The following is a 115,343-nucleotide window of genomic DNA, read 5'->3' as shown; positions in this document are numbered from 1 at the left end:
CGCATGCCCACGCAGCCTTCCAGGGTGCCGTCCGCTGCCTCCAGTACCAGGAAGTCCGCGGCCTGGGCGGCGTAGAGGGAGACGGGGCGTTCGCGCAGGGCACCCGAGTGTACGAAGGGGAGGGACAGGGCGGCGAGCGCGGTGGCCTCGTCGGGGCGGGCGGTGCGCACCGAGAACGACGGCGTGAGAAGAGCGTGCGGCGGCGCGGCAGGGCGCGGCGTAGCCGTGGTCAAGGGATTCCTTCCTCGGTTCCTGGCCCGGGCCCGGGATCAGACGCGCGGACGGCTCGGGCGGCCGTCGACGTACGTCTCGACCACCTCGATGTCGCCTATGCGGGAGGTGTCGACGCTCCGGGGGTCGTCGCCGAGCACGACCAGGTCGGCGCGTTTGCCGGGGGTGAGACTCCCCAGGCTGTCCTCCCAGTGGCAGGCGTGCGCGCCGGCGACGGTGTACGCGTGCAGGGCCTCGTCGACCGTGAGGGCCTCGTCCGGGCCGATGAGCTGCCCCGAGGTAGAGGCGCGCTCGACCATGAACTGGACGGCGCGCAGGGGCGATCCGTCGGCGACGGGACGGTCCGAGCTGCCCACCAGCGGGATGCCGTGGTCCAGGAACGCCCGGCCGCGGTACATCCACGGTGCCCGTTCCGGGCCCATGATCGACGCGTAGTCGTCGCCGAAGTACCGCAGGAAGTTGGGCTGGATCACCGCGCTGATGCCGAGGCGCGCGAAGCGCGGGAGCTGGTCGGGCCGGATCAGCCCGGCGTGTTCGATGCGGTGGCGTGCCTCGGGCCGGGGCCGCAGGCGCTGGGCGCGGTCGAGGGCGTCCAGGGCCAGGTCGGCCGCGCGGTCTCCGATCGCGTGCACGGCGAGCTGCCAGCCGGCGAGGTGGCCGTCCACGATGAGGTCCGTGAGCGTCTCCGGGTCGTCCTGCAACTGCCCGGTGTGGTCGAGTCCTTCGTACGGGCTGCTCAGCGCGGCCGTACGGGCCATCATGCCGCCGTCGGTGTAGATCTTCAGCGCGCCCACGGAGAGCCGGTCGTCGCCGAACCCGGTGCGCAGGCCGAGGTCGAGGGCGCGTGGGATGCCGTCGGTCTCGTGTGCCGCGACCGGGCTCAGCCGGTCCCCGGACACCATGAGCTGCACACGCAGGGGCAGCAGGCCCTTGTCCTGGGCGAGCTGGTAGGCGCCGAGTTCGACGGGGCTGTGCCCGAAGAGCTTGCCGCCGATGCCCGCTTCGGCGCAGGCGGTGACGCCCTCGGCGAGGCAGGTGCGGGCGGCCCGGCCGATGGCCTCGGCCAGATCCTGCTGGGAGTGCGGCAGGCGCAGGGCACGGGCGGCGCCCATGGCCTGCTCGGCGAGGAAGCCGTTCTCGTGCGGGATGTCGGCGGGCAGCAGGTCCAGGACGGCCGTGTTGACAACACAGCCGTGGCCGGAGTCGTGCAGCAGGAAGATCTTGCGTCCGTCGCTGACCTTGTCGAGCTCGGCGGCGGTCAGATGGCGGCCCAGGGCTCGCTGGTCGTAGCCGGCGAGGCTCACCCAGTCGCCGGGCGCGCGGGTGCGGGTGACTGCTTCCGCGACGACCGCCAGCACGTCGTCGATCCGGGTGCGGCCGGCGATGCTCGGGGTGTTCTGTTTGAACCCGGTCCAGGCGAGGTGCACATGGGCGTCGATGAACCCGGGGAGCACGGTGGCGCCCTGCAGGTCGATCACCTCGCGGGCGGGCAGGGAGGTCACGGCCTCGTCGAGGCCCGCGATCCGGCCCTGCCAGATGCCCACGTCATGGGCGACCGGATGGTCGGGGTCCATGGTGAGGAAACGGGCGTTGGTCAGCCTGGTGCACAGCATCGGTGAGGTCAGACGTCCATCGTCGCGGCGAGGGACCTCGGGCGCAGGTCCGTCCAGTGGGTCTCGACGTACTCCAGGCACGCTTCCCGGGTGTTCTCGTCGAAGGCGGTCGTCCAGCCCCCGGGTACCTCGGCGAACGACGGCCAGAGGGAGTGCTGGCCCTCGTCGTTCACCAGGACCAGGAAACGGCCCTCGTTGTCGTCGAAGGGGTTGGTGCTCATGCTCGATGCCTCCTTGGAAGGCCAAGATTAGGTTAGGCTCGCCTAATTGATTGGAGCTTAGCCTTTGTCCCTTCCCTCTCACAAGGAGACATCCATGCGCCTGGTCTCGGCCGACATGGAGGACGCCGACGCCTTCGCCGGGTTCGGACTGCCCGGCGCGCCCGGCACCGACGAGTTCTGGGCCGCCGCGGGAGCGCCCGCCTCGAAACCCGCCGAGGACGGTGGTTGGGTGACCCTGTTCCTGTGGCGCGGGTCGGAGGCGAGGGTCGGCTTCGAGAGCTGGTCGGAGCCGGTTCCCCTGCGGCGCTGGGCCGACTCGGACTGCTGGTACGCCGAGGTGCCCATGCCCGAGCGGCTGCGGGTGACGTATCAGTTCCTGGTGGACGACGCGGCGTACGCCGACCCGCTCAACCCGGCCGGTGCGGGCGGTGACCGGTCCGTCGCGGCGACGCCGGACGCGCCGGAGCAGCCGCACTGGCCGGCTGTCGGTGCCGACGAGGTGCTGCCCCTGCCGCGTACCAGGATCCGCTGGGCCAGTGAACGGCTCGGGGGGCGGCGGACCGTGCGGGTCCATCCGGTGGGGGGCGGTGGGCCTGTGGTGCTGCTGCTCGACGGGGACGACTGGCTGTATCTGCATCCGGCCATGACCGCGTTCGACTCGGCCGTGGCCGCGGGTGAGCTGCCGCCGGTCACGCTGGTCTTCCTGCCGGCTAAGGACCGGGTCGAGGAGTTCACGTGCCGGGCCGAGCTGTGGGAGGCGGTGCGGGACGAACTGCTGCCGTTGGTGGCGGAGTCGGGTGTGCCCGCCGATCTCGGTCGGCTGGTGGTCGCCGGGCAGAGTCTTGGTGGACTGAGCGCGGTCTACGCGGCGCTGGAGTTTCCGGAGCTGGTGTCGCGGGTTGCTTGTCAGTCGGGGTCGTTCTGGTGGACGCCGGGTGCCCTGCGGGCGGCCGATCCGTTGGGGGGTGCGGTCGGGGGTGTGATCGCTGAGCGGTTGCGGGAACGGCCTGACCTGTCGGGGCTGCGGGTTGCGTTCGATGTGGGGGAGCATGAGGCGCGGATGCTGCCGCACTGTGAGGTGGTCGAGGCCTTGGTCGAACAGAGCGGGGCGAGTGTGCGGGTTTCTCGGGCGGCTTCCGGGCATGACCGGGCGGGGTGGCGGCATGCGTTGGTCAGGGATGTGGGCTGGGCCCTCGGGTAGTGGATTTCTGCGGGCCGGTGGGGGCTGGTCGCGCAGTTCCCCGCGCCCCTGAAAAGAAGGGCATGCCCCCAGCCCCCTCAGAAGGTCACCGTGCGACCGCCAGGCAGTACGCCTCGTCGTTGGCGAGGAGGTTGCGGTGGGTGTCCTCGGCCGTGATCGTGCCGTCGTCCAGGACCAGGACCCGGTCGGCGGCGTCCAAGAAGGCCGGGCTGCTGGTGATGACGATGGTCGTGCGGCCTCGGCGTAGTTTCGCCACGTTGCGGGCGACGAGCTGTTCGGTGACCGCGTCGACCGCCGTCGTCGGGTCGTGCAGGACGAGGACGTCGGTGTCGGCCGCCAGCGCGCGGGCCAGGGACAGACGTTGGCGCTGGCCTCCGGAGAGGTTCGCGCCCCGGTCGCGGACGGCGTAGTCGAGGCCTTCGCGGTGCAGGGCGACGACGTCGGTCAGCAGGGACGCCTCGACGGCCTCGGGGACCGAACCGCTGGTGCCCGAGGGGTCGATGTTGGTGCGCAGGGTGCCCGCGAAGATCTCCCCGTCGTACGGGTTCACGAGAAGGTGCTCGCGGACCGCCTCCACCGACAGGTCCGCCAGCTCCTGCCCGCCGATCCGGACGACTCCCTCGTAGGTGCCGGGCGGGACGTTCACGGCCAGGACGGACGCCAGGTCGGCGGCGGCGCGCGGCTGGTAGGCGGCGATGGCGACGAACTCGCCGGCCGCCACCTGGAACCTCACCTTGTTCAGGGACCCGTGGCGGACGCAGTCGATGACCAGGTGCGCGCCCGGGGCCGGCCGCCCGGACCCCGGGGTCGTGACCGGCGGCGCCGACAGCACCAGCGCCATCCGCTCGGCCGAGGCGCGCGCGATCATCACGTACTTGGGCATCTCCGAGAACAGCTTCAGCGGTTCCATGATGAACTGCGCCAGGCCCACGGCCATGACGAGTTCCCCGATGGTGATCCGGCCGTCGAACGCGAGCCAGCCCGCCGTCAGGGTCACGGCTCCCGCGAGGACCGCGTTGAGGGCCAGCGCGGTGCCCGCGTACACGCCGTTCACCTTGGCGACGACGATCGACTGGTGCCTCGCCTCGGTGCTGACCTTCCGGTAGGAACCGAAGGCCGCGTGGTTGCCGCCGAATCCGTGCAGCGGGCGCAGGCCGGTGATCAGGTCGGCGACCTTCGCGCCGGCCCGCGCCACCCGGGCCTGCTGTTCCTGGGTGCTGCTGCCGATCCGCCGGGACATCACGCTGAGGATCGACAGGATCGCGACGGTGCCCACGATCACCAGCAGGCCGAGCCGGATGTCGGCCAGGCCCAGCGCGACGGCCGCGACGATCACCGCGACCATCGAGCTGATCAGCATCGGCACCACTTCGACGATGTCGGCGGTCTGGTCGGCGTCCTCGGTGGCGATGGTCAGGACCTCGCCGGACTTGAGGTCGACGTCCCTGGCCACCGGCTGCAGGCCGCAGGCCGCGACCTTCACCCGCCAGCGGTGTGCCTCGGTCGTGTTGGCCTTCTGCAGGATCCGCATGCCGAACCGCCACGACAGCGACACCGTCGTGATGATCACGGCCAGCGCGGCGATCGACAGGGCGAGCGCGCCGAGGCTCCGGCCGTCCTGCATCGTGTGCTCGACGATCATGCCGAGCGCGATGGGGAAGGCCGTCTCGCCGGCCTGGTAGAGGCCCATGAGGACGGTGCCCCAGGCCATGGCGCCTAGGTTGCGGCGCAGGGCCGTGCGGAGGATGGCGGCCCCAGGGCGGGGCCGCTGCGTGTCAGTTGTCATCGAGGTGGCGGGCAATCGCTTCGGGGGTTCGCAGGGTGAACAGGTCTCGGATGGTGATCACTGGACCGTACTCGCGGCGGAGCAGGCCGATCAGCCGTACCGCCAGCATGGAGTGTCCTCCGAGGGACACGAAGTCGCTCACCGCGCTCACCTCGTCGTCGTCCAGGTCCAGTGCTTCGGCGAAGTACTCGCACACCACGGTCTCGGTCTCGGTCTCCGGGCCCCGCTCCCCCACCGTGGTCAGCGCGCCGAGCGGCTTGGCCTCGGGCAGCGCCTTGGTGTCAGCCTTCCCGTTCACCGTCAGCGGGATGCTGTCGACCTGGGCGTAGTGCGTCGGCCGCAGGAAGTCCGGCAGTCCGGCGCCCACCTCGGCGGCGACAGCGGCCAGGTCGGCACCGTCCAGCACGAGATACGCGGCCAGCCGGTAGGCGCCGTCCACCTGTGGGTCGGGCTGGGCGACGGCGGCGGCGAACCGGACCGCCGGGTGCGCGGCGAACACGGCCTCGACCTCGCCGAGTTCGACGCGGTGGCCCCGGATCTTGACCTGCTGGTCGGTGCGGCCCAGGTACATCAGGTTGCCGTCGGGCCTGCGGACCACCAGGTCCCCGGTGCGGTACATGCGCTCGCCGGGCTCGCCGAACGGGCAGGCGACGAAGCGGTGCGCGCTCTGGGCGGGCTGCCCGAGATAGCCGCGCGCGATGCCGATGCCCGACACGTACAGCTCACCGGGCACCCCGTCGGGCAGCGGTCGCAGCCACGGGTCCAGGACGTACACGTCCGTGTTGTCGATGGCGACGCCCACCACCGGGTCCTGGCACTCGAAGGTGCCGACGCCCAGGGTGTTGATGGTGTACTCGGTGGGTCCGTACAGGTTGTAGCCGACCGTGCCCTCGGTCTCGGCGAGCCGCTGCCACAGCGTCGGGGTGACGGCCTCGCCGCCCAGCAGCACCAGCGCGGGCCGGCGTTCCGGGTTCTCCAGCAGGCCCTCGGCCACCAGTTGCTGTGCGTAGGTCGGGGTCACGTTGACGACGTCGATCCCGTGCTCCAGGCAGTACTCCACCAGCGCGGGCGCGTCGCGGCGCAGCTCCTCGTCGCAGATGTGCACTTCATGGCCGTCGGCGAGCCACAGCAGCTCCTCCCACGACATGTCGAACGCGAACGACACGGTGTGCGCGATCCGGAAGATCCGGTGGCCGTGCTCCGCCAGCACCGGCTCGAAGATCCGGCGCTGATGGTTGATCAGCATGTTGGTGAGCCCGGCGTACTCGGTCACCACGCCCTTGGGCTTTCCGGTCGACCCGGAGGTGTAGATCGTGTACGCGGGGTGCCGCAGCCGGTCCGGGTCGTCCGGCGCGAACGTCACGTACGGCTCGGCCTCGGGAAGGGGCCGGTCCAGTTCGATGAGGTCGCCGGTGAGCCGGGGCGCGACGGCGCTCACCGTGAGGATCACGTCCGGGCGGGCGTCGTCGACGATCGTGGCGATCCGCTCGTCCGGGTGGTCCAGCTCCAGCGGTACGTACGCGGCGCCGGCCCGCAGCACGGCGAACAGTGCCGCGATCCAGTCGAGGGAGCGCGGGATCGCGAGACCCACGGTCGTCTCGGGCCCGATTCCGCGCGCCGCGAGCACTCCCGCGATCGCGCGGCTGCGGTCCCGGAGCTCGGCGAACGTCATCGTCGCCCCGTGGGCGACGAGCGCCACCCGCTGCGGGTCACGGTCCGCGGCCTGGTCGAACCGGTCGACGACGGTGTCCGTGCCGACGTCCGTACGCTCGTCCCGCACGGGCTCCGGACCGAGCCCCCGCAGCGCGCCCACCGGCCCGGTCGACCGGGCCAGGTCTTCGAGCACGCTCAGGTAGTCGTCGAGCAGGCGGCGGGCGTTGCCGTCGTCGCCGTCGCGGTACTCCAGCTTGACCGTGAGCCGGTCGCCGGGGGTGACGACCCAGGTGAACGGGTAGTGCGTGGAGTCGTCGGCCTTCACCGAAGTGATGCCGTGCCGGGCGTTCATCTCGGCGAACGCGTCCATGTCCAGGAAGTTCTGCAGGACGAACAGGTTGTCGAACAGGGTGTCGTGCCCGCTGGCCCGCTGGATCTCGCCGAGTCCCAGGTGCTCGTGCTCCATCGCCTCGACCCGTGCCGTCTGTACGGCCGACAGGTACTCCCGGACCGACTGCTCCGGCCGGGCCCGCGTCCACGTGGGCACGGTGTTGAGCAGCACGCCGACGATGCCGTCCAGGCCCTCGCCGTCACGTCCGGAGACGGTCACGCCGAACACGGCGTCGCTGCGGCCGGTGTGCGCGCCGAGCAGCAGGCCGAACGCGCCGGTCAGTACCGAGTTCAGCGTGACGCCGTGCACCCTGGCCGCGTCCCGCAGCAGCTCGGACTGCTCGGCGGACAGCGAGTGCACGAGCGCGCTGGGCAGGTCGTCCGAGAGCGCCGGCGCCGGTCCGGCGAGCAGCGTCGGGCCGGGGAGAGCGGCCAGGTGCTCCGCCCAGAAGCGTTCCGCTACGGCGGGGTCCTTGGCGTCGAGCGCCCGGGCGTACTCCTCGAAGCTCGGCGTGGCCGGCACCGGGTCGAGCGGCTCGCCCGCGAGGACGGCACGGTAGGCGTCGAACAGGTCCCGCAGGACGATCTCGCGGGACCAGCCGTCCCACAGCAGCAGGTGGTAGCTGAGCAGCAGGCCGTCACGGTCGTCGGGCAGCCGTACGACGGTCACCCGGATCAGCGGTGGCTCACCCGGGTCGAAGCCGGTGTCGCGGTCCCGGGCACGCAAGGCGTCGACCTCGGCGTCCGTCGACAGCTCCACCGTGCGGACGTCGACCCGCCGGCCCGCCTTGAGGACCTGGACGGGATTCCCGTCGTCGTCCGTGCCGAAGCCGGCGCCCACGACCGGGTGCCGGGCGATGACGTACGCCATCGCCTCGGCCAGCGCGTCGGTGTCCAGGCGCCGGTCGAAAGTGAACCAGCTCTGTGCGACGTAGTGTCCGGCCGTGCCCGCCAGCTGGGCCTGGAAGAACAGGCCGCGCTGGAGCGGGGTGACCGGTGCGGTGCGCTCGGCGGTCGTGGCGGCGTCCGCGATGTGCTCCAGCGCTGCGCGCCAGTGCTCGGTGATCTCGTCGGGTATGCCCTCGGCGAGGGTGAACTCGGCGAGCAGACTGCCGGTCACCTCGTCGGTCCAGGCGTTGACCTCGACGGCGTACGGGCTGCCCTGGTCGCCGCCGGTGAGGTGCAGCGCCTGGGACTCGCTGCCCCGGCCGAGGTAGTTGAACAGCACCTGCGGGCGGGCGGTGAGCAGCGGGGCCGTCTGCGGGTCGAGATACCTGAGCTGCCCGTAGGCGACGTGGGCGCGCTCGTCCGGCTGGCGTTCGGCGACCTCGCGGGCCGCGGCGACCGGGTCGGTGTGCGCGGTGAGCCGTACGGGTGCGATGGCGGTGAACCAGCCGACCGTACGGGTGTAGTCGTGCTGTTCGAGGACCGGGACCCGGCCGTGCCGCTCCAGTTCGATCGCGAGATCGGTGGGCGACGGCTGGACGCGGGTCAGCGCGGTGCGCAGCGCGCCGCACAGCAGCTCGGTGAGACCGACGCCGAGTGCGGCGGGTGCGGTGCGGGTCAGGCGGTCGCTCACGTCGGGGTCGAGCACGACGGTGGTCTCACGCGGTCCGCCGACCGTGGGCAGCAGTTCGGGCGCCTGGAGCGTGGTGATCCAGTGGCCGAGATCGTCGAGCGCGCGGGTGGAGTGGAGCGTCAGGGCGTCGGCGTACTCGGCGTACGACGTGGTCGGCGGTGCCAGGGGCTCACCGCGGAGGGCTGTGGTCAGGTCGTCCAGCAGGATCAGCCAGGACACCGCGTCGACGGCGAGGTGGTGCACCGTGACCACGAGAGTGCGGGTGGCTTCCAGCCAGGCGAAGGCGATGACGTTTCCGGACTCGGGGTCGAGCTGTGCGGCGGCGTCGTTCGCCACGGCGGTGGCGTCGGTGGTGTCCGGGCGTACGACGGTGACCTCGTGGGCCGGTTCGGTGCGCAGGGCCCATACGCCGTGGTCGGTGCGGAGGCGTAGTCGCAGGGTGGGGTGGGCGGCGACTACGGCGTTCGCGGCGCGCTGGGCGTCCGTGAAGGTGCTGCCTTCTGGGGCCTGGAGGGTCCTGGCCTGGGCGAATCGGGTGAGGGAGCCACCGAGTTCGCGCTGGCGCAGGATGATCGGGGTCGGGGTGAGGGGGCCGTCTTCGCGGCGGGCGGGGGTGGGGGCGGCTGTCTGCGGTGTGCTCGTGGCCAGGTTGTCGGCCAGTGCGCGGGGGGTCTTGAGCAGGAAGACGTCACGGGGTGAGATCTGCAGGCCGAGGGTCCGGGCCCTGTTCACGACCGTGATGGCGACGATGCTGTCGCCTCCGGCGTGGAAGAAGTCGGTGTCGGCGGATATTTCCGAGCCGGGCAGGGTCTGGGTGAAGATCTCGATGAGGGTGGTGACTGCTGAGTTCTTGTCTGCGGGTGCGTGGGGGCTGGTCGCGCAGTTCCCCGCGCCCCCAAGGGTGCGTTCGGTCAGGGTCTTTCGGTCCAGCTTGCCGTTGACCGTCAGCGGTAGGGCGTCGATCGTGAGGACCTGGCCCGGGACCATGTGCACGGGCAGCTTCTCGGACAGGGAGGCGGTGAAGTCGGCGGGCAGACTGCCCACCACATGCGCGACCAGGTGATCGCCGGTGTCCGCCACCGTGACGGCCACGTCCACCACGCCGTCGAGTTCCCGTACGGCGGACTCGACCTCGCCCAGCTCGATGCGGAAGCCCTTGAGCTGTACCTGGTCGTCGGCGCGGCCCGTGAACCGCAGCTCGCCGTCGAGGGTGCGGACGGCGAGGTCGCCCGTGTGGTACATGCGGGAGCCGTCGTCCGCGAACGGGTTCGCCACGAAGCGGCCGGCCGTGAGGCCGGGCCTGCCGAGGTAGCCGAGCGACACCTGGTCGCCGGCGACGTAGATGGCGCCGATCTTGCCGGGCGGCACCGGGCGGAGCCGGTCGTCGAGGAGGTAGGTGGTCAGGCCGGGGATGGGGCCGCCGATGGGGCTGACCTCCTCGCCGGGGCCGAAGTCCTCGTCGGTGAGGACCCGGTGGGTGACGTGGACGGTCGTCTCGGTGATGCCGTACATGTTGACCAGCTCGGGCGTGCCCGTGCCGTGCCGCTCGACCCAGCCGCGCAGGCGTCCGAGGTCCAGGGCCTCGCCGCCGAAGATGATCCGGCGCAGGGCGGGGAGGGATTCGCCGGCGAGCCGGTCGGCCTCGATGAACTGGTAGAACGCCGACGGGGTCTGGTTGAGCACGGTCACCCCGCGCTCACGGACGAGCCGGTGGAAGTCGACCGGGGAGCGTGTCAGGCCGTACTCGGGGACCAGCAGCTCACCGCCGTACGCCAGCGCGCCCCACAGCTCCCAGACCGCGAAGTCGAAGGAGAAGGAGTGGAACTGGACCCACACGTCCCGCGGGCCGAAGTCCATGTCGGGCTGGGTGTTGGCGAGGAGCGTGACCACGCTGGAGTGCGGGACGGCGACGCCCTTGGGCCTGCCGGTCGAGCCGGAGGTGTAGATGACGTAGGCGGGGTTGTGCCAGCTCGCCTCGGGCTCGGGGGCGGCGTCCCCGGCCGGCAGCTCGTCACCCTGGACGAGCACCCGGGCCGGTACGTCCGCCCTGGCCAGCAGCGCAGTGAAGCGGTCGCGCTGCTCGCGGTCCACCAGGACGACCTGGGGGGCCGCGTCGGCGAGGATGTACTCCAGCCGGTCGTCTGGGTACGCCAGGTCCAGGGGGACGTAGGCGCCGCCCGCGCTGACGATCGCGACCAGGGCCACGACCTGTTCCAGGGAGCGCGGGACGGCAACCGCGACCCGCTTGCCCGGGCCGACGCCGGCCGCGCGCAGGGCGGAGGCCAGGTCGTCCTTGGTGGCGGCCAGTTCGCCGTAGGTCAGGGAGCGGGTGCCGCCGTCGAGGCCGCACTGGGTGACGGCGGTGGCGGCCGGGTCGCGGCGCGCGGCGGTGTCGAACAGGTCGCCCAGCGTCGTCGGGGTGATCGGCGCGGGACGGCGCTCGCTCTCGGGTGCCAGGTCGCCGACCAGGGCGTCCGGGCGGGTGAGCAGGCCGGTGAGGGTGTGGGTGAACGTGTGCAGGATCGACTGGGCGATCGTCTCCCGCAGCAGTTCGCCGTCGTAGATCAGGTTGAAGCGCGGCCGTCCGTCGAGCGCGCGCTCGACCACCAGCGTGAGCGGGTAGTGCGGCGCGCCCTCGTTGACGAGGTCGGAGACGACCAGGGTGTCGTCGGGTCGTCGCAGGGCGGCGACATCGGTCGCCACGTCGAAGACCACGAGGGTGTCGAACAGGGAGCCGGCGCCGGCCTGGCGGCCGATCCTCGCCAGGGAGACGTGCTGGTGCGGCAGGACCGCGCTCTGGTGCTCGCGGACCGAGGCGAGCAGGTCGCCCGCCGTGGCCCCGGAGGTCCAACGGGCCCGTACGGGAATGGTGTTGATGAACAGACCCACCATGTCCCCGATGCCGGGCACGTCGGCGTCGCGGCCGGAGACGGTGGAGCCGAACACCACGTCGCTGTCGTGCAGGATGCCGCCGAGCGTCACAGCCCAGGCGCTGTGCACGGCCACGCTCAGCGGTACGCCGGCTTCGCGGACGGCGGCGTCGAGGTCGCCCTCGGGCTCCACGGCGGTGTCGGCGAACCGGTCGGAGGGGGTGTGGTCCTCAGCGACCAGTGAGGGGCCGGGCAGTTCGGCGAGTTCGGCGTGCCAGACACGGTCGCTCTCGTCGTCGTCGCGTCCGGCGAGCCAGTGCACGTAGTCGGCGAAGCCGCCGATCGGGTAGACGGTCCCCGGGGCGTGATACTCGGCCAGCAGTGCGCGGAGCATCGGCGGCACCGACCAGCCGTCGGCGATGATGTGGTGCACGGTCTGCACCAGGACGTTCCGGCCGGATCCGGCGCGGACGAGTGTGTACCGCATCAGCGGGCCGGTGGCCAGGTCGAAGCCTTCACGGCGGTCCCGCTCGGCGAGGACGTGTATCTCCTCGTCGGTGATACCAGGGCGGTCCAGTGTGGTGAAGGGGGCCTCGACGCCGCTCTCCAGCACGGAGACCACGCGGCCGTCGGCGAGGGCGGTGAACCGGGCGGCCAGGTTCGGGAAGAGGGTGAGGAGGCGGGTGGCCGCCGTCGCGAGCCGTGCGGGGTCCACCTCGCCGTCGACGGTGAGGAGTTGCTGTTCGACGTAGGCACCCGCGGAGTCGTCGTCGAAGACGGAGTGGAAGTACAGGCCCTCCTGCAGCGGGGTGAGCGGCAGGATGTCCCGCAGTGCCGGGCCGTCGAGGGTGTCGACGTCGGCCTGGGTGAGCGGCACCAGGGGGAAGTCGCTGGGCGTGTGGCCGCCCTCGTCGAGTGCGGCGAGGCCGGCCAGGGCGACGCGGAAGTAGTCGCCGATGGCGGTGATGTCCGCGTCGGTGAACATGCCGTCGGGCCAGGAGATGGTGGTGACCAGCTCGTAGTCGCCGGTGGAGGCGGCGGGTTCGGCGATCGCGTTGAACTCCAGGGCGCGCGGCAGTCGCATCTGCGGGTCGCGCTTCTCGCCCAGCTGGCCGGTGGTGCCCGCGAGCTGCCAGTCGCCGGGGGCGCCTGCGGCGAAGCGGCCCAGGTAGTTGAAGAGGACCTGCGGTGCGGGGGCGTCGAACTCGCTGCCGGTGAGGTAGCGCAGGGCGCCGTAGGAGACGCCGTTGTCGGGGACCCGGGCGAGGTCTTCCTTGACCGCCTTGAGGGCGGCCGCCAGATACGCGGGGGTGGTGAGGTCGGCCGCCGTGCCGGGGTCGACGGTCACCGGGAAGAGGGTGGTGAACCAGCCGACGGTCCGCGACAGTTCCGGCTCGAAGCCGGCGGTGCCCGCGACGAACTGTGCTTCGCGACCGTGGCCTTCGAGTTCGATGTGGGCGAACGTCTGGTCCTGGCCGAGGTCGCGGCGCCAGTGGGCGAGGGCGACGGAGAGCGCGGTCAGCAGGACGTCGTTGACGCCCGCGTGGAACTTCGCCGGGATCTCGCCGAGCAGCGCGGCCGTGATCTCGGGGCCCACCGAGACGGTCCGCAGCCGCTCGTGCGCGACGGTGTCGGTCTCGGACAGGGCGCGCCTGCCGATCAGCTGGTCCTCGCCCGGCAGGGGGCGCCGGTAGTAGGCGCTGTCCGCGTCGAACGCGGCGCGTTCCAGCAGCTGGGTCCAGCGCCGGAAGGACGTGCCGACCGGGGGCAGCTCGATCGGCGTGCCCGAGGTGAACTGCCGCCAGGCGGTGGCCAGATCCTCCATCAGGACGCGCCAGGACACACCGTCGATGACCACATGGTGGGCGACCAGGACCAGTTGCCGTGCCGCACGGCGCCAGACGGCACGCAGCATCGCGCCGCCGTCCGGGTCGAGGCCCTCGGTGGCGAGCGCGACGCACTCCTCGACCGGCAGATCGCTCTCCTGCCAGGTCACGAACGCCCCGTCCGCCTCCGGGATGTCGAAGCTCCAGTCGTCGCCGCGCACCAGCTTGGCGCGCAGCATGTCGTGGTGCCGGACGAGGGCCGAGAGGGTTTCGTCGAGGGCGCCTGCGGTCAGGTCCGCCGGGGTGTTGAGCACGACGGACTGGACGAAGCCGTCGACGGCGTCCGTGGTCTCGCCGAGCCACTGCACGATGGGCGATCCCACGACGGTGCCGGTGGCGACGTCGGCGTGGTCGACGGTGGAGACGTCCTCGCGGCTCGCGACCGCGGCCAGGGCGCCCACGGTGCTGTGGGTGAAGATCTGCCGGGCCGTGACGTGCAGGCCCTCGTCGCGCAGGGCGCTCAGCAGGGAGATGGCCAGGATGCTGTCGCCGCCGAGCTGGAAGAAGTCCTGGTCGACACCGACCTCGTCGAGCCGCAGCACCTGCGCGACCGCGGCGCACACGGCACGCTCGTCGTCGGTGCTGGGCCTCACGAGGGAGCCGGTGTCGATCGTGGGCTCGGGCAGGGCGTTGCGGTCGAGCTTGCCGTTGGCGGTGAGCGGGAACGCGTCCATCACGACGAGGTGGGTCGGCACCATGTACTCGACCATGTGCTCGGTCGCCCACGCCTTGACCTCGTCGGCCCGGAGGTCCTCGCCGCCGGCGGCCGGGATGACGTAGCCGACGAGGTAGGTGCCGCCGGCCGAGTTCTTCTTCGCGACGACGCAGGTGTGCCGGACCCGGGGGTGTTCGGCGAGGCCGGCCTCGACGTCCTCTATCTCCAGCCGCATGCCGCGGATCTTGATCTGGTTGTCGGCGCGGCCGAGGAAGTCCAGGGATCCGTCCGGGGCGAAGCGCGCGAGGTCTCCGGTCCGGTAGAGGCGGGAGCCGTCGGCGGCGAAGGGGTTGGCCACGAACCGGGAGGCGGTCAGGCCGGGGGCGTTGACGTAGCCGCGGCCCAGGAGGAAGCCGCCCACGTAGAGTTCGCCGCCGACGCCGACGGGGACCGGGCGCAGTTCCTCGTCCAGGACGTACAGCTGGGTGTTGGGGTTGGCCTTTCCGATGGACGTCGACAGGCGTTCCGCGGCGCCCCGGTAGATGACGTGAGAGACGCCGATCGTCGTCTCGGCGGGGCCGTAGCCGTGGTACATGGGGACGTCGCCGAGCTTGGTGCGGAACCGCTCGTACAGCTCGGGGGTGAGCACCTCGCCGCCGCACCACACGTGTCGCAGGCTGTCCAGGCGGCCGGTGTCGCCGGCCATCTCCAGCAGCACGTCCAGCATGGACGACACCAGGTAGGTGAAGGTGACGCGCTGTTCGGCGATGACGCTCAGCAGATGGTGCGGGTCGCGTTCGCCGCCGGTGCGCAGGACCACCAGCCTGCCGCCGGAGACCAGGGGCAGGAAGACCTCGTTGATGGATATGTCGAAGGAGAGGGGCGCCTTGAACAGCGAGGCGTCGTCGTGGCCGAAGCCCAGGATCTCGTTGACCTGCCAGAGCAGGCGCTCGCTGATCGCCTCGTGCCGGATCATCGCGCCCTTGGGCCGCCCGGTGGAACCGGACGTGAAGATGACATAGGCCAGGGCGTCGCCGAGGACGGTGACGCCGGTGCCCTCGGCGGGGTGGGAGGCGTATCCCCAGTCGCCGAGGTCGACGGCCACGGCCTCCGGTTCGGCCGGGTCGTGCTGGCCCGAGGCGTTGAGCTGCAGGACGACCCGGGCGTCCTCGATGACGACGGCCCGGCGCGCGGCGGGCCACTGCGGGTCGAGCGGCACGAAGGCGCATCCGGCCTGGAGTGCGGCGAGCAGCCCGATCACCATGTCGGCGGAGCGGGCCAGGGAGATGCCGACGACCTGTTCGTGGCCCAGTCCGCGTGCCATGAGGTGGTGGGCCAGCTGGCTGGAGAGCTCGGCCGCCTGGCGGTAGGTCAGCGAGCGGTGCTCGTCCACGATGGCGACGGCGTCCGGTCTGGTCCGCGCCTGCTCCCGGAACATCTCGACGACGCTCGGGCGGACCCGGTCGGCCTCGTTGTCGTTCCACTCGGCCAGGGTCCGGAGCCGGGCGGCCACACTGGAGGGGCCGATGGTGCCGAGCGGCCGGTCCGGGAAGTCGGCCAGGTCGTCCAGCGCGAGCTGCGCGTCGGCCGGTGCGACGTCTTCCGGGAGGGTGATGGTCAGGCCGTCCGGGCCGACGCCCCAGCCGGCGGGCGCCGACCCGCCGTTGTCGACCCAGCCGAGGACATCGGCGAAGAGTGTGCCGGGCGCGAGGTCGATACCGTCGGGGCTCTGCCCCGTCGCCCAGTACGACAGACCGATGGCGCACGCTTCGGCGATGGTCCTGTCCGGGTAGTCACCTGTGCGCCGGCGGACATCGGCCAGGCGGGTGGGGGAAAGCAGTGCGACACGAGCGCGCGGTTCCATCATCGAAGACTCAGCGTCCCTTCCAGAATGTGGAGTTAGGCTAACCTAAATAAGGGTTGCCTAACTACCCTCTCGCCAGGCCCGCCACAGACGTGCGTACCGGCCGCCCAGAGCCACCAGCTCCTCGTGCGTGCCCTGCTCCACGACGCGTCCCGCGTCCAGCACGGCGATCCGGTCGGCGGCCATGGCCTGGGTCAGCCGGTGCGCCACGAACAGCGTCGTGCGGCCCGCGCAGGCGGCCAGTACGGCTCGCTCCAGCTCGGCGGCGCCCTCGCTGCCGGCCTCGGCGGTCGACTCGTCGAGCACCACCACGGGCGCCCGGCCCAGCACCAGCCGGGCCAGCGCGACCTGGGCCACCTTGGTGACGTCCAGGCGCTCGCCGCCCTCGCCGACCGAGGTGTTCAGCCCGTCGGGCAGCGCGTCGACCCAGCCGTCGGCGCCGACGGTGCGCAGGGCATCCCTCAGTTCGGCGTCGGTCGCCTCCGGCGCGGCCAGCCGCAGATCCTCGGCGAGCGGACCGGAGAACACATGTGTCTCCTGCGTCAGGATGCTCACCAGGGCCCGCGCCCCGGCCTCGTCCAGGTCGGCGAGATCGGTCGGCCCGACCCGCACGGACCCGGCTTCGGGGGTCCCTATGCCGGCGATCAGCGCGGCCAGGGTCGTCTTGCCCGCGCCCGTCGCCCCCACCAGGGCGAGCGAACCACCGGCGGGAATGGTCAGGTCGACATCCCGCAGCACCGGATCCTCGGAGCCGGGATAGCGGAACGTCAGCCCCCGCACCACCACCGGGTACGAACCGGCCTCGGCCGCCGGGACGGACTCGTCGCCCACCAGGCGCTCCTCGGCGGCCTCCCCCAGCACTCCGACCAGACGGGTCAGGCTCGCGCCCGACTTCTGCGCCTCGTCGAAGGTGAACATGATGGCGCCCAGCGGGGTGAACAGCCGGTGGAACAGCAGCGGGGCCGCCGACACCTCGCCGAGGCTGGCGGCGTCGGCCTCCAGCAGGGCGTACCCCACGACGAGGATCAGGACGAGACCGATGAACTCGGCGCGGTTCTCCCGGCCGACGAACCGGCCGAAGAACCGGAACACCTCGACGCCGAGGTCGCGCACCCGCCACGACTCACTGGTGACCTTCTCGCGGAAGGCGCCCTCGAGGCGGTACGCGCGGACCGTGTCGATGCCGTTGAGACCGCTGATGAACGCCTGCGCCCGGTCGGCCTGGGCCACTCGCTGTTTCCGGTAGAGCGGTGCGGACCGGGGCAGATACCAGCGCAGGGCCAGGGCGTACGCGGGCAGTGCGCCGGCGCCGGCCAGGCCGAGCCGCCAGTCGAGACCGAACATGCCGAGGGTGGCGATGACGACCAGCACGCCCGCCGAGAACACGGTGGGCACGGCCGTGCGGATGCCCTTGGACAGCACGGCCACGTCGTCACCGACCCGGGAGAGCACGTCTCCCCGGCCTACTTGCTCGATCCGGGCGCTCGGCATTCCGAGCACCGCCCGGACGGCGCCTTCGCGCAGCCGGGCCAGCAGATCCGCGCCCAGCCGTCCGATCAGGTAGGTGGAGACCGCGGTGGCCGCCGCGCCGAGCAGCGCGGCGGCACCGATCAGCACCCCGATCGTGACCAGGATCGATCGTTCCTCGCCCCCGACGACCCCGTCGACCACACGGCCGAGCAGGAGCACCGGGAGCACCTGGAGCGCCGCCCCCGCGACCGTGGTGAGCACGGTGGCGGCCGTCAGCCAGGGCATCTCACGGCAGTGCGCCGTGACCCATCGGGTGGCTTCGCGGCCGGTCGTCGTGCGCAGGGTCGCCGGGGCGGCATGCGTTTCGGTGGTGCTCACTTACTGATCGACCGACTTGACGAGCTCGTCGATCGCGTACGGCATGGACAGCAGGGTGCCCTGGGAGATGGCCGCGCCGACCGCGGGTCCCTCACTGTCGAGCAGGTACGACACGTTGCCCTTCTTCACGGCGTCCAGGTTGGCGAAGAGCTTGAACTTCTTCAGCGCCTCGGTGTCGGCCTTGTCGTTGATGACGAAGATGTGGTCGACGTCGACGAGGTCGATCCGCTCGGGCGAGAGCTTGGTGTAGAAGCTGCCGCCGGCGACCTTGTCGATCCCGGTCTGGTACTTGTAGCCGATGCCCGACACGAGCCGGCCACGCACGTCGGTGGAGGTGAACGGCGCCACCGAGTTCTCGTACCAGGACAGCGCGACCGCGGTCTGCTTGCCGAGCTCCGGGTGGTCCTTCTTGGCCGTGTCGAGCTGGCCCTGGATGTCGTCGACCATCTTCTTGCCCTCATCGGCCTTGCCGAGGGCCTTGGCGATGTGCAGGGCGTTGTCCTGCCAGGGCGCGCTGAAGGGCTCCTTCTCGGCCTTGGTGCGGGCCACCGTCGGCGCGATCTTGGACAGCTTGTCGTAGGCGGCCTTGTCGATCTCGGAGTAGACCGCGACGATCAGGTCCGGGCGCAGGGCGGCGATCTTCTCGTAGTTGGGGCCGGAGTCGCCGTTCTTCATGACGACCTCGGGCTTGGTGTCGCCCCACTTGTCCTTCACCCAGGGCCACTGGGTGTTGATGTCAGGGCTCTTGCCCGGGGGGTTCGGGTACTGGTCGACCATGCCGACGGGCTTGATGCCGAAGGCCAGGATGGTCTGGTCGTCGGTGTAGCCGACGGAGACGACCCGCTTGGGCGCCTTGTCGACCGTCGTGGATCCGAAGGCGTGCTCCACGGTCACCGGGAAGGCGCCGGCGGACGCGGCCTGCGTGCCGTCGTTCTGCTGGTCCGTCTTGTCCGCCGAGTCGGAACCGCATCCCGCGAGGAGACCGACGCCGAGGGTGGCGGCGGTCAGTATCGCCGCCATGCGCCGCCAGGGCCTGCTGAGCGTCGTTCGGTGGAGGAGCATCCAAAACCCCTTGCTTTCGAGCTAGTTCGCTGCACCCTCGCCTAAGGGCAGGCAAACCTTACCGTGACTGAGTGAGGTTAGCCTAGCCTTACTTCTCCGCCTTTATCAGGATGTGTCCAACTGGACGTGTGTGCGACCGATCGGGACGATGAGCGGCCGGTCCCCCACCGGGTCGTCGATGACCTGGGCGCGCAGCCCGAACGCCTCGTGCAGCAGCTCGGCGGTGATCACGTCGCGCGGGTGGCCCTGAGCCAGGATCGACCCGTCCTTCATGACCACGAGGTTGTCGCTGTAGCGCGTGGCCAGGTTGAGGTCGTGCAGCACCATCACGACGGTGCAGCCCGACTCGTGCAGGTCGTCCACCAGGTCCAGGACGTCGATCGCGTGCGCCAGGTCCAGATAGGTCGTCGGCTCGTCCAGCAGCAGCAGATCGGTGCCCTGAGCCAGCGTCATCGAGATCCAGACGCGCTGGCGCTGCCCGCCGGACAGCGCGTCGACCGGGCGGTCCGCCAGATCGGACACGCCCGTCATGGCCAGTGCCCGCTCCACCACCTCGGCGTCGTCCGAGGACCACTGCCGCAGCCAGCTCTGGTGCGGATGGCGGCCCCTGGCGACCAGGTCGGCCACCGTCAGCCCCTCGGGCGCGACCGGCGCCTGCGGCAGCAGGCCGAGCTTCCTGGCCACGTCCCGGGTCCGGAGCCGGCCGATGTCCTCGCCGTCCAGGACGACGGTTCCCCCGGTCGGCTTGAGCAGCCGCGACAGCGTCTTCAACAGGGTCGACTTGCCGCAGCCGTTGGGGCCGATGATCGTGGTGACCACCCCTGGCGGTATCGCCACGTCGAGTTCGTCGATGACGGTTCGGGCGCCGTACCCGACCGTGACGCCTTTGGCTGCCAGCCTGGAGGCGCCGTCGACCCCGGTCTTGGGCTGAGTGATGGACTGAGCGGCCACAAGCCCCCCTTACTTAGGTATGCCTGACTCTTGTACACCTATCTGAGGTTGGCCCGCACCAGCAGATAGACCAGGAAGGGGCCGCCGACGGCGGCGGTGACCACGCCCACCGGGAGCGAGACAGGCAGCGCCGTGCGCGCGAGCAGGTCCGAGGCGATCAGCAGCAACGCGCCCACGAGACCGGAGGCCGCCATCGGCGGTGTCGGGCACCGCGCCAGCCGCATCGCCACCTGCGGCGCCACCAGCGCGACGAACGGCACCGGGCCCGCCGCGCTGACGGCGAATCCGGCCAGCAGGACGGCACACAGCAGCAGGACGGCCCGGACCGCCGCGTACCGCACGCCCAGGCCGGCGGCGACCTCGTCGCCGAAGTGCATCGGCTTGAACTGGAAGGCCACGCCCGTGACGACGACCAGCAGGGCGAGCGTGCCCCACAGCGCCACCCAGACCTCGTCCCACGACCGGTCGTCCAGGGAGCCGACGAGCCAGGCCTGGGCCTGGGCCACGTCCCTGATGTCGGCCGTGACCAGCAGCCAGGTCGTGATGGCCTCCATCACGGCGCTCACCGAGATGCCGATGAGGATGAGCCGGAAGCCGTCGACCCCGCGCCGCCAGGCGAGGAAGTACACCAGCAGCCCCGTGCCGAGGCCGCCCGCGAGCGCCGCCGCCGACAGGCCCACGGAGTTGACGACAGCCGCGGCGGCCCCGCCCGTCGCTGTCACCAGGGACACAGCGACCGCGCTGGCGCCCGAGGTGATGCCCAGAACGTCCGGGCTGGCCAGGGGGTTTCGCGCGATGGACTGCGTGATCGCCCCGGACACCCCCAGCGCGATCCCCACGACGAGCCCGGCCAGGGCCCGCGGCATCCGCAGGTCCATGATGACGAACTGGTCGACCTGCTCGCCCCTCCCGAGGAGCGTGGCGATCACCTGCGGCAGCGCGATGGGGAAGTCCCCGACGCCGATGGACACGCAGAACACCAGGAACGTGGCCGCGGCCAGCAGCAGCGTGACGCACACGAGCCAGGGCCGCCAGACGAACGACACCCGGCCGAGCCGCACCCCCGGCGGCAGCGACGACTTCACATCTGTCACGTTCACGCGCTCCTGAACTTTCCGCGCCACACGAGCACCGCGAAGAAGGGGGCGCCGAGGAGCGCCACGACGACACCCGCGTCCAACTCGCCCGGCCGCACCACCAGTCGCCCGATGATGTCGCAGACCAGCAGCACGACCGCGCCGAGCAGACCGGCGTACGGCACCAGCCAGCGGTAGTCGGGGCCGGTCAGATAGCGGGCCACGTGGGCCACCATCAGGCCGAGGAACGCGATGGGTCCGCAGGCGGCCGTCGCCGCGCCCGCCAGCAGTGTGATGGCGGTGATGCCGACGGTGCGGCTGAGCGCGATGTTCACGCCCAGCCCCCGCGCCACGTCGTCCCCCAGGTTGAGCAGGTTGAGGGAGGGCAGCATGACCAGGGCCAGCACCAGCCCGACGGCGATGAAGGCGGTCACCGGCCAGATGACGTCGAACCCGACTCCGGCCAGGGAACCCGCGTTCCAGAACCGCAGCGCGTTCAGCGACGCCTGGTTCGACAGCGCGACCGCCGTGGTCATCGCCATGAGGAACACGGTGACGCCCTGCCCGGCCAGCGCCAGCGTCAACGGGTTGCCGGCCCCACGGCCGACGCTCGCCAGTCCGAACACCACGACCCCGGCGACCGCCGCCCCCAGAAAGGCGAACCAGACGTACTGGAACGGGTTGGACAGCCCGAACACGGCGATCACCGACACGACGGCGAACGAGGCACCGGTGTTCACCCCCAGCAGGCCCGTGTCCGCGATGGGGTTGCGGGTGTACCCCTGGATCAGCGCGCCGCCGACCCCCAGGGCGATCCCGGCCACGATCCCGAGCACCGTCCGTGGCACCCGTACGGTCTCCACGATGAGCCGGATCTCGGTGAGCCGCTGGTCGGACGTCGGGGCGCCGAAGAGCCCGTGCCAGACCTCGCCGGGAGTCAGTGCCCTCGCGCCGACGGCCAGCGACAGCACCGCGGCGACCACGAGAGCCGCCACGAGGATGCCCAGACCCAGGACCCGCCGCCGACGGGCCTTCGATGTGCCCCTGGGCGCGGGGCGCTCAACCACAGCAGTCGTGCCCATGTGGACGTACGTTATCCCTTGTGCTGTCTGCGAGTTGATCCAGGATCGTGCAGTTCGCCCATGCCCTGAAGGGGCCCGGCGCTCAGCGGGCCGTGCTGCCCGTACCGTCGGCGAGCGTGCGGGCCGTGTCGGCCCCCCGGCCGAGCAGCGAGTCCAGAATCTCGCCCACCCTTATCGCCGTGTTGGACAGCAGGGACGACGTGATGCCGTGCGTGTGCTCCGTACCGCCCTGGAGATAGATGCCGCAGCGCAGCCCCGGGTCGGTCGCGATGCGCCAGTCGCGCTCGACGCGGACCCGGCCCTCGTCGTCCCTCAGGCAGGCGTCGGCGACCTCGCCGAGGAGCCCGGTCGGGTCGGCCTGGCTGTAGCCGGTGGCGAGGACCACGACGTCCGCGTCCAGGCCGGTCTCCTCGCCGGTGACGAGGGACGTCACGGTGGCCCGGGCGCCGGCCTGCGTCTCCTTGACGCCGGTGAGCCGGGAGACGTTGAGGAAGCGCAGGCGCTCGGTGCCCAGGACCTTCTCCCGGTACGACTGCCGGTAGAGGTCGTCGATGAGGTCGATGTCCACCACGGAGTAGTTGGTGTTGCCGTGGTAGTCCATCAGCCGGCGCTTGACGTCCTCGGGCGCCGAGAAGTACTCGTCGACCGCCTGGGGGTCGAAGATCCGGTTGGCGAAGGCACTGTCGTCGGCGGGGCTGTAGCCGTAGCGGGAGAAGACCGCGCAGACCTCGGCCTCGGGGAAGCGCCGGTGCAGGTAGGCGACGTTCTCGGCGGCGCTCTGTCCGGCGCCCACGACGACGAACCGGGAGGGTGAGGTGCCCTCCAGCTCGTCGACCTTCGCCAGCAGTTCGGAGTTGTGCCAGACGCGGTCGCCGCGCTCCACGCCCTCGGGCATGAGGGGGCGCAGGCCGGTGCCGATGACGAGGTTGCGCGCCCGGTGGACCTCGAGCCCCTCGCCCGACCGGACGGTCACGTCGAGGTACTCCACGACGCCGTCACGGGTCACGGGCGCGACGCCGACGACCTCGTGGCCGTAGGAGACCATGTCGTCGACCTGGGCCGCGGCCCACTCGAAGTAGTCGTGGAACTCCACGCGCAGCGGGAAGAGGTTCTTGTGGTTGATGAAGTCGATCAGCCGGCCCTTGCTCTGCAGGTAGCAGAGGAAGCTGTACTCGCTCGACGGGTTGCGCAGCGTCACCAGGTCCTTGAGGAAGGAGACCTGCATGGTGGCGTCGTCGATGAGCATGCCGCGGTGCCAGCCGAAGCGGGGCTGCTGCTCGAAGAAGTGAGCGGTGACTGCCTCCTGCCTGCCGACGCGCGCGTTGTGCTCGCGAAGCGCGATAGCCATGGCCACATTGGACGGTCCGAAGCCGATGCCAATGAGGTCGTGGACCGGTTGTGCGTCACCAGGAAGAACCTGCGACATGTCACTCCCATCGTGCGGGGCAGCCGCGTGTCAGGTGTGGAGGGAACGAGAGGCGGGCATGCCAACGGAGCGGCATGCCACGGAACTTAGGTGAGCCTAAGCTAAACCGGCGAAGGTGTCGACAGGACAAAACGGACGCCCACCGGACGGGGCTCCGCAACTGGGGCAACATGGACCCCCGTTGCGGACTAAGGTAAGCCTTGCTTTACTTACCTCGGCCAAACCCTTGCTCTGAGGAGGAACCCCATGCGGGTCGTCATGTTCGGTTACCAGACCTGGGGGCATCGCACCCTGCAAGCCCTCCTGGAGTCCGAGCACGACGTCGTGCTGGTCGTGACGCACCCCAAGAGCGAGCACGCGTACGAGAAAATCTGGAGCGACTCGGTCGCCGATCTCGCCGAGGAGCACGGCGTACCCGTGCTGATCCGCAACCGCCCGGACGACGACGAGCTGTTCGAGCGCCTCAAGGAGGCCGACGCGGACATCCTCGTCGCCAACAACTGGCGGACGTGGATCCCTCCGCGCATCTTCGACCTCCCGCGCCACGGCACACTGAACGTGCACGACTCGCTGCTGCCGAAGTACGCCGGCTTCTCCCCGCTGATCTGGGCCCTCATCAACGGCGAGCCCGAGGTCGGCGTCACGGCGCACATGATGAACGACGAGCTCGACGCCGGCGACATCGTCCGGCAGGAGGCGGTACCGGTCGGTCCGACGGACACCGCCACCGACCTCTTCCACAAGACCGTCGACCTCATCGCCCCGGTCACCATCGGCGCGCTCGGCCTCATCGCCTCCGGCCAGACCGAGTTCACCAAGCAGGACCGCTCCCAGGCGTCCTTCTTCCACAAGCGCGCCGACGAGGACAGCCGCATCGACTGGACGTGGCCGGCGGCGGACCTGGAGCGTCTGGTCCGCGCCCAGTCCGAGCCGTACCCCAGCGCCTACACCTTCCACCGCGGCAAGCGGCTCGAGGTCCTGGCCGCCTTCGTCTCCGAGGGCCGCTACGGCGGCACTCCGGGCCGGATCTTCTACCGCGAGGGCGACGGCGTGGTGATCGTCGCCGGCGCCGACGCCCGCACCGGCCGCAACCAGGGCCTCGCCATCACCCGCGTACGCACCGAGGACGGCCGGGAACTGCCCGCCGCCGAGTACTTCACCTCCATGGGCGGCTACCTCACCAACCGCCCCTGACGTGTCGGCCCCGGTACGGTCCCGGGGCCGGCCGCACATCGCCGCCGCTCGGACTCGCGTCCGGGCGGCGGCGATCGCGTGCTCGCAGGGAGCGGATCACGCCCGCCAGGAGTAGCCCCGTTCCGGCCTGCCGGCGGCGCCGTAGCGCAGGGACACGTCCGCGCTGCCCGTGCTGTGGAAGTACTCCAGGTAGCGGCGGGCGCTCACGCGGGAGATGCCGGTCAGGGCCGCGCACTCGGTCGCGGACAGGGTGCCGTCCGTGGCGCGCAGGGCTCGTTCGACCAGTTCGGCGGTCTCCACGCTCATGCCCTTGGGCAGGGTGGGGGCGGGGGCGGGGACGATCGCGCCGGCCAGGACGCGGTCCACGTCGGCCTGGCCCCGTACGACCGTCGTCAGCAGGCGGCCCCGCTGTGCGGCGTAGCGCTCCAGGCGGGGGCGCAGGTCCTCGAAGTCGAAGGGTTTGAGGAGGTAGTCGACGACACCCCGGCGGACGGCGCCGCGGACCGTGTCGGCCTCCTGCGCGGCGCTGATGACCATGACGTCGCAGTCGTGTCCGGCGGTGCGCAGCCGGGGGATGACGTCGAGGCCGAAGAGGTCGGGGAGGTACAGGTCGAGGAGGACGAGGTCGGGGCGCAGTTCGTCCACGGCCTCGATGGCCTGCCGGCCGGTGTGGGCCACGCCGACGACGCGGAAGGGCCGGACGCGTTCCACGAAGGTGCGGTGGACGCGGGCCACCATGAAGTCGTCGTCGACCACGAGGACGTCGATCGTGCCCGTCTCGCGGGGCGTTCCGGTCATGGGGCCGCTCCTTCCGCCGGTGTGCCGGTGAGCCGGCCGACGGTCATGCGTGCGGTGAACACCGCTCCGTCGGGGGTGTTGGACACCGAGATCTCGCCCCCGTGCCGTTCGCAGACCAGCTTGGTCAGGGCCAGTCCGATGCCGCGCTCGCCCTCGCGGGCGGCCTTGGTGGTGAAGCCGTGGGAGAACACCTCGCGGGCCAGTTCGGGAGCCACGCCGGGGCCGGAGTCGCGTACCACGATCTCCACGCTGGAGGCGTCCTGGCGCAGCGCCACCTCGACCCACCGCTGTCCGTCGGGCGCGGCGGCGTCGACGGCGTTGTCGACCAGGTTGCCCACCACGGTCGCGACGTCGGCGGCGTCCTCCGGGGCCAGCCGTTCCAGCGCCGTGTCGTCGGAGATCCGCAGGCTGACCTTCCGTTCGGCCGCGTGGGACGCCTTCGCCGTCAGCAGCGCGGCCACCGCCGTGTCCCGGACGCGGCGGCTGAGGGTGACGTCCAGGGACTGGCGGCGCTGGTTCAACGCGCGGATGTAGCGCACGACCTCGTCCTGCTCCCCGATCTGGATCAGCCCGGAGATGGTGTGCAGCTGGTTGGCGAACTCGTGAGCCTGCGCGCGCAGCAGTTCCGAGGAGCTGCGGAAGGATCCGATCTCCCGTTCCAGCCGGGCCAGTTCGGTGCGGTCGCGCAGGGTGGTGACGGAGCCGAGGAGCCGGCCGTCCTTGGTGACGGTCATCCGGTTCATCACCAGGACCCGGCCACGGCGTACGACGACCTCGTCCCGCTTGTCGGCGGTGGTTCCGGCCAGCACGTCGCGCAGCCGTCCGTCGATGCCCAGGCCGTCCAGGCTCTGGCCCACGCAGTCCTCGGGCAGATCGAGCAGGCGGCGGCCCATGTCGTTGACGAGGGTGAGCCGGTGCTGCGGGTCCAGGGCGATCACGCCCTCGGCGATCCCGTAGAGCATCGCCTCCCGGTGCTCGGCGAGCCCGGCGATCTCCCGTGGTTCCAGCCCGAGGGTCTGCCGTTTCACGCGCCGCGCGAGCAGCCAGGAGCCGGCCACGCCGAGCCCGCTGGCGATGCCCAGATAGGCGAGCAGGTAGGAGGAGGCTCCGCTGAGCCGCTGCCACACCGTCGGATCGGCCTCGCCGATCATCACCGTGCCGAGGATCCGGCCGAGGTTCGCCTCGGTCGCCCCGAGGACGGGGACCTGGGCGGCCAGCTGGCGGTTGCCGTCCAGGGTCAGCTGTCCCGACCAGCCCCGCTCCCGGGTGGTGCCCGGCCCGAGCGGCAGCCGCTCGCCGACGACCGTGGGGTTGGTGGAACTGACGATCCGGCCACCGGCGTCGGCCACCGTCACCGAGGTCACCCCGGACTGCGCCTGCGTGGAGTGCACCAGCGGGGCGAGCGTCTCCCCCGGCGCGGGACGCACCAGCTGGCTGCGCACCAGCGGGTTGGCGGCGAGCTGTTCGGCCAGCGCGCTCACCCGGCGTCCCTCGACGCGGGTGAAGGTGGCCTGCGACTGGGCGAGGGAGACCGCGGCGACCGCCAGCAGCACCACCACGACGATGGCGAGCTGGAGCACCAGCATCTCGCCCGCGAGCGAATGGCGACGGAAGGTGGCGACCACAACGAACTCAATCTTCTCTGCCGACACAAGGGGGAGCGGCTCATGTGCCGAGTCGGACAATCATGACGCCCACCAGTGGAAATCGAAGGGGAGGTGTCATGAGAGGCCCGGCGCGCGCCTTTCTCGGCGCCTTCGCCGTCCTGGCGCTGCTGGTGGTCTGCGGGTGCGGGGCGTGGCCGGGCGGCGACACCGCGAACCTGCGGCTCATGGTGCCCAACACCCCCGGTGGCGGCTACGACACCACGGCCCGTACCGCGGCCCGGGTGCTGGAGGAGACCGGGATCGCGCCGGACGTACAGGTGTTCAACCTGCCGGGTGCCGGCGGCACGGTGGGTCTGCGGCGCGTAGTCGACGAGAAGGGCAACGGCGAACTCGCGCTGCAGATGGGGCTCGGAGTGGTGGGCGCGTCACACGCGGCGGGCTCGGCGGTGTCCGTCACCGACACCACCCCGATCGCCCGCCTGATCGAGGAGGCCGGCGCGGTCGTCGTCCGCGAGGAGTCGCCGTACCGCACGATCGGTGCCCTGGTGGACGCCTGGCGCGCGGACCCCGGGCGCCTCAGGGTGGGCGGCGGCTCCTCCGCCGGCGGCCCCGATCATCTGCTGCCGATGGAGCTGGCCCAGGCGGTCGGCATCGACCCGCGGAAGGTCGGCTACGTCCCGTACGACGGCGGCGGCGATCTGCTGCCCGCGCTGCTCGACGGCCGGGTCGACGTCGCCACCAGCGGGTTCGGCGAGTTCCTGGACCAGATACGCGGCGGCCGGCTGCGGGTCCTCGCCGTCACCGGTGAGCGGCCGGTCGGTGTCCTGCCCGGTGTCCCGACCCTGAGGTCCTCCGGGATCGACCTGGTCTTCAACAACTGGCGGGGCGTCGTGGCCCCGCCCGGCATCAGCGACACCGAGCGGCGGCGCTGGGTCGACGCGCTGACCGAGCTGCACGGCTCCCGCCGGTGGCGGGCCGAACTCCGGCGGCACGGCTGGACCGACGTGTTCGCCACCGGCCGCGCCTTCGAGACCTTCCTCGCCCGGCAGGACGCGGAGGTCGCCGGCCTCGTCCGCCGTCTGGTACCGGAGTGACGTCAGGAGGGGTTCGCGGAGGGGCCGATGCCCTGCATCTCCCGGACGGTGCCGCCGAGTTTGGCGCGCAGGTGCTCGTACATGCCGGGCTTGGCGCTGACCACCCAGCGCATGCCGACGAGGTACTTGCCCCCGTACACGCTGGCCGCCTCCAGCCAGGTCTCCTTCAGTTTCTCCTCGGGGAAGGTGGTGATGAGGAAGTCCCCCTTCTTCGTGTGGCACACGCCCTCGCGCAGCTCGTCCGCCTCGGTGCGGATCTTCGCCTTGCAGCCGGCCAGCCCGGCGATGACCTCGACCTTCGCCGGGGCGACGACACCGGCGGCGGGAGCGGCCGCCCCGCTGGGCGTCGCCGCCTTGTCGCTGCCGGCCGGCTTCTTGTCGTCACCGCCGCCGCAGGCGGTGACCAGGGGAAGCACGACCAGGGCGCCCACCGCGGCGGCGGCACGCAGGCGGTGAGCGCGGGACGGGGTCCGGCGGTTGGTTGGTGCGTGCGGTTGCTGCTGGGACACGTCGCCTCTCCGGATGCGCGCTGTTCTGCCCTGGTGGGCAGGCGGGAGTACTCGGAAGAGGTACGGACGCGCGCCCGGAGCCGTTCACACGGTTTCGGCGACCGTGCGCTCCGGCTCGCTGAACTGGGTGCGGTACAGCTCCGCGTACCGTGCGCCCGCCGCCAGCAGTTCCTCGTGCGTGCCCCGTTCCACGATCCGGCCGGCCTCGACGACGAGGATCTGGTCGGCCGACCGGACCGTGGACAGCCGGTGGGCGATCACGACCGCCGTCCTGCCGTCGAGGGCTTCGGTGAGTGCCTCCTGCACGGCGGCCTCGGAGGTGTTGTCGAGGTGGGCGGTGGCCTCGTCGAGGATGACGACGCGCTGCCGGGCCAGCAGCAGCCGGGCGATGGTCATGCGCTGGCGTTCGCCGCCGGAGAGCCGGTAGCCGCGTTCGCCGACGACGGTGTCGAGGCCGTCGGGCAGGGACCGTACGAGGTCGTCGAGTCGGGCCCGGCGCAGGGCGTCCCACACCTCCTCCTCCGTCGCCGCGGGGCGGGCCAGCAGGAGGTTGGCGCGGACGGTGTCGTGGAAGAGGTGCCCGTCCTGGGTGACCATGCCGAGGGTCTCCCGCAGGGCCCGGGCGCTCAGGTCGCGGACGTCGACGCCGCCGACGCGTACGGCGCCCTCGTCGGCGTCGTACAGGCGGGGCAGGAGTTGCGCGACGGTCGACTTGCCGGCGCCGGAGGATCCGACGAGCGCCACGGTCTGGCCCGGTTCGGCACGGAAGGAGATGCCGTGCAGGACCTCGTCGCCGCCCCGCCGGTCCAGGGTCGCGACCTCCTCAAGGGAGGCCAGGGAGACCTTGTCGGCGGCGGGGTAGCCGAAGCGGACCTTCTCGAACTCGACCGCCACGGGCCCGTCGGGCACGCCGCGCGCGTCCGGCTTCTCCTCGATGAGCGGCCTGAGGTCGAGCACTTCGAAGACCCGCTCGAAGCTGACCAGTGCGCTCATCACCTCGACCCGGGCCCCGGCCAGCGCGGTCAGGGGGGCGTACAGCCGGGTCAGGAGCAGTGCCAGTGAGACGACCGCGCCCGGTTCCAGGGCGCCGCGCAGGGCGAACCAGCCGCCGAGGCCGTAGACCAGGGCCAGGGCGAGGGCGGAGACCAGGGTGAGGGCGGTGATGAAGGCGGCCTGGGCCGTGGCCGTCCGGATTCCGATGTCCGCGACGCGGCGGGCGCGTTCGGCGAACTCCTCCGATTCCTCCTCGGGCCTTCCGAAGAGCTTGACCAGGGTGGCGCCGGGTGCGGAGAAGCGCTCGGTCATGCGGGTGCCCATCGCCGCGTTCAGCGTCGCCGCCTCCCGCTGCATCCGGGCCATACGGCTGCCCATGCGCCGCGCCGGCAGCACGAACACCGGCAGCAGCACCAGCGCCAGCAGGGTGATCTGCCAGGACAGGGTCAGCATCACGGCGAGGGTGAGCACGAGCGTGACGAGGTTGCTGACCACGCCCGACAGGGTGTTGCTGAAGGCGCGCTGGGCACCGATGACGTCGTTGTTGAGCCGGGAGACGAGAGCGCCCGTACGAGTGCGTGTGAAGAACGCGACCGGCATCCGCTGCACATGGTCGAAGACGGCGGTCCGCAGATCGAGGATGAGGTGCTCGCCGAGCGTCGCCGACAGCCTCCGGCCGAGGATGCCGAGCGCCGCCTCGGCCACCGCGATCAACGCGATGAGCAGGGCCAGGCGTACGACGGTGCCCTCGTCGCCGGACGAGACGATCACGTCCACGACCCTCCCGGCCAGGACGGGGGTCGCCACGGCGAGCAGGGCGGTCCCCACGCCGAGCAGGACGAAGAGGGCGATGCGGCGCCGGTGCGGGCGGGCGAACGCGCCGATGCGGCGCAGGGTCGCCAGGGCGAAGGGGCGGCTTTCCTGCTCGGCGTGCATGACGCTCTGCAGCTGTGTCCACGCTGTGGTCTCCATGCTCATGGCACGAAACGTAGAACCTCAAGCATTCTTGAGGTCAAGGCGCTCGCGCATCTCCCCCGACATCCCGCACAATCAGCCCGATCCTCCTCTTCCCGTCCCCCGCCCGCTCCCCGCGCGAAGGCCCCGATGACGATCTCCTCCGAGCCGCTCCCCGCACGTAAGCCGCAGTCCCCGCTTCCGCAACCCGCCGTTGGCACGCCATGGGAAGCCTCTGCGGATGTGACAGCGGTACAACTCCCCGATATCCGCCCGGGACGACTCCCCCGTCGCGTCCCGGTCCGCCGCCTGCGGCAGATCCTGTGTCTGCTTCCGCTCCTGCTCGTCACCGTGGTCGCGGTGCGGCACCGGTCGGTGCTGGCCGACGGCTTCGCGCACCTGGGCACCGCCGAGTGGCCATGGCTGCTGGCCGCGGTGGGCGCGACCTGTATGACCTGGGTCGCCGCCGCCTGCACCCGGCAGGGCGCGGTCGTCGAGCCGCTGCCCAAGCGGCGGCTCCTCGCGACCCAGTTCGCGGCGGGCGCGGCCAACCACCTGCTGCCGACCGGCCTCGGCGCGAGCGCGGTCAATCTGCGGTTCATGACGGTGTGCGGGCTGCCGCTCGCCCGCTCCTCGGCCGCCCTCGCGCTGTATCTGCTGGCGGAGAGCATCGGCCGGGTGGCCCTGCTGGGGGCCCTGTTCCTCGCGTTCCCTGACGCGCTGCGGCTGAGCACCCTCGTTCCGGAGACGGCGTTCGGCCCGCTGCTGGCCGGCGTCGGCGTGGTGCTCGTGGTCGCGGCGGCGGTGGTCGCCCTCGTCCAGCGGGTCCGCTCCGCCCTGGTCTCCTTCCTGCGTACGGCACTCGGTGAGGCGCGCTCGGTGCACACCCGCCCGGCCCGGGCCCTGGCCCTGTGGGGCGGCTCCTTCGCCTTCCCCGCGCTGCAGGCCTCCGTGCTGGTGCTGGTGGGGCAGTCGCTCGGGCTGGACGTGCCGCCCGCGCACATGGCGGTGGCCTACCTGGCGGCCACGGTCGCCGTCGCCCTGGTGCCCACCCCGGGCGGGATCGGCTCGGTGGAGGCGGCTCTGGTCGTGGCGCTGGTCGCGGCGGGCGGCCCGGCCGCGGTGGCCACGGCCGTGGTCCTGGCCTTCCGGGTCATCACCGTCTGGCTGCCGCTGCTGCCGGGCGCGGTGACACTGGGTGCGCTGGTGCGGCTGAAGGTGATCTGACCCCGGAGGCACGCAACGCCGTGGACGGCCCGACCGCCGCCGAACTCGCCGCCGCCTTCCGGGAGTTCGAGGCGGACGAGGAGGCCAGGGTGGCGGTGCTGTGGGGCGAGGGCGGCACCTTCTGCGCGGGCGCCGACCTCAAGGCGCTGGGCACCGACCGCGGCAACCGGGCCGAGCCGGACGGCGACGGGCCGATGGGGCCGACCCGGATGCGGCTGTCCAAGCCGGTGATCGCCGCGGTCGCGGGGCACGCCGTGGCCGGGGGTCTGGAACTGGCTCTCTGGTGCGACCTGCGAGTCGCCGAGGAGGACGCCGTGTTCGGCGTGTTCTGCCGCCGCTGGGGCGTGCCGCTGATCGACGGCGGCACCGTACGGCTCCCCCGGCTGATCGGCACCGGCCGCGCCCTCGACCTGATCCTCACGGGACGGCCCGTCCCGGCCGCCGAGGCCCACGACATCGGGCTCGTCAACCGTGTCGTCCCGCCCGGCCGCGCCCGCGCCGAGGCCGAGGAACTGGCCGCCGCGATCGCCGGGTTCCCGCAGGCGTGCCTGCGCGCCGACCGCGCCTCCGTCCTCGACCAGGAGGGCCTGGACGAGCCGGCCGCGCTGGGCACCGAGTTCCGGCACGGCGCGGGCGTGCTGGCCGAGAGCGTCGAGGGCGCCGCCCGCTTCGCCTCCGGCGCGGGCCGGCACGGGTCGTTCACGGACCTGTGAACGAGACGACTGCGAGCCGGGCGGATCCGGCGCGCGCGACGGCGCGTCATGTGCAGTAACTCACCCCCCGCTCACCCCCGTCTCCGGTACGAAACCCCTTACGGGATGCGGCAGGATGAACGATTGCGCCGACCCCGGGTCAGGGTGGTCGGGCGCGATCGGACTTCCCCCGAGAACGAGCAGGTGACTACGTGACGAGACTTCACATCCGGCCGTCGACGACGGCGTTCGCGGCGGTTCCTCGCCCCGGAGGTGACCGGTGAACCGGGCGCTCACGGTGGACGACCTGGTCTTCGCGGGCATCGCCCTGGCCTCGGGCCTGCTGGCGGCGTTCGCGCTGCGCATCCTGCTGCGCTGGCTGGGCGGGCACGCCGACCGCACCCGCTGGAGCGGGGACGACGTCATCGTGCACGCGCTGCGGGCCGTGGTGCCGTGGGCCGCGGTCGTGGGCGGCGTGGCGGGCGCGGCGGCGGTGCTGCCGCTGACCCGGACGGTGCAGCACCACACCAACCAGGTGCTGACCGTGCTGCTCATCTTCGTCGCGACGGTGTCGGCGGCCCGGGTGGTGGCCGGCCTGGTGCGCACCCTCACCCAGTCCCGTTCCGGTGTCGCGGGATCGGCCACGATCTTCGTCAACATCACCCGGATCCTGGTCCTCGCGATCGGCTTCCTGGTGGTGCTCCAGACGCTGGGCATCTCCATAGCCCCGATGCTCACGGCCCTGGGCGTCGGCGGTCTGGCGGTCGCGCTGGCGCTTCAGGACACGCTCGCCAACCTCTTCGCGGGCATCCACATCCTCGCCTCCAAGACCGTCCAGCCGGGTGACTACATCAAGCTCAGCAGCGGCGAGGAGGGCTACGTCGAGGACATCAACTGGCGGCAGACGACGATCCGCAACCTGTCCAACAACCTCATCGTGCTCCCCAACGGCCAGCTCGCACAGGCGAACATGACCAACTTCATGCGCCCCGAGGAGCAGCTGACCATCCTGGTGCAGGTCGGGGTGGCCTACGACAGCGATCTGGAGCACGTGGAGCGCGTGACCAACGAGGTCATCGCCGAGACGATGACCGAGGTCGACGGCGCCGTGCCGGACCACGAGCCCATCATCCGGTTCCACACCTTCGGCGACTCCCGCATCGGCTTCACCGTCATCCTGGGCGTCGGCGAGTTCAGCGACCAGTACCGGATCAAGCACGAGTTCATCAAGCGCCTGCACAAGCGCTACCGCGCGGAGGGCATCCGCATCCCCGCCCCGGCCCGCACGGTGGCGCTCCAGCAGGGCGCGACCGTCATCCCGCAGCAGCGGACCGGCGCGTTCGAGCCGGGCGACATGACGTCCGCCCGGCTCGACTAGGTCCTACAGGGTCGCCGAGTTGTCGTGATGCCCGCTGTCCCTCCGGTTCCGCGGAGCCGCGAGGGACGGCTTCACCGGCGTCACGGTCCAGTCCGGGTGGCCCGGCATCCTGGGTGTCTTCGTCCCGTACAGCCAGTCCCGCAGGAAGCCCGTGAGGTCCTGTCCGGAGACCTCGGAGGCGACCGCGATGTAGTCCTCCGTGGAAGCGCTGGAGTCGCGGTACCGCTCCAGGAACGCGCACTCGACGGCGCTGAAGGCCGCCTCGCCGATCTGCTGCCGCAGCGCGTACAGGACGAGGACGCCGCCGACGTAGCGCTGGCTGTCGAAGAGGTTGGCCGCGTTGGGGGCGGCGACCGGCCCGGAGGTGTGGCGCCACTGGTCACCGAGGGCGTACGTGTCCTTCATCCGGGCTTCCATGGTGGTCAGGCCCTTGGAGTCCGGCCAGCCGCGCTCGTAGCGGTACAGCAGCCCGTAGAAGTCGGCGTGTCCCTCGTTCAGCCACAGGTCGGCCCAGGTGGCGGGGCTGACGCTGTTGCCGAAGTAGGAGTGGACCAGCTCGTGCATCATGTGCGAGCCGATCTTGCTCTCCTCCTGGAGGAGGTAGTTCGGCTTGTAGAGCGTGAGGGTCTGCGTCTCCAGGCCGGTGAAGTCGAAGGCCTGGGGGTCGTCCGAGTTGCACGGGAGCAGGCCGTACGTCTCGAAGGGGTACGCGCCGAGCCGCTGCTCGACCCATTCCACCAGGGCCGGGGTGAGCGCCAGGGCGGGTTCCAGGGCGGCGGCGCGGGCGGTGGGGACGACGTCCCGCAGAGGCAGGCCGTGCGGGCCCTGCCGGTCCTTGATCACATAGTCGCCGACGGTGATCTGCACCACCTCGGTGGCGATCGGCGAGCGGGAGCGGTACGTGTACGCCGTCCGGTCGCCGGTCAGCTGCTCGGTGCGCACGAGCCGGCCGCTCGCGACGCCCCGCAGTGCCCCGGGCACGGTCAGGCGGAAGGTGAAATCGGCCTTGTCGGAGGGGTGGTCGTTGCAGGGGAAGACGGTGTGCGCGGAGTTGGGCTGGCAGCACACCGCGAAACCGTCCGGGGTGGCGACCCAGCCGGTGTGCGGCAGGACCCGGCCCGGGTCGGCGGAGTAGTCCACGCACACGGTGACCCGGGCTTTCGCCGGGAGCGTACGCGCGGGGGTGATCCGCAGCTTTTCGGCCACCTGCTCGAAGCCGGCGGTGCGGCCGCCGACGCGGACGGAGCGTATGTCCAGGCCGAGCGCGTCGAGGGAGAGGCGGCTCAGGGGCTGGGTGGTGCGGATCGTCAGGGTCGCGGTGGCCTCGACGAGCCGGGTCGTGGCGTCGTACGCGAAGTCGAGGTGGTAGGCCGAGACGCGGTAGCCGTCGTTGCCGAGGTCGGGGTAGACAGGGTCGCCGAGGGTCTCGGGACCGGGGTCGGCCTCGGTCCTGGCGGCCGCCTGGGCCGGGACCACCGTGGTCAGAGCCGCCGCCGTGCCGATCAGGGCGGCCGCGGGGGCCGTCACTCTGGTGCGATATCTCATGGTCCGCTTTCGCTCGGGCGGCCGGGTGGTCAGGTCCGGCCGTGGCTTGGAGTGAGTGATCTCTCTCCATGACAAAGGAACGGGCCGATCGGTTGCGCCAAACTGGCGGCGGACCCCTGTCGATGATCGATCGCTCACGAGATATCTTGATGTCGAGCAATGTTGCAGACGTGGAGCGGAGCACCCGGTGACTGACTCGACCATCATCTATACGCACACTGACGAGGCCCCCGCACTGGCGACGTATTCCTTCCTGCCGGTGGTCCGGGCGTACGCCGCGCAGGCGGGTGTCGCCGTGGAGACCCGCGACATCTCGCTGGCCGGGCGCATCATCGCCGTGTTCCCGGAGTACCTGACCGAGGACCAGCGCATCCCGGACGCCCTCGCGGAGCTCGGCGAGCTGGCCAAGACGCCCGCCGCCAACATCATCAAGCTGCCGAACATCTCGGCGTCCATCCCGCAGCTCAAGGCCGCGATCGCCGAGCTGCAGGGCCAGGGCTACGCGCTGCCGGACTACCCGGACGACCCGAAGACCGACGAGGAGCGCGAGATCGGCGCCCGCTACGACAAGGTCAAGGGCTCCGCCGTGAACCCGGTCCTGCGTGAGGGCAACTCCGACCGGCGCGCCCCCGCCTCGGTGAAGAACTACGCCAAGTCGCACCCGCACCGCATGGGCGCCTGGACCTCCGAGTCCAAGACGAACGTGGCGACCATGGGCCAGAACGACTTCCGCTCCACCGAGAAGTCCGTGGTGATCTCCGAGGACGGCGCGCTGCGCATCGAGCTCGTCGGCGACGACGGCTCCACCACGGTGCTGCGCGAGTCCGTACCCGTCTTCGCCGGTGAGGTCGTCGACGCCTCCGTGATGCGGGTCGCCGCGCTGCGTGAGTTCCTGACCGCGCAGGTCGCCGAGGCCAAGGCCCAGGGCGTGCTGTTCTCGGTGCACCTGAAGGCGACGATGATGAAGGTCTCCGACCCGATCGTCTTCGGCCACGTGGTGCGCGCCTTCTTCCCGAAGACCTTCGCGCAGTACGGCGACAAGCTCGCCGCGGCCGGCCTGACCCCGAACGACGGTCTGGGCGGCATCTACAAGGGCCTGGAGGGCCTGCCCGAGGGTGCCGAGATCAAGGCTTCCTTCGACGCCGAGCTCGCCGAGGGCCCGGAGCTGGCGATGGTCGACTCCGACAAGGGCATCTCGAACCTGCACGTGCCGTCGGACGTCATCATCGACGCGTCCATGCCGGCGATGATCCGCACCTCGGGCCACATGTGGGGCCCGGACGGCGGGGAGCACGACGCCCTCGCGGTCATCCCGGACTCCTCCTACGCGGGTGTCTACCAGGCCGTGATCGAGGACTGCCGGGCCAACGGCGCCTTCGACCCGTCCGTCATGGGCACCGTGCCCAACGTCGGTCTGATGGCGCAGAAGGCCGAGGAGTACGGCAGCCACGACAAGACCTTCGAGATCCCCACCACGGGCACGGTCCGGCTGGTCGACCAGAACGGCACCGCGGTGATCGAGCAGACGGTCTCGGCCGGTGACATCTTCCGCGCCTGCCAGACCAAGGACGCGCCGATCAAGGACTGGGTGAAGCTGGCCGTCACGCGCGCCCGCGCCACCGGTGACCCGGCGGTGTTCTGGCTGGACGAGACCCGTGCGCACGACGCCAACCTGATCGCCAAGGTCGACGCGTACCTCGCGGAGCACGACACCGAGGGCCTGGACATCCGGATCCTCAACCCGGTCGAGGCCACGAAGCTGTCGGTGGAGCGCATCCGCCGCGGCGAGAACACCATCTCGGTGACGGGCAACGTCCTGCGTGACTACCTCACCGACCTGTTCCCGATCCTGGAGCTGGGCACCAGCGCCAAGATGCTGTCGGTCGTCCCGCTGATGGCGGGCGGCGGCCTCTTCGAGACGGGCGCCGGCGGCTCCGCCCCGAAGCACGTCCAGCAGCTGGTCCGGGAGAACTACCTGCGCTGGGACAGCCTGGGTGAGTTCTTCGCCCTGGTGCCGTCCCTGGAGCAGCTGGCGAAGGTCACGGGCAACGCCCGCGCCCAGGTCCTGGCCGACACGCTCGACCGCGCCACGGCGACCTTCCTCAACGAGGACAAGTCCCCGACCCGGCGCGTCGGCGGCATCGACAACCGCGGCAGCCACTTCTTCCTGTCCCTGTACTGGGCGCAGGAGCTGGCCAAGCAGACCGACGACGCGGACCTGGCGAAGGCCTTCGCCCCGCTCGCCGAGACGCTCGCGGCCGACGAGCAGAAGATCGTCGACGAGCTGATCGCCGCCCAGGGCAAGCCGGTCGAGATCGGCGGCTACTACCAGCCCGACCCGGCGAAGGCGGCCGAGGCCATGCGCCCGTCCACCACGTGGAACGAGACCCTGGCGTCCCTGGCCTGACGCCCGGGCCCGCAGAGGTCCACTGACTCCGCCCCGACCGGCACCGTCCGGCCGGGGCGGAGTTCTGCGTGGGCGGGACGATCCGCCGCACGCCCCCGACAACGCCCCTGGAGCCGCCCGATGACCGATGCCCCGCACTCCTTCGAGCTGCCGGCCGGCGCCGGCGACTCCCCCGTGATCCTGCATGTGCCGCACTCCGCACGGGAGATACCCGATGACGTGCGCACGGGCATCGTGCTCGGTGACGAGGAGCTGGAGCGGGAGCTGGACCACATCACCGACGCGCACACGGCGGAGATCGCCGAGGTGGCGGCCGGGCTCGCGGGGGTGATGCCCTGGCGGTTCGTCAACCGGCTGTCGCGGCTGGTCGTCGACCCGGAGCGGTTTCCGGACGAGCGGGAGGAGATGCGGGCCGTCGGTATGGGGGCGGTGTACACGCGAACGACGCACGGCGGTGTGCTGCGGCCCGAGGGCTTCGATCCCGAGCCGCTCGTCGAGCGGTACTTCCGGCCGTACGCGCGGGCGATGACACAGGCCGTGGCGGACCGGCTGGCGGCGACCGGGCGGGCCGTGATCATCGACGTGCACTCCTACCCGAGCCGGAGGCTGCCGTACGAACTGCACGGGGACGGCCCTCGGCCGGCGGTCTGCCTCGGCACCGACCCGTTCCACACCCCTCCCGGCCTGCTGGACGCCGCCCGGGAGGCGTTCGGGGAGACAGGGCTCGACAGCCCGTTCAGCGGGGCCTACGTCCCCCTGGAGTTCTACGGGAAGCGGCCCGAGGTAGGCGCGCTCATGGTGGAGATCCGCCGCGACACCTACATGACCGAGCCGGGCGGTCCCGCCGGGGCTGGGCTGGAGCGGCTTGCACACGCGCTGGCCACTCTCGTCGACGCCGTGTCCCGCTGAACGCCGGAGGTCACCGGCTGGAGCACTCCCGCGCGACAAGCGTCCGGGGCCCGGCGAGGGTGGGTGCATGACGGAGGAGACCACCACGCTGACCGGCCAGGAGCCGCCCCCGGTACGGGACTGGCCCGCCCTCGACCTGGACGGGACGGACTTCGACCCGGTCCTCGCGGAGCTGATGCGCGAGGGGCCGCTGGCCCGGATCCGGCTGCCGTTCGGCGAGGGATGGGCATGGCTGGCCACCCGCCACGACGACGTGAAGCTGATCACCAACGATCCTCGGTTCAGCCGTGCGGAGGTGACCGGACGTCAGGTGACGCGGATGGCACCGCACTTCAAGCCGCGGCCCGGTTCGCTCGCCTTCGCCGACCAGCCCGACCACAACCGGCTGCGCAAGGCGGTCGCCGGGGCCTTCACCGTCAGCGCGATGAAGCGGCTGCGGCCGCGCGCGCAGGAGCTGCTCGACGAACTGGTGGACGGAGTCGTACGGGACGGGCCGCCGGCCGAGCTGATCGAGCGGGTGCTCGAACCGTTCCCGATCGCCCTGGTCAGCGAGGTGATGGGCGTGCCCGCCGCCGACCGGGAACGGGTGCACACCTGGACCCGGCAGATCATCTCCACCTCGGGCGGGGCCGAGGCCGCCGACCGGGCCAAGAGCGGTCTGTACGGATGGATCACGGAGACGATCCGCTCCCGGGCGGACAGCGCCGGCGAGGACGTGTACTCCCTGCTGGGCGCCGCCGTGGCGCGTGGCGACATCGGCGAGACGGAGGCGATCGGCCTCGCCGGTCCACTCCAGATCGGCGGCGAGGCCGTCACCCACAACTGCGGGCAGATGCTGTATCTCCTGCTCACCCGGCCCGAGTTGCGGCGGTGGTGGCACGAGCGGCCCGAGGCCCGCGACGCCCTGCTGGACGAGCTGCTGCGCTTCATCCCCCACCGCAGCTCCGTGGGCCTGGCGCGGATCGCCCTGGAGGACGTCGACCTGCGTGGACACCGCATCCACGCGGGCGACCCGGTCTACGTCTCCTACCTCGCGGCCAACCGCGACCCGGACGTCTTCCCCGAGCCGGACCGGATCGACCCCGGCCGCGCCCCGAACCCGCACCTGGCCCTCGGCAACGGCCCGCACCACTGCACCGGCGCCGTCCTGGCCCGCCTCCAGACGGAACTCCTGCTCGACACCCTGCTGAACCGGCTCCCGGACCTGCGACTCGCGGTCCCCGCCGACCAGGTCGAGTGGCGGCGCAGAACGATGATCCGGGGGCCGCGGACCCTGCCCTGCACGTGGTGACCGGGCACGCCGACCACCGGCGCCTCGAGGCACCCTGCAGTGCGGCCCTCCAGTGGCCGGCACGCCCGGCGGCCGGTGACCTGAACCCCCGGTCCCGGCTCGGCTTCTGAGGCGATCGGCCGCCCGCCACCATCACGCTCCGGTCGGGCCGCGGCCACAGCTCGCGGCTCGGCGCCGCTCGACCGGATATCCGGCGCAGCCGGGCCCCCCAGCGCCGTTCCCCAAGCACGCCCCGGCGATCACGCCCAGGCACGTCCGCAACGGAGTGGCTAGGCCCGCAGCCACTCCGTCACCACGACGTCCCCGCCGGTCCGCAGCCGGAGCGCGAACGGGCCGGAGAGTGGTGTGTCGCCGGTGAAGCGGCCCAGGTCGTCGGCCGTGAGCGGGGAGCCGGGGCGGGGGCCGCCCAGGACCTCGATGCGGGCCGGTTGCGGTGGCAGCACCTGTCCGAGGAGTCCGTGTGGGGTCACCTCGACGTCGACGGTCACCTCGCCCGCCCGGAAGGTCAGCATCCGGGGCGCGTCGGTGACGCCCCGGACCGGGAGGGCGTCGACCAGCGAGTCGAAGGTCAGCTCGGCGACCCGGGCGTCGAGGTCGTGCAGCGCGTAGGCGTCGACGGCGAGCTGCTGGAGCTCCGCCGGCACCGGGTCCAGGACGGCGGCGGCCTGCCGCAACTCCTCCTCCAGCAGCCCGGCGTCGAACTCCTCGTCCGTCCAGTCCTCTTCGCCGATCAGGTCGTCGTCGTTCATGTCGCTCATATCGCCCCCCGTGCCTCGAGCCGGGCCCGCAGACGCCGCAGACAGCGCTGGCGCAGCGGCCCGATGCTGCCCACCGCGATGCCGAGCGCGGCGGAGACGTCCTGATAGCTGGGCGGCGGCGTGGCCATCAGCACGCGCAGCAACTGCCTGCACCGCTCGCCCAGTTCCTCGAACTCCTGCCACAGCCGCCGTACGCGTTCGCTCTGGGCGGCGGCCTCCTCGGAGTCGAGCAGCGACTGTTCCGGCGTGCCCTCCTCGCTGACCCGGTCCAGGAGCCGCGGATCGTCCGTCAGGGTCAGCCGCTGCGAACTCCGGATGACCTTCAGGCACTCGTTGCGCGCCGTGCTCGCCAGCCACGCGCCCGCCTTGCCGGGTTCACGGATCCGCCCGAGGTGCTGGGCGAAGCGGAACCACGCGGTCTGGTACACCTCATGGGCGTCCGCGTCGGAGAGCCGGTGGGCCCGCACCACGGACCACACCAGCGGGCTCAGCCCCTCCACGAGCGCTTTCCAGGCCGCCGCGTCGCCGTCGGCGGCGGCCTGGACGAGCGCGCCGGCATCAGTACGGTCCACGGCAGCCCCACCCCTCGAGTACGGCAGGTCATGGTACGCCGTGGAGGGGGCGGCTTCGGCCCTCACGAGCCGGGGACCAGGCGCACGACCGGGACCGGGCGCCAGGTGGGCGGACGCAGCGCGGGAACGTGCGCCCCGCGCACTTCGGCGAGCCCGGAGTTGGCGGCGAGCAGCTGCTGCCGGGCCGCGCGCGGGTCGGTCTCCTTGTGCTCCGTCATATGGGCGGCGACCATGCCCGCGGTCACGGGGGTGGCGAAGGAGGTGCCGCTCCACTGCGCGTACCCCTCGAACATCACCTGGTCCGGCTTCGCGGCGGCGTTCTCGTCGCTCAGCACCCCGGTGTGGCGGGGGTGCCGGCAGGTGCACCCATAGCGGAAGCCGTAGCGGCAGGCGTCGTACGTGGAGTGCTGGTACACGTACGGGACGGGTGTCTCGAAGCCGGTGAGGGCGCTGGTGAGGCGCTCGCCGGGGGCGTAGACCCGCACCCAGGGGCCGTGGTTGGTGAAGCAGGCGCCGAACTCGCCGTCGCTGCGCAGGGCGCCGACGGACAGGACGGAGTCCTCCCAGCCGGGCAGGTCGGCGTAGGCGGCGGGCCAGAAGGGGGAGGCGCTGCCGTTGTTGCCCGCCGCGGCGACCAGCAGGGTGCGCTGCTCGCGCAGTTCCCGCATGAAGTTCTCCACGCCGAGCAGGCCGTCGGTGCGGCCGTTGGAGGTTCCGGCGGAGAGGCTGAGGACGTCGGGCCAGCCGCCCGCGTCGACCGCTTCGAAGAGCTTCTCGCCGAACTCGGACTCCAGGACGGCGCCCGCGTCGTTGAGGCTGCCGCGCACGGTGATGTCGGTGTTGGGCGCGACGGCGGCGACGAGCCCGGCGATGAACGTGCCGTGTCCGACGTACTGCTGGAGGACGCCCTGGTCGTCGCACTCCTGGATCTGGGCGTCGCCGCCGGTGTGGGAGAGCAGGCCGCAGGAGCGGTAGTCCTTCATCAGCCCGGTGTCGACGACGAGGAGGCCGACGGCGGTGTCCGGGTCGTACGCCGTGTCGGCGGGCGCCGGGTTGAGTGGCTCGCTGAGCGCGACGGGGACCGGTTCGTCGCCGGGGCAGGCGTTGACGGCGATGTGCACGACGTGGTTGCGGGCGGCCATCCGGTGCCCGGCCCGGTCCTCCCGTTCGCGCACGGAGCGCAGCGCCTGGGCGACGGCGCGGTCCGCTTCCCGGCCGCCCTCACCGGGGTCGCCGACGCGGATCCGGGTGATGCCGCTGCGGTTGGTCCGCGGGCCCGCCCGGTGGATCTGGTCCTGGTCGAGGTCGGGTGCGGCCGTGAAGTGCGCCCGTACGGCGTCCTCGACGATGCCGGCCTCCTCACCGTCACGGACGAGGACGACGCCCTTCTCGTACATGAACTCGGCCGAGTCGTCGGGTCCCATCGCGAGGGGGACGTCCGGCATCGAGCGCTGGATCTGGTCGAACTGCTCGTGGAATCGCTGAGGTGCCATGGCGGGTCCTCCCACTGGGCGACGGCGTCGGTCGGTGCGGCGGAGCGGTCGTCGGTACGCGCCGATCCTCCTCGACATGAGCCACCGGACCGTCATTTGATACAGCGCCGAACCTGTGGGGTGTGGTCGGGGGCCACTACCATCCGAGGAGTGACAGCGGGAAGCGACTCGGTGGCGGCACTGCTGCCGATGGTGTTCGCCGATCCGGGCGAGGCTCTCGCGAGGGCTCGTGCGCTGCTCGACGCCGATCCCGACCCGGTGCACGCCTCCGTCGCCCATCAGGTGATCGGTATCTGGCAGCGGGACTTCGGCGATCTGCGGCTCGCGCTGAACCATCTGCGGCGGGCCCGGGACTTCGCGGCGCGCGCGGACTCGGCCGACCGGGAGGCGGATGTGCTGGCCACGCTGGGCGTGGCGCTGGTGCACGCCGGGCGTACCCGGGAGGGCTTGGCGGCGTTCGAGCGGGGGGTCGCGCGGGGCGGTGGGCACACGCGGGCGCGGGTGCTGTACCGGCGGGCGTACGTGTGGTGGGTGCTCGGCCGGCATCGCGAGGCGCTGGAGGACGTACGCCGGGCGGTTCCCGTGCTGCGGCAGGCGGAGGACGTGATCTGGACGGCGCGGGCGCTGACCCTGCGGGCGACCGTGCATCTGGCGCTGGGGTCGGTGGAGCGGGCCGAGGCGGACTTCACCGCGGCCGAGGCGCTGTGGGACACGACCGGCCAGGAGCACGACAAGGCCGACGCGGTGGAGAGCCGTGGGCTCGCCGCGTTCCGGTCCGGTGACGTGCCGGTGGCGCTGCGGCTGCTGGATGAGGCGGAGGAGCGGTACGCCCGGCTCGGCACGCCGACGTTCATGCTGAACATCCGGCGCTGCGAGGTGCTGATGGCGGCCGGGCTGGCGCCCGAGGCGCTGGCCGAGGCGGACGCGGCGATCAGGCGGCTCGACGGGATCGGCGGGCAGTCCACGCGCAAGGCGGAGCTGCTGCTGGCCGCCGCGCGGGCCGCCCGGCTGGCCGGGGATCCGCACACCGCGATCGCCCGTGCCGCACTCGCGGTACGGCTCTTCGCCGGGCAGCGGCGCACCTGGTGGGAGACGCACGCCCGGCTGGTGCTGATCGAGGCACGGCACGCGGCGGGGCGCGGTTCGGGCCGGCTGGTCGCCGACGCCGCCGCGGTGGCGGAGAAGCTGGCCTCGTTCGGCGCGCCGGCCGCGCCGGAGGCCTCGCTGCTCGCGGGGCGGATGGCGCTGGGCCTGGGCTGGACGGCGGACGCGGAGCGGCATCTGGCCGTCGCCGCCCGCAGCAGGCGCGTCGGTCCGCCGCTGGCGCGGATGACGGGCTGGGCGGCGCAGGCGCTGCGGGCACGGTCCGCCGGGTCGGCCCGGGGGGTGCTGGAGGCCTGCCGGCGGGGTCTGGACGTGCTGGACGACCACCGGATGACGCTGGGCGCCTCGGAGCTGAGGGCGCGCGCCACCGAGCAGGGCGCGGAGCTGGCCGCGCTCGCCCAGCGGGCCAGTCTGGTCTCGGGCGGGCCCCGGCGGCTGCTGGTGTGGAGCGAGCGCTGGCGGGCCACCGTGCTGTCCACGCCGCCGACCCGGCCGCCCGCCGATCCGGAACTGCTCAGCGGTATGACCGCGTTCCGCGAGATCGCCTCCCGTGCGGAGGCCGCCCGGATGGAGGGGCGGCCGGTGGTGGCGCTGGAGCGTGAACAGCGGCGCCTGGAGCGGGAGATCCGGTCCCGGACCCTGCACATGCGGGGCGAGGCGCCCGGGGGCGGGGACCGCTTCGATGTCGGCAGGCTGCTGGAGCGGCTGGGCGACGAGGTACGGCTGGTGGAGCTCGCCGTGCTCGACGGGCGGGTGCAGGTGCTGCTGTGCGGGCAGGGGCGGGTGCGCAGGTTCGAGGCCGGGCTGCTGTCCGAGGCGGAGACGGAGGCCGAGCACGTACAGGCCGGGCTGCGGCGGCTGGCCCATCCCGGGGCCGAGGCGCGTCTTCCGGTGGTGGAGGCGGCGGGGCGCCGGCTGGAGGAGCTGCTGCTCGGCCCGGCGGCGGCACAGCTGGGCGGCGGCCCGGTGGTGGTCGTGCCGCCGGGGCGGCTGCACCGGGTGCCGTGGGCGCTGCTGCCGTCGCTGCGGGAGCGGGTGCTCAGCGTGTCGCCGTCGGCGGGCAGTTGGCTGCGGGCCAGGGAGACCGCGCCGCCGCCGGACGGCTGCCATGTGCTGGTGCGCGGCCCGGGCCTGGCGACCGGCGGCGCCGAGGTGCCCGAACTGGCCGGGCGGTACGGCTGCGCGACGGTCCTGGAGGACGGCGAGGCGCGCGTGCCGCGGGTGCTGGAGGAGCTGGACGGGGCCGCGCTGGCCCATATCGCCGCGCACGGCACGTTCCGCGCGGACAGCCCGCTGTTCTCGTCCCTGCGGATGGCCGACGGGCCGATCGTGGTGCACGACTTCGAGCGGCTGGACCGCAGCCCGTACCGGATCATCCTGTCCTGCTGCGACACTGCCCGCCTCGCGTCCGTCGGCGCCGACGAACTGCTCGGCCTGGTCACCGCGTTGCTGCCGCTGGGCACGGCCGGGGTGGTGGCGTGCAGCGCGCCCGTCAACGACGCCGCGGTGGTGCCGCTGATGCTGGCACTGCACAAGGGCCTCGACGCCGGCCTGTCCCTGGCGGAGGCGCTGCGCGACGCCCGGTCGGCGCTGCCGGGCGACGCGCTGCACCAGGCCACGGGGTGGGCGTTCTCGGCGTTCGGGGCGGCCTGAGGGGCGGGCTCGCGGGCGGGCTGGAAGGCGGCCTGACCCGTCCCCTGTGCGGGTCAGGCCGCCGGTCTCCGGGTGCGGCTCAGGCCGGCTGGGCCTCCGGCACTTCGGTGAGCCACGGCAGGGCGCCGCGGTCGTTCGCGCCGAGCCGGGCGTAGGCGCTGTACAGGTGGTTGCCGACGGTGCGGATCGACAGGGTGAGGCGTTCGGCGATCTGCCGGTTGCTCAGGCCCGCCGCCGCGAGGGTGACGATCTGCCGCTGCCGGGCCGTGAGTTCGCCGAGGACAAGCCCGGACAGCGCCGGTGTGCGGGCGCCCTGGCAGCGCCGGGCCAGGGCCACGGCCCGGGTGCGGGAGTGCCGGGCGGCACGCGGATCGCGGTGAGCGCCGACGGCCTGGGCGTGCGCCTCGGCGGCGAACAGCGTGAAGCCGCGCCGCTCCAGTTCCTCGGCCACCTCGTCCAGGGCCGGGCCGTCGGCGCGGGTGAGCGCGTCGGCGTGCCGGGCGAACACGCCGGTGAGCCGGTCGATGACCTTCTCGGGGGCGCCGAGGCGCACGGCGTCGTAAGGGTCGGCGAGATCCGCGAGGACGGTGTCGAGGTCACCCCGGCTGTCCACGGTCGCGGAGGCCCGGGCGAGTTCGTCCCGGCACGACGCGTCCTCCGGATCGCCCCGCAGACCCTCCCGCGCCCAGGCCTCCGCTTCCCGAAACTCCCCGCGCAGCCGGGCGAACCGGGCGCGTACGGCGGCGTACCCGCTCGGCAGCGTGCCGCCCTCGGCGACCAGCCACTCCCCCACCGGCGTGGGCACGGCCCGTACGTCCGCTCGCTCGATCCCGTGCGCCAGTGCGGCCGACTCGGCGTCGAGGGCGGCGGCGTACACGTCCGGTGTCCGGGCCAGCCGGCGCGCCCGCAGCCGGCCGGCGGCTGCCCTGAGCACCGGGCCGTGCAGGGGGTGTGCGAGGCGGACGGCGCCCGCGTCGTCGACGTGGATCAGGCCGTCGGACTCCAGGACTTCCAGGGCCCCGATGTCCGCGTCGTCCAGACGCAGCGGCAGGGGTTCGGCGAAGGCCAGGCGGTCCAGGGTCTCGCGTTCGCGAGGGCACGCGCGGTCGAGGACGGGGGCGGTGCGCTCCCGCACGGCCGTGGTCAGCGGCACCGGGCCCCGCCATGTGCGCTCCTCGGTGCCCGGGACGTGGGTGAGCCGCCCGCGCACGGCGCCCAGCAGGTCGCGCAGCAGCCGCAGATCGCCCTGGCTCAGGCGGCGCAGCCGGCCGGCGGTGAGGGGGTCGAGCGGGCCGGCGCCGGCCGTGAGGAGCTGTGCGATCTCCTCCTCGGCCGGCGGCTCCAAGGTGAGACGCGGCAACAGCTCCCCGGTCCACAGCCGGGAGATCGCGCCGGGCACCGGGGCACCGTCCGTGGCGACGACCAGCAGACGGGTGCGGCCCTGCACGGCGAGTTGGTGGACGAGGGCGGCGGAGGCGTCGTCGAGGAGGTGCGCGTCGTCCACGACCAATGTCCGTACGCCGGCCAGGAGCTGGACCGCGCGGTGCAGGGTGACCGTCTCGGGCAGCAGATGGGCGAACGCGGCGAAGGGAAGGGCGCGGCTCTCGGGCGTACCGGCCGCCCGGGCGCAGTCGGTGCCGCGGACCGCCTCGGTGACGAGGCGGGTCTTGCCGCAGCCCGCCGGGCCCGTCACCACGATGCCGCGGCGTCCGCCGGTCAGGGCCCTGCGGACCAGCTCCAGTTCGTCCTCCCGCCCGGCGAACGGCCAGGGCAGCTCCAGGGGTGTCACGTCCCGCTCGTAAGTCGTCACACAGACATGAGCGCGGCTACTCACTTCTGATACAGGGCGACTTGAGTAGCCTCCGACTCAGGCGCCCGGGACGGCCCGCGGGGCAGGCTGTGGCCATGACCGCACGCTACTGCTCGCTGGCTCAGGCGCCGGCGCCCGCCTTCGCACCGGGGCTGGCGGCCGAGCGGCTGAGCGCGCTCGCGGGCGGGCGGCGGATGTGGGTCAACGGCACCGTTCTGCACTACTGGTTCTTCGACGGCGACACCGACGCGTCCGTCATCCCCGTGCCGGGGAGGGGGATGACGCGACGCGTGTCGTGGGCCGGCGCCGAGGAACAGCGGGACGTGGTGCGCGCCTGCTTCCAGGAGTGGCAGGACCTCGGCGGCGGGATCTCCTTCGCCGAGGTCGACGACCGCTCCGAGGCCGAACTGCGCGTCGGGTTCCAGCTCGGCGACGGCTCCTGGTCGGCCGTGGGCCGCGACGCGCTCCTGGCCGGCCGGCACGAACGCACCATGAACTTCGGCTGGGACCTGACCGCGCCCGGGGAGCGCGGGACGGCCCTGCACGAGATCGGGCACGCGCTCGGCATGCTGCACGAGCACCAGAGCCCGTTCGCCGGCATCCACTGGGACGACGAGGCGGTGTACGCCGAACTGGCGGGCCCGCCCCACCACTGGAGCCGGGAGAGGACGCACTACAACATTCTGCGCAAGCTCGACCCGGACGAGGTCAACGCCTCCGTCTGGGACCCGCAGTCGATCATGGAGTACCCGTTCTCGTCGGGTCTTGTCCTGGAGCCGGAGCAGTACCGCGCGGGTCTCAACCCGCCCGGCACCCTGTCCGCCGCCGACAAGGAGTTCGTGCTCCGCTGGTATCCGCCGGCGGAACCGGCGGGACCCTCGGAACTGGTGCCGTTCCGCTCGGCCCCGCTCGGTCTCGGCCCGGGCGAACAGGCCGACTTCGTCGTCGACCCGCCGGAGACCCGCACCTACACGCTGGGCACCTTCGGCGACAGCGACGCCGTCGTCGTGGTCTTCGAGGAGCGGGACGGGGAGCCGCGCTATCTCGCCGGGCAGGACGACGGGGGGACCGCACGGAACGCCACGATCAGCGCCCGGCTCGTCAAGGGCCGCCGCTACCACGTCCGCGTACGCCTGTACTCCGCCTGGGGTTCCGGCGAGACGGCGGTGATGTGCTGGTGACAGCACCGACGCGCCGCGCGGACACCTGAGCCACAGTCCGGCACCGGGGGAGCGGGGGGGGGGGGGGGGGGCGCCGGGGGGGGGGCCCCCCCCCCCCCCCCACGCCATGTCCTGGTGCACGGGGCCGGGGCGGGGGCGCACGGTCGACGGACGCGGGGCGTACCGGTCCCAACCTTGTGGATCCACCCCACGGGTGAAGAGCGTTCATCGGCGGCCGACATGGGGCATCGTGCAAGGGAACGGCTGGCAATGGCGTTACGCCGTCCGAGTATTGATGCCTACGCTTGATTGCTCTCGCGGCTGCACGTCCGTACCGGAAGACGCACGAGGTGCCGGCGGCCCGACTACGCTCGCGGCGTAACACCGGGGGATGGGGGGAGCAGGTGGAGACGTCCCGACGCGATCGTGCCCGGCGGCCGAACCTGCCGGCGGCGGTCCCGGCCGTCCTGCTGTGGGCGCTGGGCGCTCTGGTTCTGGGCATCGTGATCGGTCTGGCGGCGGACCCGCCGGGCCTGGTCGGCACCACCGGGTACGTGTTCGGCACCGGACTGCTGCTGGCCGTGGGCCTGTACGGCAGCACGTACGGCATCGAGCTCGCCGATCTGCGCCGTGATCTGCGGGGTGTGGTGGCGGCGGTCACGCTGGGCGTCGTCCTGAAGGCGGCGATCGTCTCGGGCGTCATGGTCTGGGCCTCCGGCCGCCCGGAGTATCTGGTCCTCGGCATCGTCGTCGCACAGATCGACCCGTTGTCGGTGACCGCCCTCGGCAGGGACAAGCACATGTCGCGGCGCGCCCGGTCGCTGCTCACGGCATGGGCGTCCTTCGACGATCCGATGACGGTCCTGCTGACGCTGTACGTCGCCGGGTACGCCTACACGGCCGCGGGACACCCGGGTGCGCCGTCGGTGGTGGGCGGCGGAGCCCGCGGCTATGCCCTCGGACTGGCGTTCAACGCGCTGCTCCTGGTCGGTGCCCTGGCCCTGTGGTGGGCGGGCGGCAGGCTGTGGCCGGCACGGCGGGCCCGGAAGGAGTCCGCGGAGTCCGCCGGGCCCGGTGAACTCGACCGCCCCCGGCGGCCGGTGACACCGCTCGGCGCCCTGCTGGTCGTGGCCATGCTCGTGCTCGCCGCGGCGAACATGCTGATGCTCGCGGTGGCGGTGGCCGGACTGTTCCTCCGCGCGCGGGCGTTCGCCCGTCCGCTCGGGCGAGCGGTCACCAGCGCCTTCCTGCTCGCGACGGCTCTGCTGGGCCTGTTCGCCGCCCAGGGGGTGTCGCTCGGCTCGGGGGTGCTGCTCGGTGCCTCGGCGTTCGGCGCGCAGGCGGTGGTGGCCGCGCTGCTGATGCCCCTCTTCGTCCGCGGCCTGTCCCGAAGGGACCGGATCCTGCTGGGGATCGGTCAGCAGAACGGCCTGACGGCCGTGCTGCTCGCCCTCACCCTCGAACGCGACTTCCCGAAGACGGTCGGCATCGTCGCCCCGGCCGTGGTGACCGTCAACCTGCTGCACTACGGGGCGCGGATCGCGTTCGGCTGCTGGTCCCGCCACCAGGCCTGGAAGGACCGGCAACCCGAGGGCGGACAGCGGCGTCTCCCTCGGCGTCCGGCGGCCTCGGACGGCAAGGCGGGCGAGACACCGACGGCGACCGACGGACTGCGGTCCTCCGCTTAGCCGAATGTCGTGCGGCGGCCGGGACGGGTCGCGGCCAGGGGAACGGGGAGGCCGGATGGGTGAGCGGAGAGGGAGCCGTGCCAGGCGTCCCCGCAGGCGACCGCGCTGGAAACCCGTCCTGCTGCTCGGCACGCTGCCGCTCCTCCCCGCGACCGCCGGACAGGCCGCCGCCGACACGGGCCGGAGCGATGTCCGGCTGGTGTACTGCCTCGCCGACGAGCACCGGGGCGACCTCGGGGACGCGGCGGTGCGGCTCGGTGTGGTGCGGCGGGCCCCGGGTCCGGCCGGCGGTGCGGACGCCGTACGGGTGCCCGGCCGCAAGGGCGGCGTGATGTCGCTCGACGACTGGGCCGGCAAGCACCCGGGCGACTTCGAACGGGTCTGCGACGCGGTCATGGCCGCAGCGGGAGACCCGCCGGGGGCGTCCACGGACCAGGGCGGCGGTGGGCTGGGCGGGTTCACCGACGGGGCTCTGCTGCTGGTGACCGGCGCCGTGCTCACCGTACTCGGGCAGAAGACGGAACGGATCTCGGCGGAGCGGCGCACACACGGCCGGCAGCTCTCGGCGGCCGTGCTGGAATTCCGGAGGATCGCATGGCTGTATCTCGCGGAGTACGAGCAGGTGGCCGAGACGGACCACGCCGAGGTGTCGCGGGCCCGGGAGGCGCTCAGCGGCCTCCTCGCCCTGGTACCCGGCCCGGCCGCACGCCGCTCGGCGGCCCAGCTGCTGGCCGGCTCCCTGCCCCTGGCGGACAGACTGCCGCGCAGCCGGGACGGGCGACTCCTGCTACCGAACGACAGAAAGAACGAGGCGGACGCCGTGCGCACCACCCTGGACCGGCAGACGCGGGAGGTGGGCGATCTGCTGCGCCCCGCACCCGTGTGGTGGCTGCGCGGATCACGACACAGCGGCCGTCCCACAAGCTCCGGAGGACAACACGGATGACCAACTCCGACTGGGCTAACCCCTACGGAGTGCGCAAACCGTACGGATCGAACGGCGCGGGCAACGGCGACGGCCGTGACAACAGCGCGAACGGTTCCGCCACGCTCAGCGCCGACCACCCCCTGGTGCCCTGGAAGCAGCCGGACCACATGCACCAGTGGGTCGACGTCGACCACTCCCGTGACGCACTGGACCGCTTCGAGGAGGACTGGCCCCACCTCGGCGAACTCCTCGACTCCAGTTCGGGGCACGGCCGGGTGGTGGTCGTCAGCGGACAGCCCGGCATGGGCAAGACATCGCTCATCCACCGGTGCATCCACGAGGCGCGCCGGCGCATATCGGCGGCGGCGCCCGCGGCCGGGAACCCGCTCGTGCTGTTCGCCCCGACCGCGGGGCTCGACAACGACGGCCGCCGGATCAGTGTCGACCCGGACGGCCGGTCGTTCGCGCCGACCCGGCTGATCAACGCCCGCATACGCCGCGAGATAGCCAAGAAGCTGCTGCTGCACGAGTTTCCCGAGCCCCGGGTGCAGGCGATCATCGCGGAGGAGGACCCGTTCCAGGCCTACAGCGAGATGAGCGACCTGCTCGTCCAGCACAACGCGCTGCTCTTCGTCGTGATCCCGCACATCCGGTGGAACGACGCCCATCTCCGGGCGGCGTTTCTGCGCACCTGTCTGAGCCCCGCGCACCCCAGGATCGTACTTTTCGTCGAAGTGAGCCACGGCGCCACGGAGACGCCGAGGGATGTGACCGCCGCCTTCGGCGGATCACCGGCGGTCACCCATCTCGCGCTGCGCGAGCTGGATTCCGGGGACATCTGGAGGTTCAGCCACAGCGCCCGGGCCGCCGGCGGCGGACCGCACGGCCTGGTCGAACCCGACAGGAGTTCCCTGATGGCAGCACACGACGAATGGAAACCCTCCGACGTACGCGAACTCCGCAAGGTCTTCCACTCGGCCGCGAACGCCCTGCGCAGCGCGCCTCACCCCTGGCCGATCGACGCCGACGCGCTCAGACCCCACTGGGAGAGCCGGCGGGCGCGCCGCGACGCCCTGCTCCGTGAGCCGATCCTGCCCCGCCCCGGCGGCTGACGCCCGCCACGCCACCCCGACCGAGCCTGTCCGGACCCGCAAGGAGTGCCATCGTGGCCGCAAGCAGCGCAGACACCTGGTACAGCAATCCCTTCCCCTTGGTGCCGGTCGTGCGGCTCGGCCCGTCGGCAGACCTGAGCGAGGCTCCGGTCGAGGCCGCGGACTCGGGCAACGCCCATGTCTCCACGCAGTTCCTCGAGGATCTCGAGTACCTGGTGCGCGACTACCTCCGGGACCGGCCCCGGGGCGGCCGGCGCGGCCGGGCGATCGCCGTGGTGGGAGAGTTCGGCCTGGGCAAGAGCCACGCGGCGCGCGAGGTCTGCAACAAGCTCGCCCGCCCGGACGGCCCGGCGATGTGGATCGTCGACGAACCGGTGCAGGACTTCGGCCGCATGTACCGCGACCGGCTGCGCGGCCCGGCGGACACCCCGGAGGGCAAGGCCGCGTTCGAGGAACTGGTCCGGGACTACTACGCCTATGTGACGGCGGCCCGGGTCGGCGAGCAGAGTTCCGACACCCGGCCGGGCCGGCCGGACGACATCCCGCTCGGCGACATCGCCCTCGACGACATCGCCACCGGGCTGCGCGACCGCGTCCTGGACCCGGACAAGGTGGTCTCCGCCCTGCGCTACGACCCCGAGGTGATGCACGCCGATCTGCGGGTCACCCTCGGCGAGGTCACGGAACACAGGAGGTTCGCCACCGCGTTCGCCCTGCTGCAGGACCCCCGGTTCACCTCGATGGTCTGGGCGTGGCTGACCGGTGACGAGCCCGCCCCGCAGCTGAGGGAACGCGGCATCAGGGACGCTGTCACGGGCATCGACCCGGTCTTCGACGCGCTGGCCGTCCAGGGCTTCCTGCACGGCCGGGTCGGCAAGCCGTACGTCCTGCTGATCGACTCGCTGGAGAAGGTGCTGGACTGGCCGGAGGACTCCCGGCGTACGTTCGTCGACGCCTTCGAGCGTCTGGTCAACGTGTATGTGAGCCGGGGCGGGCTGCTGGTGTTCTGCACCTCGCCCAGCGGGCTCAACGCGTTCCGCCCGAGCCTGCACGAGCGGGTGGTGCAGCTGTGGCCGACCCGCTTCACCGCGGAGCTGACGGCGGATCTCGTCGCCGAGTACGTCGGTTCGGGTGCCCGTCCGGGCGCTGCCCAGGGCGCCGGCGCGATCGAGCGGTGGCCCGCGCCCTTCGGTTCCGAGTCGGTCGCGATCCTTCAGGAACTCACCGGCGGGGTGCCCCGGGAGATCCTCAAGACCTGCCACCAGGCCTGGCAGTTGAGCGAGGACGGCGGCGGCACGGTCCGGGAGGTGACCCCCTCGACCGTGCTGCGGGCCGTGCGCGGTCTGCACGACAACGTCTCCGAGGACCAGGTGCTCTCCACGATCCATGACGCGCTGGCCCTGGGGCAGTGGCGCATCGCCTCGGTCGATCCGGTCCCGGAGCGAGGGCCCGACGCCGACGGGCCGCTGGTGGTGGCGTACTGGCTGGAGCCCTTCCCGAACGCCTACATCGCGATCGTGGTCACCCCGTCGGTGCTGGTCGCGGACGAACACGAGCGCGTCACCGCGCATGTCCGGGCGCTGCGCGGCGCGCTGTATCCGGCCCGGGCCGAGGTGCTGCTGGTGGTCAACGGCCATGTGTCGCGGACCATGCGGGAGCGGCTGGCGCGCTCACTCGGATCGCAGCCCCTGCTGTACCGCCCGGGTGACTTCGAGCGGGCCGTGAACGAGGCCCTTGACCGGCTGCGCGCCCGGCTCACGGAACTCCGCAAGGAGGCCGATCTCGCCGAGCTGACCAGCGAGTTGCGCGGTGCGCTCGGGGAGCACAGTTCCCAACTGGGCCGGCTGCGCCGGACGGTGAGCGATCTGGCCCGGCGTGAACTGGTCGCGGCGGCACCCGGCCCGGCGCGCACGGTACTGCCGGAGCCGGTCGAGGGCCGGTTCGAGGAGGTCTTCTCGCTCCTCGACGCGGCCGTGGAACGCCTGGCCGGCCGTTCGTCCGGCGCGGGCCCGGACGGGAGTCCTCCCCTGCGGGCGGGGCGGGCCGATCTGACGGCGCTGGGCTGCGCCACCCTGGTCCGGCAGCTCACGGAGAGGTTCCGCGCGGGCGCCGACGCCTGGTTCCGTGCCACCTCGTCCGGCGTGCGGTCCGAGGAGCAGTGGGCGGGGCTGCGCCGGGTCTGCCGGGAGTACGAGACGGCGGTCGAGGTGCTGCCCGTGCAGTCCCTCGGCGGTTCCGGTCCGGTCCACCGGCCGACGGCGGCGCGCGCGGTGGAGGCGCTCGCCGACGAGGTCTGGGGTGGGCTGGTCAGTGCGGTGCGGGCTCCGTGATCTCGCGCAGGGCGCCCGCCAGTTGCTGGAGCCGGCTCTCCGCGTGGGCGACCTGCCGCTGGTCCAGCGTCACTCCGAGGACGTAGTCACGGGGCGACAGCCAGGTCACGTACACGGAGCCCTCCTGGACGTCCAGGACCAGACGGTCGGCGGGCGGCCGCACCACCAGCCGCAGCGCGTCGGTCAGCCGGGCGAGATGGCCACGCAGGCTCTGGGCGAGGTCGCGGTACCCGGTGCGGCGTGAGCGCACGCTGGTCTCCAGGAAGCGCGGGCCGAGTTCGGCGTTCTCGAAGACGTCGCCCGCGCAGACGAGTTTCCAGTCCCGGTAGAAGGCCGCGTAGTGCAGGTCGATGGTGTTGACGTGACCGCCCCACAGGGCGCGCAGCCGCATCTCGGACAGATTCTCGTGCTCGGCGGCCGCCGTCCCGAAGTCGATGCGCAGCTTCTCCTTGTGTTCCGGCAGCGGGTCCGGAGGGTCCGTCAGGCCGCCGGGCAGTTCGTCGGGCAGGTGGTGCACCTGGGTGCGGATGGTGGAGACGAGGGTGTTCATGGCCGCGTCGGCGGCGGGCATCCCGCCGGGCGTGTCGGTGAGCGCGGCCAGGTACTCCCCCGGTTTGACGCGGCCGCCCCACAGTCCGCCGTGTGCGTTGGCGACCACGACGCGCATCAGCTCGCCGGTGCCCAGGGGCCGCATCAGCGCGCCCAGGTCCTGGGTGCACAGCAGGAGCCGGCTGCCGGGCAGTGCCTCGTCGGCGATGTCCTCGCCGCCCACGGTGACCAGGCCGGCCAGCGGGGCGCAGTCGGTTCTGCGCAGGACGAAGTCGATGATTCCGTTGCTGTAGTGGGACACCGACCTGAGGGCGGGGGCGCCGGCGAAGGCCCCTTGGCACAGCCCGGTGATGCGGCCGTGGCCCTCCGGGAACCAGTGCGACTCGGTGAAGAGCTCGGTCTCCGGGTGCGGGGCTGCTGCCACGTACGCTCACCTTTCCGTCGGGGAACCGGCCGGGCGCCGGGCCGGTGTCCTGCCCTGGGTCCGGCACTGGGTCCGGCCCTAGATGCCGGGCAGTTCCAGATCGATGTCGAAGTCCCTGGCCGGTGCCGTGCCGGCGGTGGTGCGGGAGGTGAGCCACGCGTGATGCGCGCTCACCCGCCGGCCATCGGGCCGATGCCCCATGTCCAGGTCCCGCAAACGGCGCAGGGCGCCCGCGGCGAGTCCGGTCGCCTCGTCCACGCGCCCGGCCGCGGCCAGGGTGGCCGCGAGGGAGTTCTCCGCGGCGGAGACCCAGGGGTGGCTGTCGCCGAGCCGGTCCTCCAGGAGGTGCAGGGCGTCCCTGCCGGTGACCTCGGCCTCCTCGACGGCCCCGGTGGCCCGCAGGTACACCGCGTGCCGGACCCCGGCCAGTCCGGCGTAGGGGTGCCAGGTGCCGAGGGTGTTCTCCAGGGCGTGGCCGCACTGGCGGGCCTCGTGTTCGGCCTCGTCGTGCTTGCCGAGCGCGTGCAGGTCGGCCGCGAGGCTGAAGCGGCAGCGCAGGGTGTCCAGGTGGTCGGAGCCGAACCGGCCGGTGGCTTCGGCGAGCACCCGCCGGTCGCGCTCCAGGGCCTTCTCGTAGCCGTAGACCCTCTCGTGCGGGCGGGCGGAGTTGTAGGTGATGCGCCGTTCGCTGACGGCCAGGCCGAGTTCGATGCTCAGCCGGGTGCCGGTCGCGATGTCGCCGTGCCGGTGCAGCCACTGCCGCAGCAGGTCCTGGGACTCCGCGTCGCGGCCCAGTGTGCGGTAGACCCAGGCGAGCAGGTCTGCGGAGCGCCAGACGGCCGGGTCGTCCTCGCCGCCGGCGGCCTGGCGGTAGCGGAACCGGGCGAGGAGCCTGGCCAGCGAGTCGGCGGCGCGTCCGCTGAGGGCCTCCGTGAACGCGAGGTTGTGCTCGGCCTGGACGGTCGCGCGGTGCCGCGGTCCGAGCAGCAGCGTCAGGCCCTCCAGCACCGGCCGGGCCTGGAAGAGCGCGTCGGAGAACCTGCCCAGGGAGCGCAGCACGGCGCCGTGGGAGTCGGCGGACAGCAGCGTCCTCGGGTGCAGGGGTCCGAGCAGTCTGCGGTGGCCGCGCAGGGCCTGTTCGGAGAGCTGGCGGGCCTGTTCGTAGGCACCGTCGAGACGGTGGGCGCGGGCGGTGAGGTTGAGCAGGCGAAGATACTCCGGTGACGGGTCGTCGCCCCGCGGGCTCCAGGCCTCCCGCGCGCGCTCGGAGATGTCGAGCAGCCGGGCCAGGTCGGCTCTCTCGCCGCGCTGGCTCAGGGCGTTGAGATGGCGCAGCATGGAACGCCGGACGCGGGGGCGGTCGTCCTCCCACAGGCGCAGCGAGTACACCTCGCGTGCCCAGTCGGCGGACAGGCCGCGGTTCTCGTCCGGGGTGAACTCGGCGAGGGTGCCGCGCAGCACCTGCTCGATGCGGGCGCGCTCGGCGCGTCTCATACCGTCGCGGACGGCGTCCCGTACGGCGTGGTGCTGTCCGAGGGGCTGGTCGGGCCGGTCGAAGTCGACCTCCAGGAGCCCGACCCGGGACAGGGCCCACAGGGCGACGCTCACCATGTGCTCGTCGGGCAGCCGGGTGTCGGCCGGGGGGCGGCTCGTGCCGAAGTCGTGGGTGTCGTCGCGGGCCAGCTCCGCGAGGATGTGTCTCGACCTCAGCAGTTCAAGACCCATGCCCCGGCCGGTGAGCAGCGAGGCCGCGTTCAGCAGCCAGCCGAGGGCGTCGCTGGTGCGGCTCTCGGCGCGCCAGGCGGCGGCGCCCGGGGTGTGCAGCACGGTCTGCCGGGCGACGCTCACCATGACCGTCACGGGCGGGGCCGCCCCGTCCCGTTCGAGCAGGGTCTCCTGGGCCGTGCGGTACTCGGCGAGGAGGTGTGCGACGGCGGCGCGGGCCGCGGTCCGGTCGCCCATGCTGTCGTCGCGCCGGTGTGCCGCGGCGCGCTCGGCGAGGCAGAGGGCGGCGATGCGCACGGCGAGCGGGACGAAGCCCAGGACCTGCCCGACCCGCTGGGCCTGCTCCTCGTCGATCTCCGCGAGGCGTTCGCCGAGGACGGCGCGGCATTCGGCGGGCGACATGGGCGGCAGGGCGAAGGCCGCCATGTCGTCCGTGGCGGGGGCGGCGCGGCTGGTGATGAGGACGTGCCCGCGGGCGTGGGGCGTGGGCAGCAGCTCCCGCAGCCCGTCGGGGGCTTCGGCCCCGTCGTAGACGAGCAGCCAGCTCTGGGTGTCGGCGCGGGCGAGGTGGTCGAACAGGGCCGGGGAGGCGCCGTCTCCGGTCGTGACCAGGTCCAGCCGGCCGGCGAGCCGGTTCAGGCCGCGGCGGACCCTGGGGAGCTCCCAGGAGCGCACCCACCACACCACGTCGTAGGCGGAGCCGAAGCGGTGGCACAGCTCCCGCACGGTCTCGCTCTTTCCCCAGCCGCTCGCGGCGTGCACGACGAGCGGGGTGTGGTCCCGGCCGGCGGTGTGCAGTTGCTCCAGGAGACCGCCGAGGACGTCGTCCCTGCCGACGAAGCCGCTGTAGCGGGGGGCGACGTTGGTGACGGCGGGCAGCCGCGGGAACCGCGCGCCGGGCGGGCCGTCCGCCGGGGGCGGGGCGCCGAGGCCGAGCCCGGCGTACAGCCGCCGCACGGCCTCGTCCTCGTCGGTCCCGCGCAGGTCGATGCGCTCGTGGTGGGCGGCGCCCGCGTCCGGGAAGGGCTCGTCGGCCAGGACGATCCGGACGTCGGGGTGGGACAGCGCGGCGAGCTGGGCCAGCGCCGCGTGGTCCATGTCCGCCGGGGAGAGGAACAGCAGGGCCGTACCGGGGGCCGGACGGTCGCCGGAGTAGGCGTCCTGGGCGCGCAGTTCGGTACGGATGCCGCCGCGCCGGAACTGGTCCTCGAGCCAGGCGGCCCAGGGGGCGTGGCGCTGGGAGTGGACGAGGGTCACCCGGCTGAGCGGCACCGGCCGCCGGTTGCGGAGCCAGTCGGCGAGCCGTTCGTAGTAGGGGCGCAGCCCGGTCACCGAGCCTTCGGGCTCGCTCTCGACGGCGAGTTGCCGGGTGTCCAGGTAGAGCGGGTGGTACGGGATCTCCAGGAAGGCGACCTCGGAGGTGCGGGAGGTGCGCGAGAGGGGGCCGAACTTGCGGCGGACCCGTTCGCGGGCGCCGCGCAGCCTGTCGTGCGACTCGACGTTGCTCTTCAGGCCGAGGGCCAGCAGTCGTACGGGCCGGTCGGCGCGGCCGCCGCTCAGCTGCTCGGCGAGGGCGGCGGCGCCGTCGATGGACCAGGCCGTCATGGCGAAGCCGAGGACCAGCGAGTCGGCGAGGGAGCCGAGTCTGCCCTCGGGCGGTGCGCCGGGCGCGTCGGGCAGCGGGGCCTCGACGAGGACGTGGTCGTGGCGCAGGGCGTCGGGGTCCGAGGCGAGGGCGAGGAGGGAGGCCGCGTCGGGGCGGGCCACGGAGGCGATCCGGCCGGGCACGGGCTCGGGCACCGGTGCGCCCGCCGGTGCGCCGGTGGCGCGGCCGTCCACGATGAGGACGCTGCGGTTGCTCGCGGCCAGCAGGTCGGCGACGTTGCGGAGGGTCGTGCTGACGCCGAGGTTCTCCGCGGTGGAGCAGAAGAGGACGAACCGTCCCGAGCGGTCGGCTGCGTGGGTGTCGGGCATGGCCACTCCGCTTCGGACGGCAGGTGCTGGACGGTGGTGCACGACAGTCAGGGACGGTCAGTATAGGGCGGATTGCCCCTGATCAGGCGGTTTCGCGCTCGACGGCGTCGCCACGCGGCGCCGGTCACTGGCTCTCGCTGAACCCGGTGACGAAGGGATCTCCCGCCGTGCGCCCGGTGCGCAGCCGGCGCAGGGTCTCCCCGAGCACCGAGGGCGGCAGCGCGGCGAGGTCGTCCAGCGGCACGTCGGTGAGGTCCAGCACGACGGACTCCAGGGTGGCCTCGCCCTGCTCGGCACCCGCTTCCTCGCGCTCTGCCATGGCCCATCCTCCGCGGATCGTGTCCAGTGTTGACGTCCCCACCGGGTGGCTCCCGAAACCGGCTACTTTCGGGCGGGGGCCGCGGGGACGACGGAATTGCGATGTTGACGGTCTGTCACCGGCCCCGAAATACTGGGCCAAATGGCGTGGCCGACCGAGTGAACACCGGGTCGGCCGGCATGCGAACCGGGGGGTACGTATGAATCGACTGCGCCATGCGGAGCCGCCGTGGCCGGTCGCGGCCGACGTCGTGGCGAGGGAAGCCGCCGGATGGGTGCCCGCCCCGTTCCACTCCTTCGTGCTGAAGATGCACAGCCGCTGCGACCTCGCCTGCCGCTACTGCTACATGTACCGCTCGCACGACACGGGTTGGCGCGAGCAGCCGCGGGTCATGGCGCCGGACATCCTCGACCGTACGGCCGAGCGCATCGCCGGGCATCTGGCGGCGCACCGGGTGCGCGAGGCAGGGGTGGTGCTGCACGGCGGCGAGCCCCTGCTCGCCGGGGCAGCCGCGCTCGGCCGTGCCGCCTCGGTCCTGCGCTCCACCGTGGGTCCCGGGGTACGGCTGCACCTCGCGCTGCAGACCAACGGCGTACGGCTGACCGAGCGCTGGCTCGACCTGTGCGCCGCGCACGGCATCCGGGTCTCGGTCAGCCTGGACGGCGACCGCGCGGCACACGACCGGCACCGGCGCGGCGCCGACGGGCGCGGCAGCCACGCCCGGGTCGCCGCCGCCCTGCACCGGCTGGCAGACGGGCCGCACCGCGAGCTGTTCGCGGGCCTGTTGTGCACCATCGACCTGCGCAACGACCCGGTGCGCTGCTACGAGCACCTGCTGACGTACCGGCCGCCGGCGGTGGACTTCCTGCTGCCGCAGGGCAACTGGCACACTCCCCCGCCGGGGCTGCGGCCCGGCCTGCCGGGCACGCCGTACGCGGACTGGCTGTGGCGGGTGTTCGAGCGGTGGTACGGGGCCAGCCGGCGGGAGACCCGGGTGCGGCTGCTCGAGGACATGATGGCGCTGCTGCTCGGCGGTGCCCCGGAGACGGAGGCGCTGGGCCTGGCCCCGGTGCGGTACGCCGTGGTGGAGACGGACGGCTCCCTCGCCCAGGACGACACGCTGCGCACCGCCTATCACGGCGCCGCACGGACGGGTCTGCACGTCGGGCGCGACTCCTTCGACGCGCTGCTGCGCCACCCGGGCGTCGCGGCCCGCCAGTGGGGCGCCGACGGGCTGTCCGCGCGGTGCCGCGACTGCCGGCTGCTGCGGGTGTGCGGGGGCGGCCACTACGCCAACCGCTACCGCCCGGCCACCGGGTTCGCCAACCCCAGTGTCTACTGCGCCGAGCTGACCGCCCTGATCGACCGGGTCAGGGAGCGGCTGGCCGGGGACCTGGACCGGCTGCGCGGCGGCCCGGCGGAAGCCGCATGAGGCCGGTGCCGCTCCGTATGCCCGGCAGGCTCTTCACCGAGGTCGCGACGGGCGGCGGCGGGGCCGAGGCCATGGAACTGCTCGCCCGCGCCGAGTACAGCCGCCGCCTGGCCTGCGCCCACGCGGTCACCGGGGCCGCCCGCGACTTCGGCGGCGGCGTGGCCGATACGGCCGGACACGCGTGGGAACTCCTCGCCGCCGCGCACCGGGCGGGTCCCCGGGCGGTGTCGGCGGTCCTGACGCACCCGTCGGCGGGCACCGCGCTGATCGGCCTGCTGGCCCGTCTTGACCGTGCCGTCGAGGGCGAGGCCGGTGCGGCGAGCGAGCTTCCGGTCCACCGGCTCAGCGCCCTCGCCGCGGCCGCGGCGGTCCGCGCGGGGGTGCCCGCACGGGTGCGGTGGCCGCTGAGGGCGGACCGGGTCTTCCTGCCCTCGCTCGGCGGCGCCCGCTTCCCGGGTGCCGGCCCGGGTGACGAGGCCGAGGTGGTGGTCGGTGCCGACGGAGCGGCCCGGATCGGGGTGGCGGGACGGAGTTCCGTGCCCGGCCCGGTCGACGTGCCGCGGGCCCCCTGGGCATCCGGATCGACGGGACGCTGGCAGTCAGCACATCGGCTCCTGGTGCTGGACACCGGCGCGCCGCTGCTCCTGGACGACATCGACCCGCTGCGCTTCCCTGGCGTCCCGGAGCAGCCCCTGGGCCTGGCGGCGGACGATCTGCGCTGGTGGGAGGCCACGACGCGGGAGGCCTGCGACACACTCCGGTCCCATCACCCGGGAACCTACGCCGAACTGGCCGCCGGCCCCCGCACCCTGGTCCCCCTCGACAGCACCGGCAGCTTCAGCGGCAGCAGCGCGGAGGCGTTCGGCTCCATGGCGTTGTCCCGGCCGCGCACCGGGCGGGGTCTCGCCCTGTCCATGGCCCATGAGCTGCAGCACAGCAAGTTCGCGGCCGTGCTGCACCTGTTCGACCTGTTCGAGCCGGGCGGTGAGGAGCGCTACTACGCGCCCTGGCGCCCGGACCCCCGGCCGCTGCTCGGACTGTTCCACGGGGCGTACGCGCATCTGGGCGTGACGGACTTCTGGAACCGCCGCCGGGACGTGGAGCGGGACCCCGGGGAACTCGCCCGGGCCGAGGCCCAGTTCGTCCGCTGGCGTGCGGGCGCCCGGGAGGCCACGGAGGTCCTGCTGGCCTCCGGCCGCCTCACGCCGCTGGGGCAGCACTTCGCCCGGACGATGCTGAACACCCTCGACGCCCTGTGCCGCCTGCCCGTACCGGCCGAGGCCCGGCGCCGGGGGCTGGCCCTGGCGGCGGAGCACCGGGCGGAGTGGGTACGGAGGAACGGCGTGCCCGAGGCGCTGCTGATCTGACGAAGCCTGCTCGTACCGTGCCTGCGAACGCGATCGGGTGGGTGGCATGTGCCACCCACCCGATGCATCGGCGTACCCGCAGGACTTTCTCAGGACTGCGGACGGCTGCCGTGGTTCGCGCCGTTCTTGCGGCGGGCCTTCTTCTTGCGACGTCGCTTCGAGGACATCGAACCTCCTCTTTCTTGCTTCCTGGTCACTATCCACCGGATTGTCGCATCCGGTGATCACAGAACGCCTTTCCAGCCGTCGCCACGGCAAACACACCCGATGCGCATGCACCGGGGTGGCCTACGTCACGGCGGTGGGTGGGCGGTGCCTGGTCAGTCCGCCCGCACCGGATGCGTGAGGTTGGCTCCGGTCGCCGGGTCGAACACATGGGCCTTGGCCATGTCGACGCGCAGCTCCACCGGCTCTCCCTCGCGGGCCCGCGTGGCGGCGTCCAGGCGGGCCACGAGGTGACTGGTGTCGGCGCCGGTGTCGCGCAGGCCCGACTCCCTGGCGAGCTCCTCCAGCTCGGCGGTCTTCGCGGGCCCGCCCTCCGCGGCGAAGTAGACATACGCATCGGAGCCCAGCGACTCCAGTACCTCCACGGTGGCGGTGAAGACGGGGCCCCTCCGGTCCCGGTCATGGGACAGGGCCACGTCCTCGAACGCCTCCGGCCGCAGCCCGACGATGACCTCGCGGGGCGCGTTCTGGCGTTCCAGCGACTGCCTCGTACCGTCGTCGAGAGTCAGGTCGCCCAGGGGCGAGCGCAGGGCACCGCCCTCCAGAGTGGCGTTCAGGAAGTTCATCGCCGGGGAGCCGATGAAGCCCGCGACGAAGATGTTGCGCGGCAGGTCGTACAGCTCGGCCGGTGTGCCGATCTGCTGGACCAGGCCCTGTCGCATGACCACGACGCGGTCGCCCAGCGTCATCGCCTCGGTCTGGTCGTGGGTGACGTACACGGTGGTCGTGCCGAGGCTCCGCTGCAGCCGGGAGATCTGGGTGCGCATCTGTACCCGGAGTTTGGCGTCCAGGTTGGACAGCGGCTCGTCCATCAGGAACGCCTTGGGATCACGGACGATCGCCCGCCCCATGGCCACCCGCTGGCGCTGCCCGCCCGAGAGGTTGGCGGGCTTGCGGTCCAGGTGGTCGGTCAGATCGAGAACGCGGGCGGCTTGAGTGACCTTGGCGTCGATGGTGGCCTTGTCCACCTTGGCCAGGCGCAGCGGGAAGCCCATGTTCTCCCGGACGTTCATGTGCGGGTACAGGGCGTAGCTCTGGAACACCATGGCGACGTCGCGTTCCTTGGGAGCCAGGTCGTTGACGACTCGGCCTCCGATGCGCAGGGTGCCCTCGGTGATGTCCTCGAGTCCGGCGATCATGTTCAGGGTGGTGGACTTGCCGCAGCCGGACGGACCGACCAGGATCACGAACTCGCCGTCGGCGATGTCGAGGTCCACGTCCTTCACGGCGAGGGACCCGTCGGGAAAGCGCTTGGTGACTCCCTCGAGGATGATCTCGGCCATGGGTGGTGCCTCCTTGCCTTCCCCGTTCAGCCCTTGACTGCCCCGGAGGTCAGTCCGGCGACGATCCGCCGCTGGAAGAGCAGGACGAAAACGATGATCGGGATGGTGATGACCACAGCGGCGGCGGCGATCGACCCGGTGGGCTGCTGGAACTGGGAACTCCCGGTGAAGAACGCGATCGCGGCCGGCACGGTGCGCGCGGACTCGGTGGACGTCAGCGAGATCGCGAACAGGAAGTCGTTCCAGCAGAAGATGAAGACGAGAATGGCCGTGGTGAACACGCCGGGCGCGGCCAGTGGCGCGATGACCAGCCGAAAGGCCTGCGCGGGCGTCGCCCCGTCGACCTTGGCGGCCTTCTCCAGATCCCAGGGGATCTCCCGGAAGAACGCCGACAGGGTGTAGATCGCGAGCGGCAGCGAGAAGGTCATGTACGGGATGATCAGCCCGATCCAGGTGTCGAAGATCCCGATGATCCGCTCGATGTTGAACAGCGGTGACACCAGGGAGATCGGCGGGAACATGGCGATCAGCAGGGACATGCCGATGAGCACCCGCTTGCCGGGGAACCGCAGCCGGGCCACCGCGTAGGCGGCCATGGTGCCCAGTGCCACCGCGATCACCGTGGCGATCAGGGCGATGCCGATCGAGTTGATCAGCGCACGGGTGAACTCGGCCGTCTCGAAGATGCCCCGGTAGTTCTCCCAGGTCCAGTCCCTGGGGATGTAGTCGCCGTCCGTGAGGGTGCCGGGGTCCTTGAACGACAGCGCGGCGATCCACCACACCGGGAACAGGGCGTACAGCACCACCACCACGTTGAGGACACCCCATCGGGCGGTATGTGTCTTTCCCACGGCGGCCATCAGCGCTTCACCTCCGCGCCGGGTGCGGCGGTGCCGAACAGTTTGACGAAGGTGAAGGCGATGATCCCGACGCAGATGAAGATCAGGACCGAGATCGCCGACCCGATGCCCAGGTTGAGCGCGGTGAACAGGTTGTCGTACCCGAGGATCGACAGCGAGCCGGTCCCCTGGGCGCCCGCGGTGAGGATGTAGATGTTGTCGAAGATCCGGAACGCGTCCAGGGTGCGGAAGAGCAGTGCCACCAGGATGGCCGGCTTCATCAGCGGCAGCATGATCTTGGTGAAGCGCTGCCAGGCGGTGGCGCCGTCCACCATGGCCGCCCTCAGCGTCTCCTCGGGGACCAGCGCGAGGCCCGCGAGCAGCAGCAGGGCCATGAACGGCGTCGTCTTCCACACCTCGGCCAGGATGATCAGCCAGAGGGCGGGCCACTGCTCGGTCAGCGGAGCCTCTCCGCTGGGCAGCAACCCGGCGAGGTATCCGAGGTCCGGGGTCCAGGCGTACTGCCAGGAGAAAGCGGCGACCACGGTGACGATCCCGTACGGGATGAGGACCGACGTGCGGACGACGCCGCGCCAGAAGATCGTGCGGTGCATCACCAGGGCGAGCCCCATTCCGAAGACCAGCTCGATCGCCACTGACACGGAGGTGATGAACAGCGTGACCCAGAAGGCGTCCCACCAGAACGGGGAGGACAGCACCGCCCCGTAGTTGCTCAGGCCCACGAAGTCCGCCCGTCCGGGAAAGCGCAGGTCGTACCGCTGGAGGGACAGATAGACGGCGTATCCGATGGGGTAGGCGGTCACAGCGATCATGACGACGACGGCGGGCGCGCAGAGCAGCCAGCCGAGCCGGCGCTCCTGCCTGGCGCCCGCCGAGAGTGCCGCCCGGTCCGGCGCCTCCGGTGCGTGCTGGTTCACGGGATCACACCCTCGGATCGCAGGGCATCGTCGATCTGCTCCCTGATCGTGTCGACGGAGCTCGCCGGTTTGATCGCGGACGGCGGAGACAGCGTGTGGGAGACCGCGATCGACACGTTCTGGTAGACCGGGGTGATCGGGCGGACGCTCGCCGACTCCAGGGCGGCCAGCACGTCCTTGGAGAAGGGGTACTCCTTCATGAACGCGGGCTCGTCGTAGAGGGTGCGCAGCGTGGGCGGCAGGCCGCCCTCGAGCGCGGCGGTGAGCTGGTTCTCCCGGTTGCGCAGGCACAGCGCCGCCTCGAAGGCCAGGTCGGGGTAGCGCGAGTAGGCGCTCACCGCCAGGTCGATGCCGCCGATGGTGGGCCGTGCCGGGCGGTTCGCGTCGACCCGGGGGTACGGCGCCCAGCGGAAGTTCTTGAACAGCCCGGGGTTGTTCGCCTTCATCGACGGATAGACGAACGGGTAGTTGATCTCGAACGCCGCCACCCCCGCCTCCATGGCGAGGCGGTTCTGGTCCTCCATCTGGTTGGGCAGGGAGGGGTCCGCGGCCGGGGACCTCGCCAGATCGCGCATGATCCCGGCGGCCCGCACGGCGGGAGGACCGAGGGAGGGCTCGGTCGCGCTCGCGTTGAGGATGGAGCCGCCCGCGCTGTTGATCAGTGAGTTGAACCAGACGGTCAGGCCCTCGTACTGGGCGCCCTGGATCTCCACGAAGTGCGGCTTGCCCTGCCGGGCGAGGGCCTCGGCCATGTCCAGCATCTCGGCCCAGGTCCTGGGCGGGGTGGGCACCAGGTCCTTGCGGTACCACAGGAGTTGGGTGTTGGTGTTGTACGGGACGGCGTACAGCTTGCCCTTCCAGGTCGAGGTCTGCAGCGGCACGCGCAGGGTGCCCTCGACGGCCTGCCGCTTCGCCGACCCCGTCCATTCCCGGATCCAGCGCGCCTCGGCGAACTCCGCCGCCCAGGTGACGTCCAGGCCCAGGATGTCGAGCGAGTCGTCCTCGGCGGCGAGCCTGCGGACCATCTGCTGGCGCTGGCCGTCCGCGGCGCGCGGAAGCTTGTTGTAGCTGATCCGGTAGCGGCCGCCCGAGGCCTGGCCGCACCGGTCGGCCGCCTTCTGGAGCGCACCGGAGTCGTCCGGGAAGTTGTACCAGTTGAGGGTGGGCCTGCCGGAGTCCTCGTCACCGCCACAAGCGGCGAGCACCGACGCCAGCAACGGCAGTACGGCGAACGCCCGCAGCCATCGCGTCCCTCTGGGACGTCCCCTCGCGTGCACGCGCTCCACACCTCGCTCCCGGACGGTGGCACGGACTCGGACCTCGCAGCGTCTCCCTCCCGGCGAACACTAAGGACCACGCAATGCAACATCAAGGACATATCGCACCGAATCGACCGTCCAGGTGAATCCGAGAGTGAATCAACGAGCAGGGTGTTGACGCCTCGGCGAGGGTGTCGAAGGCGCCAGCCCCCAACTGGTCCCCATAGGGCACGTTCCGTTGGCCGGCGATCGCCGGTTCGCTGCGCCACAGGCCCAGGTGACGGCCACTCAGCGGAGGGACGGAGGACCCTGGATCGGGCTCCGCCCGGCCGGCGCGACTTGTGGCTGCTCCGTTGCCCGAAGACGGTCCGGCGCCACCCTCACCTGTTCGTGCTGATGTGCTGCCCGGCTTGCCACACCGCCCACAGCCGGGCGTATGTGCCGTCGGCGGCGAGGAGTTCGTCGTGGGTGCCGGTCTCGGTGACGCGGCCGGCGTCCATGACCACGATCCGGTCGCACGTGGCGGCTTGGGAGAGCCGGTGAGCGATCACGATGCCGGTCCGGCCGGCAAGGACCGCTTCCGAGGCGCGGTCGAGCCGCTCGGCGTGGGCGGAACCGGCCTCGGCGGTGGCTTCGTCGAGGATCGCCAACTCCGGGTCGGCCAGGAGCAGACGGGCGAGGGCGAGCTGTTGCGCCTGTGCCTCGGTGAGCGGGTGTCCGCCGGTGCCGACCACCGTGTCGAGGGCATCTGCCGACAGGTCCAGCAGACCGGCCGCGCCGGTGGTTTCGAGCGCGGCGCGGATCTCGCGGTCGGTGGCGTCGGGGGCGGCGAGCGTGAGGTTCTCTCGTAGTGTCCCGGCGAACACGTGTACTTCCTGGGTGATCACCGCGGTGCCGGAGGGACGGGTCACTGTCCCTTCGTCAGGTCGGTGAACACCCGCGATCACGGCGGCGAGCGTGGTCTTCCCCGCCCCGGACGGGCCGACGATCGCGAGGCGCTGACCAGCCGGGATGTCGAGGCCGATGTCGTCGAGCGCGAGCGGACCACCGGCGTAGCGGAACGCGACCTCGCGGAGCCGAACGGCGGTGGCTGTGTCGGCCGGGTCTGCCAGGTCTGGCGGGTCTGGCGTAGTCGTCGTCGCGTCGGCCGCGTCCGCCGTCGGGATCGTGACGACTCCGATCATGCGGCTCAGCGAGGCGAGGGCCGACTGAAGGGTGTCGATGACGAACAGCAGCTGGTTGACCGGCCCCAGCAGGCGCAGCACGAGCAGCATGGCGGTGGTGGCACCGCCGACGGTTGAGGATCCGCGGTCGACGAGGACGAATCCGACGACGAGCACGGCGGCCAGGCTCAGGCACTCGCCGAGGTTGAGCCGGGCGTTGAGCATGCTCTGCACGGTGCGTGCCCGCAGCGACTGCACCGCGACGCCCCAGGAGTCCGACATCACGGCGCGATGACGCTGCTCGGCGAGCCCGAAGCCGAGCACGGTGGCGTACCCGCGCTGGGACTCGAGGATCTGCTGGGCACGCCCACTCATCGCCGCACGCTCGGCCCGGTACACCCGGGGCCCGGTGCGCAGGTACCACCGCATGGCGAGCGCGTAGACGGGCAGTACGACGGCGAACGCGGCCGCGTAGGGCCATTCCAGCGCCGCGAGCCCGCCCAGTGACACGACGATGGTGAACGCGGTGACGGTGAGCGCGGGAATCACCGCGGGGGCGGCGTCGGCGACGGCGGTGACGTCGTCACTGGAACGGGATATCAGGTCCCCCGTACCGGCGCGCTCGACGAGGTGCTGCGGGAGCAGCATGGCGCGGCTCACGAGCCGCTCGCGCAGCGCCGCGAGGACGGTGTGGTAGATGCGGGTGGCGTGCACGATCGCCACCGCGGTGCCCGCGGCACCGAGGACGCCCGAGAGCGCCATGACGGCCGTGACCGTCAGGACGGTGCCGAGATCCGCGGTGCCCGCCTGCACCCGGTCGACGAGGTACCCGATCGCCACCGGCGGGATCAGGTCGACGGCGGTGCTGACGATCCCGATCACGCCGACGGCGGCGAGCCGGAGCCGGTGTCCGCGGCTGAGCCGCAGGACCTCCCTGGCCGTCGCCCGGCCGCCCGCGACGGGCAGCGCGTGCCCGGTCGTAGCGGATGCCACGCTCATCCCACCGTCCTTCCGTGCAGAGGTGCGTCCGCGTCCTCGGACAGGTCTACGACGCGGTCGCAGCGTCCGAGCAGCACCGGGGACGTGGCGATCAGCAGCGTGGAGCGGCCCGCGCGGGCGCCGGGCAGACGTACCGCGATCGCGTGCTCGGTGACCGGGTCCACCGCCGTGGTCGGGTCGTGCAGTACGAGTACCGGCGCATCGCTCGCCAGTGCGCGGGCGAGCGCGATCCGCTGGCGCTGGCCGCCGGAGAGGCGGTTGCCGTCCTCGCCGACCGGGAGGGCGAGATCGGCGGCGAAGTCCTCGCAAGCCGCGGCTCGCACCGCGGCATCGACCAACTCGGGCGCGCCTACGCCGAGATTGTCGCGGATCGTTCCGCTGAACAGGGTGGCCCGGTGCGGGGCGACCGTGACCCGGGAGCGGTACTCCTCCGCGGTCAGCTCACGCGCCGGGTGTCCGTCGAGCCGTGCCTCCACTTCGCCGCCGGCCCGCGGGTCCAGCAGGGCCCGGGCGATGCGGGCGGCGGTCCGGTCGTCGGCGCGCACGCCCACGAGCTCTCCGGGGTCCACCCGGATCGTCGCACCTGGCGCGGACACCTCCACCACCGGCAGCCGCGCGACCTCTGCCCCTGTCCTGTCGTCCTGCCCGGGGCTCCCGCCGCCGCTGCCGCGCAGCACGTCGATGACGCGCGCGGACGCGGCGCGCGCTCCGGCGAGGTTGGGGATGGAGGCGCTCGCGATCGACTGGATCTGCGGCAACAGCGCCTGAGTGAGGCCGACGGCGGCGATCAGCTCGCCGATGCTCAGCCGCCCGACCACGGCGAACCAGCCCGCCAGCCCCATCACCGCGGCGACGAACGTGCCGCTGACCGCACCCGAGCCCGCGAGGAACCTCCCCAGCAGCCCCGCATTGCGCTTGGCCCCGACGAGGGTCTCCTGGCTCGCCTCCCGGTACCTCGTGGTCGCCTCGGCCTCGGCACGAATGCCCTTGACCACCCGGTAGCCGGCGACCAGATCCGTGGCCCGCCCGACGGTGGAGGCCAAGAGCTCCTGGTACGCGCGGGTGTCCCGGGAGAGCCGCTCGCTGAGCACGCCCATCAGCCACACCGCGGCAGGCGCTCCCAGCAGCACCACAATCCCGAGCAGCCAGTGCGTCGCCAGCAGCGATACGGCGATGAACCCGATGGCCGCGATCCTGGAGACCGGCAGTATCACCAGGATCACCGCGTTGGCCAGGCGGGCGACGTCGCTGGTCATCACCGAGACGACGCTGCCGTCCGGCGCCCGGGCCGCGCCGCCGACCGGATGCAGCACGGCGGTCGAGAGGGTGCTCCGCAGCCGGTGCTGCACCAGCTGCACCGCATACGAGGTCAGCCGGTTCGCCAGCTTCGCCGCCATCGTCAACGCGACGTACAGCCCCATCAGCACGCCGAGCCACAGCACCAGCTGCCCCGCGTCCCCGGTCGCCAGTGCCCGGTCGATGGCCACCCCCATCACCACAGGGACCGCCGACTCGCCCACCTGCCACACGACCGCCAGCAGCATCGCCGGAACGGTGACCCGCTTCACCGAGAAGATCGCGCGCAGCAGGAACCGACCCGGCGTGACCCCCGCCCCGGCTTCGTACGGAGGAGCCTCGGTCGGTTCGGGAGGCGCCTGCAGCAGCACGGGCAGCCGGCGGGTCAAAGGCCCTCGCCCCAGTCCCGCGGGGTCAGCGCCCGAGAAACGCGAAGAGCTGCTCACGCCTGGCTCCCGTCCCTGCTCCTGAGCGGGAAGAGCGGGAAGCACCAGAGCAGCGCATCGGCGAAGAGTCCTCGCCACCACGCGTAGTCGTGTCCGCCGGCGAACTCCCGGTAGAGGGTGTCGTACCCCTTGCCGGTGAGCACGTGGTCGAGCCAGCGGCTGTGGGTGAGCGAGCTCTCCAGCTCACCGACGTCGTGGAAGACGCGGATCGGTGCCGTCTCCTCGGCCAGGAAGTCGGCGATCAGTGTCGGTACGGGGGCGCGGCGCAGCAGCTCACCTGCCCCGGTGCCCCACGTGAGGTCGGGGTGGTACCCGCACGACGGGGACTGGAGGATGGCGTTGCCGAACGCCGTCGGGTGGTGGAGCGCTGTCCAGCCGGCGCACAGACCGCCGAAGCTCTCGCCGGCCAGCGCGACGTCGGCGGGGTCGCGCGAGAGCGGATACCGGTGGTGGAGCCACGGCAGCAGCTCTTCGGCCAGCATCCGGGAGAACGCCGGGTTGCAGAGCAGCTCTTGGTAGCGCCGCGGTCCGAGCTGATCGACGAGGACCACCGCACAGGGCCGGATCAGTCCCGCCTCGACAAGGGCGTCACGAACGCTCGGCGCGCTGTGCTCCGGTGTCCCGTCCAACTGGATCACGAAGGGCAGTTCGCTCTCGTCCGAGAACTCTCCCGGGGGCATCGAGACCCAGATGCGGCATTCGTCTCCCAGGAACTCGCTCTTCAGCACGGCAGGCTCCACCGCCGGGGCCGGCCGCGCTTCGGCCCGGTCGAGCCAGGGCAACGGCACCGCGTCGGGCAGCACGGCCACCGAGGCCCCGGAGAACCGCTCCACCGCGCACTCCGAGAACCTCGGCGGCGGGTTGAACGGGTCAGCAACCTGTTCACCCTCACCCGTCGGCCCACGTCGTACGAACACGTACGAGAAGCGCAGGTCGGAACGCATCCGCAGGGTCAGAGTACGGAAAGCTGTCTCCGCGACCGGGGCGAACTCCGTGTCGATCGGGTTGAAGCCGATTCTGGGGCCGATCACCACCGAGAGGGTGACCGTCGTGTCGTCTCCGGGCTCGTCGACGAAGTCGACGAAGGTGACCTCCACCTCGTCCGCGGAGACCCGCTCGACAAGCGGCGCACCTGTCTCCTGGAGATGTCGTCCGAACCTCTCCGGGCTCCACTCACCGGTCGACAGCTTCTCGAAAGACGGATCAGACATGTATCGAGTTCTCCGCATCGGTGTTGCCGGCGGACCTGTGCCGGGTTCGCTCGCGGCCGAGCGGCACCACCTGGGGGCTGCCGGCCACCGGATCGCGCGTCACCAGGCAGCGCAGACCGAACACCTCCTCGACCAACTCGGCCGTGACGACCTCGTCCGGAGTGCCCTCGGCGACCACGGCGCCGTCCTTCATGGCGATCAGGTGGGTGCCGTAGCGGGCGGCGTGGTTCAGGTCGTGCAGTACGGCGACCAGGGTGTGACCGGCGTGGTGCAGGTCGGTGACCGAGGTCTGGCGCATCGCCCTGAGCACGGCCCGCTCGTCGTCCTCGGTCCACTGCCGGATGAACCCCTGGTGGGGGTACCGTCCCCGGGCCACCAGGTCGGCGACGGTGATCCCGTCCGGGGCGATCGAGGTCTGCGGCAGCAGTCCGACCCGCCGCGCCACCTCTTTGGTCCTGTACGAGTTGATGTCGGCGCCGTCGAGGACGATCTGCCCGGCCGACGGTTTCAGCAGTCGGGACAGGCCGCGCAGCAGGGTGGACTTGCCGCACGCGTTGGGGCCGACGATGACCGTGAACGACTCGTCGGGGATCGTCACCGAGAGGTGCTCGGAGATGATCCGCTTGTCGTAGCCGATCGTCGCCGACCGCACGCTCAGGCGCGCGGTGTCGGTCGGGACTGCGCTCACAGGCGTCTCCTTGCTTCGGTGAACAGCAGGTATCCGAGGTATCCGCCGCCGAGCACGACGGTGATGATGCCGACCGGCAGCGGGGTGGGGGCGACGTGCTGGGCGAGGTAGTCCGACGCCAGGCACAGCAGCGCCCCGACGAAGGCGGCGGGGGCGAGGGTGATCCCGGCGGTGCGGGCGAGTCGGCGTGCGATCTGGGGGGCGACCAGGGAGATGAACACGATCGGCCCCGACGCGGCCGTGACCGTCGCCGTCAGCGCCACTCCCACCAGGATCAGGCCCAGACGTGCGGGCGAGACCCGTACCCCTTGCGAGGCGGCCACGTCGTCACCCAGCTGCATCTGCCGCAGCGGCCGGCTCAACATCCCGGCCAGCAGCAGGAGTACGGCGATGCAGGCGCCGCCGATGACGACCTGGTCCCAGGACAGGCCGTTGAGCGACCCGGCACCCCACGCTGCCGCAGACATCGCCTGGTCCAGGTCGGCCTTGAGGATCAGCCAGGTGTTGAGCGAGTCGAGCATCGCCGAGACGCCGATGCCGACGACGATCAGCCGGAACCCCTGCACCCCTCGCCGGTGGGCGAGCAGGTACACGGCCACGGCGGTGGCCATCCCGCCCAGCAACGCCCCGCCGACCAGCTGCGCGTAGGTGCCGTTGACGACCAGGATCACGACCAGCGCGCCGGTGTAGGAGCCCTGGGAGAACCCGATGATGCCGGGGTCGGCGAGAGGGTTGCGCAGCAGCGACTGGAAGACCGCCCCGCTCACGCCCAGAGCCGCGCCGAACACCAGCGCCGCGGCCACCCGGGGCAGCCGCCACTCGACCACGATCTCGCGGACGAAGCCGGTTTCCCGGCCGGTCAGTGCGGAGAGCACCTGCCCGGGACTCAGCGCGTACGAGCCGGTCATCAGCGCGAGCACCGCCGTACCGGCGATCGCGACCGCGAGCACCGTGCAGACGACGACCGAGCGCCACTGGAGCCGGACCGCGATCCGCCGGTGCCGCAGCACCAGCACCCGCCGCCCGAAGTCCACCCGCGGAAGGTCCGTGTTCACAGTCCGCTCGCCTTCTTCCGCCGCGCCAGCGCGACGAGGACGGGAGCGCCGACGAAGGCGGTGACGACACCCACGGGGATCTCGCCGGGTCTCATCACGGCGCGGCCGAGGATGTCGGAGACCAGCAGCAGGCTCGGGGCGAGGAGGATGCTGTGGGCGAAGATCCAGCGCTGGTCCGGGCCGACGATCCAGCGGGCCACGTGCGGCACCATGAGTCCGACGAATCCGATGGGCCCGGCGATCGCGGTGGCGCCACCGGCAAGGAGGCTGAGCGAGATCACCGCGAGCACACGGGTGCGTGCCAACCGGACCCCCTGGGCGACCGCCAACTCGTCGCCCAGAGCCAGAGCGTTGAGCGGGCCCGACACCGCGCAGGCCAGGACGAGTGCCACCGCGAAGAACGGCAGGACCGGCCATACGACCTCGAGCGGGCGACCCGCGATCGACCCGGCGTTCCAGTACCGCATCGCGTCGAAGGCGTCCGGGTCGGTCAACTGGAGAGCCTCCCTGGCGCCGCCGAGCACGGCACCGACGCAGACCCCGGCGAGCACCATCACCACCGGCGAGGAGCCCTTCCGTGTCGACCCGAGGGCGAGCACCAGGAGCGTGACGATCAGTGCCCCCGCGAACGCGAACCACATGTAGCCCTGCGATTCGCGGACGCCGAGCAGGCCCACGGCGACCGTCACCGCGAAGGACGCACCGGCATGGACGCCGAGGACACCCGGATCGGCCAGGGGGTTGCGGGTGAGCGCCTGGATCAGCGCGCCCGACAGACCGAGTGCGACGCCGACGACCAGACCCACGACCGTGCGCGGCAGCCGGAAGTCGCGGATCGCGAACTGATCAGGGTTGGAAGAGGGGTTGAACAGTGCGTCCCAGATCACCGGGACCGGTATCGCCTTGGAGCCGACCATCAGGCTGAGCACCATCAGCACGATCAACACGGCCAGGGCCGCGACCAGTCCGATGACGCGGCGGCGCCGATGCGAGACCGGTGGCTGCCGCTCTTCTGCCAGAGCCGCCGCTTCCGTTGCGTCCACGAGCTTCATGTTGCGAGTGAGGGTCTCTTACTTGGAGAGCGTCGCCAGAGCACTGTCGAGCGAGTCCAGGTACTCAAGGACGGGCCCGTAGGAGTTGTTGCCGGGGCAGAAGACTCCCAGAGCGCGACCGGAGTTCACGGCGGGCAGCGCCTTCCAGGTGTTGGTCTCGGTCACCGGCTCGAAGGGCTCTGTCGGCTTGCCGTCGGCGTCGACGGGGTAGGTGATCACGTCGTACTTGGACAGCTCGCTGATCTGCTCGAACGGCAGGGATTCGTAGGCCAGGGGGTCCTTGCCCTCGGCCGCCTCGGGCAGGTCGAGGCCGATGTCGTCCCGGGCGATCTCGGAGCAGCCGATGTCCGCGATGTAGAACGTTCCGGGATCGCTCCAGTCTCCGCGGGAGATGTCGACGAACGAAGTGTCGTCGATGGTCTTGCCGTAGGTCTCCTGGATTTTGGCGACCTTCTTCTTGAACTCCGCCTTCTGCCGGCTGAGCGCATCCGTGACGTTGCCGGCCTCCGCGATCTCGCCGGAAAAGGCCTTCCACTCGGTGTCGAGCCCCCACAACACGGTCGGGGCGATCGACTCGAGTCGCTTGCCGACCTTGTCCCAGTCATTCGAGTGGAACTGGACCAGGATGAGGTCCGGCTTGAGGCCGGCGAGCTTCTCGAGGTCGACCTCACCCCCGCTGCTGCCGATGACCTCGGCTGCCTCGTACGCGGTCTTCTGTTCCTCGGGCAGCACGTCGAGTTCGGAGTCGGACACCTCGGTGACGCCCACCGGCTTGCCACCCAGATCGATGAAGGGGAGGTTCGTGTTGCCGATCGTGACGATCCGCTGGGGGTCGGCGGGTATCTCGATGGTGCCGTTCTCGGCCTTGACGCTGCGGGTCTCGGCGCCCTTGTCGCCGGTGTCGTCGCCTTCACCGCCGCAGGCGGTGAGGACGAGCGACGCGCTCATCAGCCCGGCGGCAAGGGCCGTGCCGCGTCTGGTTCTGGGGGTGCTGCTCATGGTGGTTCTTCCTTCTCTTCTTCCCTGGGGGAGGAGTCCCTGGGTGGAGGGGATCAGTCAGCGGTGGAGCGGACGAGTTCGTGGACGGTGACACCCAGGCCGACGGTGCGCGCCGATCGGCGCGTGAGGCCGGCCCGGGCGATGACGGCGTCCAGCTCCGCCGCGGTGCGAAGGCCGGAGCCGTGGCAGACCAGGCCGATCAGGTCTGCCTCGCCGTCGTGCTCGTCGAGGTCGTCGGTGTCGAAGACCTCCTCGATCAGCAGCACTCGTCCGCCGGGGGTGAGGTTCTCGGCTGCCCGGCGCAGTGCGTGAGCGGCGTCGGCGTCGCGCAGGGTCTTGAAGGCGCGGCTGATGAGCACGGCGTCGGCTGCCGGGCCGGCCTCGAAGACGGACTGCTCCAGCACGCCGACCCGCGTGCGCTGCGACTCGTCGGGAATCGTGGCGGGCAGGTCGCGGCGCAGCCAGTCGGCCTGGGCGGGCAGGGCGCAGATCGTCACGCGTAGGCTCTCGTGGGCCGCGACGTACTCACGGGCGTGAGCGCCGGCACCACCGGAGTGGATCACCAGGTGCCGGACTCCGGCGAGCAGGCCGGACGTGGCGATCGGTCCGGCCAGTGCGGGCTGGAACTTCGCCAGGCGCTCCAGGTGACGGTTCTCGTAGTCCTGTTCGGCCCGTACGTCGGCGAAGGTCTGGCCGGTGACCGAGGCGTAGGAGGACCGGCCGGTGCGGACCGACTCCGTGAGTCCGTGGATGCCGAGCATCTCGCGACCGACCACTCCGGTGGAGTGGAGCGCGTCGGCGATGAACTCGAGGGTGAGGACCTCGCCGACCGGCGTCAGGGCGTAGTGCCTGGGTTCCGTCTCGGTCACCACGTCCAGGGTGTGCAGGTAGCGCAGCAGCTTGCCCAGAGCGCGCTCGTCGGCGCCCGCCTTGGCGGCCAGCTCGGTCACGCCGGTCACACCGCGGGAGATCAGGTCGGGAACGCCCAGTTCGACGGCCGTGCGGATCGCGATCGGCGCGACGAGCTCGGTCAGGTCGTGGAGCTTCTGGAACGGGGTGACCGTCTTCTCCGGGTCGGGTATCGCCCCGTCGGTCTCCAGGGTGACGACCGAGGAGCGACGCCAGTAGCCGGCGAAGTCGATGTCCTCCTTGGGCACACCTCGGTCCTCGACCAGGTGCCGGCGGATGTCCCGGACGGCCGTGTGCTCGCCGGCCAGCCACACGAACGCCTGGCCCGGCCACCACCGCGTACCGCGGACGGCCTGGGTGAGCGGCGAGGCGGTCCCGGCCGTCGCTCCGGGGCGGACCAGCCACGTCACGTCCACCCCGGGCAGCTCGCGCAGCTCCTGGCGGTGGGCTTCCTCGGCGATCTCGATGAACACCTGCGCCCGGGCGTCGGACGGAAGCTCGTCGAGCAGGCGGCCGATCGCGGGGAGTGCGGTGTCGTCGCCTGCCACGAGCCACCAGTCGGCGCCGACCGGGAACGCCTTCGACGTGCTCGGGCCGCTGAGGTGGATCCGGTCACCCGGCCGGGTGCGGTAGGCCCACGTCGTTCCCGCGCCCACCCCGTGCCTGACGAAGTCCACGTCCAGCTCGCCCGCCTCGGGGTCCCACCGGCGGACCGTGTAGGCCCGCGACAGCGGTCGAGGATCCCTGGGCACGGTCAACTTGGCCTCGCCCTGGACCGGGAGCACCGGATCGCGCTGACCGGGGTACGGGAAGTAGAGCCCGAGGTCGTCGTCGAAGCCCTGGGACTCGAAGGCCGGCCGCGTGAAGCCGGCCGCGGTGGTGAAGGCACGCAGCTGTTCGCCGCTCAGCGTGACCCGCCGCATCCCCGGGGTGATGTCGACGGTCCGGACCACCTCGACCTCACGCAGGGTCGGCGGGTGCACGGTGAGCCGGCGCGAGGTCTTGGGCATGCGGGAAACCGAACTTTCTCATCGCTTCGAGAGAAGGAGCCGCGCGCCGCTGTCAGGAGGGCGCGCAGAGGTAAGGTTAGGGGAACCTTACCTCGGATCGTGTGCGCAGACTGCCGTACGGTTAGGACATGGCCATGCCCTCATCGTTCGCCGCGGGTTCCGGCCGCCCTCCGCCGATTCCGGGTGCGCGGTGGAGTGCGGCGGACGCGCCCGTTCGACCGCTGCTGCTGTGGGTGCGCACCGGCACGGCACACGTGCGCCTCGACGGCGGGCCGGTGCTCCACCTCAGGGCCGGCGAAGGCGCCTGGATTCCCGCTGACGGCCGGGCGGAGCGGGCGATCACCACCGAGCCGGGAACGGTCGCCTTCCCGCTGTGCCCCCACGCGGGCGTCGGCGCTCGGGGGTTGTCGGAACTGACGCGGTTCGACGTTCCCAGCGGCTGGCAGGACTGGTTGATCCAGCTCTTCAACCTGCAGGTCACTCCGTTCAGCGGCCGCGGGTACTCCCCCGAGGCGATCGAGGAGCTTCTTCGGCGTCCCGGCTCAGGCCCGCCGGCGCCCGCCATGGCCGGGCGAGAGGCAAGCCCGGAGAGGTTCGCCTCCCCGGCGATGCCGCGAGCCCGCGGCGCCAGAGCGGTCGCCGAGGAACTGATGCGCGACCCCGGGCTCGACCTCACGGTCGAGCGATGGGCGTCGCGGGTGCTCTGCAGCGCGCGCACCCTTCGCCGTGACTTCCTCGCCGACACCGGGCTCACGTTCGAGCGGTGGCGGCTGCTCTGCCGGCTCGGTGCCGCCGTGGAGTTCCTCGCCGCCGGTTACGACGTGGACCAGGTGGCCGCTCTGGTGGGCTTCGCCAGTCGCAACGGCCTCACGCGGGCCTTCAAGGGACAGTTCGGACTGACCCCCCACGAGTTCGGACGGGGACCGGTCGCCCGGCCTGGCGCCGGTGGGCTGACGCAACGGGCGGCGGCGGCACGGCAGACCGACGACCTGGTCCGGATGATGCGCGGGACGGACACCCCCGCCGCGCCTGAGACCCTGCCCGCGGCCAGCACGCCGTCACATGCCAACGACATCCACGTCCTCAGCTGGATGTACCGAGGAAGCGGGTACCTGGACATCGGCGACCGGCGCTACGAGCGGGAGCGAGGCGTGGCGACCTGGATCCCGGCGGACACGGAACATGTCACCGGCCTCCGCGAGAACTCCGTCTCCCTGCCGCTGGGCAACGCGAGTACCGCCGACCTCCATCTGACCGCGCCGCTGCAGGTGCGGTTCTCGCCCGCGTGGGACGACTACTTGATGTTCTGCTCGATCAGCGCCCGGTCCGGACTGCGTCCCGACAAGCACGACCCCCGCCACATCCTCGACCTGTTCACGGAACAGGTCGCCGCGCAGCGAGCGCTGTCGGTGCCGATGCCCACCCATCCGCGCGCGCGTGCTGTCGCGATGGAGTGCCTGCGTCGCATCGGCGAGCCCGGCGGGACACATGATGCCGATGTCCGTGCCGAGATCCACCGCGCCTTCCGCGACGAGACAGGCATGACACTCAGTCGCTGGCGCTATGCCGCCCGCATGCGCATCGCCCGCGACCTGCTCGCCGGGGGCGCCCCGCCCAGTGCCGTCGCGCGCCGGATCGGGTACGCGCACCTCCCCACGTTCAGTGCCGCCTTCTCCCGCTTCCACGGGCTCTCCCCTCGCGAGTTCCAGGAACGCGAGGTGGCCGACAGCCGCTGAAAAGACGTCAGGGCTTGGGCGAGCTCGCGTCCGGCCTCGGCGGTACGGGTCAGCTCCGCGTCCCATCGGGCGAGGAACGATCAAAGGGCCGCTTCAGATGTCCTCTGAAGCGGCCCCTGACCTGAGACTTCACACTGTCGGGACGACAGGATTTGAACCTGCGACCCCTTGACCCCCAGTCAAGTGCGCTACCAAGCTGCGCCACGTCCCGATGCGTCCCGCGCGGGGTGAACCGCGTGATCACGCAGGTCAACCCTACCGCACCCGGGGAGGGGCCTCGGCCTCGCGGCCCTCGTGGTGGCTCCGGCCTGTCTGGGCCCCGGTCCGGCCGGCGAGGCCCGCCGTCGAGACGGCGACGGCGAGGACCGCCCACCAGGGGATCTCCGCCTTGGTCGCGTGGCCGGCGAAGGCCGCGACGGCCAGGAGTGCCGGGACGGCACCCCCGATCAGTCCGGCACGCCGGACGGGTCGGTGCCGCGTCTCTTCCACGTCGTGGTTCCCTTCGCCTGCGCGATCGCGCGCCCTGGGGAGCTTCACTCCCGGGCATATGCCGCAAACAATACGCTAAGTCGACGGCAACTCCCTACCAGGGCATACAGGTTGAGACGGACACCTGGTGAGGTGTCAGTAGGCGCCGATCAGTGCCCGGTCCGTGCCGTCCGCGACCGGCCTGCGTGAAGGCGGTGAAGCCCCGGTCGCCCTTGTTCGCGGCGAGCAACTGGCCGCCGCGCCACGGCCTCATGACGGCGCCGAAGCGGCCCATGCCGGAGGTCCGGCCGACGGCGGTGACGCGGCTCCGCGGGGCCGAGCGGATGGAGACGATCGCGACGCCGGTCGGGAAGACGGCCGTGAAGGTCAGGGCGAGCGGCATCCGTCGAGGGCGGGCCGACGCTCACGGTCGGCCCCGGCGACATGGCCGTCCCGCGCGGGGGCGACCGTACGACGTGGACGGTGCACGAGACGCCGCACAGGGCCTACGCGATCACTCCCTGAGCGGGACGTACCGGTTCAGCGGGCGGGCGGAGGCGCCGTCGACCCCCGGATCTCCAGGGTGGGCGTGGCCAGTCCGACGCCTGCCGCTCCGCCGGAGCCCTCGAAGCGGTCCAGGAGGCAGCGGGCCGCGCGACGGCCGACCTCATGGCCGGCGTTGTCGACCGTCGTGAGCCAGACATGCCGCAGGCGCGCGATGCTCGTGTTGTCGTAGCCGACGACGGACAGGTCGCGCGGGACGCGCAGCCCCAGTTCCTCGGCCGCCGAGAGCACTCCGACGGCCGTGATGTCGTTGACGGCGAAGACGGCCGTGGGCCGGTCGGGGCGGTTGAGGAGGCGGACGGCGGCGCGGTAGCCGCCCTCCTCGGTCATGTCGCCGCTCTCGACGACGGCCCGGTCCGCCAGGCCGTGCTCCCGCATCGTCGCCTCGAAGCTGCGGCGGCGCAGTTCGCCGACGGCGCCGTAGCCGGCCAGGTGGGCGATGCGGCGGTGGCCGAGGCCGATGAGGTGCTCGGTGACCAGCCGGGCGCCCTTCTCGTCGTCGCCCGCGACCTGGTCCACCCCGGGCGGCACCGGCTCGCGGGCGCCCGCCAGGACGACCGGCATGCGCGCGGCGACCGCGCCGAGGGCCGCCGGGTCGGGCAGGGTGCCGACCACGACCAGCCCGTCGACGCGCAGGTCCAGCAGCGGGTCGGCCGGGTCCTGGCCGGTGCGGCGGTTGAGGCGCGCGTCGGCCAGCAGCATGTGCAGACCGTGGGCGTGCAGCAGGGAGTTCAGGCCGTCGAGGAGGTCGACGAACCAGGGGTTGCGCAGATCGTTCAGCAGGACGCCGACCGTGCGGGTGCGCTGTTCGCTGAGACTGCGGGCCGCGGCGTTGGGCCGGTAGCCGAGTTCCCGGGCGGCCCGGAGCACGGCGTCCCGCTTCTCGGGGCGCACCTGGCCGGAGCCGCGCAGCACCAGGGAGACCAGCGACTTGGAGACACCGGCCCGATCGGCCACGTCACGGATCGTCGGCGGTCTCATGGATGGACCGTTCCATGGATGCCGGCGGCTTGTCAAAGGCTTGACATCCACGGGAAACCGCGCTCAGGGTGGGCTGGACAGGTTCTGGAACGGTCCAAAGAGGGGCTCTCATGGTGGACACGCTCGGCGTCGCCGTCATCGGATTCGGCTGGATGGGGCGCGTGCACACCCAGGCGTACGCGCGCGTGCGGCACCACTTTCCGCGGTTGCCCCTCGTCCCGGAGCTGGTGACGGTCGCCGAGGAGGTGCCGGGCCGGGCCGAGGAGGCCGCCGCGCGGTTCGGGTTCGCCTCGACGACGCGTGACTGGCGCGAGGTGGTCGCCGACCCGCGCGTGAAGGCGGTCAGCATCACCGCCCCGAACTTCCTGCACCGCGAGATCGGCGTCGCCATGGCCGAGGCGGGCAAGCACATCTGGATCGAGAAGCCGGTGGGTCTGACCGCCGAGGACGCCGGCGCCGTGGCGGACGCGGTGGCGAAGGCGGGTGTGCAGGGCACCGTCGGCTTCAACTACCGCAACGCGCCCGCCGTCGAGGCGGCCCGCGAGCTGATCGCCTCCGGGGAGATCGGCACGGTCACCCATGTGCGCATCCGGCTGTTCAGCGACTACGCGGCTCATCCCGAGGGTGCGCTGACCTGGCGGTACGAGCGGGAGCGTGGCGGCAGCGGGGTGCTGGGCGATCTGGCCTCGCACGGCACCGACCTGGCCCGGCATCTGCTCGGCGACATCACCTCCCTCACCGCCGACACGGCGGTCTTCCTGCCCGAGCGGGCCCGCCCGACCGGCGCCACGGCGGGCCACAGCCGCGCCTCCGGCGGGGAACTCGGCCCCGTCGAGAACGAGGACTACGTCAGCTGCCTGCTGCGCTTCGCCTCCGGGGCGCGCGGTGTCCTGGAGGCCTGCCGGGTCTCGGTCGGCGAGCAGAACAACTACGGCTTCGAGGTGCACGGCACGAAGGGCGCGGTGTTCTGGGACTTCCGCCGCATGAACGAACTGGGCGTCAGCCGCGGCACGACGTACCAGGACCAGTCCGTCACCACGGTGTACGTCGGCCCGGGCCACGGCGAGTTCGCGGCGTTCCAGCCCGGGGCGGCGAACTCGATGGGGTACGACGACCTGAAGGTCATCGAGGCGTACCGCTTCCTGCGCTCGGTCGCGGAGGGCACCCCGCACGGGGCGACGCTCACGGACGCCGTGCACAGTGCGGCCGCGCTGGACGCGATGGCGCGGTCGGCGGCCAGTGGTGCGTGGGCGGACGTGTCCGCGGGGGCTTGACGTCTCAGGCCTGCTTCTGGATGCGGCGCCCGAGGAGGAACCTCACCGGGACGAGAACGAGCCACAGCCACATGGCGTGCGACCCCACGACCAGGGCCAGCGGGACGGTCACGGCGAACACCACCACCATCGTGGCGCTGTCGAGGAGGTAGAGCGTGGTGCCGGCCTCCGACGGGGTGCCGTGGCGAAGCCAGGGGCGTTTGGCCAGGACGGCGGCCAGCGCCAGGTGGCCGGCGCCCATCGCGGCGACGGCCGCCGCGTAGACGGCGACCGAGACGGGCTCGTCGCCGTACTCCGCGAGCAGCCTGGTGGGGAAGGGCACCAGGGCCGCGACACCCAGTCCGGCGATGCACAGGGTGATCACCTGTCCGTCGACCTCCCGCACATCGCGGAAGATCCTGCGATGGTCGTGCCAGAAGCTGCCGAGCACCGTGACGCTGAGCACGTAGGCCCCGAGGTCCGGGAGCAGCCGGCGCAGCGCCTGGTCGTACTGGGCCGCGTCGAGTCCGCGCGGTACGTAGAGGTCCAGGACCAGCAGGGTGATGGCGATGGCGAACACGCCGTCGGCGAGCGTCAGCAACCGGTCGGGCCCGCCGTCCGGGCGCGATGTCCACATGGGCACGACGGTAAGGCACCCCGCCTCACACGCCCGGGGCCTGCGGCGGCATGTTGTACGGCGTCACCACCTGGATCGCGGACGGCAGAGTCGGACCCGCCGGCGGCAGCGCGTCGTGCGCCCGCATGACGGTGTGGCAGGCCTCGCGTACGTCCTGGCGCAGGTCGTGGTGGAGCACGGCGGACAGGCGGTGCTCGCGCAGCAGCCGGGTGTTGTCGTGGTCGAGGTCGTGCGCGACGAACACGGCGCACTCGCGGCCGAGGTCCTCGAACGCCCTGAGTGTGGCGATGTTGCCGCCGCCGATCGAGTACACCGCGCGGATGTCCGGGTCGCGTTCCAGCGCGGCCCGGACGAGGTCGTACTGGGTGGCGTCCAGCCCCTGTCCCTCGGCGATCTCGACCAGCGTGCGCTCGGGGTGCCGGGCGCGCATGCCGCCGCGGAAGCCCATCTCGCGCTCCTCCTCGTTGCGGAAGAAGCCGCTGCTGAGGCTGGTGAGGATGTTGCCCGGCCGGTCGCCGAGCCACTGTCCCATCAGATACGCGGCCGTCGCCCCCGCCGCCCGGTCGTCGATGCCGACATAGGCGCGGCGGGCGCTGGCGGGCAGGTCGGTCACCAGGGTCACGACCGGGATGCCTGCGGCTTCGAGCCGGCCGACGGCGGCGGTGACCTCGGGGACGTCCGGGGCCTTGAGGATGACGCCCTGCGAGCCGCGCCGGGCGATGCGGTCCAGGGTCCGCACCAGTTCCCCGGCCGGGCCGGTCTCGCGGAAGTGGAAGCGGGAGCGCAGCACCGCCGGGTGCAGGGACGGCAGCTCGGCCTCCAGGGCGGCGCGGATCGCCGTGGTGAAGCGCTCGGGTGCCTGCATCACGATGTCGACCATGAAGGTCCGGCCGACGAGCCGGACCTGGGTGCGCTGCCGGTCCAGGTCGGCTATCGCCCGGCGCACCTCCCGCGCGGTGCTCTCCCGCACCCCGCCCCGGCCGTTGAGCACCCGGTCGACGGTCGCCTCGCTCAGTCCCGCCTGACGGGCGATCTCCCGGATCGGGAAGGGGTGGCCCATGCGCCGGCTCCTTGAGGGGTTTTTGATGGCTGCCTGCTGGTTGTTCGAGGGGTTTGTACTGACAAGAATGACAGGGCTGCGTCGCTCCGTGACCCCGAAGGGACGACGATGTCCTTCACTTCCGTACACCACCGTGCCTGGCTGTCCGAGCAGGACTGCGATCTCGACGCGTTCCGCTCGCTGGTCGAGCAGACGACGGATCCCGCCGACTATCCGCACGCCTCCGCCGTGGAGCGGAACGTGCCGGTCTACGACACCGGTCTGCTGGAGGGCGACCGGGTGGTCCAGGCCGAGCTGTCCCGGGCGCTCGCCGACGGTCCCGGCATCGTCGTCTTCCGCGGTGCCTTTCCCGATCCGGACGTCGTGGACCGGGCCACCGCCGTGTTCGAGGCGCTGATCGCCGAGCAGCGCGCCTCGGGCGCGACGGCCGGTGACCACTTCGCGAAGCCTGGCGCCAACGACCGGGTGTGGAACGCGCTGGAGAAGGCGGCCCTGTACGACGCGGAGGCCTTCGCCGACTACTACGCCAACGAGGTGCTCGCGCTGGTGGCCACGGCCTGGCTGGGCCCGGGCTACCAGGTCACCTCCCAGCTCAACGTGGTCAACCCGGGCGGCGCCGCGCAGAGCGCGCACCGCGACTACCACCTCGGCTTCCTGCCGAACGAGGTCGCCGCCGCCTACCCCGCGCACGTGCACCGCCTCTCCCCCGTGCTGACCCTCCAGGGCGCGGTCGCGCACTGCGACATGCCGGTGGAGTCCGGGCCGACGATGTATCTGCCGCACTCGCAGAAGTACGAGCCGGGCTATCTCGCCTGGCGGCTCCCCGGGTTCCGGGCGTACTTCGACGCGCACCAGGTGCAGTTGCCGCTCGCGAAGGGCGACGCGGTCTTCTTCAACCCGGCCCTCTTCCACGCCGCCGGCACCAACCGCTCGGCGGACATCCGGCGTATGGCCAACCTGCTGCAGGTGTCGTCCGCGTTCGGGCGCGCGATGGAGACGGTGGACCGGGAGGCCGTGGCGAACGCGGTGTACCCGGTGCTGGCCGAGCGCCGGGCCGGGGGCGCCGACCAGGCGTGGCTGGACCGGGTGATCGCGGCGAGCGCCGAGGGCTATCCCTTCCCCACCAACCTCGACAGCGACCCGCCGGTCGACGGCCTGGCCCCGCCCTCGCAGGCGGATCTGCTGCGGCGGGCGCTGCGCGAGGAGTGGACCCCGGAAGCGCTCCGTGCGGAGCTGCGGGCCGGTACCGAACGGCGAGAGAGCTGAGGAACCTCATGGGACTTCTGGACGACCGGATCGTCCTGGTCAACGGCGGCAGCCAGGGCGTCGGCGCCGCCGTCGCGCGGGCCGCGGTCCGCGAGGGGGCGGTCGTGGCCGTCACCGGGCGGCGCCCCGAACCCGGCGAGGCCCTGGTGGAGGAGCTGATCGCCGCAGGCGGCAAGGCCCTGTACATTCGGGCCGACCTGTCGGACGCCGAGCAGGCGAAGGCCTCCGTGGCCCGGGTCGTCCAGGCGTACGGCCGTGTCGACTGCCTCGTGAACTCGGCCGGGCTGACCTCCCGAGGGACGCTGCTGGACACCACGCCCGAGCTGTTCGACCAGCACATCGGGATCAACCTCAAGGGACCGTTCTTCGCCATGCAGGCGGCGGTCGCGGACATGGTGGCGCGCGAGGCGCCCGGCACCGTCGTCAACATCATCACGTCGTCGGCACACGGCGGGCAGCCGTTCCTCGCGCCGTACGTCGCCGCGAAGGCGGGGCTGATCGGGCTGACCCGCAACGCCGCGCACGCGCACCGGTGGGACCGGGTCCGGATCAACGGGCTGAACATCGGCTGGACCGCGACGGAGGGCGAGGACGCCACCCAGAAGGCCTTCCACGGGGCCGGGGACGACTGGCGTGAGCAGGCCGCGGAGAAGCTGCCGATGGGCAAGCTGGGCCAGCCGGACGAGATCGCCGACTTCGTGGTCCTCCTGCTGTCGGACCGGTCCGGGGTGGTCACCGGGTCGATCATCGATTGGGATCAGAACGTGCTCGGCGGACTCGACTGAGGAACACAGCGCGTAGCACCACCCCCCGTTCACACCTAGGAGCAATACCCATGCGTATCGGAATCCTCGGCCTCGGCCGTATCGGCGCCTTCCACGCCGAGACCCTCTCCGGGCTCGACGCCGTCGAGTCGCTCGTCGTCACCGACCCGTTCGCGAGTGCCGCCAAGGCCGCGGCCGAGCGGTTCGGCGCCGAGGTCGTGGACTCGCCCGAGGCCCTGCTGGCCGCCGGCGTGGACGGCATCGTCGTCGCGGCGGCGACCGACGCCCACCCGGCGCTGATCCTGGCCGGGGTCGAGGCCGGTGTCCCCGTCTTCTGCGAGAAGCCCGTGGCCAAGACGATGAGCGAGGGCGTCGAGGTGCTCAAGGCCGTCCAGGGCAGGGACGTGCCGATCCAGATCGGCTACAACCGCCGTTTCGACGCCGGGTTCGTCGCCGCACGGGCCGCCGTCCAGGCCGGTGAGCTGGGCACGCTGCACACCGTGCGGTCGACCACGCTGGACCCCGCGCCGCCGCCGGCCGCGTACATCGCCGCCTCCGGCGGCATCTTCCGCGACTGCTCGGTGCACGACTTCGACATCATCCGCTGGGTGACCGGCCGTGAGGTGACGGAGGTGTACGCCGTCGGCGGCAACCGCGGCGCCGACTTCATCAAGGAGGCCGGCGACGCCGACACCACCGGCGCGATCCTCACCCTCGACGACGGCACGATCGCGGTGGTCTCCAACTCCCGCCACAACGCCCGTGGTTACGACGTCCGCATGGAGATCCACGGTTTCACGGACTCCATCGCCGTGGGCCTGGAGGACAAGCTGCCGCTGCGCTCGGTCGAGCCGGGCGTGACCTTCCCCGCGGGCACCCCGCACGACTTCTTCATGGACCGCTTCACCGAGGCCTACCGCGCCGAACTGACCGCGTTCACCGAGGTCGTCGCCGGCACCCGCCCCTCCCCCTGCACGATCGAGGACGCCCTGGAGGCGGGCTGGATCGCCGACGCGTGCACCCTGTCGCTGCACGAGCACCGTCCCGTGACCATCGAGGAGGTGCGGGCGGTCTGACGTTCCGCTCCGGGGGGGCGGGTCCTGGCACCCACGGCTCACGGAGCGCGCCAGACGTTGGCGAACGCCTCGTCCTCGATGGCCCGTCGACGGCGGACGGCGCCCAGTTCCGCCACGGCGTCGACCACCGCGGCGAACACGGCCTGGGCCGCGTCGTCGGGCACCGGGAGGTCCTCGGGCACCTCGTCGCGTGCTCCGACGGCCGCCGCGAGTGTGGCGAGCACCGGCTCGTCGGTCGTCCGGCGGTGCCGGGCGCGCTGCCGGGCAGGGGACTCGACCGGCGTCGGCAAGGTGCTGCGGAAGCGGATCCAGGAGGCCCGCGGCCGTGCGAGGACCCCCTCTTCCTCGAGCACGGTCAGGTACTCCTGGGCCAGTCCACGGCCCCTGCGCCACAGCCAGTCCTCGATCGGCTCGTACGGCTGGTCACGCACCAGCGCGGTCGCGGCCTGCTCCAGCAGCGGGTCGTCGAGGGGCGGCGCCGGGCGGGACACGATGCGGTCGCCGTCCAGGGTCACCACCTCGGCACCGAGCAGGTCGATCACCTCGGCCCCGGCCAGCCCGAGCGACAGCTCACCCTGCGTGACCGGCCGGCCGGCGGCCCCGTCCATCGCCACGATCATCAAGTCGCGTGCCGTGCCCATCACCACTCCTCTCGGAGGCACTGATCACGCTACGCCGCGACCGCGCACGGGGCGACCCTGGGCGGGCGGCGCGACAGGCTCCGCCCGGGTCTGACGCACGCGGAAAGGGCCCGGGACATGCCCCGGGCCCTCTTCACGCGTACAGCGCGGGTCTCTCCACCAGCTCGACCTCCACCCGCCCGCCGTCCTCCAGCGCCCGTACGCCCGCCTCGCACACGGCCGCCGCGGCGTAGCCGTCCCAGACGCCCGGGCCGGTGACCTCGCCGCGCCGGGTGGCGTCGACCCAGGCCTGGATCTCGTGGTCGTAGGCCGTCTCGAAGCGTTCGGTGAAGTCCTGGGCGATGGTGCCGCCCCAGCGGCCTGCCATGTTGGTGACCAGGGCGTGGCCGTCGCCGACGCGGGCGGTGCCGCGTTCGCAGACCACCTCGGCCTGGACCTGGTAGCCGAAGCCGCAGTTGACGAAGATCTCCACGTCGGAGAGGGCGCCGCCGTCGGTCTCGAAGACGACGAACTGCGGATCGCGCAGCCCGTCGGGGGCATTGGCGGACGGGGTCGGGCGCAGCACCGTGACGGCCGTGATCTCGTGGCCGAGCAGCCAGCGCGTCGCGTCGGCCTCGTGGGCGACGGAGTCGGTGACGAGCATGGTGCTGGTGAAGAAGGGCGGGCTGGCCGCGTTGCGGTGCCGGTTGTGCACCATCAGCGGGCGGCCCAGCTGGCCGGTGGCCAGCAGGGCCTTCAGCTTCACGTACTCGGGGTCGTAGCGCCGCATGAAGCCGACCTGGACCCGGCGGTGGCCGAGGCGCGTTTCGGCTTCGAGGACGCGCAGGGCGGAGGCCGCGTCGGGGGTGAGCGGCTTCTCGCACAGGACGGGCAGATCGTGCTCGAAGGCGGCGAGCAGGGTGGCCTCGTGGGCCGGGCCCGGTGAGGCGATCAGGACGGCGTCGACGTCGGCCGCCGCCATCGCGGCGGCCGGGTCCGTGTAGGCGGTGCAGCCGCCGACGCGGGCGGCGACGGCTTTCGCGCGTTCCGCGTCGACGTCCACGACGGCTGTCACCCGTGCTCCGCTGGTGACTTCGTGGAGGCGGCGCACATGGTCGGCGCCCATCCTGCCGGTACCGATGACCGCGACTCCGAGGGTGGTGGCGCGCTCGGTCATGGCCGTCCTTTCGGGTCGTCAGGCGCCGCAGGACCTCAGGAACTTGCGGGTGCGCACCGCGATCGGCAGCGGCTTGTCCGGCTCGCAGGGGTACATGTCCTGCTCGACGATGGCGAAGAGGTCCACGCCCAGCTTCTGCGCGGCCGTCAGGACCGGGCCCAGCTCGGGCACACCGGCGGGTGGTTCGCACATCACACCGCGCGCCACCGCCGGGCCGAACGGCACCTCGTTCTTCACCACGTCGGCGAGGATGTCCGGGTCGACCTGCTTGAGGTGCAAATAGCCGATGCGCTCGCCGTACGTCTCGATCAGCTTGACGCTGTCGCCGCCGCAGTAGGCGTAGTGCCCGGTGTCCAGGCAGAGGTTGACCGCGTCGGAGTCGGTCGAGTCGAGGAACTGCTCGACGTGCTCCTCGGTGTCGATGTGGGTGTCGGCGTGCGGGTGGACGACGATGTCCAGGCCGTACTTGTCCTTCACCTCACGGCCGAGGCGCTCCATGCCCGTGGTGAGGTTGCGCCACTGCTCGGTGGTGAGCTCGGGCGCCTCCAGGATCTCGGCGGTCTTGTCGTCGCGCCAGAAGGACGGGATGACGACGAGGTGCTTGGCGTCCATGGCCTGGGTGAGCGCGGCCACGTTGCTGACCTGCTCCCAGGTGGATTCCCACTCGGACGGGCCGCGGTGCAGGCCGCAGAAGATGGTGCCGGCGGAGACCTTCAGGTTCCGCTTGGTCACCTCGTCGGTGAGCCGGGCCGGGTCGGTCGGCAGGTAGCCGTACGGGCCGAGTTCGATCCACGAGTAGCCGGCTTCGGCGACCTCGTCGAGGAAGCGTACCCAGGGCACCTGCTGGGGGTCGTCGGGGAACCAGACGCCCCAGGAGTCGGGGGCGGAGCCGACCCGGATGCGGTCGAGCGCGAGGGCCATGTCAGGACTTTCCTTCCGAGGACGCTGCTACGGGGGCGGTGAGGTCCCCCTCATCGGGGAGCTCTTCGACGTCGACGCCATGGACCTGCGCCAACTCGTGCTTGAGGGAGGCGAGTTCGGCGCCGCCGGCCATGTGGTTGGTCAGCTCTTCGAGGCTGACGTCGCTGCGGGAGGCGGACAGTTCCATGGTGCCCAGGCGCAGGACGCTGAAGTGGTCGCCGACCATGTAGGCGTGGTGCGGGTTGTGGGTGATGAAGATGACGCCCAGGCCCTTCTCGCGGGCGGCGGCGATGTACTTCAGCACGACACCGGACTGCTTGACGCCGAGAGCGGCGGTGGGCTCGTCGAGGATCAGGACGCGGGCGCCGAAGTAGACGGCGCGGGCGATGGCCACACACTGGCGCTGGCCGCCGGAGAGCGTGCCGATGGGCTGCTCCATGTCGTCCAGGACGATGCCCATGGCGCGCAGTTCCTCGTCCGCGGTCTTCTTCATCTTCTCGATGTCGAGACGGCGCACGGGCCAGGGGCCCTTGGTGATCTCGGAGCCGAGGAAGAAGTTGCGCCACACCGGCATCAGCGGGACGACGGCGAGGTCCTGGTACACCGTGGCGATGCCCTTGTCGAGGGCCTCGCGCGGGGTGGAGAAGCGCACCGGTGCGCCGTCGACGAGGAACTCGCCCTCGGTGTGCTGGTGCAGCCCGGAGATGATCTTGATGAGGGTGGACTTGCCGGCGCCGTTGTCGCCGAGGACGCAGGTCACCTTCCCCGGGTGCACTTCCAGACTCACGCCGTGCAGGGCGCGGACGTTGCCGTAGGACTTGCCGGCGCCCTTGAGTTCGACGAGAGCGGCGTCCTTGGTGGCGGCCTCGTCGGTGGCGGTTGCTTCGCTGGTCATTGCGGTCACCTCCGGGTCGCCGTGCGCTGGACCCACAGATTGATGAGGACGGCTCCGAGGAGCATCACGCCGAGGAAGGCCTTGAACCAGTCGGGGTTCCAGCCGGCGTAGACGATGCCCTGCTGCACCAGGCCGAACATGAAGGCGCCGAACACCGGGCCGATCGCCGAGCCGTAGCCACCGGTGAGCAGACAGCCGCCGATGACGGCCGCGGCGATGTAGATGAGCTCCGCGCCCACGCCCTCGCCGGACTGCACGGTGTTGAACGAGAACAGCTGGTGCATGCCGACGAACCAGGCGCCGAAGCCGACCAGCATGAAAAGTGAGATCTTGGTGAAGGTCACCGGGACGCCGACGGCCCGGGCCGACTCCTTGTTGCCACCGACCGCGAAGATCCAGTTGCCGTACTTGGTGCGCAGCAGCACCCAGGTGGCCAGGGCCGCGAAGACCAGCCAATACACCACGGTGATCTTGACGTTGACCCCGCCGACCTCGAACGTCGAGGCGAAGATCTTCTGCGCCTGGGCGAAGCCGTCCATGTCGCTGATGTCGTCGGTGGCCACGTTCTCGGTGACCAGCTTGGTGACGGCGAGGTTCACGCCCTGCAGGATCAGGAAGGTGCCCAGGGTGACCAGGAAGCTCGGCAGGCCGGTCTTGACCAGCAGCCAGCCGTTGAACGCGCCGATCGCGAGCGACACGAGCAGGGCGACGATCACGCCCACCCAGACGTTCAGGGTGAGCTGGTAGCTGAGCATCGACGCGGTCAGCGCCGAGGTGATCACGGCGACACCGGCCGACAGGTCGAACTCGCCGCCGATCATCAGCAGGGCCACGGGCAGCGCCATGATCCCGATGGTCGACGACTGGTACAGGATGTTGGCCATCGAGCTGCCGTCGCGCACCGGCGGCGCCGTGATCAGGAAGAACACGAGCACGGCGACGGCGCCGAGGAAGACGCCGACCTCGGGCCGGGCGAGCAGCCGCAGCGCGAGCGGGCGCTGCCGCGTCCGGCCGTCGGACGGCTTCCGGCCGGGGGCCGGCGGTGTGTCCACCGCCGGCGTGGCCTGCTGGGTCATGCTCATCACCGGGTGCCCTTCGCGGCGAACTCCCCGATCTTGTCGACGTTGGACTTGTCGACGAAGGCCGGTCCGGTCAGCACGGGCTGCTCACCGCCACCGCTGTAGTTGCCGTTGTTCTTGTAGAGCCACAGGCCGTCGACGGCCAGGTAGCCCTGGAGGTAGGGCTGCTGGTCGACAGCGAACTGGATGTCGTCGCCCTTGATGGCCTTGATGAGGTCCTTGTTGAGGTCGAAGGTGGCGACCTTCGCCTTGCTGCCGGCGTCGCCGATCGACTGCACGGCGGTCAGCGCGAAGGGCGCGCCCAGCGTGACGACGTAGTCGATGGACGGGTCCTGCTTGAGCTTGGCGGTGATCGTCGACTTCACGGACGGCATGTCGGTGCCGTTGACGTTCTGGGTGTCGAGCTTGCCCTCGAAGGTCTTCTCCACGCCGTCGCAACGCTGGGTCAGGCCGACGTTGCCCTGCTCCTGGACGACGCAGAGGGCGTGCTTGGCGCCGACCTCGTTGAGCTTCTTGCCGAAGGCCTCGCCGGCGACGGACTCGTCCTGGCCGAAGAACTCCAGCATGTTGAACTTCTTCCAGTCGCTCAGGCCCGAGTTGAGGCCGACGACGGGTATGCCGGACTTCTCGGCCTTGCCTATGACGTCCTTGAGGGCGTCGGGCTTGGCGAGGGTGACGGCTATGCCGTCGACCTTCTGGTCGATCGCGTTCTGGACCAGGTTGGCCTGGTTGCCCGCGTTCGGGTCGGCGGAGTAGACGAGCTTGATGTTGTCCTTGGCGGCCGCGGCCTCGGCACCCTTGCGGACGGTGTCCCAGAAGGTGTCGCCGGGCGCCTGGTGGGTGACGAGGGCGACGGTCATGCGCGGCGTGGTCGCCTTGCCGGCGGAGGCGTTCGCTGCGCCTTCCTCGGCCTCCTTGCCCCCGGAACTGCTGGAGCAGCCGGCGAGAGTCAGGGCCGCCGCCGCGGCCACGGCGACGACGGGCGTGATTCTGCGGGAGCGGGGGTGAGAAGAGCGGTCCATCTTTCCTGGCACCTCACTGTGCTACTGCGGGGGAAAGGGGAGGGATCACGAAGGGATCCGTGGTCCCGGAGCCTTACGGAGTCCGGATCATGATGCCGCAAACAGACTGTGGCGATGCCACGGGATACAAGTCTCTGCCACGCCCGCTGTCAATACTTTGTTAAGACATCATTTCACGAGCAGGTCCGAATGTAAGTACAAACTATTGACAGCGCCCCCCTCCGCGACCTACACCTGAGGGGCGGCAGGTCCCCTGGATCCACGCCCCCACCGTGTCAGGGCGCCCCGGGACCCGCATCCCCAGCTTCCCGAGGAGGTCGCGCATGGCCGGGCCGGCACAGTATTTCGACTTGATCACGATGGGCCGCATCGGAGTCGACCTCTATCCCCTGCAGACCGGCGTCTCCCTGGACCGTGTGGAGACGTTCGGGAAATTCCTGGGAGGTTCGGCGGCCAATGTGTCGGTCGCGGCGGCCCGCCTGGGACGCCGTACGGCGGTGATCACCCGCACCGGCGACGATCCCTTCGGCACCTATCTGCACGAGGAGCTGAAGTCCTTCGGCGTCGACGACCGCTGGGTCACCCCGGTCGAGGCCTACCCCACGCCGATCACGTTCTGCGAGATCTTCCCGCCGGACGACTTCCCGCTGTACTTCTACCGCCGCCCCAAGGCCCCGGATCTGGAGATCCACACCGACGAGCTGGACTTCTTCGCGATCCGCGGGGCCCGCATCTTCTGGATCACCGGCACCGGCCTGAGCGAGGAGCCGAGCCGGTCCGCCACGCTTGCCGCCCTCAAGGCCCGCGACAAGTCCGGCATCACCGTCTTCGACCTCGACTGGCGGCCGATGTTCTGGCGCGACCCCGACGAGGCCCGCCCGTACTACCGCGAGGCGCTGAGCCACGCCACCGTCGCGGTCGGCAACCTCGACGAGTGCGAGATCGCCACCGGCGTGCGCGAACCGCAGGCCTGCGCCGACGCGCTGCTGGAGGCGGGCGTGGAGCTGGCCGTCGTCAAGCAGGGCCCCAAGGGCGTACTCGCCGTGCACCGCGACGGCACCCGGGCCGAGGTGCCGCCGGTGCCGGTCGAGGTCGTCAACGGCCTGGGCGCGGGCGACGCCTTCGGCGGCTCGCTCTGCCACGGTCTGCTCGCCGGCTGGGACCTGGAGAAGATCATGCGCCACGCCAACGCCGCCGGCGCCCTCGTCGCCTCCCGCCTCGCCTGCTCCTCCGCGATGCCGACCGAGACCGAGGTCGCGGACCTCCTCGCCGAGGCGCCGTCGCCGTCGCCGAGCACGAGCCACTGAAACGGAGCCTTCCTTGAACATCGGGATCCCCGACCTCACCACGGTCAGAGCCCGCGACCCCGAGGCCGTCGCCGAGGCGGCCGCCCGCCGGGTGCGCCGCCCGCTGATCGGCGACAGCGGCCGGCTGATGATCGTGGCCGCGGACCACCCGGCGCGCGGCGCCCTCGGGGTCGGCGACCGGCGCCTGGCCATGGCCAACCGCGCCGAGCTGCTGGAACGGCTGTGTGTCGCGCTGTCGAGGCCCGGCGTCGACGGGGTGCTCGCCACCGCCGACATCCTGGAGGACCTGCTCCTGCTCGGGGTGCTGGAGAACAAGGTCGTCATGGGGTCGATGAACCGCGGCGGACTCGCCGGGGCCTCCTTCGAGATGGACGACCGTTTCACCGGTCACCGCGCCGAGGACATCGCCCGGCTCCGCTTCGACGCGGGCAAGCTCCTGGTGCGTATCGACTACGACGACCCGGGCTCGCTCACCACCCTGGAGTCCACGGCCCGTGCCGTCGACGCCATGGCGGCACACCGGCTCCCCCTGTTCGTGGAGCCGTTCATCTCCCGGCGGGTCGACGGACGGGTCCGCAACGACCTGTCCGCCGACGCCGTCACCCGGTCCGTCGCCATCGCCTCGGGCCTGGGCGGCACCTCCGCCTACACCTGGCTGAAACTGCCCGTCACCGACGACCCGGACGACATGGCCGAGGTGCTGGAGACCTCCACGCTGCCCGTCGTCCTGCTCGGCGGCGAGGTGGGCGAGGACCAGGAGGGCGCCTACGAACGCTGGCGCAAGTCCCTGCGTCTGCCCACCGTCCAGGGCCTGGTCGTCGGGCGATCGCTGCTCTACCCGGCCGAGGGCAGCGTGGAACAGGCGGTGGACACGGCCGTCGGCCTGCTGTGATGCAAGAGGTACCTGCTGTGATTCAAGTGGCACCCGCTGTGATCCGAAAGGCACGCACACGATGACGTATCACCTTCCCGCGGGCAAGGCCCTCGGCGGCCCCTACATCGTCGACATTACGCCCGAGAAGGCCGGCTGGGGCCACTCCGGCCTGCGGATCCTGGAGCTGCCGCCGGGCGGCACGCACTCCTTCGAGACCGGCGACAGCGAGTGGATCGTCGTCCCCCTGAGCGGCGGCTGCACGGTCGCCGCGACGGACGACTTCGGCCAGGACACCTTCGAACTCCGGGGCCGCCAGGACGTGTTCAGCGGCGTCAGCGACTTCGCCTACGTGCCGCGCGACGCCCGCGCGACCGTGACGTCCGCCGCCGGGGGGCGGTTCGCGCTGACCGGCGCGCGCTGCGAGCGCCGGCTGCCCGCCCGCTACGGGCCGGCCTCCGACGTGCCCGTGGAGCTGCGGGGCACCGGCAACTGCTCCCGGCAGGTCAACAACTTCGGCGCGGCGGGCGTGTTCGAGTGCGACAAGCTCATCGCGGTCGAGGTGATCACGCCGGGCGGCAACTGGTCGTCGTTCCCGCCGCACAAGCACGACGAGCACCGGCCGGGCGAGGAGTCCGTGCTGGAGGAGATCTACTACTTCGAGTTCGCCGGACACGACGGCACGCCGGGCCTCGGCTACCAGCGGGTCTCGCCGTCCGGGCAGGGCGAGGGCACGGACGTGCTGGCCGAGGTCCGCGACGGCGACGTGGTCCTCATCCCGGACGGCTGGCACGGGCCCTCGATGGCCACGCCCGGCCACCACATGTACTACCTCAACGTCATGGCGGGCCCGGAGGCCGAGCGCGCCTGGCTGATCTGCGACCACCCCGACCACGCCTGGGTCCGCGACACCTGGCCGGACCAGCCGGTCGACCCCCGGCTCCCCCTCTACACCGCCCCGGAGACCTCCGCATGAACGCCCGCACCCGCCGACTGACGACCGCCCAGGCCCTGGTGCGGTTCCTGTCCGCCCAGTACACCGAGCGGGACGGCGTGCGGCGCCGGCTGATCGCCGGGACCTGGGGCATCTTCGGCCATGGCAACGTCGCCGGGGTCGGCCAGGCGCTCCTGGAGGCGGGCGAGGAGGTCATGCCGTTCCACCAGGGCCGCAACGAGCAGTCCATGGTGCACGCGGCGGTCGGCTACGCCCGGCAGCTGAACCGCCTGTCCGCGCAGGCGGTGACGACCTCGATCGGCCCGGGCGCCACCAACCTGGTCACGGGCGCGGCCCTGGCGACGATCAACCGGCTGCCGGTGCTGCTGCTGCCCGGCGACTACTTCGCCTCGCACGCCCCCGACCCGCTGCTCCAGCAGCTCGAACACCCCGTCGAGGCCGACGTGTCGGTCAACGACACGCTGCGCCCGGTGTCGCGGTACTTCGACCGGATCACCCGCCCCGAGGCGCTGATCCCCTCGGCGCTCCAGGCGATGCGCGTGCTGGCCGACCCGGCCGAGACCGGCGCCGTCACCCTCGCCCTGCCCCAGGACGTGCAGGCGGAGGCGTACGACTGGCCGGAGGAGTTCTTCGCCGAGCGCGTCTGGTACGTACGGCGTCCCGCGCCGGACCCGGTGGAGCTGGCGGCGGCCGTCGAGGCGATCCGCTCGGCCGAGCGGCCGCTGATCGTGGCGGGCGGCGGCGTCCACCACAGCGAGGCCGAGGAGGCCCTGAAGGCGTTCGTGGAGGCGACGGGCATCCCGGTCGCCTCGACCCAGGCCGGCAAGGGCTCGCTGCGCCACGACCACCCCGCCGACCTCGGCGGCATCGGCCACACCGGCACGGCGGTCAGCGACGACCTCGCCCGCACCGCCGACCTCGTGATCGGCGTGGGCACCCGCTACACCGACTTCACCACGGCCTCCGGCACGCTCTTCCAGAACCCGGACGTGCGGTTCCTCAACCTCAACATCACCGGCTTCGACGCGCACAAGCTGGCGGCCCGCACGCTGGTCTGCGACGCGAAGTCCGGCCTGGAGAGGCTGCTGGAGGCGCTCTCCGGCCACCGGGTGGGCCAGGCGTACGAGGCGGAGTACCGCTCCGGCAAGGACCGCTGGGACGAGGTCGTCGAGGCCGTCTACCGCGCCGACGACGAGAACGCCGTGCCGACCCAGACGCAGGTGCTCGGCGCACTGGACGCGACCGTGGGCGACGACGACGTGGTGATCAACGCCGCCGGTTCGCTCCCCGGGGACCTGCACAAGCTGTGGCGCTCCCGCGGCCCGCGCCAGTACCACCTGGAGTACGGCTACTCCTGCATGGGCTACGAGATCCCGGCCGGCATCGGCGTCCAGCAGGCCGCCCCGGGCACCCCGGTCTGGGCGCTGGTCGGCGACGGCACCTACCTGATGATGCCGACGGAGATCGTCACGGCCGTGCAGGAGGGCCTGCCGGTCAACATCGTCCTCATCCAGAACCACGGCTACGCCTCCATCGGCGGTCTGTCGCAGGAGACCGGCGGCGAGCGCTTCGGCACCGCCTACCGCTTCCGGGCCGCCGACGGCACCTTCACCGGCGCCCCGCTCCCCGTCGACCTGGCCGCCAACGCCGCCAGCCTCGGCATGGACGTGCTGCGCGCCAAGAGCGTGCGCGAGCTGCGCGAGGCGCTGGCCGCGGCCCGCGCCTCAGACCGGCCGACGTGCGTCTACGTCGAGACCGACCCGGCCCCGACCGCTCCCCCGGCCGAGGCCTGGTGGGACGTGCCGGTGGCCGAGACCGCCTCCCGCGAGGCCGCCGTAGAGGCCCGCGAGCGCTACGACCGCCAGGTCGCCGGACGCCGCCGCCACCTCTGAACTCCCCGCTGACATCAGGCTCCACGAAAGGCCCCGCACACGATGAACACCATCACCCACTGGATCGACGGCAAGCCCGTCGAAGGCACCTCCGGCCGCTTCGGCCCCGTCTACGACCCGGCCACCGGCGCCCAGGAGAAGCAGGTCGCCTTCGCGACCGTCGACGAGGTGGACGCCGCCGTCGCCTCCGCCAAGGCCGCCTTCGAGTCCTGGGGAGAGTCCTCGCTCGCCAAGCGCACGGCGATCCTGTTCAAGTACCGCGAGCTGCTGGACGCCCACCGCGACGAGATCGCCGAGCTGATCACCGCCGAGCACGGCAAGGTGCACTCCGACGCGCTCGGCGAGGTCGCGCGCGGCATGGAGATCGTCGAGCTCGCGTGCGGGATCTCCGTCCAGCTGAAGGGCGAGCTGTCCACCCAGGTCTCCTCCCGGGTCGACGTGGCCTCCATCCGCCAGCCGCTGGGTGTGGTCGCGGGCATCACGCCGTTCAACTTCCCGGCGATGGTGCCGATGTGGATGTTCCCGCTGGCCATCGCCTGCGGCAACACCTTCGTGCTGAAGCCGTCCGAGAAGGACCCGTCGGCCTCCTTCAGGCTCGCCGAACTCGCCTCCGAGGCCGGGCTGCCCGACGGCGTCCTGAACGTCGTGCAGGGCGACAAGGTCGCGGTGGACCGCATCCTGGAGCACCCGGACATCGAGGCGGTCTCCTTCGTCGGGTCGACCCCGATCGCCAAGTACATCCAGCTCAAGGCCGTCGAGCACGGCAAGCGCGTGCAGGCCCTGGGCGGCGCCAAGAACCACATGCTCGTCCTGCCCGACGCGGACCTGGACCTCGCCGCCGACCAGGCGATCAACGCGGCGTACGGTTCGGCGGGCGAGCGCTGCATGGCCGTGTCGGTCGTGGTCGCGGTCGGCGACATCGGTGACGAGCTGGTCGGCAGGATCGCCGAGCGGGCGAAGAGCCTGAAGATCGGCCCGGGCAACGACCCGGCGTCGGAGATGGGCCCGCTGATCACCCGCGAGCACCGCGACAAGGTGGCGTCGTACGTCTCCTCGGCCGCGGGGCAGGGCGCCGAGGTCGTCGTGGACGGCACGGGCTTCTCGGTCGACGGCCATGAGGACGGCTTCTTCCTCGGCGTCTCGCTGCTGGACCGGGTGCCGCTGACGGCGGACGCCTACCGGGACGAGATCTTCGGCCCGGTGCTGGCCGTGGTGCGCGCGGAGACGTACGAGGAGGCCATCAAGCTGATCAACGACTCCCGCTGGGGCAACGGCACCGCGATCTTCACCCGGGACGGCGGCGCCGCGCGCCGCTTCCAGCTGGAGGTCAAGGCGGGCATGGTCGGCGTCAACGTGCCGATCCCGGTCCCGGTCGGCTACCACTCCTTCGGCGGCTGGAAGGACTCGCTCTTCGGCGACCTGCACATCTACGGCAACGACGGCATCGCCTTCTACACCCAGGGCAAGGTCATCACCACCCGCTGGCCGGACCCGTCCGACGGCGGTATCAACCTCGGTTTCCCGAGCAACTCCTGACACCCGGAGGGGGGTTCATCCATGGCGAAGACCGGTGACCGGGCCCGCACCACGGCCGTCCCTGCGCTCAGCACACTGGACTTCGCCCTGGACCGGGGCAGTCCCGTGCCGCTGTACCACCAGCTCGCGCGGCAGCTGGAGGCCGCGATCGAGCACGGGGTCCTCATCCCGGGCAACCTCCTGGGCAACGAGGTCGACCTCTCCGTGCGCCTCGGACTGTCCCGCCCCACCGTCCGCCAGGCCATCCAGTCCCTCGTCGACAAGGGGCTGCTGGTCCGGCGGCGCGGCGTGGGCACCCAGGTGGTGCACAGCCAGGTCAAGCGCCCGCTGGAACTGAGCAGCCTCTACGACGACCTGGAGGCGGCCAAACAGGGGCCCACCACGGAGGTCATGCGCAACGAGGTCGTCCCGGCGTCCTGCGACGTCGCGGCCGCGCTCGGCGTCGCGGAGGGCAGCGAGGTCACGGCCCTGGAACGGCTGCGCCGCACACACGGCCAGCCGGTCGCCCTGCTGTGCAACTACCTGCCGACCGCCCTGCTGGACCTCGACAGCGCCCGCCTGGAGTCGACGGGCCTGTACCGGATGATGCGCTCGGCGGGCATCACCCTGCACAGCGCCCGCCAGACCGTCGGCGCCCGCGCCGCCACCGCGGAGGAGGCCGCCCGCCTGGACGAGCAGGAGGGCGCGGCGCTGCTCACCATGCGGCGCACGGCGTACGACGACACCGGGCGCCCGGTCGAGTACGGGACGCACATCTACCGGGCGTCGCGCTACACGTTCGACTTCCAGCTGCTGGTGAGGCCGTGAGGGGACCGGTCACCTCGTGCGCAGCATCCGGCTGAACGGCGTGTCCGGGCGGTCCAGGCGCTCGCCGTCCAGCGTGATGTCCACGGCCTCGTTGAAGAAGGCGACGCGCCCCTGGACCGCCGCCACCGCGGGCAGCGGGGCGGCGTAGCTCCAGAGGATGTTGGGCGGCACATCGCCCTCGCCGCGCCAGGACCAGTACTCGGCGGTGCCCTTGTAGGGGCATCCGGTGCTGTGGTCGGTGGCGTCGAACAGGTCGAGGCGGACGTCCTCGCGGGGCAGGTAGTACCGGGTGGGCAGGGAGGTCTCGAAGAGCAGGACGGGGTCCCGGGTGTCCGCGACGGCCTGTCCGTCGATCTCGACCCGGACATGGCGGCTGCTCGGCAGCGCGTCCACGCGTTTGTGCGGGTCACGGGGGTGGATGAAGATCTCCTCGTCCTCCTCGTACCAGTGGTCGAGGCCGGTGTCGGTGCGCAGGAACCACTCGAAGGCGATGTGGCCGGCGAGGTCGTCGGCGGGGAACGTCCAGGCCGCGTTGGAGCGCACCTCGCCGTCGAGTTCGAGGTCGTAGAAGATCCGGGAGCCGGTGTGCTTGCCGGTGGGCGGGTTCTTCGCCGGGCGGAGGAGGTCGGTGCGGACGTCCGCGTGCGGGAAGACGTACTGCGGCACCGGCAGCCGGGGCTCCCAGACGAGCACGGGGTGCCGGCTGTCGACGACGGTGACGTCGCCCTTGCGGCCGCGCACCCAGCGCTCGCTGGGTTCCCACAGGAGGCCTTCGGGGGTGGTCCTGATCGACGGGGCGGCGGTGTGGGCCGGGCGTGTGGTCATGGCCGGTGCTCCTCGGGGAGGTCCGGATGTCCGTTCCTCTCCACGGTCCCACGGTCTCGGCACGCGGGGTCGAGGCCGCCCCGGACTAAGCTAGAGGAACCGGACATCCGGCCGCGAGGCGCTCGTGATGGCAGGAGAGAGGCGAGGTCAGCATCCCAGGCAGCCGCAGCTGCCCGACCTGCACGTGCGCCTGCGTACCGAGCTGGACCGGATCGACGAGCAGTTGCGCGCCCTGCTGGACGCCATGGACCGGATGCAGGGCCTGCTGGGCGCGGTGGTGGCCATCAGCCGGGAGGTGGAGCTGACCGCGGTGCTGCACCGCATCGTGACCACCGCCATGGACCTGGTCGGCGCCCGCTACGGCGCGCTGGGCGTGCTCAACGCGTCCGGTGAGCGCCTGGAGGAGTTCATCACCGCCGGTCTGTCCGAGCGGGAACTCGACGACCTGGCCGACACCGACCTGCCGCGCGGTCTGGGCGTCCTCGGCCACTTGATCAGCCACCCCGAACCCCTGCGGCTCGACGACATCCCGGCCCATCCGTCCGCCGTCGGCTTCCCGCCCGGCCATCCGCGTCTGCGGACGCTGCTCGGAGTCGCCATCAGCGTCCGCGGCGAGATCTACGGCGATCTGTACCTGGCCGAGCGGCGTGACGGACAGCCCTTCGACGTCCATGACGAGAACGTCGTCACCGCCCTGGCCAGCGCCGCCGGGATCGCCATCGAGAACGTCCGTCTGTTCGAACAGGTGAGGGTCGGAGCCGAGCAGTTCCAGCGGCTTCTCCTGCCCGCGCTGCCCGACCTGCGGCCCTTCTCCGCCGCCGCCGTCTACCGGCCGGCCGCCGAGCCCAGCAAGCTCGGAGGGGACTGGTACGACGCGATCCCCCTGTCCGGCGACATCGTGGCGGTCGTCATCGGGGACGTGGTCGGCCACGATCTGAAGGCCGCTGCCGCCATGGCCTCCACCCGCAACATGCTGCGGGCCCTGCTGTTCGACCGGGGCAGTACGCCCGGCGCGCTCCTGGCCCGGCTCGACCGCACGCTCCAGGCCATCACGAGCAATCCCGTCACCACCACCGCTCTGGCCCGCATCGAACCGGAGGGACCGGGCTGGCGCATCCACTGGAGCACGGCGGGCCATGTCCCGCCCCTGCTGATCACCCCCGGCGGACAGGCGGAGTACCTGATCGCCGAGCCCGGACTGCCGCTCGGGGTCGACCTGGAGGAACCCCGCCCCGACCACACCCGGTTCCTCCCCCCGGACGCCACCGTCGTCTTCTTCACCGACGGGCTGATCGAGCATCCCGCCCACCCCATCGACGAGAGCCTGGACGAACTCGCCGTGCTCGCCACCGCCCACGCGCACCGGCCCCTGCCCGAGTTCGTGCGGGCGCTGGCCGACCACCACCCGAGCGACGGTCACGACGACATGGCCGTCCTCGCGCTGCGCACCCCGCCCGCCTGACCTGCCGTGGAGGTTCGGTTGGATCCGACGGATGATGGTCGGGGTGATGTCGATGCGGAGGTCTTTGATGACTGTCGCGCGGCATGCCGGGGCCCGGCGCTTCGGCGCGGCCGCCCTGGAGATCTGCGCCGTTGCCGCGCTGTACTGGGGCTCGGCCGAGATCGGACTGCTCCAGCAGCAGGTGCGTGACCAGGTCACCCCGATGTGGCCGCCGAGCGGTATCGCGCTGGCCAGCCTGCTGCTGCGCGGGCCGCGGGTCTGGCCGGGGATCGCTCTCGGGGCGTTCCTGGTCAACATCTCGCTGGGGCCGTCGTTCCTGGCCGTACTCGCGATCGCGGCGGGCAACACGCTCGCGCCTGTCTGCTCGTACGCCCTGCTCCGCCGTGCCGGGTTCCGCGGCGAGATGAACCGTCTGCGTGACGCCCTCGCGCTGATCTTTCTCGGCGCGTTCACCGGCATGCTGGTCAGCGCCACCGTGGGCACCGGGACGCTGGTCCTCACCGGGGTGCTGGACGCCGGCGAGTTCTGGGCGACGTGGTCGGTCTGGTGGACCGGCGACGCGGTGGGCGTCCTGGCGGTCACACCGGTCCTGCTGGTTCTCCGCTCGGCTCACCTGCCCCGGGGCGTCCCGCTGGCCCGATGGGTGGAGGGGATCCTGCTCGTGGCGGTCACGATCTGCGTCGGCTTCGTCGAGACCAGCACCACGCCGCTGCTGTTCCTCGGCTTCCCGCTGCTGATCTGGGCGGCCTTCCGCTTCGGGCTGGCCGGGGCCGCGCCCTGCGCCCTCGCCGTGTCGACCTTCGCGATCATCGCGGCCGCGCAGAACACCGGCCCGTTCGCCGGTCATGACCTCTTCACCAACATGATCACCCTGCAGGCGTTCAACGGCTCCGTCTCGCTGACCGCCCTCGTGCTCGGAGCGGCGGTCAACGAACGCGCCCAGACCGAGCGGGAGATCGCGCTGGCATGCGGACAGCTCGCCGAGATGGTCACGAAGATCGCCGCGAGCGACCGCCCTCCCGCGCTTCCCGCCGGTGAGGGTGACCGGGAAATGCGGGGCACGGCCCCGAAGTGACGAAGGGCGCGGTCCCCAAGCCCGTCCCGATGGCGCGCAGGGCTTGGCCGGAAGAGGTGGTGCCGGGGGCCCTGCCCGGGCTCGGCCAGGGACCGGTGGCCTCGCTGGTCGAGGCGCTGGGTGCGGTTCCCCGCCCCAAGCTGGGCTGGACGGACGTGGCCCGCTTCACCTCGCTCGGCACGCCCGCGCTCAACTACGGCTGGCTGAGCGGCTGACCACCCACGCGAGACAGCGGGCCGGGCGTCAGGGCCGGCCTGCACCGCGCAGGCCCCCGAGGGTGCGCAACTGCAGCCACAGCACCAACCGCTCGTCCGGGTCGTCCAGATCGACACCGAGGTGCTGCTGCGCCTGCCTGAGGCGGTACCGGCAGGTGTTGGGGTGCACGGCGAGCAGCCCGGCCGCCCGCGCGACGTCGCCCCCGGCGTCCAGCCAGCACACCAGGGTCCTGGCGTAGTCGGTGCCGTGCCCGGCGTCGTGCGCCAGGACCTCCCGCCAGGACCCGGCCGTCAACTCCCGCTGCCCGTCCATGAGTTCCCGCAGCCGCAGCAGGGTGACCCGGGCCCGCACCTGCGTCACGGCGGCGACGTCCTCCTCAGGGCCGAGCACCCGCAGCACCAGGTCGGCGTCGTCCCGCGAGCCGCGTACGGCCGCCGGCTCCGCCACCGCCTCGCCCAGCCCGGCCCGCACCCGGATCCGCAGCGCCTGGGCCGCGCGCCGCACGATGTCCTCGGCCAGGCGCCGGTGCCGCTCGTCGGGCCCGCCCGAGCCGCTCGGCTCCGCACCGGTCACCGGCAGCAGCGCGTACACGCGCCCGTCGACCAGCACGCACGCGTGCCGCCCGTACCGCGCCTCGCAGTGCAGCCGTACGAGGTCGAGCAGCCGCAGCGCGGTCTGTTCCTCGTCGGGCGTGGACACGGCGCCGTCGAGGGCGAAGGCCACGACCCGTACCGGGGTTCCCTCGGCGAGGCCGAGGCGGTGCGCGGCGCCCACCGGATCGGCGCTGCCGTCGAGGAGACGGCGCAGCAGGTCGCTCGTCAGCTGCCGGGACAGTTCCTCGCCGGCCCGCGCCCGCAGCAGGAGCAGGGCGGCCGTGGACGCGCCACGGGCGAGCGCCTCCTCGCCGTCGGGGGCGAGATGGCCGTCGTCGACGACCCACACCGACCCGAGCGTCTCGCCGCCCGCGCGGATCGCCACGGCGAGCCGGGGCAGCTCCTCGCCGTCCAGCGCGGGGAGGCGTACGGGACCGGGGGCGGCGAACAGGACGCGGTACTGCTCGCTGTTGTCGGGGCTGCTCGGCACCTGACGGCCCAGGATGCCCTGCCGCCGGGCCTCGTCGACGACCTGCCGGGGCAGGGTGGAATACGCCAGGATCCGCTGCCGGGCGTCCTCGACGGCGGTCGCCCCGCCCACCGCCGCGGCCACCGCGTTGGCCAGCGAGAACAGGTCCCCGAACGCCGCTCCGCTGTCTCCCGGTCCGGGCCGGGATCCGATCGCCGAGGCCAGCAGCAGATGGACGTGGTGCCAGGCGGCGTCCTCGTCGACGGCGAGCAGCGCGAGGCCGTGGGCCTTCGCCGCGGCCACCGCTTCGGGCTGCGAGGCCCCGCCCCGTACGACGAGTCCGGCCACCCCGGCCGCGGCGGCGTCGCGCGCCAGCGGCTCGATCCGGCCCGGCGGCAGCCCGACGGCCAGCACCAGGGCGCCGGGTGCGCTGCGCGGGAAGGGGTCCCCGTGGCCGCACAGCAGGACCTCGGAGACGGGCGTGGCGAGGCCGTCCGCCGGGGCGGCGAGCACACGGAGCAGGGGCTCGCCGAGGGTGCCGATCAGTTCCTCGAGGGTGCGGGCGTCCATGGGTGGTCGGGCTCCTGGGACGGTGGGGTACGGAGGGGGCGGCGGGATTCTGCCGGGCGATGATCCCGCTCGGCCTTGGCCGATCGCAACAGCGGCACGCGCCTTCATTGTGCCTGCCGACAACGGCCGCGGGGCCCCGGCGGCGGAGACTCACCGCATGACACCTGTGACGATCCCCGCCGCCGGGTCCGGGCCGGCGGAGGCACCCCGCACGGCCGGGGGAACGGCGCCCGGTGCCTGGGCGGGCATCGCCGACGCCGCGGCCCGCACCGCCGCGGTCACGGTCCGTACCGTGCACGACGTGGCCGGCATCCACGCCGTGGCCGGCTTCCTCGCCGACGTGTGGCAGACGCCCAGGGCCACCCCGCCGTACCCGGCCGAGGTGCTGCACAGCCTGGTGCACGCCGGCGGCGCGGTGCACGCCGCGTACGCCGCCGGGCCGTCGGGCGATCGGCTCGCCGGGGCGGCGGTGGCGGTGTTCGGTGCCCCCGCCGAGCGGGACGTGTACTCGTTCGTCGCGGCGGCGACCTCGGCGGGCCGGGGCGTGGGCTTCGCGGTCAAGCAGGCGCAGCGACTGTGGGCGCTGGAGCGGGGCGCCACCACCATGCGCTGGACCTTCGACCCGCTGGTCCGCCGCAACGCCCGCTTCAACCTCGTCAAGCTGGGCGCGGTCGGCAGCGAGTACCTGGTCGACTTCTACGGGCCGATGAACGACGGCGTGAACGACGGCGACGAGAGCGACCGGCTGACCGTCACGTGGGACCTGGCGACGGGGACCACGCGCACGGACGACCCCGGCGCGGACCGCTCGGCGGCCGACGTCGTGCACCGGGCACCGGACGACGGACCGCTCGCCGCGCGCGACGCGGACCGCCTGTGGTGCCGCGTGCCCGAGGACATCGTCGCGCTGCGCGCCGCCGACCCGGCCCTCGCGCTCGCCTGGCGGCACGCCGTACGCGGGGTGTTCACCGAGGCGTACGCCGAGGGCCTGCGCGCGACGGCCATGTCACGCGACGGCTGGTACCTGCTGACCGGTCCGTCGTGCGACAGCCCCGGCGAGCCTTCCCAGGAGTCGTCCGACGAGACGCCCCGCGAGACGTCCCACGAAAGGCAGCGATGAAGCTCGAACGCGTGGAACTGCTCCACGTCGCCATCCCGCTCGTCACCGCCTTCCGCACTTCCTTCGGGACGATGACCAGCAAGGACACCTTCCTGCTGCGCGTGGTGACCGACGAGGCCGAGGGCTGGTCGGAGTTCGCCGCCGACCCCGAGCCCCTGTACTGCTCGGAGTTCGTCGCCGGCGCCGAGATGGTCATCCGGGACTTCCTGCTCCCGCGCGTGGCCGCCCTCCCCGCGCCGACGACGGCGGCCGTCGCCCCCGCCCTGGCCTCCGTCAAGGGCCATGAGCTGGCCAAGGCGGCCCTGGAAACCGCCCTCCTGGACGCCGAACTCCGCTCCTACGGGATGTCCCTGGCGACGTTCCTCGGCTCGGTGCGCGAACGGGTGCCCGCGGGCGTCTCGGTCGGCATCAAGAACTCCGTTCCCGAACTGCTGGACGACGTCGAGCGCTACCTCGCCGAGGGCTACCTCCGCATCAAGCTGAAGATCGAGCAGGGCTGGGACGTGGAGCCGGTGCGCGCGGTACGCGAACGCTTCGGCGACGCACTCCCGCTCCAGGTCGACGCCAACACCGCCTACACGCTCGCGGACGCCGACCACCTGCGCGCACTCGACGACTTCGGGCTGCTGCTGATCGAGGAGCCGCTGGAGGAGAACAACCTCCACGCCCACGCCCGGCTCCAGCAGCGCCTGCGCACCCCGGTCTGCCTGGACGAGTCGATCCACTCGGCGCGTGACGCCGTGTCAGCGATCGCCATGGACGCCTGCCGGGTCGTCAACGTCAAACCGGCCCGCGTCGGCGGCTACCTCGAAGCCCGCCGCATCCACGACGTGTGCGCCGCCCACGGCGTGCCGGTGTGGTGCGGCGGCATGCTGGAGACCGGCATCGGCCGCGCCCCCAACCTGGCGCTGGCCGCCCTCCCGGGCTGCACCCTCACCGGCGACACCTCGGCCTCCCGCCGTTACTTCGCCGAGGACATCACGGAACCCTTCACCCTCCACGACGGCCACCTCCCCGTACCCACGTCCCCCGGCATCGGCATCACCCCCCTCAAGGACGCCCTCGCACGCTTCACGACGTCGAGGCGGGAGCTTTACTCGGCGCGGCGGTGACGTCGTGCGCGCACGAGGCCGATATCCGCTGCACGGCGCGATTTCCGCGCACGACACGCCAGCAACCGTGTGACAGAGCGTCATCCGGATCCCCCGAGCGGTCGGGCCGCCTCACCAAGTGCCTTTCGTTTCAGTCTTTCTGATGGGACATCACTAGAGCGACCCCGAACCTTCGAACACCCGATCGGCCCCTTTTCGTCGTCCCTGGAAAATCCCTGAGGTGGCGACAGGAATAGGCATGCGTATGTTCATTCATGGTCGGCCGCTCAGCTGACACCCATGAGATATGGAGAAACGGAATGCCTGTGAGAAAGAACGGAATGCGCACGCGTACCGTTGTCGCGATCGCGTTGTCGGTGGGCATCACTGTCCTTGCTGCAGCCGGCGTGAACTACGCCTCGGCCTCCAGTCCGGCCCCGAAGGCCGCCCTGTCGGTCCAGCAGGCCGCTGCGTCCGCTCCCCTGGGGGGCGACGGCCAGACCCACTTCGACCGCGGGAACGAGGACGGCGGACGAGTCCACGTCAACGAGCGAATGTACTCGGCCGAGCCGGGTGTGTGCACCGCTGTGATCAGCAGCCCCGCGACCAGCTTCAACGTCCGAAACGAGAGCGACAGGACCGTCGAATTCTTCCTCGGCATCACCTGCGACAACGGCTCCGCGATTGCCACCATCGGGCCTCGGAACTCCAGCAGCGCAATCCCCGGCACGACGGTGTTCGACGGGGCCGTGGTGCCCTTCGCGCTGGTCGGCAGCTTCCGGGCGATCGACAAGCACCACTGACCCCACACGGATCAGGGACAGCGACGCGCCTTCCTGTACGGCACTTGGCACCGGCCCGCCATGATCGGGCCGGGCCCGTGCGGGTCGGGGTGGACGATCGAGGAGTGCTCATGTCAGGACAGTTCGAAGCGACCATCGAGATCGACCGGCCGGCCGAAGCGGTCTTCGACTACCTCGCCGACGGACGCAACGATCCGCGGTTCAGCCCCCGCGTGCTCAGGATCGAGCGGGTTCCCGATGCCCCGACCACCGTGGGAACGGTCTTCCGCAGCACGGTCAAGGACGCCGGGATGAAAACAGCCAGGGAGTTCCGCATCACCGAGCTCGAGGCTCCGGTGAGGATCCGGTGGGCCGAGGTGTCGAAGAACAGTGTGACGGCCGACGAAGGCGGCTACGACCTGGAGCCTCTGGCCGGCGGCCGGACCCGGGTCCGCATCTTCAACGTGCTGGAGGGCCACGGCCTCGGCAAGCTCCTCGTCGGCCTGGCACTCACCGCTGCCCGCAAGGACGCCGCCGCCTTCGGCGCCCGGATCAAGGCGGCAGTCGAAGCGGAGACGTGACCGGGCGGGCCCGAAGCCGGCCCCGGCTCGGTGCTGGTGTCCGTTCCCGAGGAGCTCGCGGCTGAATGACGAAGGGCCGGTTTCGGATGGCTCCGAAACCGGCCCTCATTCGCGACTCTCAAAAGTCGGGACGACAGGATTTGAACCTGCGACCCCTTGACCCCCAGTCAAGTGCGCTACCAAGCTGCGCCACGTCCCGATGCGCGCCCACTCGCGGTGAAACCGCGTGATCGCGCGAACAGCACCTTACCCCACACCCCTGGCCGCGCCGAAAACGGCCCGGGCGGGACAATCGGCGTATGGGCAGCACAGGCAGCAAGGGAAGCGCGGACCACACGGGAAACACACCCGCGGACCGGGCGGGCGACGCCCGGGACCGCGACAGCGAGGGGCGGGCACGCAACGCCCGGCCCCGGGACGGTCTCGGGCGGCCCCTGCCGTACGGCACGGACGGCGTGCCCCGGCAGCCCGAGGGCGTGGTCCGCACGCCGGAGGCGACTGTCGCCGAGGCGCAGCGGCTGCTGGACGAGGGGAAGCCGTTCCACGCGCACGAGGTCTTCGAGGACGCCTGGAAGTCGGGCCCCGACGAGGAGCGGGAACTGTGGCGCGGTCTCGCCCAGCTCGCCGTCGGCCTCACCCACGCCGCCCGCGGCAACCTCACGGGCGGGGCACGGCTGCTGCGACGCGGTGCGGGCGCGACCGAGACCTGGGCCTCCGGATCCGGGCAGCCGCTGCCGCACGGCATCGACCTGGCGGGCATCGCCACCTGGGCCCGGGAACTGGCCCAGGACGTGGAACGGGACGGCCGCGCCGTGGACGCGGGGGCACGGGCGCCTCGGCTCCGGGGAGCGGGCGCGGGGCCCTGAGCAGATCCCTGAGCAGGGGCGCGGGGGCTGAGCCGGTGCGGGCGCTGTCAGTGGTGTGCGGCAGACTCGGGGTGTGCGAAAGATTCATGTCATCGGTATCGGCGCGGGCGACCCCGAGCAACTGACCCTGCAGGCGGTCAGGGCGCTGCGGAGCACGGACGTGTTCTTCATCCTGGAGAAGGGCGAGGTGAAGGCGGACCTCACCCGGCTGCGCCGGGACATGCTCGACACGCACCTGCCGCAGGGGACGTATCGCGTCGTCGAGGCGCGTGATCCGGAGCGGGACCGGGCCGCCGACGGCGCGGCCTACTCCCCCGCCGTCGGGGACTGGCGCAGCGCCCGCGCCGACATCTACGAGCGGCTGATCGCGGAGGAACTCGGCGAGGAGGAGACCGGCGCGTTCCTGGTGTGGGGAGACCCTTCGCTGTACGACAGCACGCTGGGGATCCTGGAGGAGGTGCTGGAGCGGGCGGCGGTGGCGTTCGAGTACGAGGTCGTCCCCGGCGTCAGCAGCGTCTCGGCGCTCGTCGCCCGGCACCGGACGGGGCTGAACCGCATCGCCCGGCCCGTGCAGATCACCACCGGGCGGCGGCTCGCGGAGGGCTTCCCGGAGGGCGTGGACGACGTGGTGGTGATGCTCGACGCCCACCAGACCTTCCGGCAGTACGCGCGGGAGGACGTCGACATCTACTGGGGCGCCTATATCGGCACGCCGGACGAGATCCTGGTCTCCGGCCCGATCGCCGAGGCCGCGCCCCGTATCGAGCGGTTGCGTGCCGAGGCCCGTGAGCGCAAGGGCTGGATCATGGACACGTATCTGCTGCGCAGGCACCCCCGCGACTGACAGGGCTATCGTCCGGACATGGAGTCCGTGCGTGCCGTACTGATCGACATCGACGGGGTGCTCACCGTGTCGTGGCGGCCCCTGCCCGGGGCCGTGGAGGCGTTGCGGGAGATCCGGGGAGCCGGGCTCGCCGTCCTGCTGGTCACGAACACGACCTCCCGTACGCGGGCTTCGATCGCCGGGGCGCTGGCGGACGCGGGGTTCCCGGTGTCCGCCGAGGACATCCTGACCGCCCCCGCGGCCACGGCCGCCCATCTCGCCGAGCACTGTCCCGGCGCTCGGTGCGCCCTGCTGAACAGCGGCGACATCGAGGAGGATCTCGACGGTGTGACTCTCGTGGACGCGGCGGACACCGGGACCGTGCCGGATGTCGTGCTCGTGGGAGGGGCGGGTCCCGAGTTCGGCTGGGCGGCGCTCGACCGGGCCTTCGGGCAGTTGCAGCATGGGGCCCGACTGGTGGCGATGCACCGCAATCTGTACTGGTATACGGACGAGGGGCTGCGACTGGACGCCGGTGCGTTCCTGGCCGGTCTCGAGCAGGCCGCCCGGGTGGAGGCCGAGATCACCGGCAAGCCGGCGCGGGCGTTCTTCGAGGCGGCGCTCGCCCGGGTGGGCGCCCTTGCGGGCGAGGCCGTGATGGTGGGCGACGACGTCGAGTCCGACGTGCTCGCGGCGCAGCGGGCCGGTGTCACCGGGGTCCTCGTGCGGACCGGCAAGTTCCAGCCGGAGGCGCTCCGGGCCGCCGACGGCACGCCCGACCACGTGATCGACTCCTTCGCGGACCTTCCGGCGCTGTTGCGGAGTCACGCCCGGCGGTAGTGCGCCCGTCAGCGCAGCAGGAGCTGCAGTCCGCCCACGATCGTCGCCGCGATGACCAACTGCTCGAACAGCCGCTGGTTGATCTTGTGCACCGCCCACTTGCCGAAGAGCGCGCCGGGCACGACGAACACCACGAGCGCCAGGTCGAGGAGCAGGGAGCGGCCGTCGATCAGGCCGAGGCCGGCGCTGAAGGGCAGCTTGGAGACGTTGACGATCAGGAAGAAGAACGCCGACGTGCCGAGGAATCCGAGCTTGCGGAAGCCCGCGGAGAGCAGGTACATCGACATCACCGGGCCGCCCGCGTTGGCGACCATGGTGGTGAAGCCGCCGAGCACGCCGTAGGAGCGGGCCTTGAGCCGGCCCGCCCGGCTGGTGAGCGAGTCCGGCTGCTCCTCCGCGTCCGCCGTACGCCGGCGCCACACGGTCACGGCCGCCATCAGCAGCAGGATCGCGCCGATCGAGGTCCGTACGATCGCGTCGTCGGCCCACATCAGGAACACCGTGCCGACGACGACGCCCGCGGCGACCGCCGGGAACAGCCGCCACAGGGTGGGCCAGTGGGCGTGCCGCCGGTAGGTGGCGACGGCCAGCAGGTCTCCGGCGATCAGGACCGGTAGCAGGACGCCGGTGGAGGCGCGGGCGGGCAGCACCGCGGCGAAGATGGCGAGGCTGACCGTGTTGGCCCCGCTCACGGCGGTCTTCGAGAAACCGACGAGGAGGGCCGCGAAGGCGAGTGCGGCGAACTCCCAGCCGGTGATGTTCCAGAGCGTCATCGTGTCCATGCGAACACTGATGCTATGTGCAACGACCGAGGCGCCGCAGTGCCGTCTCGCCTGGTGGCCCGGGGGTGGCGGTCTACCCCCGTTCGACCAGAAGCGCACTTCCCTGTCCGACCCCCACACACATCGTCGCCAGCCCCCGGCCCGCCCCCGTCCGCCGCATGCGGTGGAGCAGCGTCGTCAGGATCCGGGCGCCCGAGCAGCCCAGGGGGTGGCCGAGGGCGATGGCGCCGCCGCTCGGGTTGACCAGGTCGGGGTCGATGCCGAGCTGGTCGACGCAGGCCAGGGCCTGGGCCGCGAAGGCCTCGTTGAACTCGGCCTCCTCCAGGTCACCGACGCTCCAGCCGGCGCGGGCCAGGGCCTTGCGGGTGGCGGGGACCGGTCCGATGCCCATGACGTCGGGGTGGACACCGGCGGAGGCGCCGGCGACGTAGCGGCCCAGGGACTGGAGGCCCAGTTCGTTCAGGGCCTCCTCGCTGACCAGGAGGAGGCCGGCGGCGCCGTCGTTCATCGGGGAGGCGTTGCCCGCGGTGACCGTGCCGCCGTCCCGGAAGACGGGCTTCAGCCGGGACAGTTTCTCGTACGAGGTGTCCTCGCGGACGCACTCGTCGGTGTCGACGACCACACCGTCGGGGCGGGTCACGGGCAGGAGTTCGTCGTCGAAGTGGCCGTTCTTGCGGGCGAGGGCGGCCCGTTGGTGGCTGCGCAGGGCGAAGTCGTCCTGGCGTTCGCGCCCGATGCCGTAGCGCGTGGCGACCTCCTCCGCCGTCTCGCCCATGGACAGCAGGCCGTGCAGGTCCCGCATCGCGGGGTTGACCAGGCGCCAGCCGAGGCGGGTGTCGACGGTCTCGACGCGGTGGGGCAGGGCCTCGTCGGGGCGGGGCAGGACGAAGGGGGCGCGGCTCATCGACTCCGAGCCGCCCGCGATCACGATGTCGGCCTCGCCGGCGGCGATGGTGCGGGCCGCCGTGGTCACGGCCTCCAGGCCCGACGCGCAGAGCCGGTTGACCGTGGCCCCGGGGACGGACTCGGGCAGGCCTGCGAGCAGGGCGGCCATGCGGGCGACGTTGCGGTTGTCCTCGCCGGCCTGGTTGGCGGCGCCCCAGTAGACGTCGTCGACGCGGGCCGGGTCCAGCGCGGGCACGTCGCCGGCCAGGGCACGGACCACGGTCGCGGCGAGGTCGTCGGGCCGCACCGGGGAGAGGGCTCCCCTGAGCTTGCCGATGGGGGTGCGGCGGGCGGCCGCGAAGTGGACGGGACGCACGAGAGGACTCCTCACACACCGCACATTAATTAGCACTGCTAGTTTCGGACTATAGCCCCTCGGCCGGCCGGCGTCACGGGTCGCGTTTGCGCCAGTGCGCCCGGGGCACCCGCGCGCTCATGGAGTGGTTGTGGAGCGCCGCCTGCGTGGACGAGGACCCCGAGTTGTTCTTTCCCGTGGGCACGGCGGGCCCGGCCCTGCGGGACGTCGCGGCCGCGAAGCGGATCTGCGCGCGCTGCCCGGTGACCGACCAGTGCCTGGGCTTCGCGCTGAGCAGCGGCCAGGCCTCGGGCGTGTGGGGCGGGACCTGCGAGCAGGAGCGCGACGCACTGCTCCGGACGACGAAGAACGACGCGAGAAGGAGAAGCGCCCTATGACGGCCGTGAGGAGCACACTGCCCGACGAGGCCCGCCGGGTCTCCTGCGAGGCACTCCAGGACACCCTGGTCGATCTGCTCGGACTCTCGCTGGTCGGGAAGCAGGCCCATTGGAACATCGTCGGACCGCGCTTCCGGTCCATCCACCTCCAGCTCGACGAGGTGGTGACGGCCGCGCGGAACTTCGCCGACACGGTCGCGGAACGGTCCGCGGCGCTCGGTGTGCCGCCGGACGGACGGCCGGAGACCATCGCCAAGACGTTCACGCTGCCCGGCCCCAAGGAGGGCTGGGTGCGTGACTCGGACGCCGTGCAGGTGCTGGTGGAGTCCCTCAATGACGCCGTCGGCCGGCTGCGCGAGCGCATCGACGCGACCGAGAAGGCGGACCTGGTCACGCAGGACCTGCTGATCAGCATCACCGCGGAGCTGGAGAAGCAGCGGTGGATGTTCGACGCCGAGAACGTCCCCCACGAGGGCTGACCGGCGCGCACGTACGTACGGAAGGGGCACCCGATGACCGACGCCCTCGAACTCGACGCGCTGTGGGAGGACTTCCACCGCGTGGTGAACATGACCTCGCAGGAACTCGCCGCCTGGTTGCGGATGCGCGACGCCGACGAGAACGCGGAGCCGCTGCCCGACCAGGCGGGGAGCGAGACCGGACAGCACGTCCTGGCGATCCTCCAGAAACGGCGCACCGACCTGACCGAGGACGACCTGCGGGTGATGCGGAACGTCGTGGACAGGGTCACCTCCCAGGTGGACCTGGAGAACGAGCCGCTGCCGGAGGTGACGGCCGAGGACACACGCCGTCGGCACCGGCTGATGACCGTCGGCCACGACCCGCTGAAGGCGTAGCGGTGAGCCGCGAGCAGCGGGGGGGGGGGGGGGGGGGGGGGGGGGGGGGGGGGGGTGGGAGCGGAAACAAACCCCCACCCCCCCGGACTCGTTCGGCGCTTGGT

At 72.0% G+C, this 115,343-nt stretch carries 92 protein-coding genes, 2 tRNA genes and 1 pseudogene (1 of these 95 running past the window's edge); 42 read left to right on the top strand and 53 right to left on the bottom strand.

Going from position 1 to position 115,343, the window contains the following annotated elements; translation table 11 throughout:
* The 3 genes in view from ACZ6I3_RS06550 to ACZ6I3_RS06540 are tightly spaced (at most 36 nt apart) and all read right to left on the bottom strand, a layout consistent with a single transcriptional unit that may run on beyond the window.
* Positions 1–233: the 5' end (the start) of a GNAT family N-acetyltransferase gene (locus tag ACZ6I3_RS06550; protein ID WP_469412260.1), read on the bottom strand. The gene continues 286 nt to the left of window position 1, outside the view; only the first 233 of its 519 coding nucleotides appear in the window; the start codon lies at positions 231–233; its stop codon lies off the left edge, out of view.
* Positions 234–269: 36 nt separating this feature from the next.
* Positions 270–1,844, bottom strand: a complete 1,575-nt coding sequence (locus ACZ6I3_RS06545) for an amidohydrolase (protein WP_469412258.1) — start codon at positions 1,842–1,844, stop codon at positions 270–272.
* An 8-nt stretch (positions 1,845–1,852) separates the two neighbouring features.
* Positions 1,853–2,065, bottom strand: coding sequence for an MbtH family protein (locus ACZ6I3_RS06540; protein ID WP_469412257.1), 213 nt, complete (start codon positions 2,063–2,065; stop codon positions 1,853–1,855).
* 94 nt (positions 2,066–2,159) lie between these two features.
* Here ACZ6I3_RS06540 and ACZ6I3_RS06535 point away from each other — a divergent pair, with 94 nt between their 5' ends.
* The gene (locus tag ACZ6I3_RS06535; protein WP_469412255.1) at positions 2,160–3,266 is read left to right on the top strand and encodes an alpha/beta hydrolase-fold protein; all 1,107 of its coding nucleotides are present in this window, start codon (positions 2,160–2,162) and stop codon (positions 3,264–3,266) included.
* Positions 3,267–3,351: 85 nt separating this feature from the next.
* On the opposite strand, the gene ACZ6I3_RS06530 is transcribed toward ACZ6I3_RS06535, so the two are convergent.
* The 8 genes from ACZ6I3_RS06530 to ACZ6I3_RS06495 all read right to left on the bottom strand — a co-directional run bounded on the left by ACZ6I3_RS06530 (position 3,352) and on the right by ACZ6I3_RS06495 (position 23,394).
* The gene (locus tag ACZ6I3_RS06530; RefSeq protein WP_469412253.1) at positions 3,352–5,052 is read right to left on the bottom strand and encodes an ABC transporter ATP-binding protein; all 1,701 of its coding nucleotides are present in this window, start codon (positions 5,050–5,052) and stop codon (positions 3,352–3,354) included.
* Positions 5,042–15,952, bottom strand: a complete 10,911-nt coding sequence (locus tag ACZ6I3_RS06525; RefSeq protein WP_469412251.1) for a non-ribosomal peptide synthetase — start codon at positions 15,950–15,952, stop codon at positions 5,042–5,044. Before ACZ6I3_RS06525 ends, ACZ6I3_RS06530 begins: the two co-directional genes overlap by 11 nt.
* A gap of 57 nt (positions 15,953–16,009) precedes the next feature.
* Entirely contained in the window at positions 16,010–17,797 is a 1,788-nt protein-coding gene (locus ACZ6I3_RS06520) for an ABC transporter ATP-binding protein (protein WP_469412249.1), read from the bottom strand.
* Positions 17,798–18,859 (bottom strand): iron-siderophore ABC transporter substrate-binding protein, encoded by a 1,062-nt coding sequence (locus tag ACZ6I3_RS06515; protein WP_469412247.1) that lies wholly within the window; start codon positions 18,857–18,859, stop codon positions 17,798–17,800.
* Between the two features lie 105 nt (positions 18,860–18,964).
* Positions 18,965–19,810 carry an ABC transporter ATP-binding protein gene (locus ACZ6I3_RS06510; RefSeq protein WP_469412246.1) on the bottom strand — a complete coding sequence of 282 codons (846 nt, stop codon included), beginning with the start codon at positions 19,808–19,810 and terminating at the stop codon, positions 18,965–18,967.
* 38 nt (positions 19,811–19,848) lie between these two features.
* A complete protein-coding gene (locus tag ACZ6I3_RS06505; protein WP_469412244.1) occupies positions 19,849–20,910 on the bottom strand; it encodes a FecCD family ABC transporter permease in 1,062 nt (353 codons plus the stop codon).
* Positions 20,907–21,968, bottom strand: coding sequence for a FecCD family ABC transporter permease (locus ACZ6I3_RS06500; RefSeq protein WP_469412243.1), 1,062 nt, complete (start codon positions 21,966–21,968; stop codon positions 20,907–20,909). The genes ACZ6I3_RS06505 and ACZ6I3_RS06500 overlap by 4 nt, the downstream gene beginning before the upstream one ends.
* An 82-nt stretch (positions 21,969–22,050) precedes the next feature.
* Positions 22,051–23,394 carry a lysine N(6)-hydroxylase/L-ornithine N(5)-oxygenase family protein gene (locus tag ACZ6I3_RS06495; protein ID WP_469412241.1) on the bottom strand — a complete coding sequence of 448 codons (1,344 nt, stop codon included), beginning with the start codon at positions 23,392–23,394 and terminating at the stop codon, positions 22,051–22,053.
* A gap of 246 nt (positions 23,395–23,640) precedes the next feature.
* Here ACZ6I3_RS06495 and ACZ6I3_RS06490 point away from each other — a divergent pair, with 246 nt between their 5' ends.
* Entirely contained in the window at positions 23,641–24,588 is a 948-nt protein-coding gene (locus ACZ6I3_RS06490; RefSeq protein WP_469412239.1) for a methionyl-tRNA formyltransferase, read from the top strand.
* Between the two features lie 96 nt (positions 24,589–24,684).
* Here ACZ6I3_RS06490 and ACZ6I3_RS06485 read toward each other — a convergent pair whose 3' ends face one another.
* Entirely contained in the window at positions 24,685–25,386 is a 702-nt protein-coding gene (locus ACZ6I3_RS06485; protein ID WP_469412237.1) for a response regulator, read from the bottom strand.
* Entirely contained in the window at positions 25,383–27,011 is a 1,629-nt protein-coding gene (locus ACZ6I3_RS06480; protein WP_469412235.1) for a sensor histidine kinase, read from the bottom strand. The genes ACZ6I3_RS06485 and ACZ6I3_RS06480 overlap by 4 nt, the downstream gene beginning before the upstream one ends.
* Before the next feature lie 98 nt (positions 27,012–27,109).
* Here ACZ6I3_RS06480 and ACZ6I3_RS06475 point away from each other — a divergent pair, with 98 nt between their 5' ends.
* Positions 27,110–28,087: a Bug family tripartite tricarboxylate transporter substrate binding protein gene (locus ACZ6I3_RS06475; RefSeq protein WP_469412234.1), complete on the top strand. Its 978-nt coding sequence runs from the start codon at positions 27,110–27,112 to the stop codon at positions 28,085–28,087.
* Between the two features lie 2 nt (positions 28,088–28,089).
* Here the strand turns inward: ACZ6I3_RS06475 and ACZ6I3_RS06470 are convergent, their stop codons facing one another.
* Positions 28,090–28,596, bottom strand: coding sequence for a hypothetical protein (locus ACZ6I3_RS06470; RefSeq protein ID WP_469412233.1), 507 nt, complete (start codon positions 28,594–28,596; stop codon positions 28,090–28,092).
* An 84-nt stretch (positions 28,597–28,680) separates the two neighbouring features.
* Entirely contained in the window at positions 28,681–30,561 is a 1,881-nt protein-coding gene (locus tag ACZ6I3_RS06465; protein WP_469412488.1) for an ABC transporter ATP-binding protein, read from the bottom strand.
* Between the two features lie 225 nt (positions 30,562–30,786).
* Here ACZ6I3_RS06465 and ACZ6I3_RS06460 point away from each other — a divergent pair, with 225 nt between their 5' ends.
* From ACZ6I3_RS06460 to ACZ6I3_RS06450, 3 genes are all read left to right on the top strand, one after another.
* A complete protein-coding gene (locus ACZ6I3_RS06460) occupies positions 30,787–31,770 on the top strand; it encodes a lysylphosphatidylglycerol synthase transmembrane domain-containing protein (RefSeq protein WP_469412232.1) in 984 nt (327 codons plus the stop codon).
* Complete coding sequence (locus ACZ6I3_RS06455) at positions 31,767–32,483, top strand: crotonase/enoyl-CoA hydratase family protein (protein WP_469412486.1); 717 nt, start codon at positions 31,767–31,769, stop codon at positions 32,481–32,483. Before ACZ6I3_RS06460 ends, ACZ6I3_RS06455 begins: the two co-directional genes overlap by 4 nt.
* Positions 32,484–32,742: 259 nt before the next feature.
* Entirely contained in the window at positions 32,743–33,840 is a 1,098-nt protein-coding gene (locus tag ACZ6I3_RS06450) for a mechanosensitive ion channel family protein (RefSeq protein WP_469412231.1), read from the top strand.
* A 3-nt stretch (positions 33,841–33,843) separates the two neighbouring features.
* Here the strand turns inward: ACZ6I3_RS06450 and ACZ6I3_RS06445 are convergent, their stop codons facing one another.
* On the bottom strand, positions 33,844–35,385 hold the full coding sequence (locus tag ACZ6I3_RS06445) for a M1 family metallopeptidase (protein ID WP_469412228.1): 1,542 nt from the start codon (positions 35,383–35,385) through the stop codon (positions 33,844–33,846).
* A 187-nt stretch (positions 35,386–35,572) separates the two neighbouring features.
* Here ACZ6I3_RS06445 and ACZ6I3_RS06440 point away from each other — a divergent pair, with 187 nt between their 5' ends.
* From ACZ6I3_RS06440 to ACZ6I3_RS06430, 3 genes are all read left to right on the top strand, one after another.
* Entirely contained in the window at positions 35,573–37,792 is a 2,220-nt protein-coding gene (locus ACZ6I3_RS06440) for an NADP-dependent isocitrate dehydrogenase (protein ID WP_469412227.1), read from the top strand.
* 120 nt (positions 37,793–37,912) lie between these two features.
* On the top strand, positions 37,913–38,701 hold the full coding sequence (locus ACZ6I3_RS06435) for an N-formylglutamate amidohydrolase (protein WP_469412226.1): 789 nt from the start codon (positions 37,913–37,915) through the stop codon (positions 38,699–38,701).
* A 67-nt stretch (positions 38,702–38,768) separates the two neighbouring features.
* On the top strand, positions 38,769–39,992 hold the full coding sequence (locus tag ACZ6I3_RS06430; protein WP_469412224.1) for a cytochrome P450: 1,224 nt from the start codon (positions 38,769–38,771) through the stop codon (positions 39,990–39,992).
* Between the two features lie 269 nt (positions 39,993–40,261).
* Here the strand turns inward: ACZ6I3_RS06430 and ACZ6I3_RS06425 are convergent, their stop codons facing one another.
* The 3 genes from ACZ6I3_RS06425 to ACZ6I3_RS06415 form a co-directional block, all read right to left on the bottom strand.
* Entirely contained in the window at positions 40,262–40,750 is a 489-nt protein-coding gene (locus ACZ6I3_RS06425) for a hypothetical protein (protein ID WP_469412222.1), read from the bottom strand.
* Positions 40,747–41,322, bottom strand: coding sequence for an RNA polymerase sigma factor (locus ACZ6I3_RS06420; RefSeq protein ID WP_184587888.1), 576 nt, complete (start codon positions 41,320–41,322; stop codon positions 40,747–40,749). The genes ACZ6I3_RS06425 and ACZ6I3_RS06420 overlap by 4 nt, the downstream gene beginning before the upstream one ends.
* A 62-nt stretch (positions 41,323–41,384) precedes the next feature.
* On the bottom strand, positions 41,385–42,815 hold the full coding sequence (locus ACZ6I3_RS06415) for a S8/S53 family peptidase (protein ID WP_469412221.1): 1,431 nt from the start codon (positions 42,813–42,815) through the stop codon (positions 41,385–41,387).
* A gap of 189 nt (positions 42,816–43,004) precedes the next feature.
* Between ACZ6I3_RS06415 and ACZ6I3_RS06410 the strand changes: the two genes are divergently transcribed.
* Positions 43,005–45,572: a CHAT domain-containing protein gene (locus ACZ6I3_RS06410; RefSeq protein ID WP_469412484.1), complete on the top strand. Its 2,568-nt coding sequence runs from the start codon at positions 43,005–43,007 to the stop codon at positions 45,570–45,572.
* A 79-nt stretch (positions 45,573–45,651) separates the two neighbouring features.
* On the opposite strand, the gene ACZ6I3_RS06405 is transcribed toward ACZ6I3_RS06410, so the two are convergent.
* Positions 45,652–47,382, bottom strand: coding sequence for a LuxR family transcriptional regulator AbsR2 (locus ACZ6I3_RS06405; RefSeq protein ID WP_469412220.1), 1,731 nt, complete (start codon positions 47,380–47,382; stop codon positions 45,652–45,654).
* Between the two features lie 95 nt (positions 47,383–47,477).
* Here ACZ6I3_RS06405 and absR1 point away from each other — a divergent pair, with 95 nt between their 5' ends.
* The 5 genes from absR1 to ACZ6I3_RS06380 all read left to right on the top strand — a co-directional run bounded on the left by absR1 (position 47,478) and on the right by ACZ6I3_RS06380 (position 54,600).
* Positions 47,478–48,563, top strand: coding sequence for a beta-glucuronidase AbsR1 (gene absR1, locus ACZ6I3_RS06400; protein WP_469412217.1), 1,086 nt, complete (start codon positions 47,478–47,480; stop codon positions 48,561–48,563).
* A gap of 383 nt (positions 48,564–48,946) precedes the next feature.
* Entirely contained in the window at positions 48,947–50,230 is a 1,284-nt protein-coding gene (locus tag ACZ6I3_RS06395) for a cation:proton antiporter (RefSeq protein WP_469412215.1), read from the top strand.
* 55 nt (positions 50,231–50,285) lie between these two features.
* Entirely contained in the window at positions 50,286–51,176 is an 891-nt protein-coding gene (locus ACZ6I3_RS06390) for a hypothetical protein (protein WP_469412213.1), read from the top strand.
* Entirely contained in the window at positions 51,173–52,270 is a 1,098-nt protein-coding gene (locus ACZ6I3_RS06385; protein ID WP_469412211.1) for an ATP-binding protein, read from the top strand. Before ACZ6I3_RS06390 ends, ACZ6I3_RS06385 begins: the two co-directional genes overlap by 4 nt.
* Positions 52,271–52,323: 53 nt before the next feature.
* Complete coding sequence (locus tag ACZ6I3_RS06380; protein ID WP_469412209.1) at positions 52,324–54,600, top strand: hypothetical protein; 2,277 nt, start codon at positions 52,324–52,326, stop codon at positions 54,598–54,600.
* On the opposite strand, the gene ACZ6I3_RS06375 is transcribed toward ACZ6I3_RS06380, so the two are convergent.
* The 3 genes from ACZ6I3_RS06375 to fxsA form a co-directional block, all read right to left on the bottom strand.
* Positions 54,578–55,573, bottom strand: coding sequence for a hypothetical protein (locus ACZ6I3_RS06375; RefSeq protein WP_469412208.1), 996 nt, complete (start codon positions 55,571–55,573; stop codon positions 54,578–54,580). The genes ACZ6I3_RS06380 and ACZ6I3_RS06375 overlap by 23 nt on opposite strands.
* Before the next feature lie 78 nt (positions 55,574–55,651).
* Positions 55,652–59,272 carry an FxSxx-COOH system tetratricopeptide repeat protein gene (fxsT, locus tag ACZ6I3_RS06370; RefSeq protein WP_469412206.1) on the bottom strand — a complete coding sequence of 1,207 codons (3,621 nt, stop codon included), beginning with the start codon at positions 59,270–59,272 and terminating at the stop codon, positions 55,652–55,654.
* Positions 59,273–59,396: 124 nt separating this feature from the next.
* Entirely contained in the window at positions 59,397–59,591 is a 195-nt protein-coding gene (gene fxsA / locus ACZ6I3_RS06365; RefSeq protein ID WP_469412204.1) for an FxSxx-COOH cyclophane-containing RiPP peptide, read from the bottom strand.
* Positions 59,592–59,790: 199 nt separating this feature from the next.
* On the opposite strand from fxsA, the gene ACZ6I3_RS06360 reads away from it, so the two are divergent.
* Both ACZ6I3_RS06360 and ACZ6I3_RS06355 read left to right on the top strand, forming a co-directional pair.
* A complete protein-coding gene (locus tag ACZ6I3_RS06360) occupies positions 59,791–61,023 on the top strand; it encodes an FxsB family cyclophane-forming radical SAM/SPASM peptide maturase (RefSeq protein ID WP_469412202.1) in 1,233 nt (410 codons plus the stop codon).
* 17 nt (positions 61,024–61,040) lie between these two features.
* The gene (locus tag ACZ6I3_RS06355) at positions 61,041–62,390 is read left to right on the top strand and encodes an HEXXH motif domain-containing protein (RefSeq protein ID WP_469412200.1); all 1,350 of its coding nucleotides are present in this window, start codon (positions 61,041–61,043) and stop codon (positions 62,388–62,390) included.
* 89 nt (positions 62,391–62,479) lie between these two features.
* Here the strand turns inward: ACZ6I3_RS06355 and ACZ6I3_RS06350 are convergent, their stop codons facing one another.
* From ACZ6I3_RS06350 to ACZ6I3_RS06290, 13 genes are all read right to left on the bottom strand, one after another.
* The gene (locus tag ACZ6I3_RS06350) at positions 62,480–62,557 is read right to left on the bottom strand and encodes a 50S ribosomal protein bL37 (RefSeq protein ID WP_370443954.1); all 78 of its coding nucleotides are present in this window, start codon (positions 62,555–62,557) and stop codon (positions 62,480–62,482) included.
* Between the two features lie 153 nt (positions 62,558–62,710).
* On the bottom strand, positions 62,711–63,898 hold the full coding sequence (locus tag ACZ6I3_RS06345) for an ABC transporter ATP-binding protein (protein ID WP_469412199.1): 1,188 nt from the start codon (positions 63,896–63,898) through the stop codon (positions 62,711–62,713).
* Positions 63,899–63,924: 26 nt separating this feature from the next.
* Positions 63,925–64,758 carry a carbohydrate ABC transporter permease gene (locus ACZ6I3_RS06340; RefSeq protein ID WP_469412196.1) on the bottom strand — a complete coding sequence of 278 codons (834 nt, stop codon included), beginning with the start codon at positions 64,756–64,758 and terminating at the stop codon, positions 63,925–63,927.
* Positions 64,758–65,675: a carbohydrate ABC transporter permease gene (locus ACZ6I3_RS06335; protein WP_469412194.1), complete on the bottom strand. Its 918-nt coding sequence runs from the start codon at positions 65,673–65,675 to the stop codon at positions 64,758–64,760. The genes ACZ6I3_RS06340 and ACZ6I3_RS06335 overlap by 1 nt, the downstream gene beginning before the upstream one ends.
* A complete protein-coding gene (locus ACZ6I3_RS06330) occupies positions 65,672–66,952 on the bottom strand; it encodes an ABC transporter substrate-binding protein (RefSeq protein ID WP_469412192.1) in 1,281 nt (426 codons plus the stop codon). The genes ACZ6I3_RS06335 and ACZ6I3_RS06330 overlap by 4 nt, the downstream gene beginning before the upstream one ends.
* A gap of 362 nt (positions 66,953–67,314) precedes the next feature.
* Complete coding sequence (locus ACZ6I3_RS06325; RefSeq protein ID WP_469412190.1) at positions 67,315–69,096, bottom strand: ABC transporter ATP-binding protein; 1,782 nt, start codon at positions 69,094–69,096, stop codon at positions 67,315–67,317.
* Positions 69,093–70,838 (bottom strand): ABC transporter ATP-binding protein, encoded by a 1,746-nt coding sequence (locus tag ACZ6I3_RS06320; RefSeq protein ID WP_469412187.1) that lies wholly within the window; start codon positions 70,836–70,838, stop codon positions 69,093–69,095. The genes ACZ6I3_RS06325 and ACZ6I3_RS06320 overlap by 4 nt, the downstream gene beginning before the upstream one ends.
* Entirely contained in the window at positions 70,835–72,049 is a 1,215-nt protein-coding gene (locus ACZ6I3_RS06315) for an alpha/beta hydrolase (RefSeq protein ID WP_469412186.1), read from the bottom strand. Before ACZ6I3_RS06315 ends, ACZ6I3_RS06320 begins: the two co-directional genes overlap by 4 nt.
* Positions 72,042–72,737: an ABC transporter ATP-binding protein gene (locus ACZ6I3_RS06310; protein WP_469412184.1), complete on the bottom strand. Its 696-nt coding sequence runs from the start codon at positions 72,735–72,737 to the stop codon at positions 72,042–72,044. Before ACZ6I3_RS06310 ends, ACZ6I3_RS06315 begins: the two co-directional genes overlap by 8 nt.
* Positions 72,734–73,771, bottom strand: coding sequence for a FecCD family ABC transporter permease (locus tag ACZ6I3_RS06305; RefSeq protein WP_469412482.1), 1,038 nt, complete (start codon positions 73,769–73,771; stop codon positions 72,734–72,736). Before ACZ6I3_RS06305 ends, ACZ6I3_RS06310 begins: the two co-directional genes overlap by 4 nt.
* Positions 73,772–73,788: 17 nt before the next feature.
* Complete coding sequence (locus ACZ6I3_RS06300; protein WP_469412182.1) at positions 73,789–74,844, bottom strand: iron chelate uptake ABC transporter family permease subunit; 1,056 nt, start codon at positions 74,842–74,844, stop codon at positions 73,789–73,791.
* 18 nt (positions 74,845–74,862) lie between these two features.
* On the bottom strand, positions 74,863–75,843 hold the full coding sequence (locus tag ACZ6I3_RS06295; RefSeq protein ID WP_469412180.1) for an ABC transporter substrate-binding protein: 981 nt from the start codon (positions 75,841–75,843) through the stop codon (positions 74,863–74,865).
* 53 nt (positions 75,844–75,896) lie between these two features.
* Positions 75,897–77,762, bottom strand: coding sequence for an SIP domain-containing protein (locus tag ACZ6I3_RS06290; RefSeq protein ID WP_469412178.1), 1,866 nt, complete (start codon positions 77,760–77,762; stop codon positions 75,897–75,899).
* 128 nt (positions 77,763–77,890) lie between these two features.
* Between ACZ6I3_RS06290 and ACZ6I3_RS06285 the strand changes: the two genes are divergently transcribed.
* Complete coding sequence (locus ACZ6I3_RS06285) at positions 77,891–79,498, top strand: helix-turn-helix domain-containing protein (RefSeq protein ID WP_469412176.1); 1,608 nt, start codon at positions 77,891–77,893, stop codon at positions 79,496–79,498.
* Between the two features lie 137 nt (positions 79,499–79,635).
* On the opposite strand, the gene ACZ6I3_RS06280 is transcribed toward ACZ6I3_RS06285, so the two are convergent.
* From ACZ6I3_RS06280 to ACZ6I3_RS06270, 3 genes are all read right to left on the bottom strand, one after another.
* Positions 79,636–79,709 (bottom strand) — tRNA-Pro (locus ACZ6I3_RS06280).
* Between the two features lie 44 nt (positions 79,710–79,753).
* Positions 79,754–79,987, bottom strand: coding sequence for a hypothetical protein (locus ACZ6I3_RS06275; RefSeq protein ID WP_469412175.1), 234 nt, complete (start codon positions 79,985–79,987; stop codon positions 79,754–79,756).
* A gap of 94 nt (positions 79,988–80,081) precedes the next feature.
* On the bottom strand, positions 80,082–80,369 hold the full coding sequence (locus ACZ6I3_RS06270) for a hypothetical protein (protein WP_469412173.1): 288 nt from the start codon (positions 80,367–80,369) through the stop codon (positions 80,082–80,084).
* Between ACZ6I3_RS06270 and ACZ6I3_RS06265 the strand changes: the two are divergent.
* Positions 80,354–80,491: pseudogene (locus tag ACZ6I3_RS06265) on the top strand (cupin domain-containing protein); the annotation flags it as partial. The gene ACZ6I3_RS06270 and the pseudogene ACZ6I3_RS06265 overlap by 16 nt on opposite strands.
* Before the next feature lie 15 nt (positions 80,492–80,506).
* Here ACZ6I3_RS06265 and ACZ6I3_RS06260 read toward each other — a convergent pair.
* Positions 80,507–81,511: a LacI family DNA-binding transcriptional regulator gene (locus ACZ6I3_RS06260; RefSeq protein WP_469412172.1), complete on the bottom strand. Its 1,005-nt coding sequence runs from the start codon at positions 81,509–81,511 to the stop codon at positions 80,507–80,509.
* Between the two features lie 110 nt (positions 81,512–81,621).
* On the opposite strand from ACZ6I3_RS06260, the gene ACZ6I3_RS06255 reads away from it, so the two are divergent.
* A complete protein-coding gene (locus ACZ6I3_RS06255; protein WP_469412170.1) occupies positions 81,622–82,785 on the top strand; it encodes a Gfo/Idh/MocA family protein in 1,164 nt (387 codons plus the stop codon).
* A 4-nt stretch (positions 82,786–82,789) separates the two neighbouring features.
* Here ACZ6I3_RS06255 and ACZ6I3_RS06250 read toward each other — a convergent pair whose 3' ends face one another.
* Both ACZ6I3_RS06250 and ACZ6I3_RS06245 read right to left on the bottom strand, forming a co-directional pair.
* Positions 82,790–83,401 carry a TMEM175 family protein gene (locus ACZ6I3_RS06250; protein WP_469412167.1) on the bottom strand — a complete coding sequence of 204 codons (612 nt, stop codon included), beginning with the start codon at positions 83,399–83,401 and terminating at the stop codon, positions 82,790–82,792.
* 25 nt (positions 83,402–83,426) lie between these two features.
* Positions 83,427–84,461: a LacI family DNA-binding transcriptional regulator gene (locus tag ACZ6I3_RS06245; protein ID WP_469412165.1), complete on the bottom strand. Its 1,035-nt coding sequence runs from the start codon at positions 84,459–84,461 to the stop codon at positions 83,427–83,429.
* Between the two features lie 108 nt (positions 84,462–84,569).
* Here ACZ6I3_RS06245 and ACZ6I3_RS06240 point away from each other — a divergent pair, with 108 nt between their 5' ends.
* The 3 genes from ACZ6I3_RS06240 to ACZ6I3_RS06230 are packed head-to-tail and all read left to right on the top strand — an operon-like array spanning position 84,570 to position 87,567.
* Positions 84,570–85,727 carry a phytanoyl-CoA dioxygenase family protein gene (locus ACZ6I3_RS06240; RefSeq protein WP_469412163.1) on the top strand — a complete coding sequence of 386 codons (1,158 nt, stop codon included), beginning with the start codon at positions 84,570–84,572 and terminating at the stop codon, positions 85,725–85,727.
* 8 nt (positions 85,728–85,735) lie between these two features.
* Complete coding sequence (locus ACZ6I3_RS06235; RefSeq protein WP_469412162.1) at positions 85,736–86,512, top strand: SDR family oxidoreductase; 777 nt, start codon at positions 85,736–85,738, stop codon at positions 86,510–86,512.
* Between the two features lie 50 nt (positions 86,513–86,562).
* Positions 86,563–87,567 (top strand): Gfo/Idh/MocA family protein, encoded by a 1,005-nt coding sequence (locus ACZ6I3_RS06230; RefSeq protein ID WP_469412161.1) that lies wholly within the window; start codon positions 86,563–86,565, stop codon positions 87,565–87,567.
* Positions 87,568–87,605: 38 nt separating this feature from the next.
* Here ACZ6I3_RS06230 and ACZ6I3_RS06225 read toward each other — a convergent pair whose 3' ends face one another.
* The 6 genes from ACZ6I3_RS06225 to ACZ6I3_RS06200 form a co-directional block, all read right to left on the bottom strand.
* Positions 87,606–88,208 (bottom strand): GOLPH3/VPS74 family protein, encoded by a 603-nt coding sequence (locus ACZ6I3_RS06225; RefSeq protein ID WP_469412160.1) that lies wholly within the window; start codon positions 88,206–88,208, stop codon positions 87,606–87,608.
* A gap of 133 nt (positions 88,209–88,341) precedes the next feature.
* Positions 88,342–89,364, bottom strand: a complete 1,023-nt coding sequence (locus tag ACZ6I3_RS06220) for a Gfo/Idh/MocA family protein (protein ID WP_469412158.1) — start codon at positions 89,362–89,364, stop codon at positions 88,342–88,344.
* Positions 89,365–89,382: 18 nt separating this feature from the next.
* Positions 89,383–90,285 carry a sugar phosphate isomerase/epimerase family protein gene (locus ACZ6I3_RS06215; protein WP_469412157.1) on the bottom strand — a complete coding sequence of 301 codons (903 nt, stop codon included), beginning with the start codon at positions 90,283–90,285 and terminating at the stop codon, positions 89,383–89,385.
* 1 nt (position 90,286) lies between these two features.
* Positions 90,287–91,180, bottom strand: coding sequence for an ATP-binding cassette domain-containing protein (locus ACZ6I3_RS06210; protein ID WP_469412156.1), 894 nt, complete (start codon positions 91,178–91,180; stop codon positions 90,287–90,289).
* A gap of 5 nt (positions 91,181–91,185) precedes the next feature.
* Positions 91,186–92,262, bottom strand: a complete 1,077-nt coding sequence (locus tag ACZ6I3_RS06205) for an ABC transporter permease (RefSeq protein WP_469412154.1) — start codon at positions 92,260–92,262, stop codon at positions 91,186–91,188.
* On the bottom strand, positions 92,262–93,281 hold the full coding sequence (locus ACZ6I3_RS06200) for a sugar ABC transporter substrate-binding protein (RefSeq protein WP_469412152.1): 1,020 nt from the start codon (positions 93,279–93,281) through the stop codon (positions 92,262–92,264). The genes ACZ6I3_RS06205 and ACZ6I3_RS06200 overlap by 1 nt, the downstream gene beginning before the upstream one ends.
* A gap of 323 nt (positions 93,282–93,604) precedes the next feature.
* Here ACZ6I3_RS06200 and iolC point away from each other — a divergent pair, with 323 nt between their 5' ends.
* The 6 genes from iolC (at position 93,605) to ACZ6I3_RS06170 (ending at position 100,649) form a co-directional block, all read left to right on the top strand.
* Positions 93,605–94,588, top strand: a complete 984-nt coding sequence (gene iolC, locus ACZ6I3_RS06195) for a 5-dehydro-2-deoxygluconokinase (protein ID WP_469412150.1) — start codon at positions 93,605–93,607, stop codon at positions 94,586–94,588.
* A gap of 13 nt (positions 94,589–94,601) precedes the next feature.
* Positions 94,602–95,480, top strand: coding sequence for a Cgl0159 family (beta/alpha)8-fold protein (locus ACZ6I3_RS06190; RefSeq protein WP_469412148.1), 879 nt, complete (start codon positions 94,602–94,604; stop codon positions 95,478–95,480).
* Between the two features lie 61 nt (positions 95,481–95,541).
* On the top strand, positions 95,542–96,435 hold the full coding sequence (gene iolB, locus ACZ6I3_RS06185; RefSeq protein ID WP_469412146.1) for a 5-deoxy-glucuronate isomerase: 894 nt from the start codon (positions 95,542–95,544) through the stop codon (positions 96,433–96,435).
* Positions 96,432–98,306 carry a 3D-(3,5/4)-trihydroxycyclohexane-1,2-dione acylhydrolase (decyclizing) gene (gene iolD, locus ACZ6I3_RS06180; RefSeq protein ID WP_469412144.1) on the top strand — a complete coding sequence of 625 codons (1,875 nt, stop codon included), beginning with the start codon at positions 96,432–96,434 and terminating at the stop codon, positions 98,304–98,306. Before iolB ends, iolD begins: the two co-directional genes overlap by 4 nt.
* Before the next feature lie 42 nt (positions 98,307–98,348).
* Positions 98,349–99,842, top strand: a complete 1,494-nt coding sequence (locus ACZ6I3_RS06175) for a CoA-acylating methylmalonate-semialdehyde dehydrogenase (RefSeq protein WP_469412142.1) — start codon at positions 98,349–98,351, stop codon at positions 99,840–99,842.
* A gap of 21 nt (positions 99,843–99,863) precedes the next feature.
* Complete coding sequence (locus ACZ6I3_RS06170; RefSeq protein ID WP_469412141.1) at positions 99,864–100,649, top strand: GntR family transcriptional regulator; 786 nt, start codon at positions 99,864–99,866, stop codon at positions 100,647–100,649.
* Between the two features lie 9 nt (positions 100,650–100,658).
* Here ACZ6I3_RS06170 and ACZ6I3_RS06165 read toward each other — a convergent pair whose 3' ends face one another.
* Complete coding sequence (locus ACZ6I3_RS06165) at positions 100,659–101,474, bottom strand: DUF427 domain-containing protein (protein ID WP_469412139.1); 816 nt, start codon at positions 101,472–101,474, stop codon at positions 100,659–100,661.
* Positions 101,475–101,601: 127 nt separating this feature from the next.
* Here ACZ6I3_RS06165 and ACZ6I3_RS06160 point away from each other — a divergent pair, with 127 nt between their 5' ends.
* From ACZ6I3_RS06160 to ACZ6I3_RS06150, 3 genes are all read left to right on the top strand, one after another.
* Entirely contained in the window at positions 101,602–102,936 is a 1,335-nt protein-coding gene (locus tag ACZ6I3_RS06160; protein WP_469412138.1) for a PP2C family protein-serine/threonine phosphatase, read from the top strand.
* A 67-nt stretch (positions 102,937–103,003) separates the two neighbouring features.
* A complete protein-coding gene (locus tag ACZ6I3_RS06155; RefSeq protein ID WP_469412136.1) occupies positions 103,004–104,011 on the top strand; it encodes an MASE1 domain-containing protein in 1,008 nt (335 codons plus the stop codon).
* The gene (locus ACZ6I3_RS06150) at positions 104,008–104,226 is read left to right on the top strand and encodes a hypothetical protein (RefSeq protein ID WP_469412134.1); all 219 of its coding nucleotides are present in this window, start codon (positions 104,008–104,010) and stop codon (positions 104,224–104,226) included. Before ACZ6I3_RS06155 ends, ACZ6I3_RS06150 begins: the two co-directional genes overlap by 4 nt.
* Before the next feature lie 28 nt (positions 104,227–104,254).
* Here ACZ6I3_RS06150 and ACZ6I3_RS06145 read toward each other — a convergent pair whose 3' ends face one another.
* Positions 104,255–105,859 carry a PucR family transcriptional regulator gene (locus tag ACZ6I3_RS06145; protein ID WP_469412133.1) on the bottom strand — a complete coding sequence of 535 codons (1,605 nt, stop codon included), beginning with the start codon at positions 105,857–105,859 and terminating at the stop codon, positions 104,255–104,257.
* A gap of 157 nt (positions 105,860–106,016) precedes the next feature.
* On the opposite strand from ACZ6I3_RS06145, the gene ACZ6I3_RS06140 reads away from it, so the two are divergent.
* The 4 genes from ACZ6I3_RS06140 to ACZ6I3_RS06125 all read left to right on the top strand — a co-directional run bounded on the left by ACZ6I3_RS06140 (position 106,017) and on the right by ACZ6I3_RS06125 (position 109,433).
* Positions 106,017–106,979, top strand: coding sequence for a chorismate synthase (locus ACZ6I3_RS06140; RefSeq protein ID WP_469412130.1), 963 nt, complete (start codon positions 106,017–106,019; stop codon positions 106,977–106,979).
* Positions 106,976–108,091, top strand: coding sequence for an o-succinylbenzoate synthase (gene menC / locus ACZ6I3_RS06135; protein WP_469412129.1), 1,116 nt, complete (start codon positions 106,976–106,978; stop codon positions 108,089–108,091). Before ACZ6I3_RS06140 ends, menC begins: the two co-directional genes overlap by 4 nt.
* A 320-nt stretch (positions 108,092–108,411) precedes the next feature.
* Positions 108,412–108,873 carry a hypothetical protein gene (locus ACZ6I3_RS06130; protein WP_469412128.1) on the top strand — a complete coding sequence of 154 codons (462 nt, stop codon included), beginning with the start codon at positions 108,412–108,414 and terminating at the stop codon, positions 108,871–108,873.
* 110 nt (positions 108,874–108,983) lie between these two features.
* A complete protein-coding gene (locus ACZ6I3_RS06125; protein WP_469412127.1) occupies positions 108,984–109,433 on the top strand; it encodes an SRPBCC family protein in 450 nt (149 codons plus the stop codon).
* 125 nt (positions 109,434–109,558) lie between these two features.
* On the opposite strand, the gene ACZ6I3_RS06120 is transcribed toward ACZ6I3_RS06125, so the two are convergent.
* A tRNA-Pro gene (locus ACZ6I3_RS06120) sits at positions 109,559–109,632 on the bottom strand.
* 100 nt (positions 109,633–109,732) lie between these two features.
* On the opposite strand from ACZ6I3_RS06120, the gene ACZ6I3_RS06115 reads away from it, so the two are divergent.
* The 3 genes from ACZ6I3_RS06115 to ACZ6I3_RS06105 all read left to right on the top strand — a co-directional run bounded on the left by ACZ6I3_RS06115 (position 109,733) and on the right by ACZ6I3_RS06105 (position 111,962).
* The gene (locus ACZ6I3_RS06115; RefSeq protein WP_469412126.1) at positions 109,733–110,299 is read left to right on the top strand and encodes a DUF309 domain-containing protein; all 567 of its coding nucleotides are present in this window, start codon (positions 109,733–109,735) and stop codon (positions 110,297–110,299) included.
* 73 nt (positions 110,300–110,372) lie between these two features.
* Positions 110,373–111,143: a precorrin-6A synthase (deacetylating) gene (gene cobF / locus ACZ6I3_RS06110; RefSeq protein ID WP_469412124.1), complete on the top strand. Its 771-nt coding sequence runs from the start codon at positions 110,373–110,375 to the stop codon at positions 111,141–111,143.
* Positions 111,144–111,161: 18 nt separating this feature from the next.
* Positions 111,162–111,962, top strand: a complete 801-nt coding sequence (locus tag ACZ6I3_RS06105) for an HAD-IIA family hydrolase (protein WP_469412122.1) — start codon at positions 111,162–111,164, stop codon at positions 111,960–111,962.
* An 8-nt stretch (positions 111,963–111,970) separates the two neighbouring features.
* On the opposite strand, the gene ACZ6I3_RS06100 is transcribed toward ACZ6I3_RS06105, so the two are convergent.
* Positions 111,971–112,744: a sulfite exporter TauE/SafE family protein gene (locus tag ACZ6I3_RS06100; protein WP_469412121.1), complete on the bottom strand. Its 774-nt coding sequence runs from the start codon at positions 112,742–112,744 to the stop codon at positions 111,971–111,973.
* Between the two features lie 73 nt (positions 112,745–112,817).
* Complete coding sequence (locus ACZ6I3_RS06095) at positions 112,818–114,005, bottom strand: thiolase family protein (RefSeq protein ID WP_469412119.1); 1,188 nt, start codon at positions 114,003–114,005, stop codon at positions 112,818–112,820.
* 146 nt (positions 114,006–114,151) lie between these two features.
* On the opposite strand from ACZ6I3_RS06095, the gene ACZ6I3_RS06090 reads away from it, so the two are divergent.
* Genes ACZ6I3_RS06090 through ACZ6I3_RS06080 form a run of 3 tightly spaced genes read left to right on the top strand, consistent with a single transcriptional unit; the run spans position 114,152 to position 115,239 of the window.
* Positions 114,152–114,382 (top strand): WhiB family transcriptional regulator, encoded by a 231-nt coding sequence (locus tag ACZ6I3_RS06090; protein ID WP_469412117.1) that lies wholly within the window; start codon positions 114,152–114,154, stop codon positions 114,380–114,382.
* Positions 114,379–114,861: a Dps family protein gene (locus ACZ6I3_RS06085; protein ID WP_469412115.1), complete on the top strand. Its 483-nt coding sequence runs from the start codon at positions 114,379–114,381 to the stop codon at positions 114,859–114,861. The genes ACZ6I3_RS06090 and ACZ6I3_RS06085 overlap by 4 nt, the downstream gene beginning before the upstream one ends.
* 33 nt (positions 114,862–114,894) lie before the next feature.
* A complete protein-coding gene (locus ACZ6I3_RS06080; RefSeq protein ID WP_189725974.1) occupies positions 114,895–115,239 on the top strand; it encodes a DUF3140 domain-containing protein in 345 nt (114 codons plus the stop codon).
* The last annotated feature ends 104 nt before the right edge of the window (positions 115,240–115,343 follow it).

Source organism: Streptomyces sp. NPDC041940, assembly GCF_055589465.1.
This window is presented reverse-complemented; position numbering and strand designations above follow the sequence as displayed.

Coding starts and splice junctions, on each gene's coding strand:
- ACZ6I3_RS06530 (WP_469412253.1), bottom strand. CDS start 5,052: ATGACAACTGACACGCAGCGGCCCCGCCCTGGGGCCGCCATCCTCCGC.
- ACZ6I3_RS06250 (WP_469412167.1), bottom strand. CDS start 83,401: ATGTGGACATCGCGCCCGGACGGCGGGCCCGACCGGTTGCTGACGCTC.
- ACZ6I3_RS06260 (WP_469412172.1), bottom strand. CDS start 81,511: ATGAGACCGCCGACGATCCGTGACGTGGCCGATCGGGCCGGTGTCTCC.
- ACZ6I3_RS06385 (WP_469412211.1), top strand. CDS start 51,173: ATGACCAACTCCGACTGGGCTAACCCCTACGGAGTGCGCAAACCGTAC.
- ACZ6I3_RS06140 (WP_469412130.1), top strand. CDS start 106,017: ATGACACCTGTGACGATCCCCGCCGCCGGGTCCGGGCCGGCGGAGGCA.
- ACZ6I3_RS06285 (WP_469412176.1), top strand. CDS start 77,891: ATGGCCATGCCCTCATCGTTCGCCGCGGGTTCCGGCCGCCCTCCGCCG.
- ACZ6I3_RS06290 (WP_469412178.1), bottom strand. CDS start 77,762: ATGCCCAAGACCTCGCGCCGGCTCACCGTGCACCCGCCGACCCTGCGT.
- ACZ6I3_RS06100 (WP_469412121.1), bottom strand. CDS start 112,744: ATGGACACGATGACGCTCTGGAACATCACCGGCTGGGAGTTCGCCGCA.
- ACZ6I3_RS06355 (WP_469412200.1), top strand. CDS start 61,041: ATGCCCGGCAGGCTCTTCACCGAGGTCGCGACGGGCGGCGGCGGGGCC.
- ACZ6I3_RS06350 (WP_370443954.1), bottom strand. CDS start 62,557: ATGTCCTCGAAGCGACGTCGCAAGAAGAAGGCCCGCCGCAAGAACGGC.
- ACZ6I3_RS06325 (WP_469412190.1), bottom strand. CDS start 69,096: ATGAGCGTGGCATCCGCTACGACCGGGCACGCGCTGCCCGTCGCGGGC.
- ACZ6I3_RS06245 (WP_469412165.1), bottom strand. CDS start 84,461: ATGGGCCACCCCTTCCCGATCCGGGAGATCGCCCGTCAGGCGGGACTG.
- ACZ6I3_RS06130 (WP_469412128.1), top strand. CDS start 108,412: ATGCGCACGCGTACCGTTGTCGCGATCGCGTTGTCGGTGGGCATCACT.
- ACZ6I3_RS06360 (WP_469412202.1), top strand. CDS start 59,791: ATGAATCGACTGCGCCATGCGGAGCCGCCGTGGCCGGTCGCGGCCGAC.
- ACZ6I3_RS06255 (WP_469412170.1), top strand. CDS start 81,622: ATGGTGGACACGCTCGGCGTCGCCGTCATCGGATTCGGCTGGATGGGG.
- iolB (WP_469412146.1), top strand. CDS start 95,542: ATGACGTATCACCTTCCCGCGGGCAAGGCCCTCGGCGGCCCCTACATC.
- ACZ6I3_RS06175 (WP_469412142.1), top strand. CDS start 98,349: ATGAACACCATCACCCACTGGATCGACGGCAAGCCCGTCGAAGGCACC.
- ACZ6I3_RS06220 (WP_469412158.1), bottom strand. CDS start 89,364: ATGACCGAGCGCGCCACCACCCTCGGAGTCGCGGTCATCGGTACCGGC.
- ACZ6I3_RS06125 (WP_469412127.1), top strand. CDS start 108,984: ATGTCAGGACAGTTCGAAGCGACCATCGAGATCGACCGGCCGGCCGAA.
- ACZ6I3_RS06415 (WP_469412221.1), bottom strand. CDS start 42,815: ATGGCACCTCAGCGATTCCACGAGCAGTTCGACCAGATCCAGCGCTCG.
- menC (WP_469412129.1), top strand. CDS start 106,976: ATGAAGCTCGAACGCGTGGAACTGCTCCACGTCGCCATCCCGCTCGTC.
- ACZ6I3_RS06155 (WP_469412136.1), top strand. CDS start 103,004: ATGACTGTCGCGCGGCATGCCGGGGCCCGGCGCTTCGGCGCGGCCGCC.
- ACZ6I3_RS06475 (WP_469412234.1), top strand. CDS start 27,110: ATGAGAGGCCCGGCGCGCGCCTTTCTCGGCGCCTTCGCCGTCCTGGCG.
- ACZ6I3_RS06485 (WP_469412237.1), bottom strand. CDS start 25,386: ATGACCGGAACGCCCCGCGAGACGGGCACGATCGACGTCCTCGTGGTC.
- ACZ6I3_RS06235 (WP_469412162.1), top strand. CDS start 85,736: ATGGGACTTCTGGACGACCGGATCGTCCTGGTCAACGGCGGCAGCCAG.
- ACZ6I3_RS06160 (WP_469412138.1), top strand. CDS start 101,602: ATGGCAGGAGAGAGGCGAGGTCAGCATCCCAGGCAGCCGCAGCTGCCC.
- ACZ6I3_RS06205 (WP_469412154.1), bottom strand. CDS start 92,262: ATGAGCATGACCCAGCAGGCCACGCCGGCGGTGGACACACCGCCGGCC.
- ACZ6I3_RS06080 (WP_189725974.1), top strand. CDS start 114,895: ATGACCGACGCCCTCGAACTCGACGCGCTGTGGGAGGACTTCCACCGC.
- ACZ6I3_RS06545 (WP_469412258.1), bottom strand. CDS start 1,844: ATGCTGTGCACCAGGCTGACCAACGCCCGTTTCCTCACCATGGACCCC.
- ACZ6I3_RS06230 (WP_469412161.1), top strand. CDS start 86,563: ATGCGTATCGGAATCCTCGGCCTCGGCCGTATCGGCGCCTTCCACGCC.
- ACZ6I3_RS06540 (WP_469412257.1), bottom strand. CDS start 2,065: ATGAGCACCAACCCCTTCGACGACAACGAGGGCCGTTTCCTGGTCCTG.
- fxsA (WP_469412204.1), bottom strand. CDS start 59,591: ATGGCAGAGCGCGAGGAAGCGGGTGCCGAGCAGGGCGAGGCCACCCTG.
- ACZ6I3_RS06295 (WP_469412180.1), bottom strand. CDS start 75,843: ATGAGCAGCACCCCCAGAACCAGACGCGGCACGGCCCTTGCCGCCGGG.
- ACZ6I3_RS06300 (WP_469412182.1), bottom strand. CDS start 74,844: ATGAAGCTCGTGGACGCAACGGAAGCGGCGGCTCTGGCAGAAGAGCGG.
- ACZ6I3_RS06225 (WP_469412160.1), bottom strand. CDS start 88,208: ATGGGCACGGCACGCGACTTGATGATCGTGGCGATGGACGGGGCCGCC.
- ACZ6I3_RS06315 (WP_469412186.1), bottom strand. CDS start 72,049: ATGTCTGATCCGTCTTTCGAGAAGCTGTCGACCGGTGAGTGGAGCCCG.
- ACZ6I3_RS06465 (WP_469412488.1), bottom strand. CDS start 30,561: ATGGAGACCACAGCGTGGACACAGCTGCAGAGCGTCATGCACGCCGAG.
- ACZ6I3_RS06115 (WP_469412126.1), top strand. CDS start 109,733: ATGGGCAGCACAGGCAGCAAGGGAAGCGCGGACCACACGGGAAACACA.
- absR1 (WP_469412217.1), top strand. CDS start 47,478: ATGACCGCACGCTACTGCTCGCTGGCTCAGGCGCCGGCGCCCGCCTTC.
- ACZ6I3_RS06445 (WP_469412228.1), bottom strand. CDS start 35,385: ATGAGATATCGCACCAGAGTGACGGCCCCCGCGGCCGCCCTGATCGGC.
- ACZ6I3_RS06170 (WP_469412141.1), top strand. CDS start 99,864: ATGGCGAAGACCGGTGACCGGGCCCGCACCACGGCCGTCCCTGCGCTC.
- ACZ6I3_RS06515 (WP_469412247.1), bottom strand. CDS start 18,859: ATGCTCCTCCACCGAACGACGCTCAGCAGGCCCTGGCGGCGCATGGCG.
- ACZ6I3_RS06490 (WP_469412239.1), top strand. CDS start 23,641: ATGCGGGTCGTCATGTTCGGTTACCAGACCTGGGGGCATCGCACCCTG.
- ACZ6I3_RS06410 (WP_469412484.1), top strand. CDS start 43,005: ATGGTGTTCGCCGATCCGGGCGAGGCTCTCGCGAGGGCTCGTGCGCTG.
- ACZ6I3_RS06270 (WP_469412173.1), bottom strand. CDS start 80,369: ATGCCGCTCGCCCTGACCTTCACGGCCGTCTTCCCGACCGGCGTCGCG.
- ACZ6I3_RS06390 (WP_469412213.1), top strand. CDS start 50,286: ATGGGTGAGCGGAGAGGGAGCCGTGCCAGGCGTCCCCGCAGGCGACCG.
- ACZ6I3_RS06345 (WP_469412199.1), bottom strand. CDS start 63,898: ATGGCCGAGATCATCCTCGAGGGAGTCACCAAGCGCTTTCCCGACGGG.
- iolC (WP_469412150.1), top strand. CDS start 93,605: ATGGCCGGGCCGGCACAGTATTTCGACTTGATCACGATGGGCCGCATC.
- ACZ6I3_RS06200 (WP_469412152.1), bottom strand. CDS start 93,281: ATGGACCGCTCTTCTCACCCCCGCTCCCGCAGAATCACGCCCGTCGTC.
- ACZ6I3_RS06085 (WP_469412115.1), top strand. CDS start 114,379: ATGACGGCCGTGAGGAGCACACTGCCCGACGAGGCCCGCCGGGTCTCC.
- ACZ6I3_RS06525 (WP_469412251.1), bottom strand. CDS start 15,952: ATGATGGAACCGCGCGCTCGTGTCGCACTGCTTTCCCCCACCCGCCTG.
- ACZ6I3_RS06340 (WP_469412196.1), bottom strand. CDS start 64,758: ATGGCCGCCGTGGGAAAGACACATACCGCCCGATGGGGTGTCCTCAAC.
- ACZ6I3_RS06495 (WP_469412241.1), bottom strand. CDS start 23,394: ATGTCGCAGGTTCTTCCTGGTGACGCACAACCGGTCCACGACCTCATT.
- ACZ6I3_RS06500 (WP_469412243.1), bottom strand. CDS start 21,968: ATGGGCACGACTGCTGTGGTTGAGCGCCCCGCGCCCAGGGGCACATCG.
- fxsT (WP_469412206.1), bottom strand. CDS start 59,272: ATGCCCGACACCCACGCAGCCGACCGCTCGGGACGGTTCGTCCTCTTC.
- ACZ6I3_RS06215 (WP_469412157.1), bottom strand. CDS start 90,285: ATGGCCCTCGCGCTCGACCGCATCCGGGTCGGCTCCGCCCCCGACTCC.
- ACZ6I3_RS06435 (WP_469412226.1), top strand. CDS start 37,913: ATGACCGATGCCCCGCACTCCTTCGAGCTGCCGGCCGGCGCCGGCGAC.
- iolD (WP_469412144.1), top strand. CDS start 96,432: ATGAACGCCCGCACCCGCCGACTGACGACCGCCCAGGCCCTGGTGCGG.
- ACZ6I3_RS06430 (WP_469412224.1), top strand. CDS start 38,769: ATGACGGAGGAGACCACCACGCTGACCGGCCAGGAGCCGCCCCCGGTA.
- ACZ6I3_RS06425 (WP_469412222.1), bottom strand. CDS start 40,750: ATGAGCGACATGAACGACGACGACCTGATCGGCGAAGAGGACTGGACG.
- ACZ6I3_RS06145 (WP_469412133.1), bottom strand. CDS start 105,859: ATGGACGCCCGCACCCTCGAGGAACTGATCGGCACCCTCGGCGAGCCC.
- ACZ6I3_RS06105 (WP_469412122.1), top strand. CDS start 111,162: ATGGAGTCCGTGCGTGCCGTACTGATCGACATCGACGGGGTGCTCACC.
- ACZ6I3_RS06535 (WP_469412255.1), top strand. CDS start 2,160: ATGCGCCTGGTCTCGGCCGACATGGAGGACGCCGACGCCTTCGCCGGG.
- ACZ6I3_RS06240 (WP_469412163.1), top strand. CDS start 84,570: ATGTCCTTCACTTCCGTACACCACCGTGCCTGGCTGTCCGAGCAGGAC.
- ACZ6I3_RS06165 (WP_469412139.1), bottom strand. CDS start 101,474: ATGACCACACGCCCGGCCCACACCGCCGCCCCGTCGATCAGGACCACC.
- ACZ6I3_RS06210 (WP_469412156.1), bottom strand. CDS start 91,180: ATGACCAGCGAAGCAACCGCCACCGACGAGGCCGCCACCAAGGACGCC.